98 protein-coding genes, 1 tRNA gene and 5 pseudogenes (1 of these 104 running past the window's edge) are annotated in these 113174 nt (G+C 73.1%); 40 read left to right on the top strand and 64 right to left on the bottom strand.

The genetic code is table 11. The features are described 5' to 3' along the window. From ilvD to ACZ4VL_RS11580, 4 genes are all read right to left on the bottom strand, one after another. Positions 1 to 600 carry the beginning of a dihydroxy-acid dehydratase gene (gene ilvD / locus ACZ4VL_RS11595; protein WP_468198569.1) on the bottom strand. The gene continues 1251 nt to the left of window position 1, outside the view, so the window shows 600 of its 1851 coding nt (coding positions 1–600); its start codon is at positions 598 to 600; its stop codon lies beyond the left edge, outside the window. A 124-nt stretch (positions 601 to 724) separates the two neighbouring features. Further along, complete coding sequence (locus ACZ4VL_RS11590; protein WP_385842760.1) at positions 725 to 1360, bottom strand: TetR/AcrR family transcriptional regulator; 636 nt, start codon at positions 1358 to 1360, stop codon at positions 725 to 727. Next, positions 1357 to 2184, bottom strand: coding sequence for a sugar phosphate isomerase/epimerase family protein (locus ACZ4VL_RS11585; protein WP_361102312.1), 828 nt, complete (start codon positions 2182 to 2184; stop codon positions 1357 to 1359). The genes ACZ4VL_RS11590 and ACZ4VL_RS11585 overlap by 4 nt, the downstream gene beginning before the upstream one ends. A gap of 89 nt (positions 2185 to 2273) precedes the next feature. Continuing rightward, a complete protein-coding gene (locus ACZ4VL_RS11580; RefSeq protein WP_468198566.1) occupies positions 2274 to 3203 on the bottom strand; it encodes a Ppx/GppA family phosphatase in 930 nt (309 codons plus the stop codon). 63 nt (positions 3204 to 3266) lie between these two features. On the opposite strand from ACZ4VL_RS11580, the gene ACZ4VL_RS11575 reads away from it, so the two are divergent. Further along, positions 3267 to 4112, top strand: coding sequence for a DUF3109 family protein (locus ACZ4VL_RS11575; protein ID WP_468198564.1), 846 nt, complete (start codon positions 3267 to 3269; stop codon positions 4110 to 4112). Positions 4113 to 4136: 24 nt separating this feature from the next. Here the strand turns inward: ACZ4VL_RS11575 and ACZ4VL_RS11570 are convergent, their stop codons facing one another. Both ACZ4VL_RS11570 and ACZ4VL_RS11565 read right to left on the bottom strand, forming a co-directional pair. After that, positions 4137 to 4337: an antitoxin gene (locus tag ACZ4VL_RS11570; protein ID WP_468198563.1), complete on the bottom strand. Its 201-nt coding sequence runs from the start codon at positions 4335 to 4337 to the stop codon at positions 4137 to 4139. Between the two features lie 103 nt (positions 4338 to 4440). Beyond that, a complete protein-coding gene (locus ACZ4VL_RS11565) occupies positions 4441 to 6213 on the bottom strand; it encodes a BACON domain-containing protein (protein ID WP_468198561.1) in 1773 nt (590 codons plus the stop codon). Positions 6214 to 6384: 171 nt separating this feature from the next. Here ACZ4VL_RS11565 and radA point away from each other — a divergent pair, with 171 nt between their 5' ends. Both radA and disA read left to right on the top strand, forming a co-directional pair. After that, positions 6385 to 7797, top strand: a complete 1413-nt coding sequence (radA, locus tag ACZ4VL_RS11560; protein WP_468198559.1) for a DNA repair protein RadA — start codon at positions 6385 to 6387, stop codon at positions 7795 to 7797. A 148-nt stretch (positions 7798 to 7945) separates the two neighbouring features. Next, positions 7946 to 9070 carry a DNA integrity scanning diadenylate cyclase DisA gene (disA, locus tag ACZ4VL_RS11555; protein WP_468198557.1) on the top strand — a complete coding sequence of 375 codons (1125 nt, stop codon included), beginning with the start codon at positions 7946 to 7948 and terminating at the stop codon, positions 9068 to 9070. A gap of 98 nt (positions 9071 to 9168) precedes the next feature. On the opposite strand, the gene ACZ4VL_RS11550 is transcribed toward disA, so the two are convergent. Continuing rightward, positions 9169 to 9957, bottom strand: a complete 789-nt coding sequence (locus ACZ4VL_RS11550; protein WP_468198601.1) for a hypothetical protein — start codon at positions 9955 to 9957, stop codon at positions 9169 to 9171. A gap of 168 nt (positions 9958 to 10125) precedes the next feature. Between ACZ4VL_RS11550 and ACZ4VL_RS11545 the strand changes: the two genes are divergently transcribed. The 7 genes from ACZ4VL_RS11545 (at position 10126) to ACZ4VL_RS11515 (ending at position 16738) form a co-directional block, all read left to right on the top strand. After that, complete coding sequence (locus tag ACZ4VL_RS11545) at positions 10126 to 10740, top strand: phosphatase PAP2 family protein (RefSeq protein ID WP_468198555.1); 615 nt, start codon at positions 10126 to 10128, stop codon at positions 10738 to 10740. 23 nt (positions 10741 to 10763) lie between these two features. Beyond that, the gene (locus tag ACZ4VL_RS11540) at positions 10764 to 11735 is read left to right on the top strand and encodes an HhH-GPD family protein (protein ID WP_468198553.1); all 972 of its coding nucleotides are present in this window, start codon (positions 10764 to 10766) and stop codon (positions 11733 to 11735) included. A gap of 174 nt (positions 11736 to 11909) precedes the next feature. Further along, positions 11910 to 12482 (top strand): SigE family RNA polymerase sigma factor, encoded by a 573-nt coding sequence (locus tag ACZ4VL_RS11535; protein WP_361096683.1) that lies wholly within the window; start codon positions 11910 to 11912, stop codon positions 12480 to 12482. Between the two features lie 38 nt (positions 12483 to 12520). Next, a complete protein-coding gene (locus ACZ4VL_RS11530) occupies positions 12521 to 13156 on the top strand; it encodes a hypothetical protein (protein ID WP_468198550.1) in 636 nt (211 codons plus the stop codon). A 36-nt stretch (positions 13157 to 13192) separates the two neighbouring features. Then, positions 13193 to 13900, top strand: coding sequence for a two-component system response regulator CseB (cseB, locus tag ACZ4VL_RS11525; protein ID WP_468198548.1), 708 nt, complete (start codon positions 13193 to 13195; stop codon positions 13898 to 13900). Then, a complete protein-coding gene (gene cseC / locus ACZ4VL_RS11520; RefSeq protein WP_468198599.1) occupies positions 13789 to 15207 on the top strand; it encodes a two-component system sensor histidine kinase CseC in 1419 nt (472 codons plus the stop codon). Before cseB ends, cseC begins: the two co-directional genes overlap by 112 nt. A 172-nt stretch (positions 15208 to 15379) precedes the next feature. Further along, on the top strand, positions 15380 to 16738 hold the full coding sequence (locus tag ACZ4VL_RS11515; protein ID WP_468198546.1) for a LamG-like jellyroll fold domain-containing protein: 1359 nt from the start codon (positions 15380 to 15382) through the stop codon (positions 16736 to 16738). Positions 16739 to 16841: 103 nt separating this feature from the next. Here ACZ4VL_RS11515 and ACZ4VL_RS11510 read toward each other — a convergent pair whose 3' ends face one another. After that, complete coding sequence (locus tag ACZ4VL_RS11510; protein WP_468198596.1) at positions 16842 to 17429, bottom strand: M23 family metallopeptidase; 588 nt, start codon at positions 17427 to 17429, stop codon at positions 16842 to 16844. Between the two features lie 586 nt (positions 17430 to 18015). Continuing rightward, on the bottom strand, positions 18016 to 20538 hold the full coding sequence (locus ACZ4VL_RS11505; protein ID WP_468198544.1) for an ATP-dependent Clp protease ATP-binding subunit: 2523 nt from the start codon (positions 20536 to 20538) through the stop codon (positions 18016 to 18018). Between the two features lie 449 nt (positions 20539 to 20987). Between ACZ4VL_RS11505 and ACZ4VL_RS11500 the strand changes: the two genes are divergently transcribed. Next, positions 20988 to 21569, top strand: coding sequence for an SCO3374 family protein (locus ACZ4VL_RS11500; RefSeq protein ID WP_468198541.1), 582 nt, complete (start codon positions 20988 to 20990; stop codon positions 21567 to 21569). On the opposite strand, the gene ACZ4VL_RS11495 is transcribed toward ACZ4VL_RS11500, so the two are convergent. The 7 genes from ACZ4VL_RS11495 to ACZ4VL_RS11465 form a co-directional block, all read right to left on the bottom strand. Then, positions 21548 to 21886 (bottom strand): histone-like nucleoid-structuring protein Lsr2, encoded by a 339-nt coding sequence (locus ACZ4VL_RS11495; protein ID WP_468198539.1) that lies wholly within the window; start codon positions 21884 to 21886, stop codon positions 21548 to 21550. The genes ACZ4VL_RS11500 and ACZ4VL_RS11495 overlap by 22 nt on opposite strands. A 164-nt stretch (positions 21887 to 22050) precedes the next feature. After that, the gene (locus ACZ4VL_RS11490) at positions 22051 to 22581 is read right to left on the bottom strand and encodes an amino-acid N-acetyltransferase (RefSeq protein WP_468198537.1); all 531 of its coding nucleotides are present in this window, start codon (positions 22579 to 22581) and stop codon (positions 22051 to 22053) included. A gap of 9 nt (positions 22582 to 22590) precedes the next feature. Further along, complete coding sequence (locus ACZ4VL_RS11485) at positions 22591 to 23160, bottom strand: BlaI/MecI/CopY family transcriptional regulator (RefSeq protein WP_468198535.1); 570 nt, start codon at positions 23158 to 23160, stop codon at positions 22591 to 22593. A gap of 108 nt (positions 23161 to 23268) precedes the next feature. After that, positions 23269 to 23442, bottom strand: coding sequence for a hypothetical protein (locus ACZ4VL_RS11480; protein WP_361096653.1), 174 nt, complete (start codon positions 23440 to 23442; stop codon positions 23269 to 23271). A 13-nt stretch (positions 23443 to 23455) separates the two neighbouring features. Next, a complete protein-coding gene (locus ACZ4VL_RS11475; protein WP_468198593.1) occupies positions 23456 to 24106 on the bottom strand; it encodes a hypothetical protein in 651 nt (216 codons plus the stop codon). Between the two features lie 114 nt (positions 24107 to 24220). Beyond that, entirely contained in the window at positions 24221 to 24406 is a 186-nt protein-coding gene (locus ACZ4VL_RS11470; RefSeq protein WP_468198532.1) for a DUF397 domain-containing protein, read from the bottom strand. A gap of 208 nt (positions 24407 to 24614) precedes the next feature. Further along, on the bottom strand, positions 24615 to 25730 hold the full coding sequence (locus tag ACZ4VL_RS11465; RefSeq protein ID WP_468198530.1) for a threonine aldolase family protein: 1116 nt from the start codon (positions 25728 to 25730) through the stop codon (positions 24615 to 24617). Positions 25731 to 25827: 97 nt separating this feature from the next. Here ACZ4VL_RS11465 and ACZ4VL_RS11460 point away from each other — a divergent pair, with 97 nt between their 5' ends. Genes ACZ4VL_RS11460 through ACZ4VL_RS11440 form a run of 5 tightly spaced genes read left to right on the top strand, consistent with a single transcriptional unit; the run spans position 25828 to position 31350 of the window. Next, the gene (locus ACZ4VL_RS11460; protein WP_468198528.1) at positions 25828 to 26817 is read left to right on the top strand and encodes a Rossmann-like and DUF2520 domain-containing protein; all 990 of its coding nucleotides are present in this window, start codon (positions 25828 to 25830) and stop codon (positions 26815 to 26817) included. Continuing rightward, entirely contained in the window at positions 26814 to 27830 is a 1017-nt protein-coding gene (gene panC / locus ACZ4VL_RS11455; protein WP_468198526.1) for a pantoate--beta-alanine ligase, read from the top strand. The genes ACZ4VL_RS11460 and panC overlap by 4 nt, the downstream gene beginning before the upstream one ends. Then, positions 27827 to 29560 (top strand): L-aspartate oxidase, encoded by a 1734-nt coding sequence (locus tag ACZ4VL_RS11450; protein WP_468198523.1) that lies wholly within the window; start codon positions 27827 to 27829, stop codon positions 29558 to 29560. The genes panC and ACZ4VL_RS11450 overlap by 4 nt, the downstream gene beginning before the upstream one ends. Further along, positions 29557 to 30537 carry a carboxylating nicotinate-nucleotide diphosphorylase gene (gene nadC, locus ACZ4VL_RS11445; protein ID WP_404242233.1) on the top strand — a complete coding sequence of 327 codons (981 nt, stop codon included), beginning with the start codon at positions 29557 to 29559 and terminating at the stop codon, positions 30535 to 30537. The genes ACZ4VL_RS11450 and nadC overlap by 4 nt, the downstream gene beginning before the upstream one ends. A gap of 3 nt (positions 30538 to 30540) precedes the next feature. Further along, on the top strand, positions 30541 to 31350 hold the full coding sequence (locus ACZ4VL_RS11440) for a type III pantothenate kinase (protein ID WP_468198521.1): 810 nt from the start codon (positions 30541 to 30543) through the stop codon (positions 31348 to 31350). A gap of 36 nt (positions 31351 to 31386) precedes the next feature. On the opposite strand, the gene ACZ4VL_RS11435 is transcribed toward ACZ4VL_RS11440, so the two are convergent. Next, complete coding sequence (locus tag ACZ4VL_RS11435) at positions 31387 to 31596, bottom strand: hypothetical protein (protein WP_468198518.1); 210 nt, start codon at positions 31594 to 31596, stop codon at positions 31387 to 31389. 179 nt (positions 31597 to 31775) lie between these two features. Between ACZ4VL_RS11435 and ACZ4VL_RS11430 the strand changes: the two genes are divergently transcribed. After that, positions 31776 to 32897 carry a DUF5937 family protein gene (locus ACZ4VL_RS11430; RefSeq protein ID WP_468198516.1) on the top strand — a complete coding sequence of 374 codons (1122 nt, stop codon included), beginning with the start codon at positions 31776 to 31778 and terminating at the stop codon, positions 32895 to 32897. Between the two features lie 174 nt (positions 32898 to 33071). Next, positions 33072 to 34622 carry a M28 family metallopeptidase gene (locus ACZ4VL_RS11425; protein WP_468198513.1) on the top strand — a complete coding sequence of 517 codons (1551 nt, stop codon included), beginning with the start codon at positions 33072 to 33074 and terminating at the stop codon, positions 34620 to 34622. A gap of 55 nt (positions 34623 to 34677) precedes the next feature. Here ACZ4VL_RS11425 and ACZ4VL_RS11420 read toward each other — a convergent pair whose 3' ends face one another. Then, positions 34678 to 35649: an SAM-dependent methyltransferase gene (locus tag ACZ4VL_RS11420; RefSeq protein ID WP_468198511.1), complete on the bottom strand. Its 972-nt coding sequence runs from the start codon at positions 35647 to 35649 to the stop codon at positions 34678 to 34680. 107 nt (positions 35650 to 35756) lie between these two features. On the opposite strand from ACZ4VL_RS11420, the gene ACZ4VL_RS11415 reads away from it, so the two are divergent. Then, complete coding sequence (locus ACZ4VL_RS11415; RefSeq protein WP_468198509.1) at positions 35757 to 36959, top strand: sensor histidine kinase; 1203 nt, start codon at positions 35757 to 35759, stop codon at positions 36957 to 36959. 52 nt (positions 36960 to 37011) lie between these two features. Further along, the gene (locus tag ACZ4VL_RS11410; protein WP_468198507.1) at positions 37012 to 37722 is read left to right on the top strand and encodes a response regulator transcription factor; all 711 of its coding nucleotides are present in this window, start codon (positions 37012 to 37014) and stop codon (positions 37720 to 37722) included. Between the two features lie 46 nt (positions 37723 to 37768). Here the strand turns inward: ACZ4VL_RS11410 and ACZ4VL_RS11405 are convergent, their stop codons facing one another. Both ACZ4VL_RS11405 and ACZ4VL_RS11400 read right to left on the bottom strand, forming a co-directional pair. After that, positions 37769 to 39151 (bottom strand): PH domain-containing protein, encoded by a 1383-nt coding sequence (locus tag ACZ4VL_RS11405; protein ID WP_468198504.1) that lies wholly within the window; start codon positions 39149 to 39151, stop codon positions 37769 to 37771. Next, a complete protein-coding gene (locus ACZ4VL_RS11400) occupies positions 39148 to 39666 on the bottom strand; it encodes a PH domain-containing protein (RefSeq protein ID WP_468198502.1) in 519 nt (172 codons plus the stop codon). The genes ACZ4VL_RS11405 and ACZ4VL_RS11400 overlap by 4 nt, the downstream gene beginning before the upstream one ends. Positions 39667 to 39746: 80 nt before the next feature. On the opposite strand from ACZ4VL_RS11400, the gene ACZ4VL_RS11395 reads away from it, so the two are divergent. The 4 genes from ACZ4VL_RS11395 (at position 39747) to ACZ4VL_RS11380 (ending at position 42592) form a co-directional block, all read left to right on the top strand. Next, complete coding sequence (locus tag ACZ4VL_RS11395) at positions 39747 to 40889, top strand: NADH-quinone oxidoreductase subunit D (RefSeq protein WP_468198499.1); 1143 nt, start codon at positions 39747 to 39749, stop codon at positions 40887 to 40889. A 55-nt stretch (positions 40890 to 40944) separates the two neighbouring features. Continuing rightward, entirely contained in the window at positions 40945 to 41835 is an 891-nt protein-coding gene (locus ACZ4VL_RS11390) for an arylamine N-acetyltransferase family protein (protein ID WP_468198497.1), read from the top strand. 125 nt (positions 41836 to 41960) lie between these two features. Continuing rightward, positions 41961 to 42176 carry a hypothetical protein gene (locus ACZ4VL_RS11385; protein ID WP_404242220.1) on the top strand — a complete coding sequence of 72 codons (216 nt, stop codon included), beginning with the start codon at positions 41961 to 41963 and terminating at the stop codon, positions 42174 to 42176. A gap of 83 nt (positions 42177 to 42259) precedes the next feature. Beyond that, positions 42260 to 42592: a hypothetical protein gene (locus ACZ4VL_RS11380; protein ID WP_468198495.1), complete on the top strand. Its 333-nt coding sequence runs from the start codon at positions 42260 to 42262 to the stop codon at positions 42590 to 42592. Between the two features lie 20 nt (positions 42593 to 42612). On the opposite strand, the gene ACZ4VL_RS11375 is transcribed toward ACZ4VL_RS11380, so the two are convergent. The 5 genes from ACZ4VL_RS11375 to ACZ4VL_RS11355 all read right to left on the bottom strand — a co-directional run bounded on the left by ACZ4VL_RS11375 (position 42613) and on the right by ACZ4VL_RS11355 (position 46687). Then, a complete protein-coding gene (locus ACZ4VL_RS11375) occupies positions 42613 to 43008 on the bottom strand; it encodes a DMT family transporter (protein ID WP_468198591.1) in 396 nt (131 codons plus the stop codon). Positions 43009 to 43040: 32 nt separating this feature from the next. Further along, positions 43041 to 44180: a hypothetical protein gene (locus ACZ4VL_RS11370; protein WP_468198492.1), complete on the bottom strand. Its 1140-nt coding sequence runs from the start codon at positions 44178 to 44180 to the stop codon at positions 43041 to 43043. 98 nt (positions 44181 to 44278) lie between these two features. Next, positions 44279 to 45268 carry an ABC transporter substrate-binding protein gene (locus tag ACZ4VL_RS11365; protein WP_468198490.1) on the bottom strand — a complete coding sequence of 330 codons (990 nt, stop codon included), beginning with the start codon at positions 45266 to 45268 and terminating at the stop codon, positions 44279 to 44281. Positions 45269 to 45335: 67 nt separating this feature from the next. After that, entirely contained in the window at positions 45336 to 46001 is a 666-nt protein-coding gene (locus ACZ4VL_RS11360; RefSeq protein ID WP_468198488.1) for an ABC transporter permease, read from the bottom strand. 2 nt (positions 46002 to 46003) lie between these two features. Beyond that, complete coding sequence (locus ACZ4VL_RS11355; protein WP_468198486.1) at positions 46004 to 46687, bottom strand: ABC transporter permease; 684 nt, start codon at positions 46685 to 46687, stop codon at positions 46004 to 46006. Between the two features lie 154 nt (positions 46688 to 46841). Here ACZ4VL_RS11355 and ACZ4VL_RS11350 point away from each other — a divergent pair. After that, a pseudogene (locus tag ACZ4VL_RS11350) lies at positions 46842 to 47609 on the top strand (ABC transporter ATP-binding protein); the annotation flags it as partial. A gap of 317 nt (positions 47610 to 47926) precedes the next feature. On the opposite strand, the gene ACZ4VL_RS11345 reads toward ACZ4VL_RS11350, so the two are convergent. Further along, on the bottom strand, positions 47927 to 49036 hold the full coding sequence (locus ACZ4VL_RS11345; protein WP_468198484.1) for an alpha/beta hydrolase: 1110 nt from the start codon (positions 49034 to 49036) through the stop codon (positions 47927 to 47929). A gap of 152 nt (positions 49037 to 49188) precedes the next feature. Between ACZ4VL_RS11345 and ACZ4VL_RS11340 the strand changes: the two genes are divergently transcribed. The 6 genes from ACZ4VL_RS11340 (at position 49189) to ACZ4VL_RS11315 (ending at position 54216) form a co-directional block, all read left to right on the top strand. Further along, complete coding sequence (locus tag ACZ4VL_RS11340; protein WP_468198481.1) at positions 49189 to 51042, top strand: phosphatidylglycerol lysyltransferase domain-containing protein; 1854 nt, start codon at positions 49189 to 49191, stop codon at positions 51040 to 51042. 152 nt (positions 51043 to 51194) lie between these two features. Next, the gene (gene folP / locus ACZ4VL_RS11335) at positions 51195 to 52064 is read left to right on the top strand and encodes a dihydropteroate synthase (protein WP_468198479.1); all 870 of its coding nucleotides are present in this window, start codon (positions 51195 to 51197) and stop codon (positions 52062 to 52064) included. A 43-nt stretch (positions 52065 to 52107) separates the two neighbouring features. Then, a complete protein-coding gene (locus tag ACZ4VL_RS11330) occupies positions 52108 to 52551 on the top strand; it encodes a nuclear transport factor 2 family protein (RefSeq protein WP_468198477.1) in 444 nt (147 codons plus the stop codon). Positions 52552 to 52681: 130 nt separating this feature from the next. After that, a complete protein-coding gene (gene folB / locus ACZ4VL_RS11325) occupies positions 52682 to 53041 on the top strand; it encodes a dihydroneopterin aldolase (RefSeq protein WP_468198475.1) in 360 nt (119 codons plus the stop codon). Then, positions 53038 to 53646: a 2-amino-4-hydroxy-6-hydroxymethyldihydropteridine diphosphokinase gene (gene folK / locus ACZ4VL_RS11320; RefSeq protein WP_468198473.1), complete on the top strand. Its 609-nt coding sequence runs from the start codon at positions 53038 to 53040 to the stop codon at positions 53644 to 53646. Before folB ends, folK begins: the two co-directional genes overlap by 4 nt. 81 nt (positions 53647 to 53727) lie before the next feature. Then, complete coding sequence (locus tag ACZ4VL_RS11315; RefSeq protein ID WP_468198470.1) at positions 53728 to 54216, top strand: DUF3180 domain-containing protein; 489 nt, start codon at positions 53728 to 53730, stop codon at positions 54214 to 54216. 30 nt (positions 54217 to 54246) lie between these two features. Here the strand turns inward: ACZ4VL_RS11315 and ACZ4VL_RS11310 are convergent, their stop codons facing one another. The 7 genes from ACZ4VL_RS11310 to dacB all read right to left on the bottom strand — a co-directional run bounded on the left by ACZ4VL_RS11310 (position 54247) and on the right by dacB (position 62162). After that, a complete protein-coding gene (locus ACZ4VL_RS11310) occupies positions 54247 to 54660 on the bottom strand; it encodes a hypothetical protein (protein ID WP_468198468.1) in 414 nt (137 codons plus the stop codon). Between the two features lies 1 nt (position 54661). Next, positions 54662 to 55267: a GTP cyclohydrolase I FolE gene (folE, locus tag ACZ4VL_RS11305; protein ID WP_361096553.1), complete on the bottom strand. Its 606-nt coding sequence runs from the start codon at positions 55265 to 55267 to the stop codon at positions 54662 to 54664. 112 nt (positions 55268 to 55379) lie between these two features. Continuing rightward, positions 55380 to 57401, bottom strand: coding sequence for an ATP-dependent zinc metalloprotease FtsH (gene ftsH, locus ACZ4VL_RS11300; protein ID WP_468198465.1), 2022 nt, complete (start codon positions 57399 to 57401; stop codon positions 55380 to 55382). Positions 57402 to 57611: 210 nt separating this feature from the next. Continuing rightward, on the bottom strand, positions 57612 to 58172 hold the full coding sequence (gene hpt, locus ACZ4VL_RS11295) for a hypoxanthine phosphoribosyltransferase (protein ID WP_468198463.1): 561 nt from the start codon (positions 58170 to 58172) through the stop codon (positions 57612 to 57614). A 63-nt stretch (positions 58173 to 58235) separates the two neighbouring features. Beyond that, positions 58236 to 59282: a tRNA lysidine(34) synthetase TilS gene (tilS, locus tag ACZ4VL_RS11290; protein ID WP_468198461.1), complete on the bottom strand. Its 1047-nt coding sequence runs from the start codon at positions 59280 to 59282 to the stop codon at positions 58236 to 58238. 197 nt (positions 59283 to 59479) lie between these two features. Then, positions 59480 to 60625: a zinc-dependent metalloprotease gene (locus tag ACZ4VL_RS11285; RefSeq protein ID WP_468198459.1), complete on the bottom strand. Its 1146-nt coding sequence runs from the start codon at positions 60623 to 60625 to the stop codon at positions 59480 to 59482. An 88-nt stretch (positions 60626 to 60713) separates the two neighbouring features. Further along, positions 60714 to 62162, bottom strand: a complete 1449-nt coding sequence (gene dacB, locus ACZ4VL_RS11280) for a D-alanyl-D-alanine carboxypeptidase/D-alanyl-D-alanine endopeptidase (protein ID WP_468198457.1) — start codon at positions 62160 to 62162, stop codon at positions 60714 to 60716. Positions 62163 to 62336: 174 nt separating this feature from the next. Between dacB and ACZ4VL_RS11275 the strand changes: the two genes are divergently transcribed. Together ACZ4VL_RS11275 and ACZ4VL_RS11270 are read left to right on the top strand one after the other, a co-directional pair. Continuing rightward, entirely contained in the window at positions 62337 to 62828 is a 492-nt protein-coding gene (locus ACZ4VL_RS11275) for an inorganic diphosphatase (protein ID WP_468198589.1), read from the top strand. Between the two features lie 183 nt (positions 62829 to 63011). Next, positions 63012 to 64691, top strand: a complete 1680-nt coding sequence (locus ACZ4VL_RS11270) for a threonine/serine exporter family protein (protein ID WP_468198454.1) — start codon at positions 63012 to 63014, stop codon at positions 64689 to 64691. Between the two features lie 160 nt (positions 64692 to 64851). On the opposite strand, the pseudogene ACZ4VL_RS11265 reads toward ACZ4VL_RS11270, so the two are convergent. From ACZ4VL_RS11265 to ACZ4VL_RS11240, 6 genes and pseudogenes are all read right to left on the bottom strand, one after another. Beyond that, positions 64852 to 65505: pseudogene (locus tag ACZ4VL_RS11265) on the bottom strand (VTT domain-containing protein); the annotation flags it as partial. A gap of 165 nt (positions 65506 to 65670) precedes the next feature. Continuing rightward, positions 65671 to 66429, bottom strand: coding sequence for a MerR family transcriptional regulator (locus ACZ4VL_RS11260; protein WP_468198452.1), 759 nt, complete (start codon positions 66427 to 66429; stop codon positions 65671 to 65673). Between the two features lie 100 nt (positions 66430 to 66529). Next, complete coding sequence (locus ACZ4VL_RS11255; protein WP_468198450.1) at positions 66530 to 67084, bottom strand: DinB family protein; 555 nt, start codon at positions 67082 to 67084, stop codon at positions 66530 to 66532. Between the two features lie 163 nt (positions 67085 to 67247). Continuing rightward, positions 67248 to 69314, bottom strand: a pseudogene (mrdA, locus tag ACZ4VL_RS11250) (penicillin-binding protein 2); the annotation flags it as partial. 77 nt (positions 69315 to 69391) lie between these two features. Continuing rightward, entirely contained in the window at positions 69392 to 70849 is a 1458-nt protein-coding gene (locus ACZ4VL_RS11245; RefSeq protein WP_468198447.1) for an aldehyde dehydrogenase family protein, read from the bottom strand. A gap of 87 nt (positions 70850 to 70936) precedes the next feature. Further along, positions 70937 to 71815: a helix-turn-helix domain-containing protein gene (locus tag ACZ4VL_RS11240; RefSeq protein WP_468198445.1), complete on the bottom strand. Its 879-nt coding sequence runs from the start codon at positions 71813 to 71815 to the stop codon at positions 70937 to 70939. Between the two features lie 344 nt (positions 71816 to 72159). Between ACZ4VL_RS11240 and ACZ4VL_RS11235 the strand changes: the two genes are divergently transcribed. Continuing rightward, positions 72160 to 72678: an ATP-binding protein gene (locus tag ACZ4VL_RS11235; RefSeq protein ID WP_468198443.1), complete on the top strand. Its 519-nt coding sequence runs from the start codon at positions 72160 to 72162 to the stop codon at positions 72676 to 72678. A gap of 207 nt (positions 72679 to 72885) precedes the next feature. Here the strand turns inward: ACZ4VL_RS11235 and ACZ4VL_RS11230 are convergent, their stop codons facing one another. Both ACZ4VL_RS11230 and ACZ4VL_RS11225 read right to left on the bottom strand, forming a co-directional pair. After that, positions 72886 to 73101: a DUF397 domain-containing protein gene (locus tag ACZ4VL_RS11230; RefSeq protein WP_360631634.1), complete on the bottom strand. Its 216-nt coding sequence runs from the start codon at positions 73099 to 73101 to the stop codon at positions 72886 to 72888. Positions 73102 to 73248: 147 nt separating this feature from the next. Further along, positions 73249 to 74427, bottom strand: coding sequence for a DUF2786 domain-containing protein (locus ACZ4VL_RS11225; RefSeq protein ID WP_468198441.1), 1179 nt, complete (start codon positions 74425 to 74427; stop codon positions 73249 to 73251). A 795-nt stretch (positions 74428 to 75222) separates the two neighbouring features. Here ACZ4VL_RS11225 and ACZ4VL_RS11220 point away from each other — a divergent pair. Beyond that, positions 75223 to 76959, top strand: coding sequence for a bifunctional 3'-5' exonuclease/DNA polymerase (locus ACZ4VL_RS11220; RefSeq protein WP_468198439.1), 1737 nt, complete (start codon positions 75223 to 75225; stop codon positions 76957 to 76959). 60 nt (positions 76960 to 77019) lie between these two features. Here ACZ4VL_RS11220 and ACZ4VL_RS11215 read toward each other — a convergent pair whose 3' ends face one another. The 3 genes from ACZ4VL_RS11215 to ACZ4VL_RS11205 form a co-directional block, all read right to left on the bottom strand. After that, positions 77020 to 78303 carry a hypothetical protein gene (locus tag ACZ4VL_RS11215; RefSeq protein WP_468198436.1) on the bottom strand — a complete coding sequence of 428 codons (1284 nt, stop codon included), beginning with the start codon at positions 78301 to 78303 and terminating at the stop codon, positions 77020 to 77022. Between the two features lie 90 nt (positions 78304 to 78393). Then, on the bottom strand, positions 78394 to 78912 hold the full coding sequence (locus tag ACZ4VL_RS11210; protein WP_468198434.1) for a SigE family RNA polymerase sigma factor: 519 nt from the start codon (positions 78910 to 78912) through the stop codon (positions 78394 to 78396). 56 nt (positions 78913 to 78968) lie between these two features. Beyond that, the gene (locus ACZ4VL_RS11205; RefSeq protein ID WP_468198431.1) at positions 78969 to 80231 is read right to left on the bottom strand and encodes a serine hydrolase domain-containing protein; all 1263 of its coding nucleotides are present in this window, start codon (positions 80229 to 80231) and stop codon (positions 78969 to 78971) included. Between the two features lie 283 nt (positions 80232 to 80514). Here ACZ4VL_RS11205 and ACZ4VL_RS11200 point away from each other — a divergent pair, with 283 nt between their 5' ends. Further along, positions 80515 to 81048, top strand: a complete 534-nt coding sequence (locus ACZ4VL_RS11200; RefSeq protein ID WP_468198429.1) for a restriction endonuclease — start codon at positions 80515 to 80517, stop codon at positions 81046 to 81048. A 69-nt stretch (positions 81049 to 81117) separates the two neighbouring features. On the opposite strand, the gene ACZ4VL_RS11195 is transcribed toward ACZ4VL_RS11200, so the two are convergent. The 11 genes from ACZ4VL_RS11195 to bldG all read right to left on the bottom strand — a co-directional run bounded on the left by ACZ4VL_RS11195 (position 81118) and on the right by bldG (position 97479). After that, positions 81118 to 81194, bottom strand: a tRNA-Thr gene (locus tag ACZ4VL_RS11195). 93 nt (positions 81195 to 81287) lie between these two features. Further along, positions 81288 to 82856 (bottom strand): alpha/beta hydrolase, encoded by a 1569-nt coding sequence (locus ACZ4VL_RS11190; protein ID WP_468198427.1) that lies wholly within the window; start codon positions 82854 to 82856, stop codon positions 81288 to 81290. Between the two features lie 231 nt (positions 82857 to 83087). Then, positions 83088 to 84299 (bottom strand): DNA polymerase III subunit delta', encoded by a 1212-nt coding sequence (locus ACZ4VL_RS11185; protein WP_468198424.1) that lies wholly within the window; start codon positions 84297 to 84299, stop codon positions 83088 to 83090. 146 nt (positions 84300 to 84445) lie between these two features. Further along, positions 84446 to 87631, bottom strand: coding sequence for a dTMP kinase (gene tmk, locus ACZ4VL_RS11180; protein ID WP_468198422.1), 3186 nt, complete (start codon positions 87629 to 87631; stop codon positions 84446 to 84448). A 267-nt stretch (positions 87632 to 87898) separates the two neighbouring features. Further along, entirely contained in the window at positions 87899 to 90715 is a 2817-nt protein-coding gene (topA, locus tag ACZ4VL_RS11175) for a type I DNA topoisomerase (protein ID WP_468198420.1), read from the bottom strand. Positions 90716 to 91161: 446 nt separating this feature from the next. Beyond that, a complete protein-coding gene (locus ACZ4VL_RS11170) occupies positions 91162 to 91359 on the bottom strand; it encodes a hypothetical protein (protein ID WP_468198418.1) in 198 nt (65 codons plus the stop codon). Between the two features lie 244 nt (positions 91360 to 91603). After that, complete coding sequence (locus tag ACZ4VL_RS11165; protein ID WP_468198416.1) at positions 91604 to 93127, bottom strand: DUF7059 domain-containing protein; 1524 nt, start codon at positions 93125 to 93127, stop codon at positions 91604 to 91606. A gap of 67 nt (positions 93128 to 93194) precedes the next feature. Beyond that, the gene (locus tag ACZ4VL_RS11160) at positions 93195 to 93752 is read right to left on the bottom strand and encodes a small secreted protein (RefSeq protein ID WP_468198413.1); all 558 of its coding nucleotides are present in this window, start codon (positions 93750 to 93752) and stop codon (positions 93195 to 93197) included. A gap of 147 nt (positions 93753 to 93899) precedes the next feature. Next, positions 93900 to 96305, bottom strand: a complete 2406-nt coding sequence (locus ACZ4VL_RS11155) for a sodium-translocating pyrophosphatase (protein WP_468198412.1) — start codon at positions 96303 to 96305, stop codon at positions 93900 to 93902. 267 nt (positions 96306 to 96572) lie between these two features. Then, positions 96573 to 97013, bottom strand: coding sequence for an ATP-binding protein (locus ACZ4VL_RS11150; RefSeq protein WP_468198410.1), 441 nt, complete (start codon positions 97011 to 97013; stop codon positions 96573 to 96575). A gap of 124 nt (positions 97014 to 97137) precedes the next feature. Then, positions 97138 to 97479: an anti-sigma factor antagonist BldG gene (gene bldG / locus ACZ4VL_RS11145; protein WP_030152678.1), complete on the bottom strand. Its 342-nt coding sequence runs from the start codon at positions 97477 to 97479 to the stop codon at positions 97138 to 97140. 162 nt (positions 97480 to 97641) lie between these two features. Here bldG and ACZ4VL_RS11140 point away from each other — a divergent pair. Continuing rightward, positions 97642 to 99993: pseudogene (locus tag ACZ4VL_RS11140) on the top strand (DEAD/DEAH box helicase); the annotation flags it as partial. 146 nt (positions 99994 to 100139) lie between these two features. On the opposite strand, the pseudogene ACZ4VL_RS11135 reads toward ACZ4VL_RS11140, so the two are convergent. From ACZ4VL_RS11135 to ssd, 7 genes and pseudogenes are all read right to left on the bottom strand, one after another. After that, positions 100140 to 100448, bottom strand: a pseudogene (locus tag ACZ4VL_RS11135) (Rv3654c family TadE-like protein); the annotation flags it as partial. Continuing rightward, on the bottom strand, positions 100445 to 100834 hold the full coding sequence (locus ACZ4VL_RS11130) for a TadE family type IV pilus minor pilin (RefSeq protein ID WP_468198408.1): 390 nt from the start codon (positions 100832 to 100834) through the stop codon (positions 100445 to 100447). The pseudogene ACZ4VL_RS11135 and the gene ACZ4VL_RS11130, both read right to left, overlap by 4 nt. Then, positions 100821 to 101018, bottom strand: coding sequence for a DUF4244 domain-containing protein (locus ACZ4VL_RS11125; protein ID WP_468198406.1), 198 nt, complete (start codon positions 101016 to 101018; stop codon positions 100821 to 100823). The genes ACZ4VL_RS11130 and ACZ4VL_RS11125 overlap by 14 nt, the downstream gene beginning before the upstream one ends. Before the next feature lie 73 nt (positions 101019 to 101091). Further along, positions 101092 to 101871, bottom strand: coding sequence for a type II secretion system F family protein (locus tag ACZ4VL_RS11120; protein ID WP_468198404.1), 780 nt, complete (start codon positions 101869 to 101871; stop codon positions 101092 to 101094). Beyond that, a complete protein-coding gene (locus ACZ4VL_RS11115) occupies positions 101871 to 102713 on the bottom strand; it encodes a type II secretion system F family protein (protein ID WP_468198587.1) in 843 nt (280 codons plus the stop codon). Before ACZ4VL_RS11115 ends, ACZ4VL_RS11120 begins: the two co-directional genes overlap by 1 nt. 38 nt (positions 102714 to 102751) lie before the next feature. Then, entirely contained in the window at positions 102752 to 103900 is a 1149-nt protein-coding gene (locus ACZ4VL_RS11110) for a TadA family conjugal transfer-associated ATPase (RefSeq protein ID WP_468198402.1), read from the bottom strand. Continuing rightward, positions 103897 to 105075: a septum site-determining protein Ssd gene (gene ssd, locus ACZ4VL_RS11105; RefSeq protein WP_468198585.1), complete on the bottom strand. Its 1179-nt coding sequence runs from the start codon at positions 105073 to 105075 to the stop codon at positions 103897 to 103899. The genes ACZ4VL_RS11110 and ssd overlap by 4 nt, the downstream gene beginning before the upstream one ends. Before the next feature lie 504 nt (positions 105076 to 105579). Here ssd and ACZ4VL_RS11100 point away from each other — a divergent pair. Beyond that, positions 105580 to 106491 carry an HAD family hydrolase gene (locus ACZ4VL_RS11100; RefSeq protein ID WP_468198400.1) on the top strand — a complete coding sequence of 304 codons (912 nt, stop codon included), beginning with the start codon at positions 105580 to 105582 and terminating at the stop codon, positions 106489 to 106491. Between the two features lie 463 nt (positions 106492 to 106954). Here ACZ4VL_RS11100 and ACZ4VL_RS11095 read toward each other — a convergent pair whose 3' ends face one another. Beyond that, on the bottom strand, positions 106955 to 107776 hold the full coding sequence (locus ACZ4VL_RS11095) for a Fic family protein (RefSeq protein WP_468198398.1): 822 nt from the start codon (positions 107774 to 107776) through the stop codon (positions 106955 to 106957). Between the two features lie 109 nt (positions 107777 to 107885). On the opposite strand from ACZ4VL_RS11095, the gene ACZ4VL_RS11090 reads away from it, so the two are divergent. Continuing rightward, entirely contained in the window at positions 107886 to 108929 is a 1044-nt protein-coding gene (locus ACZ4VL_RS11090; RefSeq protein WP_468198396.1) for an ATP-binding protein, read from the top strand. Here ACZ4VL_RS11090 and ACZ4VL_RS11085 read toward each other — a convergent pair. Beyond that, positions 108871 to 110199 (bottom strand): polysaccharide deacetylase family protein, encoded by a 1329-nt coding sequence (locus tag ACZ4VL_RS11085; RefSeq protein ID WP_468198394.1) that lies wholly within the window; start codon positions 110197 to 110199, stop codon positions 108871 to 108873. The genes ACZ4VL_RS11090 and ACZ4VL_RS11085 overlap by 59 nt on opposite strands. A gap of 265 nt (positions 110200 to 110464) precedes the next feature. On the opposite strand from ACZ4VL_RS11085, the gene ACZ4VL_RS11080 reads away from it, so the two are divergent. Then, a complete protein-coding gene (locus ACZ4VL_RS11080; protein ID WP_468198391.1) occupies positions 110465 to 112864 on the top strand; it encodes a SulP family inorganic anion transporter in 2400 nt (799 codons plus the stop codon). The last annotated feature ends 310 nt before the right edge of the window (positions 112865 to 113174 follow it).

Genomic DNA, 113174 nt, shown 5'->3' with positions numbered 1-113174 from the left:
GAACATGCCGGAACAGGAGCCGCAGGTCGGGCAGGCGTTCTCCTCGATGCGCAGGACGTCCTCGTCGGAGACGTTCTCGTTGACCGCGTCGACGATCGCGTTGATCAGGTCCAGCTTGCGGACGGTGCCGTCGACGAGGGTGGCCTGACCGGCCTCCATCGGGCCGCCGGAGACGAAGACGGCCGGGATGTTGAGGCGCATGGCGGCCATCAGCATGCCGGGGGTGATCTTGTCGCAGTTGGAGATGCAGATCAGGGCGTCGGCGCAGTGGGCCTCGACCATGTACTCGACGGAGTCCGCGATCAGGTCGCGGGAGGGCAGCGAGTACAGCATGCCGCCGTGTCCCATGGCGATGCCGTCGTCGACGGCGATGGTGTTGAACTCGCGGGGGACGGCGCCCGCGGCGCGGATCGCGTCGGAGACGATCCGGCCGACGGGGGCGAGGTGGGTGTGGCCGGGGACGAACTCGGTGAAGGAGTTGGCGACCGCGATGATCGGCTTGCCGATGTCCTCGCTCGCTACGCCCGACGCGCGCATGAGCGCACGAGCGCCTGCCATGTTGCGGCCGTGGGTGACGGTGCGGGACCTCAGCTCGGGCATCGGGTACTCCCCATGATGGCGGTGGCGCTCGTACGCCCGCCGCGACTGTGGATATGGCTCGGTTACGAGGCTACGCCCCCGGCCCGGGATACGGACAGGTCGTCCGGATACCGGGACGGGAGGGTCAGCCCTCGGTCAGGTACCGCTGGAGGGTGGGGGCCACCAGCTCGACGATGTGGTCGGGGTCCGCGGAGGCCAGCGGCTCGACCTGGACGACGTAGCGCAGGATCGCGATGCCGACCATGTGGGAGGCGGCGAGCTCGGCCCGGAAGGTGGGGTCGGGGACGTTCAGGTCGGCGGCGACCCGCTCCAGCAGGCGGCGCAGGACCAGGTCGCGCAGCACCCTGGCCGCGGCCTCGTGGGTGAGGGCGGAACGGATCACCGCGAGGAGGGGGGCGCGGGTGACGGGGTTCTCCCAGATGCCGAGGAAGTAGCGGACCAGGCGCTCGCCGATGGCGTCGGGGCCGGGGCCGACGATCTGGGGGACCAGGAGGTCGGGCTCCAGGCTGAGCTCGATGGTGTCGGCGAAGAGCTCGTCCTTGCTGCCGAAGTAGTGGTGGATCAGGGAGGGGTCCACGCCGGCGGACTTGGCGATCCCGCGCAGGGAGGTCTTGTCGTAGCCGCGCGCGGCGAACTCGGAGCGGGCGGCGAGGCGGATCCGCTCCATGGCGCCGGGGCCGCTGTCGGCCTCGTCCTGGCGGGGGCGGCCCGGGCCGCGCCGGGGGCGGGGGGCGGGGCCGTCGTCGGCGCGGGGGGTCACCGGGCGGTCACGTCCCGGCCGGTGCTCGCCGCCAGGTGGAGCCGGGTGAAGGCCAGGGCCTCGGCAAGGTCGGCCTCGCGCTCGGCGGAGGACATGGCCCGGCGGGTGTTCACCTCGATGACGACGTGGCCGTCGAAGGCGTTGGCCGCGAGGCGTTCCAGCAGCTCGGCGCAGGGCTGGGAGCCGCGGCCGGGGACGAGGTGCTCGTCCTTGGCGGAGCCGTTGCCGTCGGCCAGGTGCACGTGCGCGAGGCGGTCGCCCATGCGGTCGACCATCTCCATGGCGTCCGTGCGGGCGGTGGCGGTGTGGGACAGGTCGACGGTGAAGTGCCGGTAGTCGTCCTTGGTGACGTCCCATTCGGGGGCGTACGCGAGCATCTCGCGGTCGCGGTAGCGCCAGGGGTACATGTTCTCCACGGCGAAGCGGACGTCGGTCTCGTCGGCCATCCGGGCGATGCCGGTGACGAAGTCCCGGGCGTACTGGCGCTGCCAGCGAAAGGGCGGGTGGACGACGACGGTGCTCGCGCCGAGGCGTTCGGCGGCGGACCGGGCCCGCTGGAGCTTGGTCCACGGGTCGGTGGACCAGACGCGCTGGGTGATCAGGAGGCAGGGGGCGTGGACGGCCAGGACCGGGATGCCGTGGGTGTCGGACAGGCGGCGCAGGGCGTCGATGTCCTGACTGACCGGGTCCGTCCAGACCATGACCTCCACGCCGTCGTAGCCGAGGCGTGCGGCGATCTCGAAGGCGGTCGCCGTCGACTCCGGGTAGACGGAGGCGGTGGAGAGGGCGACTTTCGCGGTCGGAATGCGGACGGGTTCTGCCACGGGGACAGGGTACCGAGGGCCAGGCCGGCCGGAAGGGCTCCCCTCCGGGGCGGGCCGGTCGGCCGGACAGCCGACCGGCCGACCGGCCGTCAGACGGGGAGGTGGTCCAGGCGGCGGAGGATGACGCCCTCGCGCAGCGCCCAGGGGCAGATCTCCAGGCTGTCGACGCCGAAGAGGTCCATCGCACCCTCGGCGACCAGGGCCCCGGCGAGCAGCTGGGCGGCGCGGCCCTCCGAGACGCCGGGCAGGGCAGACCGCTGCGCCACGGTCATCTCCGCGAGCTTCGGCACCCATTCCTCCAGCGCCTTGCGGGTCAGGTCCCGCTGCACGTAGAGGCCTTCGGTCGAGCGGGCCGCGCCCGCGATCCGGGCCAGCTGCCTGAAGGTCTTGGAGGTGGCGACGACGTGGTCCGGGGCCCCGAACCGGCTGAACTCGCGGACCGTGCGGGCGATCTGCGCCCGCACGTGCCGGCGAAGATCGCGGACGGCGGCCGGGTCCGGCGGATCTCCCTGGAGCCAGGCCGAGGTGAGGCGGCCGGCGCCGAGCGGCAGGGAGACGGCCGCGTCCGGGTCCTCGTCGATGCCGTACGCGATCTCCAGGGAGCCGCCGCCGATGTCGAGGACGAGGAGCTTGCCCGCCGACCAGCCGAACCAGCGGCGTACGGCCAGGAAGGTCAGCCGGGCCTCGTCCTCGCCGCTCATGATCGGCAGGTCGATGCCGGTCTCGGCCTTGACCCGGGCGAGGACCTCGTCCGCGTTGGTGGCTTCCCGCACGGCGCTGGTCGCGAACGGCAGCACGTCCTCGCAGCCCTTGTCCTCGGCGGCCTGCACGGCATCGGCGATCACGCCGACGAGGCGCTCTATGCCGTCTGCCGTGACCGCGCCGCTCCCGTCGAGGAGCTGGGCCAGCCGCAGTTCCACCTTGTGCGAATGCGCGGGCTGCGGGCGCGCGCCGGGGTGCGCGTCCACCACCAGCAGATGCACCGTGTTCGAACCCACGTCAAGGACACCGAGTCTCATACGAGGAAACGCTACTGTGCGCCGGGAGTACGGGTGGCGTGAGGGGCGCTTAGGCTTGGGTTTGTGCCACACACGAACAAGGCCGACAAGTCCAGGACCAAGCCGAAGGTCAAGACGAAGCCCAAGGCCAAGGCCGCCGAGCGGGCCGCGGCCGGTGCGCCCGCGGGTGACGAGCAGGGCCTCGACTTCCCCCGGGCCTGGGTGGAGTTCCCCGACCCCGCCGACGCCGAGCAGGTCTTCCGGTGCGACCTGACGTGGCTGACGTCGCGCTGGACGTGCATCTTCGGCAGCGGCTGCCAGGGCATCCGGGAGGGTCGGGCCAGCGACGGCTGCTGCACGCTGGGCGCACACTTCTCCGACGAGGACGACGAGAAGCGGGTCGCCGGGCACGTGGCACGGCTGTCGCCGGAACTGTGGCAGTTCCACGACGTGGGCACCGAGTCGGGCTGGGTGCAGAAGGACGAGGACGGCGAGCGGCAGACCCGCCGGTGGGAGGGTGCGTGCATCTTCCTGAACCGGCCCGGTTTCCCGGCAGGGGCCGGGTGCTCACTGCACATCCTCGCGCTGCGCGAGGGCCGCGAGCCGCTGGAGACGAAGCCGGACGTGTGCTGGCAGCTGCCGATCCGGCGGACGTACGACTGGATCGACCGGCCCGACGACACCCGGGTGCTCCAGGTGACGATCGGCGAGTACGACCGGCGCGGCTGGGGCCCGGGCGGGCACGACCTGCACTGGTGGTGCACGTCGGCGACGTCGGCGCACGGCGCGGGCGACCCGGTGTACGTGTCGTACCGGGCCGAGCTGACGGAGCTGATGGGCAAGGAGGGGTACGCGGAGCTCGTGAAGCACTGCGAGGCGCGCCTGGCGTCCCTGCTGCCGATGGCTCCGCACCCCGCCGACCCGGTGTAGGCGGGGGCCGGCGGGCGGAGGCGGTCAGTAGGCCCGGGGCGGCTGGTCCTGCCCGCCCTCCTGGTTCCCGAGCTGTTCCTTGAGCTTGTCCTGGGCCGTGTCGACCTGGCTGGTGTACTTGTTCTGGGTCTTCTCGTCGACGTAGTCGCCGGCCTTGTCGACGCCTTGCGCGGCCTGGCTCTCGTGGCCCTTCAGCATCTGCTTGAGCTTGTCCATCATGCTCATTGCGGCCTCCTCGGCCTGGGGGGTCCTGGCCTCTCCCTCCAGGGTCTCCGGCGTGATCCTTCCGTGCATCTCGGGACGGCCCGCCCTGCTCGCGGAGGGGTCGCTACGGGGACGGGTCGACGGGGACGCCGGGGTCCTGGGAAACCGTTCCTCCAGGGACGGGGACGGGGGCGGACCCGGACGCGCTCGGGGTCGGGGTGGGCGGAGGGGTCCGCGTCGGCGTGGGCGTGGGGGTCGTGGTCGGGGGGTCCACCGGATCGGACGGGGGCGTGGGGGTCGGCGTCGGCGCGGGGGGTGTGGGCGGCGTCGGGGTGGGGGCGGGGCGGCCGCTGCCCCGGATCGCGACCACGGCTCCGCCCGGGTCCACGGCGACCCGGGCCGTCCAGGGGCCCGTGGGTTCGGTGCCGGGGTCGACGGTGACGTACAGGGTGATCGATTCTCCGGGGGCCAGGGTGCCCGCGGTCCGGCTCGCCCGCAGCCAGGGCGCGTCGGAGCGGAGCTGCCAGTCCACCGGGGCCCCGCCGGACGCGGTGAGGGTGAGCACGGTGGTCCCGCCCTGCGGGGCGGCGGCGACGGTGAGCCGGCCGGGGGCGCCCGGCCCGGCGGGGGCCGCGGGCTCCCCGGTGCTGATCACCTCGACGGAGACGGCCCGCTCCGGACCGGCGGGGCCGGGGACGCCGGTGGTGCGGGCGGTGAGGCCGGTTCCGGCGTTCTCGTAGGCCCGCATCGGGCCGCCGCCCGGGCGGAGGGGGAGCTCGGACTCACCGGCCGAGATCCGGCCGGCGTCGGCGCCGGCGGGCTCGCCGGTGTCGGGCGCGCCCCGGTAGGCGGCCCAGAGGACCAGGACGGGCGCGGCGACGACGGTGGCGACCACGGTGGTGGTCACGGCGCGGGCGCGGAGCCGGTCGCGGCGGGCGGCCCGGTCCCGGGGGTCCACGGGGAAGCCGGTGCGGCCGAAGCGGGGGACGGCGGCGCGGCGGCCGCGGCCCGTGCGCTGCAGGGCGGCGTGGACGGCGGTGCGGGGGGCCTGGACCAGGGGGAGGGCGGCGTCGACGCCGCAGGAGCCGGGCCAGGGGGCGGCGGCGCCGGCGCGTTCGGCGGCGCGGCGGCAGCGCGGGCAGTCGTCGACGTGGCGGACGAGCTCCGCGCGCAGGGCGGTGGACAGCAGGAGCTGTCCACCACCGGTGAGCCGGGACACCGACGGGCAGCCGCCGGTCTCGACGGCGGCGAGGGCGGCGCGGGTGCGTTCGACCTCGCACGCGGCGCCGGCGAGGAGCTCGCGGGCGGTGGCCGGGGGCGTGCCGAGGACGGCGGCGAGTTCGGGGACGCCGAGGCGGTGGCGGACGGCGAGTTCCAGGGCCTCGCGCTGTTCGGGGGTGGTGCCGGCGGCCTCGGGCCAGGCGAGGCGGGCGAGTTCGGTGCGCCGGTACGCGCTCACGTCGAGGGAGTCGCGGGAGCCGGGGACGCCGGGGGCGCCTGAGGGGCCGTGGGGGCCGTGTGCCTCGGGCGCACGCTCGGCCCCGGTGTGCTCCGGCGCGCGCTGGGCGGGACGCGCCCGGGGGCGGCCGCGCCGCTGCTCGGTCATGCGGCGTAGGCAGGCCCAGCGGGCGAGGGCGTACAGCCAGGCCCGGCGGTCGCTCTCGTCGGGGCAGCGGCCGGGGTGCCTTTCGGCGACGGCGAGGACCTCGGCGAGCACGTCGGTGGCGGTGTCGTGGTCGCACAGGACCGACAGGCAGTACGTGAACAGGCCGTCCAGGTACGGCTCGTGCCGGAAGGGCGGCGGCTGCTCCGGGGCGGTGCCCTCACGGGGTGCGCGCCCGTGCGCCCGGCGTGCGCCGGTGCGCCGGGCGGGGTTCTCCTGGTCGCTGCTGTCCACCCTGGCGAAGGTAGGCGGCCGCCCGCCGGGGGCCGTGAAGCCTTGAGCTGTTTTAGCCCTTACGGGTGACCAGATCGAACGGGCGCTGACGGCGGTCCTGACGCCGGGCGCGCGCGGGGACGGTGCCCGGGCGCGGGCCGGGTTGTCGGCGGGGGCGGCTACCGTGGGCGCATGGCTGCCCGTACATCCCGCTCATCCGCCAAGGACCGGCCCTCCTACCGCTGCTCCGAATGCGGCTGGACCACTGCGAAGTGGCTCGGCCGCTGCCCCGAGTGCCAGGCCTGGGGCACCGTGGAGGAGATGGGCACGCCCGCCGTGCGGACCACGGCGGCCGGCCGCGTCACCTCCGCCGCGCTCCCGATCGCGCAGGTCGACGGCCGGACGGCGACCGCCCGCAGCACGGGCGTGGACGAGCTGGACCGGGTCCTCGGCGGCGGGCTGGTGCCGGGGGCGGTGGTCCTGCTGGCCGGCGAGCCGGGGGTCGGCAAGTCGACGCTGCTGCTCGACGTGGCGGCCAAGGCGGCCAGCGCGACCCACCGCACCCTCTACGTCACCGGCGAGGAGTCGGCGAGCCAGGTGCGGCTGCGGGCCGACCGCATCGGGGCCCTCAACGACCACCTGTACCTGGCGGCCGAGACCGACCTGTCGGCCGTGCTGGGCCACCTCGACGCCGTGCAGCCCTCGCTGCTGGTCCTGGACTCCGTACAGACCGTGGCCTCCCCCGAGATCGACGGCGCCCCCGGCGGCATGGCCCAGGTGCGCGAGGTCGCCGGGGCGCTGATCCGCGCGTCCAAGGAGCGCGGGATGGCCACGCTGCTCGTCGGGCACGTCACCAAGGACGGTGCGATCGCCGGCCCGCGACTGCTGGAGCACCTGGTGGACGTGGTCCTCGGCTTCGAGGGCGACCGGCACGCCCGGCTGCGCCTGGTCCGCGGTGTGAAGAACCGGTACGGGGCCACCGACGAGGTGGGCTGCTTCGAGCTGCACGACGAGGGGATCACCGGCCTCGCCGACCCGAGCGGGCTGTTCCTGACCCGGCGTGCGGAGGCGGTCCCCGGCACCTGCCTGACGGTGACCCTGGAGGGCAAGCGGCCGCTGGTCGCCGAGGTGCAGGCGCTCACCGTGGACTCGCAGATCCCCTCCCCGCGGCGGACCACGTCGGGCCTGGAGACCTCCCGGGTGTCGATGATGCTGGCGGTGCTGGAGCAGCGCGGCCGGATCACCGCGCTCGGCAAGCGCGACATCTACAGCGCCACCGTGGGCGGGGTGAAACTGACCGAGCCGGCCGCCGACCTGGCGGTCGCGCTGGCGCTGGCCTCCGCCGCGAGCGACGTGCCGCTGCCGAAGAACCTGGTGGCGATCGGGGAGGTCGGCCTCGCCGGCGAGGTGCGGCGGGTGACGGGTGTGCAGCGGCGCCTGGCCGAGGCGCACCGGCTCGGTTTCACGCACGCGTTGGTGCCGGTGGACCCGGGGAAGGTGCCGGCCGGGATGAAGGTGACGGAGGTCGCCGACATGGGGGATGCGCTGCGGGTTCTGCCCCGCCGGCGGTCCCGTGAGACGGCCCGCGAGACGGCCCGCGAGTAGCCTCCTGGCGGCCCGCGGCCGGGTCGGTACGGGGGTCCCCGCGGGCGCACCTCGCCAAGCCACGGCGGGCGCCCAGCGCGCGCCGGTAGACTTTGTGCTGGTCCGCCCGGCCCACGCAGGCGGCGCAACCCGCGACCGGAGGAGTGCAGTGGCAGCCAAGGACGGGGCAGCAGCATCCGGGAAGTCGGGCGCGAGCTCCAGGCAGGAATCCATGATGCGTGCCTCGCTGAGCGCGGTCGCACCTGGTCAGCCCCTGCGCGACGGCCTGGAGCGGATCGTCCGCGGCAACACCGGCGGCCTCATCGTCCTCGGGATGGACAAGACCGTCGAGGCGATGTGCACGGGCGGTTTCGTGCTGGACGTGGAGTTCACCGCGACCCGGCTGCGCGAGCTGTGCAAGCTGGACGGCGCGCTCATCCTGGACAAGGACCTGACCAAGATCCTCCGGGCCGGTGTGCAGCTGGTTCCGGACGCGTCGATCCCGACGGAGGAGACCGGCACCCGGCACCGCACGGCGGACCGCGTCTCGAAGCAGTGCGGCTTCCCCGTCGTGTCCGTCTCGCAGTCGATGCGGCTGATCGCCCTGTACGTGAACGGGGAGCGGCGCGTCCTGGAGGAGTCCGGGGCGATCCTGTCCCGGGCGAACCAGGCGCTGGCCACGCTGGAGCGGTACAAGCTGCGGCTGGACGAGGTCGCCGGGACGCTGTCGGCGCTGGAGATCGAGGACCTGGTCACGGTGCGCGACGTGACGGCGGTGGCGCAGCGGCTGGAAATGGTGCGCCGGATCGCCACGGAGATCGCGGAGTACGTGGTCGAGCTGGGCACGGACGGGCGGCTGCTGTCGCTGCAGCTGGACGAGCTGACGGTCGGGATCGAGCAGGAGCGCGAGCTCGTGATCCGCGACTACGTGCCGGAGCCCACGGCCAAGCGGTCGCGGACGGTGGAGGAGGCGCTGCCGGCGTTGGACGCCCTGACCCACCCGGAGCTGCTGGAGCTGGGCAACGTGGCGAAGGCCCTGGGGTACACGGGCTCGCCGGAGACCCTGGACGCGGCGGTGTCGCCGCGGGGCTACCGGCTGCTGGCGAAGGTGCCCCGGCTGCCGGGGGCGATCATCGAGCGGCTGGTGGAGCACTTCGGCGGGCTGCAGAAGCTGCTGGCGGCCGGCGTCGACGACCTGCAGACGGTCGACGGGGTGGGCGAGGCCCGCGCCCGCAGCGTCCGCGAGGGCCTGTCGCGGCTGGCGGAGTCCTCGATCCTGGAGCGGTACGTCTGAGGCGGCGGGAGCCGCGGTGACGGACGGGGTGGGTCGGGCGCCGTGGCGTCCGGCCCGCCCCGTTGCCGTCCAGTTGCTGCTGCCGGGCCCCGGCGCCGCTACTCCTGCTTGAGGACGAACGAGGTGCGGGCCACCGGCAGGCCCGGGAACTTGGCCTCGACCACGTACGTGTCGGCGACCGCGCTGCCCGCCGGGGGCGTCTGGCACTGGTCGGCGGCGCTGAACTTGCGGTCCCACTCGACGATCTGCTTCGTCTCGCCCTGCGCAGGGACGCGGTAGAAGGCGCTGCCGGGGCCGGAGGGGCAGTCGCCCGAGGACCAGACGGCCTTGCTGGTGCTGGCCTGAAGGATGGTCAGCACCGCCTGCTTCGGGCCGAGGTCGGCCTTGCAGGTCGATCCGGTGATGTTGCGGGCGATCAGTTCGAGGCGGGGCTTCTCGTTGGCCTCGTACTCGTTCTTGACGCTCTTGACCTCCCACTGCAGGGAGCTCGACGAGCAGGTGGGCAGCTGCGAGTCGGCCGGGACGGTCGCCGCGCCGCCGCTCGCCCCGGCGCCGCCGCTGCCGGCGCCGGCGGCGGCCGAACCGGAGGCCGCGCCGCCGCCCGAACCGGAACCGGCGCCCGGGTCACCGTTCTTGCCCGCGCCGCCACCCGAGTCGGTGCGTCCGCCCGGCGCCTGACCGATCGCCGGACCGGACCCGGAGGGTCCGGGGGTGATGGAGGTGACCGGGTCGGGTCCCTTCTCACCCTTGCCGTTCGTACTCGACGTGCCCCCTGAGGAACTGACGGCCCATACGGCGAGGAGCGCGAGGAGCGCGACGACGGACGCCAGCACGGCCCTCCGTCGCCAGTAGATGGAGGAGGGGAGCGGCCCGACCGGATTGCGCATAGATCCCACGGACGGAACTTTACGAGAGTCCGGGGCCCGATCCGCGCCCCACATGCCGCGCAGCCGGCAGGTTTTGCCGATGATCAGCTCGCTGGCGGGCCTCGGCCGAAACGAATCGGCCAGGGGCCGTGCGAAGGCGTCTCCCCCGGTTGAGTACGGTCGGTGACCATGGACACCTCCGACCTCTACCGCGACATCACCGATTCCGCCCACTCCGCGCCCGGTTGGGTGCAGTCGGCCTTCGAGGTGTGGACCGAATACGGACTGCTTCTGTTCGGCGTCCTGTTCATATCCGTCTGGTGGCGTGCACGCGGCCAACGCAGCCCGCGGGCCGTGGCGCTCGCCGTGCTCGCCCCGCTCGCCACCGCCGTGGCGTACGTGGCCTCCGAGAGCCTGAAGTCGTTCGTGACGGAGGAACGTCCCTGCCGCGCGGTGGCCCGGGCCGCAGCACCCCTCATCGCCTGCCCGGCCCCGGGCGACTGGTCCTTCCCGAGCAACCACTCCGCCATCGCGGGTGCGGCCGCCGTCGCGCTGGCCCTCGCGCTGCGCCGGCTGGTGCTGCTGACCGTGCCCATGGCCCTGCTGATGGCGTACTCGCGGGTGTTCGTCGGCGTGCACTACCCGCACGACGTGGCCGTGGGCCTGGTCGGCGGCGGCATCGTCGCCGCGGTCTTCGTCCTCGCACTGACCGGTCCGATCAATAGGATCACCGCCGCCCTGCGGACCAGCGGCAACCCGGCGGCACTCTGGTTCACCGGTCCGGGCTCCGCGCGACGGCCGTGAAACGTGCCAGGATGCCGTATGTCATGACTGCATCCCGGACAACCTCCTCCCCCGCCGAGACCACCCCGGCCGCCGAGGCCGCCGAGGCCGCGGAGGCCGCGGAGGCGGCGGCCCACGCACTGCACTCCCCGGTCATCGCCTGGTTCGACGAACACGCCCGCGACCTGCCCTGGCGCCGCCCCGAGGCCGGCCCCTGGGGGGTCATGGTCAGCGAGTTCATGCTCCAGCAGACCCCCGTCAGCCGGGTCCGGCCCGTGTACGAGCAGTGGCTGGCCCGCTGGCCCCGGCCCGCCGACCTGGCCGCCGAGGCCCCCGGCGAGGCCGTACGCGCCTGGGGGCGGCTCGGCTACCCGCGCCGCGCCCTGCGGCTGCACGGCGCGGCCGTGGCCATAACGGAGCGGCACGGGGGCGACGTGCCCCGCGACCACGCGCAGCTGCTGGCGCTGCCCGGGATCGGCGAGTACACCGCGGCCGCCGTGGCCTCCTTCGCGTACGGGCAGCGGCACGCCGTGCTCGACACCAACGTGCGCCGGGTCTTCGCCCGCACCACCACCGGCGTCGAGTACCCGCCGAACGCCACCACCGCCGCCGAGCGGCGCCTGGCCCGGGCCCTGTTGCCCGGCGACGAGGCCACCGCGGCCCGCTGGGCGGCGGCCTCCATGGAGCTCGGGGCACTGGTGTGCACGGCCAAGAACCCGGACTGCGCCCGCTGCCCGGTGGCCGGGCTGTGCGCGTGGCGGCTCGCGGGGAAGCCGGCGCACGACGGGCCTCCGCGGCGCGGGCAGACGTACGCGGGGACGGACCGGCAGGTCCGCGGCAAGCTGCTGGCCGTGTTGCGGGAGGCGGTCGGGCCGGTTCCGCAGAGCGTGCTCGACACCGTGTGGAACGAGCCCGTGCAGCGGGCCCGCGCCCTGGACGGGCTGGTCTCCGACGGGCTGGTCGAGCCGCTCTCCGGGGGCATGTACCGACTGCCGCAGCACCGCGCCACAAACTGACCGTCCCATTCCGTTTGTTGCGGGGAAACCCCAGCTCACGGCCGTTGTTACACAACCTATGGGTGTCCGTGCGTCCACCGCAGGCTGGCCCGCACAGGCTCGTGACAACGCCTCCGTACCGTCGTCTCCGTTGGGCATCGGATGAGCGGTGACACGGAACGGAGGCGGTCAGAGATGGCGCACGGCGAGGTACTCGGGTTCGAGGAGTACGTCCGCACGCGGCAGGACGCGCTGCTGCGCAGTGCCCGGCGCCTGGTTCCGGACCCCACCGACGCGCAGGACCTCCTGCAGACCGCCCTGGTGCGCACCTACGGCCGTTGGGACGGCATCGCCGACAAGGCCCTGGCCGACGCCTACCTGCGCCGCGTCATGATCAACACCCGTACGGAGTGGTGGCGCGCCCGCAAGCTCGAAGAGGTCCCCACCGAGCAGCTCCCCGACGCCTCCGTCGAGGACGGCACCGAGCAGCGCGCCGACCGCGCCCTGCTGATGGACATCCTCAAGGTGCTCGCCCCCAAGCAGCGCAGCGTCGTCGTCCTGCGACACTGGGAGCAGATGAGCACCGAGGAGACCGCTGCCGCACTCGGCATGTCTACGGGTACCGTGAAGAGCACCCTGCACCGCGCACTGGCCCGACTCCGGCAGGAACTGGAGAGCCGGGACCTCGACATGCGCGCGCTGGAGCGCGGTGACCACCGCGGGGACCACACCATCCGGTACGAGGGGCGTGAGCGGTGCGCGGCCTGAATGGCCAAAGCCTGAGCGGTAGAAGTCCGCTGGTATTGATGTCGGCGGGGACGATCGTCCTCGTCGGCACTGTGCTGTTCGCGGCCGGTTGCTCCACGACCGGGACCGGGCTGCGCGACGGCGGGCCGGCCCGCACCGAGACGGTCGCCAAGAGCGGCGCGCCGTCCTCCCCCACCGAGCCCGCCCCGAGCCAGAGCGGCTCCTCCGGCAAGCCCGCGCGGAAGATCGACCCGATCGCGCTGCTGAAGGCCGACCCGCGGGTCAGCGCCGAGGTCAAGCGGGACCTCAAGCCGTGCACGGGCAAGGAGTACCCGGTCGACGTGAGCTACGGGAAGGTCACCGGCGGGTCCGCCAGCGACATCGTGATCAACGTGCTGTCCTGCGCGGATGCGCTGGGGCGGGGCTCCTACGTGTACCGGGCCGAGGGCGGGACGTACGAGAATGTGTTCTCGGACGAGCAGCCGCCCGTCTACGCGGAGATCGACCGGGGCGACCTGGTGGTCACCAAGCCCGTCTACGCGAAGAGCGACACGCTCGCCTACCCGTCGGGCGAGGACGTGATCACGTACCGGTGGAACGGCGAGAAGTTCACCGAGCAGGACCGCGTCCACACCGACTACAGCAACATCGACGGCGGCGGGCAGCCCGCACCGGCGATCAGCCAGAAGAACTGACCACCCGCAGCGATGGAACCGAGGCGAGGCTTGCGCATGGCCGAGACCCATGTCCTGTTCGTGGAGGACGACGACGTCATCCGCGAGGCCACCACCCTGGCGCTGGAGCGCGACGGGTTCACGGTCACGGCCATGCCCGACGGCCTGTCCGGCCTGGAGTCCTTCCGCGCCGACCGGCCCGACATCGCCCTGCTCGACGTGATGGTGCCCGGCATGGACGGCGTGAGCCTGTGCCGCCGCATCCGCGACGAGTCCACCGTCCCGGTGATCATGCTGTCGGCGCGCGCCGACTCCATCGACGTCGTCCTGGGCCTGGAGGCCGGCGCCGACGACTACGTCACCAAGCCCTTCGACGGCGCCGTCCTGGTCGCCCGGATCCGCGCCGTGCTGCGCCGCTTCGGCCACGCCGGCGGCCCGAACGGGGCCGGCGCGGGCGGCGAGGACGAGTCCGCCGAGCGTGGGCTCCTGGCCTTCGGCGACCTGGAGGTCGACACCGAGGGCATGGAGGTGCGCAGGGCCGGCACCCCGGTCGCCCTGACGCCGACCGAGATGCGCCTGCTGCTGGAGTTCTCCTCCGCGCCGGGCACCGTTCTCTCGCGCGACCGGCTGCTGGAGAGGGTGTGGGACTACGACTGGGGCGGAGACACCCGCGTCGTGGACGTCCACGTGCAGCGGCTGCGCACCAAGATCGGACAGGACCGGATCGAAACGGTCCGAGGCTTCGGATACAAGCTCAAGGGATGAGACGCTTCACCTTCCGTACGGGGATCCGCTGGAAGATCGCCACCGCCATCGCCGCCGTCGCCGCGCTCGTCGTGGTCGCGCTGAGCCTGGTGGTGCACAGCGGTGCCCGCACCTCGATGCTGGACAGCGCCCGCGAGGTCCAGCTCGACCGGGTGCAGTTCATCTCCCGCAACGCCGACGCCGGGCGCAAGCCGCCCATGGGCGCCAAGCTCAACGACCCCGACCTGCCCGCCGAACTGCGCGAGAAGGCCCGGTCCGGGCGGCGCGGCACCTACATCCAGGAGTCCCCCAAGGGGCCGGAGGTCTGGGCGGCGGTACCGCTGGGCAACGGCCAGGTTCTGTCCCTGCACACCACGTTCAAGGAGAGCGCCAAGCTGGTCCGCGACCTGGACAAGGCCCTGGTCTTCGGATCGCTGACCGCCGTGGTCGCCGGCGCCGCCCTCGGCGTGCTCATCGGCGGGCAGATCTCCCGCCGGCTGCGCAAGGCCGCGGCCGCCGCGCAGCGGGTGGCGCACGGGGACCCGGACGTACGGGTCCGGGACGCGGTCGGCGGAGTCGTGCGCGACGAGACCGACGACCTCGCGCGGGCCGTCGACGCCATGGCCGACGCGCTCCAGCAGCGGCTCGAGGCCGAGCGGCGGGTCACCGCGGACATCGCGCACGAACTGCGGACCCCGGTCACGGGCCTGCTGACGGCGGCGGAGCTGCTGCCGCCGGGACGGCCGACGGAACTGGTGCGCGACCGGGCGCAGGCGATGCGGGCGCTGGTCGAGGACGTGCTGGAAGTGGCCCGGCTGGACGGCGCGTCGGAGCGGGCCGAACTCCAGGACGTGGCGCTCGGCGAGTTCGTGCACCGCCGGGTGGCGGCGCTGATGCCCGAGGCGACGGTCCGGGTCGTCGCGGACGAGATCGTCAGCACCGACCCGCGGCGGCTGGAGCGGATCCTGGGCAACCTGCTGGCCAACGCCTCCCGCTACGGGCAGCCGCCGGTCCAGGTCGACATCGAGGGCCGGGTCGTACGGGTCCGGGACCACGGTCCCGGCTTCCCCGAGGCCCTGCTGCGGGAGGGCCCGAGCCGGTTCCGGACCGGGTCCACGGACCGCGCCGGGGTGGGCCACGGGCTGGGCCTGACCATCGCGGAGGGCCAGGCGCGGGTGCTGGGCGCCCGGCTGACGTTCCGCAACGTGGCCGCGCCGGGCGGCGCGGACCGCGAGGGGGTGGCCGCGGGGGCGGTGGCCGTGCTGTGGCTCCCGGAGCACGCGCCGACCACCACGGGCAGCTTCCCGATCGTCCAACTGCCGGGCTAGGCCGCCTCTTCCGGCTCCCCCAGCTACCGCTGGGAGGTGCCCCCAGACCCGCGCCGCCCGGCACGATCCGAAAGAGACGACCTGGCCCGCGGGCCAGGTCGGGTCTGGCAGGGGCATGCCGAGGAGGACCGGGTCGTTCGTATGTGCGGACCGGTGTTCTAGCATCCGTGGCATGACCGACGGTACGAATCCCCCGAGCACCCCGCAGCCCGAGCCCGCCCCGGGGAACGGCTACGGGTTCCCGCCGGTACCGCCGGCACCCGGCGGCTACGGCTACCCGGGCGGCCCGCAGGCACCGGGCGGCGCACCGGCCCCGGGTGGCGCCTTCGGGCCGCCGCCCGCCGTACCCGGAGCGCCGGCGCCCGGACAGCCCGCTCAGCCGCCCGCGCCCGGACAGCCCGGCGGCTACGGCTTCCCGCAGGCGGGAGCCCCGGGCGCACCCGGGGCGCCGACCGCTCCGCACCCCGCGGGCCCGGGGGCCCCGAACCCGTACCAGCCGGGCGGCGGCCCCGCCCCGTTCCAGCAGAACCCCGCCGTCCCGCCCGCCCAGTGGCCGCCGGCCGGGCTGCCCGCCCAGGACGCCCCGGGGCCCGGGCCGTTCCCGCCGCTGCAGTCCGAGCAGCCCGACTGGGAGGCGATGGCCGACCGGACGGCGTCCGAGCGGCACAAGAAGAAGCTGTGGATGATCGGCGGCGGGGTGACCGTCCTGGCACTCCTCGCCGGCGGTGGAACGTTCCTGCTGATGGGCGGGGACGACGACGGGGGCAACACCAACGCCGGCGGCGACCCCTCGGCCTCCGCCTCCGCGTCGGCCTCGCCCTCCCCCAGCGGCTCCAAGAGCAAGGCGCCGGTCGACAACACCCCGACCGTCAAGGACGACCCCACCCAGATCCGCGACCGCGCAGGCAAGGCGCCGCTGAAGATGGGCGCCGACGCCGGGGTCTTCCCCATCGACAAGCGCTTCGAGATCCGCACCAAGGGCAACGAGAACTCGTACGCCGAGTCCGAGAAGCGGATCGTGGACACGTCGAAGAGCTTCACTGTCTCCGCGCGGGTGTGGAGCCGCTCGGCGAAGGGCCGTCAGATGGCCGTCAGCCAGGGCAACGAGAAGTCGTTCTCGTTCGAGCTGGGCGTGGACCAGGTCAACGGCAAGCCGGCCTGGGTCTTCCGCGTGCAGACCGGCGACCAGGGCGCCGAGTCCACCGTCGTCACCGTCAGCGGCGAGAGCTCCAAGATGGAGAAGACCTTCGCCCAGCTGACCGCGACCTACGACGCCGAGCGCAAGCAGATCGCCCTGTACGTCAACGGCAAGAAGGCCGGGGAGAGCGCGGTCGCCGGCGTCTTCCAGGCCCAGGGCCCGCTGCAACTGGCCCGCGCCCGCCACGAGGACAAGTGGACCGCCGCGTGGAGCGGCGCCATGGACAGCATCCAGACCTACGACGGACTGCTGTCACCGGCCCAGATCGACACCCTCAAGGCCGGCCGGGTCGACGCGAAGGCCAAGCCCACCGGGGCGTGGCTGCTGTTCTGACAGGCCCCCGGAAACATGCGGAAACACGCCGGAACCGGCCCGCTGAGCGGGCCGGTTCCGGCGTGAGTGGTTCCGGGAGGTCCGGTGCGCTGCTCCGGGTGCGTCAGAGGGTGACGCCGGCGGCGCGGAGGAAGGCGACCGGGTTCACGGCCGAGCCGTAGTTCGGGGTGGTCCGGATCTCGAAGTGCAGGTGCGGGCCGCTGGAGTTGCCGGTGTTGCCGGACAGGCCGATCTGGCCGCCCTTGGCGACCTTCTGGCCGACCTGAACCCGGATCTTGGACAGGTGCGCGTACTGGGAGTACGTGTTGTTGCCGTGCTTCACCACGATGGCGTTGCCGTAGGCGGGGCCGTCGCCGCCACCGTTGGGGCCGGCCTTGACCACGACACCGGCGCTGACGGCCTTGACCGGGGTGCCGACCGGAACGGCGAAGTCCTGGCCGGAGTGCTTGTGGGACCACATGTTGCCGCCCAGGCCGAACGTCGCGGAGAGCGTGTAGCTGGCGACCGGCTTCTGCCAGGCACCGGCCTTCGCGGAGGCGGCCGAGGCGGCGGTCTGCGCGGCGGGCAGGGTGGCGGGGGTCTGGGCGGCGAAGGCGGCAGTGGCGCCGGCCCCGAGGGCCAGGGTCGCACCGAGAGCGGTGGCGCCGATGGCGAGGCGGGTACGACGGGTGCTGATGCGCTTCGCGAACATGTAGAAGACCTCCGGGGCCGGGAACAGGGGCACTCAGGCAAGAAGCGACCCGGCACCGTGAGCAGCGAAGTGCCGGGCTTGCCCAACCTTGGTAACCCGTGCACCGCCCTATCCCCAAACGTCCCGATTACTACCGCGGCTCGTAGGGGAGGGGGGTGTGGCGCAGCCGCTTGACCGACCTCCACCTGGATGAACGCAGGTCGACATGGGGGACGAATCGGACATTGGATCTACGAAAGATGATAGGAAGTCCGTTTTGCCCTGTGCGGCTTGTCACCGGCCCAGGCCCTCTGCGGGCCCTTCCGGAACCCAAGCCCCGCACCCCTCGGACCCCGGAAGGACTCGCACGACGGGCCCCTACGACCGGCTCGCACGACGGGCCCGTACGACCGGCTCGCACGACGGGCCCGTACGACCGGCTCGCACGACGGGCCCGTACGACGGGTGCCCCGCCACCGCCGCACGCCCCGGCCGCGAGGAGCCGTCCTCCCGCGCGGCGCAGCAAAAGGGGCGGCCCCGGAACCGAGTTGGTTCCGGGGCCGCCCCTTGGGCCTGTGACGGCCTGCCCGCGGCGCGGGCGGGGCCGTCAGCCCTTGCTCAGGTCCGGGCCCGAGCCGGTGGCCTCGATCGGCGGGAGGTCCGGCAGGGCCGACTTCTCCTCGCCGCGGAAGGTGAACTTGACGGTCTCGCCCTCACCCTCCGTGCCGACGACCACGATGTGACCGGGGCGCAGCTCGCCGAAGAGGATCTTCTCCGACAGGATGTCCTCGATCTCGCGCTGGATCGTGCGGCGCAGAGGACGCGCACCCAGGATCGGGTCGTAGCCGCGCTTGGCCAGCAGGAGCTTGGCCTCGCCGCTGAGCTCGATGCCCATGTCGCGGTCCTTCAGGCGCTCGTCCACCTTGGCGATCATCAGGTCGACGATCTGGATGATGTCTTCCTGCGACAGCTGGTGGAAGACCACCGTGTCGTCGACACGGTTCAGGAACTCGGGGCGGAAGTGCTGCTTCAGCTCCTCGTTGACCTTGGCCTTCATGCGCTCGTAGCCGGTCTTGACGTCGCCCTGCGCGGCAAAGCCCAGGTTGAAGCCCTTCGAGATGTCCCGGGTACCCAGGTTGGTCGTCATGATGATGACCGTGTTCTTGAAGTCCACGACCCGGCCCTGGGAGTCGGTCAGTCGACCGTCCTCCAGGATCTGGAGAAGGGAATTGAAGATATCCGGGTGGGCCTTCTCGACCTCGTCGAAGAGGACGACGGAGAACGGCTTGCGGCGCACCTTCTCGGTGAGCTGGCCGCCCTCTTCGTAGCCCACGTAGCCGGGGGGTGAACCGAAGAGGCGGGAAACCGTGTGCTTCTCGCTGAACTCCGACATGTCGAGGGAGATCAGCGCGTCCTCGTCACCGAAGAGGAATTCGGCGAGCGTCTTGGAGAGCTCGGTCTTACCGACACCGGAAGGGCCGGCGAAGATGAACGAGCCACCCGGGCGCTTCGGGTCCTTCAGACCCGCACGGGTACGGCGGATCGCCTGGGAGAGCGCCTTGATGGCGTCCTTCTGGCCGATGACCCGCTTGTGGAGCTCGTCCTCCATGCGCAGCAGACGCGAGGACTCCTCCTCGGTGAGCTTGAAGACGGGAATGCCGGTCGCGGTCGCGAGGACCTCGGCGATGAGCTCGCCGTCGACCTCGGCGACGACGTCCATGTCGCCGGCCTTCCATTCCTTCTCGCGCTTGGCCTTCGCGGAGAGGAGCTGCTTCTCCTTGTCGCGGAGGGAGGCCGCCTTCTCGAAGTCCTGGGAGTCGATCGCCGACTCCTTGTCCCGGCGCACGGCCGCGATCTTCTCGTCGAACTCGCGGAGGTCCGGCGGCGCGGTCATCCGGCGGATGCGCATCCGGGAGCCGGCCTCGTCGATCAGGTCGATCGCCTTGTCCGGCAGGAAGCGGTCCGAGATGTACCGGTCGGCCAGGGTGGCCGCCTGGACGAGGGCCTCGTCCGTGATGGAGACGCGGTGGTGTGCCTCGTAGCGGTCGCGCAGACCCTTGAGGATCTCGATCGTGTGCGGCAGCGAGGGCTCGGCGACCTGGATGGGCTGGAAGCGGCGCTCCAGGGCCGCGTCCTTCTCCAGGTGCTTGCGGTACTCGTCGAGCGTGGTGGCACCGATGGTCTGCAGCTCACCGCGGGCCAGCATCGGCTTCAGGATCGAGGCCGCGTCGATGGCGCCCTCCGCGGCACCCGCACCGACCAGCGTGTGGAGCTCGTCGATGAACAGGATGATGTCGCCGCGGGTGCGGATCTCCTTGAGGACCTTCTTCAGGCGCTCCTCGAAGTCACCGCGGTAGCGGGAACCGGCGACGAGCGCGCCCAGGTCGAGGGTGTAGAGGTGCTTGTCCTTGAGGGTCTCGGGCACCTCGCCCTTGACGATGGCCTGGGCCAGGCCCTCGACGACGGCGGTCTTGCCGACGCCGGGCTCGCCGATGAGCACCGGGTTGTTCTTGGTACGGCGGGACAGCACCTGCATGACCCGCTCGATCTCCTTCTCGCGCCCGATGACCGGGTCGAGCTTGGACTCGCGGGCCGCCTGGGTGAGGTTGCGGCCGAACTGGTCCAGGACGAGCGAGGTCGAGGGGGTGCCCTCGGCCGGGCCGCCTGCCGTGGCCGACTCCTTGCCCCCGCCGGAGTAGCCGGAGAGCAGCTGGATGACCTGCTGCCGGACCCTGTTGAGATCGGCGCCCAGCTTGACCAGGACCTGGGCGGCGACGCCCTCGCCCTCGCGGATCAGGCCCAGCAGGATGTGCTCGGTGCCGATGTAGTTGTGGCCGAGCTGGAGGGCCTCTCGGAGCGAGAGCTCCAGGACCTTCTTCGCCCGCGGGGTGAAGGGGATGTGGCCGGACGGGGCCTGCTGGCCCTGACCGATGATCTCCTCAACCTGCTGGCGAACAGCCTCGAGCGAAATCCCGAGGCTCTCCAGGGCCTTAGCGGCGACACCCTCACCCTCGTGGATCAGACCCAGGAGGATGTGCTCGGTGCCGATGTAGTTGTGGTTGAGCATCCGGGCTTCTTCCTGAGCCAGGACGACAACCCGCCGCGCGCGGTCGGTGAACCTCTCGAACATCGTTTATCGCTCCTCAGAGCGGTCGGGCAGTTCGGGGTCGGTCCCCGCCCTGTCCTTCCGCATGCTAGTCCCGCGGGGCGGGACAGCTCATTCCAACTGCCGACATCCGTCCGCGATCACCCCCACGTCAGTGGGGAAAACCGGCTTCAACAGCCGACAACTGCTCCAACCCGATGGTGCGAGACGATGTTCCCGCAGGCCAGGCAGATACCCGTCACACGTGTACGCCGATGGCGAACGGAACCCGCTCAAATCAGCGTGTCGCCCCGATCCACTAGGAATGTCTTACCCGTAAGCAGTGACAGTCCATGCCCTCGGCACAGGGTCCCTCCGCTACGGGCGAACACGATTGGGTCCCGAATGTGGGACTCCACCCCCTGGAGCTTTACGTTCCGCATTGATCGGAGCGCACAGCGTAACTCGCGGAAGCGGTGCGGAGTTGCCCTGTCATGGCCTTCACCGTTCCACCGCCCCGCACTGCTCCGGACGACGACTGCGCGTCCTGGTACGAGGAGGTGCTCGGCTGGACCGTCGCGGGCGGGCCGCCCGCCCAGCTGGTCACCGGGACCCGGTTCGACGTGCTGGAGCTGCCGTCCGACGCGGGGGCGGAGCTGCTGCGCCGCCCCGTGGCCACCGGGCCGGTCGCCCTCATGGGGCGCAGGATGCGGTTCCTCGTCGCGGCGGGCGCCGCGGAGGAGCTGCCGGGGCTGCTGGACTGGCTGGAGTGGGGCGGGGTCGCCCTCGACCTCACGGCCCTGGGCACCGGCGGCCGGATCACGGCTCCGGTTCCCCCGGGACGGGCCGCGGGGGGAAGTCCCCGGGGGGCCGCCGTGTGGCTGCGACCCCCCGAGCAGGGGTGTGAGGCACTGCTGCCGGCCCTGCCCGGTCCTGGGCAGGGCGGCGTCGGCCTCCGGCAGGGTGCTGCCGGGCCGGATCTCGTACGCCTGGTCGCCGCGGCGGCGACGGAGTGCCACCGGGCACGGCTGCGGCGGCGTACGCCGGTACGGGATCAGCCCTTGGCGTTCTCGTAGGCCTCGCGGATGTCCGCCGGGACCCGACCGCGGTCGTTGACGTTCATCCCCTGGGCCTTGGCCCAGGCACGGATCTCGGCGGTGTCCGGGTTGCCGGAGCTCGCTGCGGCCCGGCCCTTGGCGCGGCCCGCGGCGGCACGGCCGCCGGTGCGGCGACCGCCCTTGGTGTACGGCTCGAGCAGACCACGGAGCTTTTCCGCGTTGGCGGTGGTGAGGTCGATCTCGTAGGTCTTGCCATCCAGAGCGAACGTCACGGTCTCGTCCGCCTCGCCACCGTCGAGGTCGTCGACAAGAAGGACCTGAACCTTCTGTGCCACCGGATTTCCTTTCATCGAAAAGCAGTACGCGGAAAGGAAACCGCTTTTGCCTGGAAAACACAAACCCCCCGGGAGAGGTTCAGGACCGCAGCGAGGAGGGAAACGTGCGCGATTCGGACATAGGCCACAGGTGCGCGGAGCCCGGGAAAAGCCGCCGTGATCGTTCAGAGGTGCAGAAGCATCCGGCTGTTGCCCAAGGTGTTGGGCTTCACTCGTTCGAGACCGAGGAACTCGGCGACCCCCTCGTCATAGGAACGGAGGAGCTCCATGTACACATCGGTCTCGACCGGTGTCTCGCCGATCTCGACGAAGCCGTGCCCCGCGAAGAAGTCCACTTCGAAGGTGAGGCAGAAAACCCGGCGGACCCCCACCGCGCGGGCGGTCTCCAACAACTGCGCGAGCAGTCGATGGCCGACTCCCGCCCCCTTCAACTCGCGGTCGACGGCGAGAGTGCGCACTTCGGCGAGGTCTTCCCACATCACGTGGAGTGCGCCGCAACCCACCACCCGGCCGTCCGAGACGCGTTCCGCGACCCAGAACTCCTGGATGTCCTCGTAAAGGGTGACCGGGGCTTTGTCGAGGAGGATCCGCTCCTGCACGTACTGGTCGAGCAGGCGGCGCAGCGCGCGAACATCGCCGGTACGGGCACGGCGGATGGTCACCGTATTTGCTGGGGCAGCGGAAATCTCGGACATGACCGGACGCTATCGCCCCGGGCCGGGGCGGTCTCCGGCGGAGTCCCCTTCGGACCCGGGGACCGCCCCGGGGGGCTCGGGGGCCGCCCCGGGGGCGGTTTCGGGGGCGGTTTCGGGGGCGGGGCCGGGGCCCCGCGGTGCGGGCCCGGCGGGAGCCTCCGGGGCCTCGGGGGCCGGCCCCGGTGCGGGGACGGGGGCCTGGTCGGCGGCCGATTCCTCGTCGTGCTGGACGATGCGGATGGCGTCGCGGAGCGCCTCGCGCTGTTCCGGGGACATCATGCCGAAGAAGGCCACCAGGGCGGCCGCCGGGCTGTCGCTCGTAGACCAGGCTTCGTTCATGAGTGCGGCCGAGTAGGCGGCGCGGGTGGAGACCGCCGTATATCGATAGGCCCGGCCTTCGGCTTCCCGGCGGACCCAGCCCTTCTGATGGAGATTGTCCATAACGGTCATCACCGTGGTGTACGCGATGGACCGTTCCTGCTGGAGGTCTTCCAGCACTTCACGTACGGTGACCGGGCGGTTCCACTGCCACACCCGCGTCATGACCGCGTCTTCGAGTTCTCCCAAGGGGCGAGGCACACCAGCACGATAGTGCGGAATGTGGGGAATTGCCCGGCTATTCACGCGACACCGGGCAACAAAAACCGGGCGTAGGGCCCGGAGGCCGTACGCCCGGAACGCCCGCCCCTACGGGCGGGGCTGGGCCTGCTGCGCGGCTTCGGCGCGGGAGAGCGCGGCGTCGACGGCGGCGTCCTCCTTGGCCTTGTTGGCACCGCCCTGGCTCTTCACGATCGTCACGACGAGGGCGATGAAGAACGCGGCCATCACGACAGGGGGAACGAGCGCGGAAACGTAGTCCATGGCCCCAGCGTAGCTACCCGGCCGCCCGCCCGGCCGCCGGGGGCGGGGTGGGCTTGCGGCGCGGCGGGAACACCTCGCCGGGGGTCGGCACGGGCCGCTCGGGCCGCTCGGGGCGCGGCGGCTCCTGCGGGGCCGGCTGGGGGCGGGGCGGCTCCTTGGTGCCGCCCCCGGAGTCCCGGCCGCCGCCCTCGCGGCGGCCGGCATCCCGGCCGCCGCCGCGGGATCCGCCCGGCTCCGCGGCGTCCCGGCCGCCGGCCAGGGCCAGCAGCCGGGTCCGGGGCGCAGGGGCGGCCGGCAGCCGCCGCCGCAGCGAGCGCTCCGCGACGGCCTGGGCGCGCTCCAGCAGTGCCGCCGCGACCGGGTTGGCGCGCAGGGCGCGCAGGGCGGCGAGGTCGTCGGGTGCGGGCTCGTAGCCGGCGGCCAGGGCGTCCTGGAGCAGTTCCAGGTAGCCGGAGAGGCTGCCGGGCAGGGCGCCGCGGTAGCGCGCGAGGTCGGCGAGGAGGAACGCTCTGAGCCGGCCCGCCTCCTGGACCGCTTCGTCCACCGACTGGGCGAGGCGCAGGCAGTCCTGCACCTCGGGTGCCGTCAGGGGGGCCGTGGAGGACTGGAGGGCATGGGCGAGGGTGCGCCTGAGCACGCGCAGCTCGGCGGCGCTGAACGCCATGCCGCCGCGGGATCCGTAGGGCGTGGGCATGAGCCGAAGATACGCGCTAATCGGACAAAATCCCCTGATCGCCGTGATTCCGGCGCGGCGGCTGCGGGCGTGGACCGGCGGCGGTCAGCCGGTCTCCTTCACTGCGTCCAGGAAGTCGGCCCAGGCGGCCTGCGTGGTGGCCAGGACGAGGTGCGCCGGGTCGGCGCGGTCGGCCACGCGGACCAGGTGTCCGGGGGTGGCGAGCACGTAGACGCAGGCCTCCCCCTCTCCGCAGTACGAGGACTTCTGCCACGCGGGGTCAGCGGTCATGGTGTCTCTCCTCCGTATGGACGGGCTGGTGCTCCCCTGGTGGGACGGTAACCCCGCAGGGGCCCCTGGTCGGCCACTTCAGCCGAATTCGGTGCGTCGCGCGGGCCGGCATCCCGCACCCGCGGCTCGCGGGAGCGTGGAGCCGCGCCGGAGGCTCCCCGGCCCCGGGGCCGGCCGGGGACGGGGCCCCCGGCCCGGGGCCCGGGGGTCACAGGCGGGCCAGGAAGGCGGCGACGGCCTCGGCGGTGTTCGGGCCGGTCCAGGCCAGGCCGGGCCCGCCGACGGTCACCTCGGTGACCGCCAGGCCCGGCACGGGCGCCGGCTGCCAGCCACGGAACAGCACGGTGCCGGTCTCCTCCGCCAGCCGGATCCCGGCGTCCGTGAGCCGGTCCGCCGGGTACGGCAGCCAGACCTGGAACTGGTGGGTGTGCGGCACCTCCGGGTGGATCCGGAACCAGGGGGTCCCGGCCGTCCGGAAGCCGTCCCGCAGCCCCTGCGCCACCACGCGCGCGTGGGCGACGTACGCGGGCAGCCGCGGCAGCTCCCGCTCCAGCCCCGCCAGCGCCGACAGGGCCTGCGGGAACTGGCGGAAGACCTGGCCGCCGTACCGGTGGCGCCACGCCTTCGCCTCGGCGACCAGCGCGGCCGGGCCCGCGAGCGCCGCTCCGCTCAGCCCGCCCAGCGACTTGTAGAAGGAGACGTACACCGAGTCGGCCAGGGCCGCGATCTCCGGCAGGCTCCGGCCGAGGTGGGTGGTGGCCTCCCACAGCCGGGCCCCGTCGAAGTGGACGACGGCCTCCCGCTCCCGGGCCGCGCCGACGAGGTCCTCCAGCTCCTCCCAGGTCGGCAGCAGGAAGCCGGCGTCGCGCAGCGGGAGCTCCAGCACCAGCGTGCCGAAGGGCTCGGCGAGGTCGGCGACCTCCTCGGCGGTGGGCTGGCGGAGCTCCCGCGTGGGGTGGACCGTGCGCAGCCCCGAGACCAGGGACAGTGCGCCGCCCTCCCACAGCTCGGGGTGGCTCATCGGGTGCAGGGCGACCACCGGGTTGCCGGTGCGGCCCGCCCAGCAGCGCAGGGCGATCTGCTGGGCCATGGTGCCCGACGGGAAGAAGGCGGCCTCCTCCATGCCGAGGAGCTCGGCGACCCGCTCCTCCAGCCGGGCCACGACGCCGTCGCCGTACACGTCGGCGGGCTCGTCGGGGTCGGGCGCGGCCAGCTCCGCGAGCAGTTCGCCGACTGTCGTCTCGCGGGCGCCGTCCGAGAGCTTGCGGTGGGCCGCGCGGCCCGCCGCGACCAGCCGGTTCACCCGCTCCGTGTCATCGGTCATGGCCCAGATCATCGCCGATCGCCCCTGGCGCCCAGGGGCTAGCATGGCGGCGTATCGTCCGGTACCCCCGCGGACTGGAACGGAAGGCCCACCCCGCGTGAACGCACCCCATCAGACGGAACCCCGGGATCCGTCCGCCCGACCTGCCCGGTTGACCGTCGGCGTCGTCGGGGCGGGCCGGGTCGGCCCGGCCCTGGCCCGCGCCCTCCAGCAGGCGGGGCACCGCCCGGTCGCCGTCTCCGGCGTCTCGGACGCCTCCCGCCGCCGCGCCGAGCGGATGCTGCCCGACGTACCGCTCGTCCCGCCCGCGCAGGTGCTGGAGCTGGCCGACCTGGTGCTGCTGACCGTGCCCGACGACGCCCTGCCGGGCCTCGTGCAGGGCCTCGCCGACACCGGTGCGGTACGGCCCGGGCAGCTGCTCGTGCACACCTCGGGGCGGTACGGGGCCGCCGTCCTGGACCCGGCCCGCCGGGCGGGCGCGCTGCCGCTGGCCCTGCACCCCGCGATGACGTTCACCGGCACCGAGGTCGACGTGCAGCGGCTCGCCGGCTGCTCCTTCGGGGTCACCGCCCCCGACGAGCTGCGGCTCGCGGCCGAGGCCCTGGTCATCGAGATGGGCGGGGAGCCCGAGTGGATCGCCGAGGCGAACCGCCCGCTCTACCACGCCGCCCTCGCCCTCGGCGCGAACCACCTGGTCACGCTGGTCGCCCAGGCCATGGAGCTGCTGGCCAAGTCCGGCGTGGAGCACCCCGACCGGATGCTCGGCCCGCTGCTGGGCGCGGCCCTGGACAACGCCCTGCGCTCGGGGGACGCCGCGCTGACCGGGCCGGTGGCCCGCGGCGACGCGGGCACCGTCGCCGCGCACGTGGCGGAGCTGCGCCGGCACGCCCCGGGGACGCTCACCGGGTACCTGGCGATGGCCCGGACGACCGCGGACCGGGCCCTGGCGCACGGTCTGCTCAAGCCCGAGCTGGCCGAGGACCTGCTGGGGGTCCTCGCGGACGGCGCCGTCGCCGGCGCCGACGGCGGCCGCGGCGGGCACGACCTGAACGGCACCGAGGGACCCGAAGGGGGCGACGGCCGGTGAGCCACGACCTGCTGCTGATCGACACCGCGGAGAAGCTCGCGGAGCTCCCGCGCACCGGCTCCGGGCCGCGCGCGGTCGTCATGACGATGGGCGCCCTCCACGAGGGGCACGCCACCCTGATCCGGTCGGCGCGGGAGCTGGCCGGGCCCGGCGGCCAGGTCGTCGTCACGGTCTTCGTCAACCCGCTGCAGTTCGGGGCGAACGAGGACCTCGACCGCTACCCGCGGACCCTCGACGCCGACCTGGCGCTGGCCCGCGGGGCGGGTGCCGACGCCGTGTTCGCCCCGGCCGTCGACGAGGTCTACCCCGGCGGGGACCCGCAGGTGCGGATCACCGCCGGCCCGATGGGCACCCGCCTGGAGGGTGCGACCCGGCCCGGGCACTTCGACGGCATGCTGACCGTCGTCGCCAAGCTGCTCCATCTCACCCGCCCCGACCTGGCCCTGTTCGGCCAGAAGGACGCCCAGCAGCTGGCCCTGATCCGGCGGATGGTGACCGACCTGAACTTCCCCGTCGAGGTGGTCGGCGTACCGACCGTCCGCGAGGAGGACGGGCTCGCGCTGTCCTCCCGCAACCGCTACCTGTCCGGCCCCGAGCGGCGCACCGCCCTGGCCCTGTCCCGCGCCCTGTTCGCGGGCCGCGACCGGCTCGCCGCGCAGGCCGCGCTGCGGGCCCGCGCCGAGGCGGCCCCCGCCAGCGACGAACGCGCCACGGCCCTGGCCCGGCTGGGCGAGATCCGGGCCTCGGCCGACGCGCACGCCGTGTCGTCCGCGGCCGCCGCGGCGGGCACCGGGCTGCCGGACGCCGTACGGGCCGCGGCCCGGCACGTCCTGGACGAGGCGGTGCGGCACGAGCCGCCGCTGGTCCTGGACTACCTGGCCCTGGTGGACCCGCAGGACTTCAGCGACGTCGGACCCGACTTCACCGGGCGGGCCGTGCTGGCCGTCGCCGCGAAGGTCGGCACGACCCGGCTGATCGACAACATCCCATTGGAGTTCGGAGCACACTCGTGAGCACCCCAGGCACAGGCCCCGCCGGTACCGGCATACGGCTGCACGCTCCCGCGCCCGGCTGGGCCGTCGAGGCCGACGTCGTGGTCGTCGGCTCGGGCGTGGCGGGCCTGACGGCCGCGCTGCGCTGCGCCGCCGCGGGCCGCCGCACCGTCGTGGTCACCAAGGCCCGGCTCGACGACGGCTCCACCCGCTGGGCGCAGGGCGGGATCGCCGCCGCGCTCGGCGAGGGCGACACCCCCGAGCAGCACCTGGACGACACCCTGGTCGCGGGCGCCGGCCTGTGCGACGAGGAGGCCGTCCGGCTCCTGGTCACCGAGGGGCCCGACGCGGTGCGCCGGCTGATCGCCGCCGGTGCCGTCTTCGACACCTCCGCCGAGACCGGCGAGATCGAGCTGACCCGCGAGGGCGGCCACCACCGGCGCCGGATCGCGCACGCGGGCGGCGACGCCACCGGCGCGGAGATCTCCCGCGCCCTGGTCGAGGCCGTGCACGCGGCCGGCATCGAGACCGTCGAGAACGCGCTGGTCCTGGACCTGCTCCAGGACGCCGAGGGCCGCACGGCCGGCGTCACCCTGCACGTCATGGGCGAGGGCCAGCACGACGGGGTCGGCGCCGTCCACGCGCCCGCCGTGATCCTCGCGACCGGCGGCATGGGCCAGGTGTTCTCCGCGACGACCAACCCGTCGGTGTCCACCGGCGACGGCGTGGCCCTCGCGCTGCGCGCCGGGGCCGAGGTCTCCGACCTGGAGTTCGTCCAGTTCCACCCCACCGTCCTGTTCCTCGGCCCGGACGCCGAGGGCCAGCAGCCGCTGGTGTCGGAGGCGGTCCGCGGCGAGGGCGCCCACCTGGTCGACGCGGACGGCGTCCGCTTCATGGTCGGCGCGCACGAGCTGGCCGAGCTCGCCCCGCGCGACATCGTCGCCAAGGGCATCACGCGCCGCATGCAGGAGCAGGGCGCGCAGCACATGTACCTGGACGCCCGGCACTTCGGCGCCGCGATGTGGGAGCAGCGCTTCCCGACCATCCTGGCCGCCTGCCGGGCCCACGGCATCGACCCGGTGACGCAGCCGATCCCGGTCTCGCCCGCCGCGCACTACGCCTCCGGCGGCGTCCGCACCGACCTGCACGGCCGCACCACCGTGCCCGGCCTGTACGCGTGCGGCGAGGTCGCCTGCACCGGCGTGCACGGCGCGAACCGGCTGGCCTCCAACTCCCTGCTGGAGGGGCTGGTCTTCGCCGAGCGGATCGCCGAGGACATCGTGGCGAGCGCCCCGGCGGGCAGCGGCCCGGGCATACCGGTCCCCTCGACCGGCCCGCTGCAGCCCGCCGAGGCCCGGTACGAGGTCCAGCGCATCATGACGGAGGGCGCGGGCGTGCTCCGCTCCGCGGAGTCCCTGCGGGCGGCGGCCGCCGCCCTGGAGGACCTGTACGCCACCGCGCTCACCGCCCTGGAGACCAACGGCAAGACGGCCGTGCCGGGCACCGAGACGTGGGAGGCCACGAACCTGTTGTGCGTGGCCCGGGTGTTGGTCGCCGCCGCCCTGCGGCGCGAGGAGACCCGCGGCTGCCACTGGCGCGAGGACTTCCCCGAGCGCGACGACGCCGTCTGGCGCCGCCACCTCGTCGTCCAGCTGTCCCGCACCGAGAAGCGGGCCCTGGTCGTCACCCCCACCGACTCCGCGGACCTCCCGTCCGTACAGCACCCCCCGAGCCAGGAGCAGGCATCGTGAGCACCCCCGAACTCCCCCTGATCGAGCAGAACGAAGGCGGCTGCGGCGACGACTGCGGCTGCGGCGACGGCGAGGAGAGCGGCCTGGACCCGGCGCTCGCCGGGCTGCTGGCCGAGGCGGGCCTCGACCCCGTCGAGGTCGAGGACATCGCCCACATGGCGCTGGCCGAGGACCTCGACGGCGGCGTGGACGTCACCACCGTCGCGACCGTGCCCGAGGACGCCGAGGCCGTGGCCGACTTCGTCGCCCGCGAGGACGGCGTCGTGGCCGGGCTGCGCGTCGTCGAGGCGGTCTTCTCCGTCGCGTGCACCGAGGCCTTCGAGGTCGAGCGGCACGCCGAGGACGGCGACACCGTGAAGAAGGGCGACGTGCTGCTGTCGGTGCGGGCCCTGACCCGGGACCTGCTGACCGCCGAGCGCAGCGCGCTGAACATCCTGTGCCGGCTGTCGGGCATCGCCACGGCCACCCGCCGCTGGGCGGACCTCCTGGAGGGCACCGGGGCGAAGGTCCGCGACACCCGCAAGACCACGCCGGGCCTGCGCTCCCTGGAGAAGTACGCGGTGCGCTGCGGCGGGGGCGTGAACCACCGCATGTCCCTGTCGGACGCGGCGCTGGTCAAGGACAACCACGTGGTCGCCGCCGGCGGGGTCGCGGAGGCGTTCAAGGCCGTGCGCGAGGCGTTCCCGGAGGTGCCCATCGAGGTCGAGGTGGACACCCTGCACCAGGCGCGCGAGGTCATGGACGCCGGGGCCGACCTGATCCTCCTCGACAACTTCACGCCGATGGAGACCGAGGAGGCGGTGATCCTGAACAAGGGGCACAACAAGGGCCGGGCGATCCTGGAGTCCTCCGGCCGGCTGACCCTGGAGAACGCGCGGGCGTACGCCGAGACGGGCGTGGACTTCCTGGCCGTGGGCGCGCTGACGCACTCCTCGCCCATCCTGGACATCGGGCTCGACCTGCGCGAGGCGGTGTAACCGGTGCTGCTCACCATCGACGTCGGCAACACCCACACCGTGCTGGGCCTGTTCGACGGTGACGAGATCGTCGAGCACTGGCGCATCTCCACCGACCCGCGCCGCACGGCCGACGAGATGGCCGTCCTGATGCAGGGCCTGATGGGCACGCACCCGATGCTCGGCAGCGAGCTGGGCGACGGCATCCACGGCATCGCGATCTGCTCGACGGTCCCGTCGGTGCTGCACGAGCTCCGCGAGGTGACCCGCCGCTACTACGGCGACGTCCCTGCGGTGCTCGTCGAGCCCGGCATCAAGACGGGCGTGCCGATCCTCATGGACAACCCGAAGGAGGTCGGCGCGGACCGCATCATCAACGCGGTCGCGGCCGTCGAGCTCTACGGGGGGCCGGCGATCGTGGTCGACTTCGGTACGGCGACCACCTTCGACGCGGTGTCCGCGAAGGGCGAGTACGTGGGCGGGGTGATCGCCCCGGGCATAGAGATCTCCATGGAGGCCCTGGGCGTGCGCGGGGCCCAGCTCCGCAAGATCGAGCTGGCCCGGCCGCGGCACGTGATCGGCAAGTCCACGGTCGAGGCGATGCAGTCGGGCGTGGTGTACGGCTTCGCGGGCCAGGTCGACGGGGTCGTCACCCGCATGGCCCGGGAGCTCGCGGGCCCGCACGGCGATCCCGCCGACGTCCGGGTCATCGCCACGGGCGGGCTGGCGCCGATGGTGCTCGGCGAGTCCTCGGTGATCGACGACCACGAGCCGTGGCTGACGCTGATCGGGCTGCGCCTGGTCTACGAGCGCAACGCGCCGAACTTCTCCTGAGCCGGCGACCGGCCGACCGCCCGCCCGGCCCTGCGGTCAGCAGGGCCGGGGGCGGCTCAGCAGGCGACGGACGGCGGCCCGCCACGGGTGGTGTGCCGCTCGGCCGTCCAGTACGGCCCGGAACTGTTCGTAGTCCCGGGCCGCCCGCACCACGGCGACGTCGTCGCGGCCCGGCGGCGGGGGCATGGGGGCGCCCTGCTGGGACGCCCGGTACGTGTCGATGAGGTACTGCTCGATCGCTGTCATACCTCCACCCTGAGCCCTGGGGCGGCAGGCCGCTCGTCGATTGACGCTGCTGGTCAATCGACGCCCTGACCAGCAGTGCAGCCCGGTCCGCCGTCCTCCGGGGGACAGTCGCCGACCGCGCGCCGCGCCGGTGGCCGCGGCGCGGCCGGATCGGGCCCGGCGGAGGCCAGAATGGCCCGATGAGCGTCACCATCGACATCGCCGGGCTCCCCGACGAGCACATCGCCTTCGCCCCCTCGCCGCTCGCCGAACTCTGCATGACCCTGCACGCGCTCTCCCAGCCCGCCCACCACCCCGGGCTCGCCTCCTGGACCGCCGCCACCGCCGCCGGGCTCGACCCCTGCCTCGCGGACCGGCTGCTGGAGGGCGACTTCATGTGGCGGAGCTCCTTCGCCGACATCTTCATGGCCTTCGCCGGCGTCCCCGGCGGCACCGGGCGGCCCGCCGCGACCCTGGTCGAGGAGCTCGACGTGCTCGACGAGCTGGACGACGAGCGGTTCGTGATGGCCGCCCTGGAGCACTGCTGGCTGGCGCTGTACAACGAGGGCGGCGGGCCCTCCCCGCTGACCGACGCCCGCGCCCGGGCCAAGGTGTTGGAGACGGCCGCCGCCCGCGGCCCCGGCCGGCTGGAGTTCTCGCGGCGGCTGCTGGACGACACCGCGGCCGTACGGGTGTGGATGCGCCGGCTCATGGAGGACTGCCACGAGGCCTTCTTCGACGAGACCTGGCGGCGGATCGAGCCCGAGCAGACCGCGGACGCCCGGCACAAGACCGAGGTGCTGCGCCGCAGGGGACTGGCCGCAGCGCTGAAGGAGGTCTCGGCCGCCCTGAGCGTCGACGAGGCCCGCACCACCATCACCGTCGACAAGATGGTCCACGGCACGGCCACCGCGACCGATCCCGAGATAGGCGCCGGCCTCGTCCTCGTCCCGACGCACTTCGGCTGGCCGCACCTGCTCGTGCTGCACGCCCCCGGCTGGCGGCCGGTGGTCCACTACCCGGTGCGCAACCCCGAACTGCCGTCCCCCGGTTCGGTGCAGCTGCTCCAGCGGCGGATGGAGGCACTGGCCCACCCGATGCGGATGATGCTGTGCCGGAGCCTGGCCCGCGCGCCGTACACGACGAGCGAGTTGGCGACCGTGCACGGGATCACCCCGCCGGAGGTGTCGCGGCACCTGTCCGCGCTGAAGAAGGCGGGACTGCTCCATACGCGCCGTCAGGGACGGTATGCCCAGCACCAGTTGGATCTGGGGGTCGTTGCCCGGATCGGACCCGACTTCATCGAGGGCGTCCTGCGCTAGCGGTGGCCGGATCCTTGCTGCGCAGAACCACCGATATACGGAATTCACAAACCGGAATCAGTGAAAACTCTGGCCAGATCACCCCGCTCGTCTATAACGTGCGTCCACCACTCCCCCCACGTACCGCGCATTGCCATCCGTCTGTCTGCTCGCACCTGTCGTGGAAGGACCTTCATGCCCTCACGCCGTATAGCCGCAGCAACCGCCGCCCTGGCCGTCGCAGCCGTCGTCTCGCCGTTGCTGCTGGCCGGCCCGGCCGGCGCCACCAGCCCGCAGAGCGACGCGGCCCGGGCGGACGCACTGGCCAGGAAACTGGTCAAGGACTCCACCGGCAAAGGCGCCTACAACCACCTGAAGGTCCTTCAGTCCATCTCCGACTACAACAACGGCACCCGCGTGGCCGGCTCCAAGGGCCACGTGCAGTCCGCCCAGTACGTCGAAGCGGTGCTGAAGAACGCCGGTTACAAGGTCTCGCGCAACGAGTTCGACTTCACCTACGTCGAGACCATCGCCGAGACCCTGAAGGTCAACGGGGCGAACGGCCGTGACGTGCCGATCCACCTGATGACGTACACCGCGAGCGGCCCCGAGTCCGGGGTCACCGCACAGGTCGCCGCGGCGCCCGTCGACGCCGACGGCACCAACGGCTGCGAGCCGGGCGACTTCGCCGCGGGCACCTTCACCGGCAAGATCGCCCTGATCAAGCGCGGTGGCTGCACCTTCGCCACCAAGCAGACCAACGCGGCCGCGGCCGGCGCCGTCGGAGCGGTCATCTACAACAACACCGACGGCGCCCTCAACGGCACCCTCGGCGACCCGAACGTCGGCAAGATCCCGACCGGCGGCATCACCCAGGCCGAGGGCCAGCGGCTCGTCGCCGACGCCGCGGCCGGCCCGGTCGAGGTCACCCTGGACATCCGCGAACTGCGCGAGCAGCGCAAGACGTTCAACGTCATCGCGGAGACGCAGGGCGGCGACGAGAACAACACCGTCTTCCTCGGCGCGCACCTCGACTCGGTGGCGGGCGGGCCCGGCATCAACGACAACGGCTCGGGCTCGGCCGGCATCCTCCAGGTCGCGCAGCGCCTCGCGGGCGACCAGAAGAAGGTCAAGAACAAGGTGCGGTTCGCCTGGTGGTCGGCCGAGGAGTTCGGCCTGCTCGGCTCCGAGGCGTACGTCGGCGGTCTGACCGAGGCGCAGAAGAAGCAGATCAAGCTGTACCTGAACTTCGACATGATCGCCTCGCCGAACCCGGCCTACTTCGTCTACGACGGCGACAACTCCGACGGCGTCGGCGCCGGTCCGGGTCCGGAGGGCTCCGCCCAGCTGGAGCGGGGGATCACCGACTTCCTCGACGCGAAGGGCATCCCGCACGAGGGCACCGACTTCGACGGCCGCTCGGACTACGGGCCGTTCATCGAGGCGGGCATCCCGGCCGGCGGCACCTTCACCGGCGCCGAGGGCATCAAGACCGCGGCGCAGGCGGCGAAGTTCGGCGGGGAGGCCGGCAAGGCCTACGACCCGAACTACCACGCCAAGGGCGACGACCTGTCGAACATCGACCAGAAGGCGCTCGACATCAACGTGGACGTCATCGCCAACGCGGTGGGCCACTACGCCCACGACCTGGCACCGCTGTCGAAGCCGGTGGTCTCGCAGCCGACCGGCGGCGGCTCGGGCAGCGGCGGCCTGCACGCGGGCCACGGCAGTGAGGTGACCGAGTAGCGGTCGCCCGCGGGCGAAGCGGAGGGGCCGGCCCTGCCGGCCCCTCCGGCACGGGTCAGTGAGGCCAGGCGGCCACGCCGACCGGCTGCACCAGCCAGCCGAAGTCGCCCAGCCCGCCGCGCGCGGTGAGCTCGGCCGCCTCCCCCGCCGCGGCGAGGGCCCGGACGTAGCCCACCGGGTCCGAGGAGGCCAGGGCGAGCGGGGGCCGGGCGCCCGAGACGCCGAGCGCGGCCAGCGCCTCCCGCTGGGTCAGCAGCACCGCGCCCGGCCCCGCGCAGGCGTCCAGGGCCACGTGCGCGGTGACGTCGCAGCTTCCGTCCGGGACCGGGGCCACCTCGCGGCCCTCCCGGAAGCCGGTCAGCGTGCCGTACGCCGGCCGCGTCCCGCGGGTGTGGGCGTAGTCCACGGCCACCGCCAGCCCCCGGTCCAGGGTGGCGACGGCCGCCGCCCAGGCCTCGTCCCGCGGCCGCCCGATCTCGGCCCGGCCCGGACCCGGCCACCACCGCTCCAGCCAGGCCCGGTCGGCTTCGTCCAGCGCGGCGCCCGGGCTCTCGGTGCCGTCCGGCGCGACCAGCACGTAGTGCCCGTCCTGCGCGACGTCCAGGGGGACGTTGTCCAGCCACTCGTTGGCGAACAGCAGCCCCGTGGCCCCCGCCGGCGGCTCGGATGCCCAGCGGATCCGCGGGTCCAGGCCCGGCGGCCGCTCCGCCTTCTCCACCGCGTACGGGCGCACCCGCGCGGCCACCCGGTCCGGCAGTGCGGCGAGCACCCCGGCCAGCAGCTCCCCGCGCCCGGCCCCGACGTCGACCAGGTCCAGCCCCTCCGGGGCGCCGAGCTGCTCGTCCACCCGGCACAGCAGCCGGGCCACGGCCCCCGCGTACAGCGGCGAGGCGTGCACGGAGGTGCGGAAGTGCCCGGCGGGGCCCGGGCCGCCGGGGCGCACGTAGAAGCCGCCGGGCCCGTACAGCGCGGCCTCCGTCGCCGCGCGCCAGCCGACCGGACCCCTGGTTCCGCCCTGAGTGCTCATCCCCCACAGGCTAAGCGCGGCCTCCACCTTGCGGAGTACGCCCCCGGATCGCGGATCGCACCTGTGGTTGACTCCAGCACCTATCTTCTTTGCCTACGCTGGGTTACGTGCAGCGCCTCTACGACTTCCTCCGCAGACACCCGACGGGCGTCGACACCTTCTGGGCTGTCCTCCTGTGCGGGATCGCCCTGCTGGAGGTCGCCGACAAGGGCTCCTACGACACCGCGGCCAAGCTCCTCGCCGTCCCCTCGGTGCTCGCGATGGGCGTCGTCGTCGCCCTGCGCCGCAGGTGGACGCGGCAGATGTTCTGGCTGGCCGTCGGCACCGGCGCCTACCAGCTGCTGGCCGGCACCGAGTCGCACACCGCGGACTTCGCCATGCTGGTCGTCCTGTACACCGTGGCCGCCTCGGCCGAGCTCCCGCGCACCCTGTCGCGCGCCGCGCTCGGCATCGGGCTGGCCGCCTCCCCGCTGTACGCGCTGCGCTTCCCCGTCGACAAGGGCGACACCACCAACAACGTCCTGTTCGTCCTGTTCGCCATGGTCCCGTTCGCCCTCGCCTGGGTGCTCGGCGACTCCCTGCGCACCCGCCGCGCCTACTACGCCCAGCTCGTCGAGCGGAACCAGCGGTTGGAGAAGGAGCGCGAGGCCCAGGCCAAGGTGGCCGTCGCCGCCGAGCGCGCCCGGATCGCCCGCGAGCTGCACGACGTCGTCGCGCACAACGTGTCGGTGATGGTGGTGCAGGCGGACGGCGCGGCGTACGTCATGGACGTGGCGCCGGACCAGGCCAAGGAGGCCCTGCAGACCATCTCCGGCACCGGACGCCAGGCACTGGCGGAGATGCGCCGCCTGCTCGGCGTGCTGCGCACCGGGGAGCCGCAGGAGGCCGAGGACTACGTGCCGCAGCCGGACGTGGAGCAGATCGAGGTCCTCGTCGAGCAGGTGCGGGCGGCCGGCCTCGTGGTGGACTTCGAGGTCGAGGGCGCCCCGCGCAAGCTGCCCAGCGGCGTCGAGCTGACCGCGTACCGGATCGTGCAGGAGGCACTGACGAACACGCGCAAGCACGGCGGCCCCGACGCCAGGGCGAGCGTCCGGCTGGTCTACTTCGACGACGGGCTCGGCCTGCTCGTCGAGGACGACGGCCGCGGCGCGGCCCACGAGCTGTACGAGGACGGCGGCGCCGACGGCGCCGGCCACGGCATGATCGGCATGCGCGAGCGGGTCGGCATGGTCGGCGGCACCCTGGACGCGGGCCCGCGCCCCGGCGGCGGCTTCCGGATCAGTGCGCTGCTCCCGCTGAAGAAGGGCTGACGTGCCCCCCGCCACCGGTCCGGCGGACCAGACCGCTGCGTATGCTCGCCGTATGACTGCCTCTGACGCGCCCACGCCGGCGAACTCCGTAAGGGTCATGCTCGTCGACGACCAGGTGCTGCTGCGCACGGGCTTCCGCATGGTGCTCGCCGCCCAGCCGGACATGGAGGTGGTCGCCGAGGCCGGCGACGGCCTGGAGGCGCTGGAGGTGCTGCGGTCCACGAAGGTGGACGTGGTGCTGATGGACGTCCGGATGCCCCGGCTGGACGGGGTCGAGGCCACCCGCCGGATCTGCGAACGCCCCGAACACCCCAAGGTGATCATCCTGACCACCTTCGACCTGGACGAGTACGCCTTCTCCGGGCTCAAGGCGGGCGCGAGCGGCTTCATGCTCAAGGACGTCCCGCCGTCCGAGCTGCTGGCCGCGATCCGCTCCGTGCACAGCGGCGACGCCGTCGTGGCCCCCTCGACGACCCGGCGGCTGCTGGACCGGTTCGCGCCCATGCTGCCGACCGGCGCCAAGGAGCCGCAGAACAAGGAGATCGAGCGGCTGACCGAGCGCGAGCGGGAGGTCATGCTGCTGGTGGCGCAGGGGCTGTCGAACGGTGAGATCGCGGGCCGGCTGGTGCTGTCGGAGGCCACCGTCAAGACGCACGTGGGCCGCATCCTGACCAAGCTCAGCCTCCGCGACCGGGTGCAGGTCGTCGTCCTCGCGTACGAGTCCGGGCTGGTCCGGGCGGGCGGCGGGGCCGCGCCCGCGTAGGCGCCCCGGCCCGGCGGCCCCGGCCGAGCACCACCGCCCGGGCGGCTCAGGTCATCCAGCGGTCGGGGCGGGCGTCCGCGCGGGAGGTGCGCGAGCGGTCCGCCTGGGCGGCCAGCAGGGCCGCGGCCTCGTCCGCGGCCCGCAGCCGGGCTGTGACCGTGGTGTTCGCGCCGGTGTCCACGCTGACGTCGGCCACACCGCGGGCCCGCTCCCAGGGGCCCCGGGTGAGCCGGACGCTCTGCACCTTCGCGTGCGGGACCAGCTCGGTGCGCCGGCACAGCAGCCCGCGCCGGGCCGCGAACACCTCCTCCGAGACGGCCAGCCCGTACCCCTTCCACCACACCGGGACCACCCAGCGCGCCCGGCCCCGCGGGGACGGGCGGAAGTCCAGGGCCTCCGGGTCCACACCCGGCAGCACCCGGGCGATCACCCCCCGGGCGGCCGCCCGGGAGGCCACCGGGATCAGGACGCCGTTCTTCGAGCCGGCCACCGACAGCTCCACCCGGACCCAGCCCCGCCGCCGCCACAGCAGCGGCTCGACGAGCCGCACGGCCTGCACCCGCCCCGGCGGCACGGTCTCGTGGGCCCGGTCCAACAGCCCGTGGTCGATCCGCAGCCCGTCCGGGGACTCGGCGACCCGCCAGTCGTACTCCTCCATGAAACGGCCGGCCGTGCCCGCCCAGATGCCGCCGAGGAACGGCACCAGGATGCCGAGGGTCGCCCAGACGCTCCCGCTGAACCACCAGACGACCAGCGGCGCGAGCACCGCCGCGGGGACCGCCGCCCAGGCTCCCAGGGTGAGGGCGAGCGACACCGCGAGGTCGCGGGGCTGCACCCGCAGCAGCTCCTGCTTGGGGGCCTCGCCCACCACAGCCGCCTCCTCGGGGGCGAAACCGGCCGCCAGCGCGAGCAGCTCGGCGCGCAGCGCCACGGCCTCGCGCTCGTCGAGGAAGGCCAGCTCGTCCTTGGCCTCGGTGCCGACGACGTCGAGCCGGAGCTTGGCGACGCCCGCGATCCGGGCCAGCAGCGGGCGGGTGACGTCCACGGCCTGGATCCGGTCCAGGCGGATGTGCGCGGTGCGCCGGAAGACCAGGCCGCTGCGGATGCGAAGCTCGGTGTCGGTGACCGAGTAGTGGGTGAACCACCAGCTCAGGAACCCGTACACGGTGAAGACGACGACGAGGCCGGCCACCATCGCGGCCCGCACGGCAGGGGTGAGGTCCTCGACCCACTCGGCGAGCTGCTCGCCCTGCTGGACCACCACGCCGGCGGTGCCGGCGATCGGCACCCAGGCGCGGCGCAGCGGGGTGAGCACGTGCAGCCGCCGTTCGACGGCCGGGCCGGGCGCCGTGGGCACGGCGATGGCGGAGTCGGAGTCGGAGTCGGAGTCGGACGGGACGGCTCCGGACTCCGCGGGCTCGGCGGTCACAGGCCCGCCGACCTTGCCTCGCCGAGCGCGGTGAGCCGGTCCCGCAGCCGCTCGGCCTCGGCCGGCAGCAGGCCCGGGATCTTCGCGTCGGTCGCCGCGGCCGCCGTGTGAAGCTGGACGGAGGCCAGCCCGAAGCGGCGTTCCAGCGGCCCCGAGGTGACCTCGACCAGCTGCATCCGCCCGTACGGGACCACGGTCTGCTCGTGCCAGAGCACGCCCCGGCTGATCAGCAGGTCGTCGGCGCGCTCGGCGTACCGCCAGGACCGCCAATTGCGTGCGAGCAGCCACCAGCCCCAGCCGAGGACCGCCAGCCAGAACGCCCCGGCCGCCGCCCAGACCGGGCCGGCCAGCAGCCACAGCGCCAGCGCCGTCACGCCCGCGAGGAGCAGCATCCACAGCACCAGCAGCAGCCTGCGCAGCGTGAGCAGCCCGCCCGGGAGGCCCACCCAGTCGGGCCCCGGCCCGGCCGTCGGCGCCCCGTCCGTCCCCGTCCCCGTTCCCGTCCCCGTGTCCATGCCACCACCCTAGGGCGCAGCGGGGTCCGTCCCGTGGGACCAGAGGACGAGATCACGCGCCGGGCTGCGAGAATGCCGGCATGACGGAGACCACGGTCGGCATCGGCGGCGCGGCGGAGAGCACCGACATGGTGCTCAACATCGGACCGCAGCACCCTTCCACGCACGGCGTGCTGCGCCTGCGCCTCGTCCTGGACGGCGAGCGCATCGTGAGCGCCGAACCGGTGGTCGGCTACATGCACCGCGGCGCCGAGAAGCTCTTCGAGGCCCGCGACTACCGGCAGATCGTCATGCTCGCCAACCGCCACGACTGGCTGTCGGCGTTCTCCAACGAGCTCGGCGTGGTCATGGCCGTCGAGCGGATGCTCGGCATGGAGGTCCCCGAGCGGGCCGTGTGGATGCGGACCCTGCTCGCCGAGCTGAACCGGGTGCTGAACCACCTGATGTTCCTGGGGTCCTACCCCCTCGAACTGGGTGGGATCACCCCGATCTTCCACGCTTTCCGCGAGCGCGAGGAACTCCAGGCCGTCATGGAGGAGATCTCCGGCGGCCGCATGCACTACATGTTCAACCGCGTCGGCGGCCTCAAGGAGGACCTGCCGGCGGGCTGGCTCGGCCGGGCCCGCGCCGCGATCGCCGACGTCCGCAGCCGGATGGACGTGTACGACAAGCTGGTCCACGGCAACGAGATCTTCCGGGGCCGCACCCGCGGCGTCGGCGTCCTGCCCGCCGAGGCGGTGCACGCGTACGGGGTCTCCGGCCCGATCGCCCGCGCCTCCGGCGTCGACTTCGACCTGCGCCGCGACGAGCCGTACCTCGCCTACGGCGAGCTCCAGGACGTCCTGAAGGTGGTCACCCGGTCCGAGGGCGACTGCCTGGCCCGCTTCGAGTGCCTGCTGGACCAGACCCACAACTCCCTCGACCTCGCCGACGCCTGCCTGGACCGGATGGACGGGCTGCCGCCCGGCCCGATCAACCAGCGCCTGCCGAAGGTCCTGAAGGCGCCCGAGGGGGCCACGTACGCCTGGACCGAGAACCCGCTCGGCATCAACGGCTACTACCTGGTCTCCAAGGGCGAGAAGACCCCGTACCGGCTGAAGCTGCGCTCGGCCTCCTACAACAACATCCAGGCGTTGTCGGTGCTGCTGCCGGGCACGCTCGTCGCGGACATGGTGGCGATCCTCGGCTCGCTGTTCTTCGTCGTCGGCGACATCGACAAGTAGTCGCGGACGGACAACTCACGGGAAAACAGCGGCCGTCAGCGCCTAGGGTGCGGGAATGACCACCCTTGGCATATGCGACGGTTACGACGGATACCTGCGGCGGCTCGGCTTCACGGAGCCGCCGCGGCCCACCGCCGATGCGCTCTTCGCGCTCCAACGCGCCCACCTGGAGCGCGTCCCGTACGAGAACGTCGACATCCAGCTGGGCCGGCCGCCGGGCATCGATCCCGCGCTGTCGGTGCGCCGCTTCGCCGACGGCCGCGGCGGGTACTGCTTCCACCTCAACGGCGCCTTCGGCCTGCTGCTGGAGTCCCTCGGGTACGACGTGACCCGGCACCGGGCGGGCGTTCTCGGTCCGGCGGACCGTGACCGGCACGACGTCAGCGGGGACCACCTGGCGCTGACCGTGCGGGTGGACGACGAGGAGTACTTCGTCGACGCCGGGCTGGGCGACGGGCCGTACGAGCCGCTGCCGCTGCGGGTCGGGACGTACCGGCAGGGGGCGTTCACGTACGGGCTGGCCCCGTTGGAGGGGGACGAGCCCGGCTGGCGGTACCTCAACGACGCGGGACCGTGCCCGGTGGTCAACTTCCTCGCGGCACCGGCCGCGACGGCCGACTTCGAGGCCGAGCACGCCCGGCTGTCGACCTCCGAGGACTCCGGCTTCGTCCGCACCTTCGCCATGCTGCGGCGCGACGCGCACGGCATCGACACGCTGCGGGGGCGGGTGCTCAGCCGGATCGACCCGGAGAAGGGGACCACCGAGCGGATCCTGGAGACGCCCGGGGAGTTCTGGTCGGTGGTGGGCGGGCTGTTCGAGCGGGCGCTCGACGACCTGACGCAGGAGGACCGGCAGGCCCTGTGGGACCGGGTGGGGCGGGCCCACGCGGCATGGCTCGCCGCGCGCGCGGACCGGTCCGGGACCGGGGCGGAGACCGGGGCCTAGGGGCCGTACCGGCCGGGGCGCGTCCCGGCGCGTCCCGGCGCGCCCCGGCGCGAACCGGCGCGAACCGGCGCGAACCGGCAGGGCCCGGCCGGGGCGTTGTCGGTGCCGGAGGGCACACTGGGGGGATGGCGCATTCCCCCCGACGAGCCTGTCCCGCATGCGGGCGCGACTGCGCCGTGACCGCCGGCCGGATCGCCCGGCACGATCCGCCCGCCGGGCGCGAGCGCAGCGGGCTGGTGTCCTGCCCCGGTTCCCGGGCCCGGGTGGTCCTCGGCGCGTCCGCGCCCACGCTGGACGGCTTCGTCCTGCCGGACGCACCGGGCCAACTCCCGCTGTTCTGAGGGCCCTGGCCTGAGTACGCCGGGCCGCGGACCTGGGTAGTCGTACGGATCCCCGGTCCGGCCGGGCCGGACAGGATGGTGCCATGACCTGGTACCAGCAGCCGGCCGTCCCGGCCTCCCCGCAGGACACCGCCTCGAAGCGGATCCGGCGGGGCTCCGGCATCGCCCTCGTCCTGTTCCTGCCCGTGCTGTTCCTGGCGAAGGTGGCACTGCTGGCCACGCCGCGGGGCGGCGAGTGCCTGATGTACGGCGGCTGCGCGCCCTTCCCCTTCGCCCCGTTCCTGGCGTCGGCCTGCGCCGCGCTGGTCGCGTTCGTGGTGGTGGCGGCGGCCCGGCCGGCGGTCGGGCGGGCCGCACTGGGTGTGCAGCTACTGCTGGAGGCCGCCGCCGTGTGCATGGTGCTCGCCTACCCCTGAGCGGGGGCGCGGCGGCCGTTTCAGACCGAGGTCAGGCGGAGCAGCAGGGCGCCGCCGATGACCGAGGCGAAGGAGAGCAGGCGGGCGGGGATGATCCTCTCCTTGAAGGGCACCGCGCCGAACACGGCGGTGCCGACGCCGCCGAGACCGGTCCAGAGGGTGTAGCCGGCGCTGACGTCCAGCTCCCGCAGGGCCAGCGAGAGGGTGAAGATCCCGCCGGCGGCGGCGCCCAGGGTGAGCACGGACGGCCAGAAGCGGGTGAAGCCCTCGGTGGCGTTGGTGCCGAGGGCGAAGGCGTCTGGTCCGCCACCCGCCGAAGGTGGCCCTGTCCTCCCCGGGCGTGAACGCCCGGGGTTCCTCGCTAGACCACGCTGAACACGGCCGGTGCGGAGCCGGAACCGGCGCGCACGGTCCAGTCCCTGCGCAACTCCGCCTGACGGCCGCAGCGCTAGGAGATCGCGCTGCGCAGCCGGACCACGTCGATCGGCTCGGTCTCGTCGTGCTCGGTCAGGTCGATGACCTGGCCCTCCTCGCCCGGCCGGGCGACGGCCGGAACGGACTCCGACGCGGCCTGCGGCTCCGGCGCGGCGGTCCGGTCCGCCTCCGCCTCCGCCTCCGCCTTGTGGACGGCCAGGGCCTCCTCGCCGACCACGTCGGCCAGGTCCTCGTGCTGGACCGACTCGATCACCTCGCGCGCCCGCTCGGCGCCAGGACCCTTCGTACCGAAGAAGTCGAAGCCGCCGACCGTGCGGGAGGCCGGGCGGCGCGCGGCCTGGTACGGGGCCACCGGACCCGCGGCGCGGCGCGCCGGAAGGGCGGAGCCGGGGTCGGCCGCCTGCGCGGGGGTGTCGGTGGACTGCGTGCCGGTGTCGGACCGGGTTCCGGCGGCGGGCGCGGCCTGCGCCTGCCCGGACGGGAGCTCTGCGGGCCGCGGCTCGGGGCCCCGCGGGGCGCCGGCGCCCGGTCCGCCGGGGCCCTGCGGGCCGGCCGGGTCGGCCTCGGCCCTGCGGACCAGGGCGCTCAGGGCCGCGTGGGCCCGGGCGTAGCCGAGCGTGGTGGGCGCTCCGCTCGACGTGCGCTCCTCGCTGACCGGCGGGAGCTCCTTCGCAGGGCCGGCCGCCGCCGGGGCCGTCGACGCCTCGATGGCCAGCAGCCGGCGGCCCTCCAGGGCGCTCGCGCGCTCGGTCTCGGCGGTGGCGTACCGGCGCAGCAGCGCCGCGTGCTCGCCCCGCAGCCCGGCGAGTTCGACCCGCTTGGCCCGCAGCTTGGCGTCGAGCTTGGACCGCAGGACCCGGGCCTCTTCGAGGTCGGACTCCAGCTCGGCTATGCGCTCGTCGGTCTTCCACTCGTCCTTGACGCGTTCGCGCGCCAGCTCCGCGACCCGCCGTCCGGCAGCGCGGTCCCAGGTGCGCATGAACGCGGCGCTCGCGACACCCGCGGCCGCGGCGAGCGCCACGAGGAGCCTCAGCGCCACGGGATCCGCGAGCAGCCAGGCCACGGTCGCGCTGGTGAGGGAAACGCCGGCCACGGCCGTGGGGGTGAGCAGCCGGTGCAGGGGTTCGGGATTGCGGTGGCGTCCTCGGGGCATGGCCAGAAATTTACAGGGCGTGGGGGCCGGTTGGGATGGCTGCCCGGCAATCTGTTCCCGGGCAGTTACCCGCTCGTTCCCCCCGCCCCGGCGGCCGCTCACCCGCCGATCAGGCCCTTGGCCTTCAGATAGGCCTTCGCGGCGTCCGCCGGCTTCTCGCGCCGGGCGTCGATCCGGCCGTTCAGCTCGACCAGGTCAGCGGTGGTGAGGACCTTGGTCAGCTTGTCCAGCGCGGCCGCGACCTCCGGGGCCCCCGCGTCCTTGGCGTTGACCACCGGCAGGACGTTGTCGGCGTTCTGGAGCTTCTTGTCGTCCTCCAACAGGACCAGGCCGAAGCTGTCCAGCGTGGCGTCCGTGGTCGTGGTGAGGACCAGCTGGTCGACGCCGTCCTTGACGGCCTGCTTGGCCTGCGGGGTGCCGACGCCCTTCGGGTCGATCCCGGAGACGTCGATGCCGTACGTGGCCTTCAGGCCCGGCGCGCAGAAGGGCCGCACGGCGCACTCGTCGCCGGCCGCGATCTTCACCTTCAGTCCCGACCGGCCGAGGTCGGACAGCGTGCGGAGGTTGTTCTTCGCGGCGAAGTCCTTGGTCACCGCGAACGCGTTCTGGTCGACCGCGGCGCCCGGCGGCAGGACCTTCAGACCGAGCGGCCCCGCCAGCTTCTCCAGCCCGGCCACGGTGGCCGCCGCGTCGCTGGACGCGACGGGCTTCTCCTGGGGCGCCTTCGGACCGTTGACCTTGGCGTTGAGGAACTCGGCGAGCGTGGCCGCGTACTCCGGGACGACGTCGATCTCGCCCTTCTCCAGGGAGGGCTCGTACAGCTCGCGGTTGTTGACGGTGGTGATCGAGGTGCTGTAGCCGGCGTCCCGGAGCACCTGCGCGTACAGCTCGGCCAGCACGTTGGACTCGGTGAACCCGGCCGCGCCGATCACCAGCTTCCCCTTGCCCGAGCCGCCGTCCCCGGACGCCGACGCGGACCCGCCGGCCTCCTTGCTCTGCTCCAGGCTCTCGCCGCCGCACGCCGTGAGGGAGGCGGCGAGGGCCGCCGCCGCGAGGGCCGCGGCCAGGGCCCGCGTGGACTTGCTCATGTCGTGCTCCTCCAACTGGATGGATGTGAACGGGAACGGGAACGGGCGGTCCGGTACCCGGCCGTGGTCAGCGCGCCGCCGGCCGGGCCAGCAGCCGCTGCGCCGCCACGAGGACCCCCTCGACGAGCAGCGCCAGCGCCGCCACGAGCAGGGCGCCCGCGACGACCTGAGGCGTGTTGTACGTGTTGAAGCCGGCGGTGATGATCCGGCCGAGGCCGCCCTGGCCGACCATGGCCGCGATCGTGGCCGTGGCGACGACCTGGACCGCGGACGAGCGCAACCCCGTCATCAGCAGCGGCTGGGCGAGCGGCAGTTCGACCCGCAGGAACAGCTGGCCGCCGGACATGCCCATGCCCCGGGCGGCCTCCACCACGGACCGGTCGACCTCGCGCATGCCGACGTACGCGTTGGTCAGCAGCGGCGGCACGGCGAACAGCACCAGCGCGGCGACCGTGGGCAGGTAGCCGGCGCTGCGCAGCGGCGAGACCATGAAGAGGGCGAGCACCGCGAAGACCGGCACGGCCCGCCCCGCGTTGGAGACGTTGACCGCGAGGGCCCCGCCCCGGCCGACGTGGCCCAGCCACAACCCGACCGGCAGGGCCACCGCACAGGCGACGGCGAGCGCGATGGCACTGACGCAGACGTGCTCGGCGAGCCGGTGCCACACCCCGTTCTCGCCCGCCCAGTTGGCACCGTCGGCCAGCCAGTCCCAGGCCGCTCCCATGACGCCCACGCCTACGCCCCCCGGTCCGTCGCCGTGCGCGTCCACGGCGTGAGCAGCCGCTGCAGTCCGAGCAGCAGCAGGTCCGCCACCAGCGCGAGCAGCACGCACAGCACGGAGGCCGTGAGCACCTGCGCCTTGAAGGAGCTGCTCACGGCCGGCGCGATGAGGTTGCCGAGGCCTCCCTTGCCGACGATCGAGCCGACGGTGGTCAGGGCCACGGTCGAGACGGTGGCGATCCGCACCCCGGCGAGCAGCGCCGGCAGCGCCAGCGGCAGTTCGACCTGCCACAGCAGCCGCCCGGGCCCGTACCCCATGCCCCGCGCGGCCTCCCGCACCTCCTGCGGTACGGCTTCCAGCCCGGCCAGCGTGTTGCGGACGAGGATGGTCAGCGAGTACAGCACCAGTCCGGTCACCACCAGCGAGGCGGACAGCCCGAACAGCGGCAGCAGCAGGGAGAACAGGGCGAGGGAGGGGATCGTGTAGAGCAGGGTCGTCAGGCCCAGCACGGGCGCCGCCCAACGCCGGCCGCGGCGGGCCAGCAGGGCCAGCGGGACGGCCACCACCAGGCCGATGAGGACCGAGGCGGCGGTGATCCAGACGTGTTCGAGGGTGGCGGCGGTCAGCTCCGGGGAGCGGGAGGTGACGTACTCCCAGCAGATCCAGTCGTTCGCCACCAGGCAGTCCTGCCCGGCCATCCCGTCACCCCCTTCCACCGTCGTACGCACATCCGTCCGAAACTCGAAGCCAGGAGCGACCATAACCCCCCGCGGGCCCGACGGCCGGAATCATTCGCACCGGGGTAATACTCCTGTCACACATCCGGGGCCGCGGGTAGGGAAGGATGGCGGTGTGATCCGATTCGAGCACGTGACCAAGCGCTACCCCGACGGAACCACGGCCGTCGAGGACCTGTCCTTCGAGGTGGCGGAGGGCGAACTGGTCACCCTGGTGGGCCCGTCCGGCTGCGGCAAGACCACCACGATGAAGATGGTCAACCGGCTCATCGAGCCGACCTCCGGCCGGATCCTGCTCGGCGGCGAGGACATCGCGCAGGCCGATCCGGTCGAGCTGCGCCGCCGCATCGGCTACGTCATCCAGCAGGTCGGGCTGTTCCCGCACAAGACGGTGCTGGAGAACACCGCGACCGTGCCGCAGCTCGTCGGCACCCCCAAGGCCGCGGCCCGCGCCCGGGCGGCCGAGCTCCTCGAACTCGTCGGCCTGGACCCGGCCGTGTACGGCGGCCGCTACCCGCACCAGCTGTCCGGCGGGCAGCGCCAGCGCGTCGGCGTGGCCCGTGCGCTCGCCGCCGATCCGCCGGTGCTGCTGATGGACGAGCCGTTCGGCGCGGTGGACCCGGTGGTGCGCGAGCGCCTGCAGAACGAGTTCCTGACGCTGCAGAAGACCGTCCGCAAGACGATCCTCCTGGTCACGCACGACCTGGACGAGGCCGTCCGGCTCGGCGACCGCATCGCCGTCTACGGGAGCGGCACCATCGAGCAGTTCGACCGCCCCGCCGCCGTGCTGGGCGCCCCCGCCACCCCGTACGTCGCCTCCTTCGTCGGCGCGGACCGCGGGCTCAAGCGGCTGGCGGTCACCCCCGTCGGGGCCGCCGACCTCGCGCCGGCCGACGGCACGGAACCGGCCGTCTCGGTGGCACTGGGCGCCAGCCTGCGCGAGGCGCTGGCCGCGCTGCTCCAGGAGGACTCGGGCCGCATCGGGGTCACCGACCCGGGATCGGGGGCGCTGGTCGGCGTCCTGACCCCGCAGGCGGGAGGCGGGGCGCGGGGGGGGGCGGGGGAGGAGAACCCCAACGCGCCCCACCCCCCCCGCCTTCCCCGCCTTTTTCCCTGTCTGTTGGAAGGCCAGAAAACCGTTTTCCCCCCCCCCCCCCCCCCCCCCCCCACGGTCGTCGCAGGTCGTTCGGCGCAGGGCCGTCAGGCCTGGATGCGGTTGCTCATCCACGCCAGCATCGGCGGGATCTCGCGGCGCCAGGTGTTGAAGTTGTGGCCACCGCTGTCGAGGATGATCGAGGAGACCCGGTCCGGCCCCTTGACCAGCTTGATGAACTTGCGGGTGTCCGTGATGTTCGGCTCGCCCTTCTCGCTGCTGGTGACCAGGAACGACGTACCGGCCGGCTTCTTGTGCTCCATGCTGTACAGGACGTCGGCGCGCTTCTTCAGGACGTCGTCGCCCTGGAACAGGTTGCCGGTCGTGGCGTCGTTCGCGGCGTCGAAGTACGCGGACAGGCCCGCGGCGGCACCGAAGGTCTGCGGGTGGTGAGCGGCGATCTTCAGGGCGCAGTAGCCGCCGGTGGAGTTGCCGATGAAGCCCATGTTCTCGGCCTTCTTGCCCACCCGGAAGGTGCTCTGGATGGCCTGCGGCAGGTCCTTCGCGAAGAAGGTCTCGGTCTGCGGACCGCCGGGGATGTCCACGCACTCGGTGTCGCGCGGCGGCGCGATGGTCGGGCGCAGCATGACCAGGATCATCGGCTTCATCTTGCCGGCCTTCACCTGCTTGAAGGCCGTCATCGGGTAGTTCAGCCCTTTGATCAGGTTCTCCGCGGTGCCCGGGTAGCCGGTCAGCACGATCGAGGCCGGGAAGTTCTTGTCCTTGTGCTGCGGCTGGAAGTACTCCGGCGGCAGCCACACGTACCCCGGGCTCGTTATCTTCGACTTCTCGCCGGTTATGGACACCTTCAGGATCTGGCCGCCGACCTGGGGCTGGGCCCCGCCGGGGACCTCCAGCTTCTGCTTGTCGACGACCTTGATGTCCTTGCTGCTCATCGAGTGGTCGACCACCTTGCCGACCGAGGTCTCCTGGCCGAACAGGTCCGCCCACGAACCGTAGAAGGAGAAGGACTGGTTGGCCGCCAGGCCCACCGCCGAGAACACCGCCAGCTGCGTCGCGAACAGGAGGCCGATCCGGCCCAGCACCGCACGCCAGGTGCGGCCCGAGAGCCGCGGCCAGAACCACACCGTGGCTGCAAAGAGCAGCACACCGGCAGCGACGGCGATCGCCAGAACCGTATTACTGGTGAGACCCATGAGCTGTCAGTCGACTTTCTGGTGGCAGGACTAGTTTTTCTCGACGGAAGAGTGAACCCGCTCGCGCTCGATGTCGTCCTAGTGGACGCACCACACTCCGGAGGCTGTCGCGGCCTTCGGCCACTTGATCTCTCGCGGAGCAACGGGAAGCGATGTCTAGCAGGATAGATGGCGATAAGTCGGGACAGGTTCCGAGCGGGGTACGCCGAATCTTCCGCGGACCACGACCGGAGTCCGTGCCCGGCCTGGTGGGAACGGCCGTCACGATCGTCGGCCTCCTCGACGTTGCGGCGGGTGTCTTCCCGCGCTTCCAGCACAGCAGGCTCCGCGCCGTCGCGGAGGTGATCCCCGGCTCGACCCGGCCCATGGCGGCAGCGGTCACCATCTGCGCCGGCGTCCTGCTGTTCCTGCTCGCCCACGGCCTCAAGCGCCGCAAGCGGCGCGCCTGGCGGGCGGCGGTCTTCCTGCTGCCGGTCGGCGCCGCCGCACAGTTCGTGTACCGCCACTCCTACATCGGCGTGGTGATCGCTGTCGCCCTGCTCGCCCTGCTGCTGCGCCATCAGGGTGAATTCAAGGCCCTGCCCGACCCGCGCAGCCGTTGGAAGGCGCTGGCCAACTTCGTGCTGATGAGCGCCGGCTCGATCGGCCTCGGCCTGGTCATCGTCAACGCGCACCCGAACAAGGTGGTGGGACGCCCCGGCCTGTACGAGCAGATCGCGCACGTCCTGTACGGGCTCGTCGGCATCGAGGGCCCGATCGCCTACTCCGGCGGCCGCGCGGACTGGATCGTCGGCTACTCCCTCGGCGCGCTGGGCATGCTGACCGCGCTCACCACCATCTACCTCGCCTTCCGCCCCGAGCACCCGGCCGCCCGGCTCACCACCGACGACGAGGCCAAGCTGCGCGAGCTGCTCGCCAAGCACGGCGCCCGCGACTCCCTCGGCCACTTCGCGCTGCGCCGCGACAAGGCCGTCGTCTTCTCCCCCAGCGGCAAGGCCGCCGTCACCTACCGCGTCATCTCCGGCGTGATGCTCGCCTCCGGCGACCCCATCGGCGACGTCGAGGCCTGGCCCGGCGCCATCGAGCGGTTCATGGAAGAGGCCAAGGCCCACTCCTGGACCCCGGCCGTCGTGGGCTGCAGCGAGACCGGCGGCGAGGTCTGGACCCGCGAGACCGGCCTGGACGCCCTGGAGCTCGGCGACGAGGCGATCGTCGACGTCAAAGACTTCTCCCTGACGGGCCGTGCGATGCGCAACGTCCGCCAGATGGTCAAGCGCATCGAGCGCAACGGCTACACCACCAAGGTCCGCCGGGTCAGCGAGCTGACCGAGGAGGAGCTGGAGCAGGTCCGCGGCGCCGCCGAGGCCTGGCGCGGCACCGACACCGAGCGCGGCTTCTCCATGGCCCTGGGCCGCGTCGGCGACCCGGGCGACGGCGACTGCATCATCGCCACCGCCCACCGCGTGGAGGAGGGCGACACCAGTCCGTTCGGCGACCTGAAGGCCATCCAGCACTTCGTGCCCTGGGGCAAGGACGGCATGTCGCTGGAGCTGATGCGCCGCGACCGCGGCGCCGACCCCGGCATGAACGAGCTGCTGATCGTCGCCTCCCTGGAGGCCGCCCCGGCCCTCGGCATCGAGAAGGCCTCGCTGAACTTCGCGATGTTCCGCTCGGCCCTCGCCCGCGGCGAGAGGATCGGCGCCGGCCCGGTCCTGCGCATGTGGCGCAGCCTGCTGGTCTTCCTGTCCCGCTGGTTCCAGATCGAGTCGCTGTACAAGTTCAACGCGAAGTTCCGCCCCCGCTGGGAGCCCCGCTTCATGGTCTACCGCACCACCCGCGACCTGCCCCGCATCGGCTTCGCCGTCATGCAGGCCGAGGGCTTCGTCACCCTGGCCCTGCCCCGGCTGTTCGCCTCCCGCCGCCGGCCCAAGCCGGTCCGCACCTGCGCCCACACCCCGCTGAGCGCCGTGCCCGCCCAGGCGGAGCGCGAGGTCCAGGCGGCCTGAGGCCCGGCGGCCGCGCCGCCGACCCGCACGTGGAGCCCGGCCCCCGGTCGACCCGGGGCGCCGGGCTCCGTGCTGCCCGGCGGCCGGGGCCCGCGGGCGGCGGCCCGCCGCCCGGGCCGTGCCCGATCCGGGGGCAGCCCTACCCTGGGACCATGAACAACACGCACGGGGCCGCCGGCAGGGGCCGGGTCACAGGCCTGCCGGACTGGGACCGCTGCGCGGTCATGGGCGTCGTGAACGTCACCCCCGACTCCTTCTCGGACGGCGGCCGCTGGTTCGACACCACCGCGGCCGTCAAGCGGGGCCTCGACCTCATAGCGCAGGGCGCCGACCTCGTCGACGTCGGCGGGGAGTCCACCCGGCCCGGCGCCACCCGGGTCGACGAGGAGGAGGAGCTGCGCCGCGTCGTCCCCGTGGTCCGCGGGCTGGCCTCCGAAGGGGTCACCGTCTCCGTCGACACCATGCGCGCCTCGGTCGCCGCCCGGGCCGTCGAGGCCGGCGCGACGCTGGTCAACGACGTCAGCGGCGGGCTCGCCGACCCCGGCATGATCCCCGCCGTCGCCGCCGCCGAAGTGCCCTTCGTCGTGATGCACTGGCGCGGCTTCAGCGCCGACATGAACCGCCTCGCCGTCTACGACGACGTCCTCGCCGAGGTCACCGCCGAGCTGCGGACCCGCATCGACGCCGTCGTCGCCGGCGGCATCGCCCCCGAGCGGATCGTCGTCGACCCCGGCCTCGGCTTCGCGAAGATGGCCGACCACGACCTGGCCCTCGTCGCCCACCTCCCCGAGCTGCGGGCCCTCGGCTTCCCGCTGCTGGTCGCCGCGTCGCGCAAGCGCTTCCTCGGCCGGGTCCTGGCCGGCGCCGACGCCACCCCGCCGCCGGCCCGCGAGCGCGACGCCGCCACCGCCGCCGTCTCGGCCATCGCCGCCCACCAGGGCGCCTGGGCCGTCCGGGTCCACGAGGTGCGCGCCACGGCCGACGCGGTTCGGGTGGCCCGCGCGGTGGAAGGGGCTTGGTGACCCGGCCCGCACCTGGGGCCCGTACTGCCAGGAGAGGGGCACGGTGAGCCGTACCGACATCGAAGCCGTCGAACAGGTCAACACGGCCTTCTACGAGGCCATGGAGCGCGGCGACTTCGACGCCATGTCGGCGCTCTGGCTGGAGGACGAGGTGTCCTGCGTCCACCCGGGCTGGCCGGTGCTCAGCGGCCGCGGCGAGGTGCTCCGCTCGTACGCGCTGATCATGTCCCACACCGAGTACATCCAGTTCTTCCTGACCGACACCAAGGTCGCCGTCATCGGCGACACGGCCCTGGTCACCTGCACCGAGAACATCCTCAGCGGAGGGCCCGCCGAGGACGGCGGAGAGCTCGGCCCGCTCGTCGGCCAGCTGGTCGTCGCCACAAATGTGTTCCGACGCACATCGGGGGGCTGGCGCCTGTGGTCCCACCACGGTTCTCCGGTCCTGACCGACTCCGAAGAGGACGAGGAGGAGGCCTCCGGCTGACCCCTACGGCGGGTCCCGGCCCCTTTCGCAGGTAGATTCGAAGACGGACGACGCCGACCGCACTCGGCGCAGGCCCATGGATCCGGGGAGCCCCGGACCGCATGCACCTACGAAAGCAGGAGTGATTCGCGTGGATCGTGTCGCGCTGCGCGGCCTCAAGGCTCGCGGGCACCACGGCGTCTTCCCCCGGGAACGCGAGGAAGGCCAGACCTTCATCGTCGACCTGGTTCTGCACATCGACACGCGTCCGGCGGCGGCGGACGACGACCTGGCGAAGACCGTCCACTACGGGGTCGTCGCCGAGGAGGTCGTCGACGTGGTCCAGGGCGAGCCCGTCGACCTGATCGAGACCCTGGCGGAGCGGATCGCCCAGCAGTGCCTCAAGCACGCAGCGGTGGCCCAGGTGGAGGTCGTCGTCCACAAGCCGGATGCACCCATCACCGTCCCCTTCGACGACGTGACCATCACGATCACCCGGAGCCGCGCGTGAACAACGGACTGAACGCCCCCAGCGACCCCACCGTCCAGCCGGTGCCCGCGTCCGTCGTCCAGGCGGTCGACGCGGCCGACGTCACCCTGTCCAACCCCAAATGGGCCGTGATCGCCCTCGGCGGGAACCTCGGCAACCGGATGGAGACCCTCCAGGGCGCGATCGACGCCCTCGGCGACACCCCGGGCGTCCGGGTCAAGGCCGTCTCCCCCGTCTACGAGACCGAGCCGTGGGGCGTCGAGCCCGGCTCCCAGCCCTCGTACCTGAACGCGGTGGCCCTCGTACGGACCACCCTGCCCCCGTCCAGCCTGCTGGAGCGCGGCCAGGCCATCGAGGAGGCCTTCGACCGCGTCCGCGAGGAACGCTGGGGCCCCCGCACCATCGACGTGGACATCATCGCGTACGCCGACGTGGTCTCCGACGACCCCGTCCTCACCCTCCCGCACCCCCGGGCCCACGAGCGCGCCTTCGTGCTCGCCCCCTGGCACGACGTCGACCCCGAGGCCCGGATCCCCGGCCACGGCCCCGTCGCCGAACTGCTCGCCGGGGTCGGTCTGGCCGGTGTCACGCGCCGCCCCGACCTGGAACTGCGCCTGCCCGAGTAGTCGTGTCGTGAGTAGCCTGTGGTCTGCCGGGCCTGCCGACGGACGGCTGGGGCAGAGGCGCAGAGAGCGGGGAACGGGCACGTGAAGCAACTGAGGCCGGCGGTCCTGGCGGGCATCTTCGTGGTGGCCGGGGTGCTGTCCTGGGCGGGGGCCCGGCTGTGGAACGCGTACGGGACGCTGCCCGGCGTCCCGCTGGCCGCCCCGATCGTGCTCGGGGCCATCGCGGTCGTCCTGCTGGCGACGGCCCTGTCGATGCGCGCCCGCCTGAAGGCCCAGCGCGAGCGGCAGCCCGACGCGAAGGGCGTGGAGCCGCTGATGGCGGCCCGCGCGCTCGTGTTCGCACAGGCCAGCGCCCTCGTCGCGGCGCTCGTGGCGGGCATGTACGGCGGCGTGGGCATCTTCCTGTGGGCCGACGGGCTGGAGGTGCCCGCCCGCCGCGATCAAGCCTGGTACGCGGCCTTCTCGGTGCTGGCGGGTGCGGCGGTCATCGCCGCGGCCCTCTTCCTGGAGCACGTCCTGAAGCTCCCCGAGGACGACGACACCACCCCCCAGGCCCCCTCCCGCGCCTGAGCCCGGGTCGGACGGCCGGGGCGGCCCGTCTCAGGGGTGGCGGGGCCCCAGCCACTCCCAGAGCCGGCGGGCTCCGGGCCCCCGGTCCTCCCAGTCGCAGAACTGCAGGTCCACGAGGAACCCGTCGAAGGCGAAGAGGGTCGCCTCGCCGTCGTAGCCGCCCCCGGCGTCGAGCAGGGGCGCGCCCGCCACCGCGTCCATGGTGTTCTCCACGGGCGCGGCGGCCACGGCCTCCCCGTCCACCCGCAGGTACACGCACGGGCACGAGCACTCCCCCGCGTGCATCCGCGCGTACGGGATCTGTGCCCGCAGACCGCGCTGGACGTCCGAGTCACCGTCGAGCAGCAGCTCCAGGGTGCGCCGGACGTCCTCGCTCAGCGGCTCCCAGCCGTCGGCCTGGGGCTCCCGGCCGTCGCCGTCGGACGGGGGCCCGCCGTCGGGCACGTCAGCGGGCCATTATCAGGCTCATCGCCTCGTTGCGCGTGGCGGAGTCGCGGAGCTGGCCGCGGACCGCCGAGGTGGTGGTCTTCGCGCCCGGCTTGCGGATGCCGCGGACCGACATGCACATGTGCTCGGCCTCGATGACGACGATCGCGCCGCGCGCCTCCAGGATCTCCATCAGCGAGTCGGCGATCTGCGTGGTCAGCCGCTCCTGGACCTGCGGGCGGCGGGCGTAGACCTCGACGAGGCGCGCCAGCTTGGACAGTCCGGTGATCTTCCCGGTCTCGGCGGGGATGTACCCGACGTGGGCGACGCCGTGGAAGGGCAGCAGATGATGTTCGCACAGGGATACGATTTCGATGTCCTTGACGAGCACCATCTCGTCGTGCCCGAGGTCGAACGTCGTCGTCAGGACGTCCTCGGGCTTCTGCCACAGGCCCGCCAGGATCTCCCTGTACGCCCGGGCGACGCGCGCCGGCGTCTCCAGGAGCCCCTCGCGGTCCGGGTCCTCGCCGACCGCGATGAGCAGCTCTCGCACGGCGGCCTCGGCCCGCTTCTCGTCGAACACGCCGATCGTGCCCTCGCCGTCCAGGCTCACTCGGTCGGTCATCTGTGCCTCGTTCCTGTCTTCGCTCACACGGGCATACGAAAATGCCGCGCCCCCAGGCTAGAACCTGGGGGACGCGGCATCCATTCCGGGCCGGGGCTGCTCCGGCCGCCGGCTACTCGGTGCGGTCCTCCGAGACCGGGTCCTTCTCCACCGACACGGCCGGGGTGGCGGCCGCGGCGCCGTTCGCCGCGTTCGTCAGCTGGAGCTCCTTGGGCGAGAGCACCGGCGGGCGGGTCGACGGGGTGCGGTGCGCGGAGCCGGTCCACGCCGGACGGTTCGGGCGCTTGACGATCGTCGAGAAGATCTCGGCGATCTCCTCCTTGCCCAGGGTCTCCTTCTCCAGGAGGGCCAGGACCAGGTTGTCGAGCACGTCGCGGTTCTCGACCAGGATCTCCCAGGCCTCGTTGTGCGCGGTCTCGATGAGCTTCTTGACCTCTTCGTCGACCAGCGCCGCGACCTCTTCCGAGTAGTCGCGCTGGTGCGCCATCTCACGGCCCAGGAACGGCTCGGTGTTGTCGCCACCGAACTTGATCGCGCCGAGGCGCTCGGTCATGCCGTACTGGGTGACCATCGCGCGGGCCGTGGCCGTGGCCTTCTCGATGTCGTTCGCCGCGCCGGTGGTCGGGTCGTGGAAGACCAGCTCCTCGGCCGCGCGGCCGCCCAGCATGTACGCCAGCTGGTCGAGCATCTCGTTGCGCGTGGTCGAGTACTTGTCCTCGTCGGGCAGGACCATCGTGTAGCCCAGGGCCCGGCCGCGGGACAGGATCGTGATCTTGTGGACCGGGTCGGAGTTCGGGGAAGCCGCCGCGACCAGGGCGTGGCCGCCCTCGTGGTACGCGGTGATCTTCTTCTCCTTGTCCGACATGATCCGGGTCCGCTTCTGCGGGCCCGCCACGACGCGGTCGATCGCCTCGTCCAGCATCTGGTTGTCGATCAGCTTCCGGTCCGAGCGGGCCGTGAGCAGCGCGGCCTCGTTCAGCACGTTGGACAGATCGGCACCGGTGAAGCCGGGGGTGCGGCGGGCGACGGCGGCCAGGTCGACGTCGGGGGCGACCGGCTTGCCCTTCTGGTGGACCTTGAGGATCTCCAGACGGCCCTGCATGTCCGGGCGGTCGACGGCGATCTGCCGGTCGAAGCGGCCCGGGCGCAGCAGCGCCGGGTCGAGGATGTCGGGCCGGTTGGTGGCGGCGATCAGGATGACGCCGCCCTTCACGTCGAAGCCGTCCATCTCGACGAGCAGCTGGTTGAGGGTCTGCTCGCGCTCGTCGTGGCCGCCGCCGAGGCCGGCGCCGCGGTGCCGACCGACGGCGTCGATCTCGTCGACGAAGACGATGGCCGGGGCGTTGGCCTTGGCCTGCTCGAACAGGTCACGGACGCGGGATGCGCCGACACCGACGAACATCTCGACGAAGTCCGAGCCGGAGATCGAGTAGAACGGCACGCCGGCCTCGCCGGCGACGGCGCGGGCCAGCAGGGTCTTGCCGGTGCCGGGCGGGCCGTAGAGCAGGACACCCTTGGGGATCTTGGCTCCGACCGCCTGGAACTTCGCCGGCTCCTGGAGGAACTCCTTGATCTCGTGGAGTTCCTCGACGGCCTCGTCCGAGCCCGCGACGTCGGCGAACGTCGTCTTCGGGGTGTCCTTGGTGATGAGCTTGGCCTTGGACTTGCCGAAGTTCATGACCCGGGAGCCGCCGCCCTGCATCTGGTTCATCAGGAACAGGAAGACGACGACGATCAGGACGAACGGCAGCAGGGACAGCAGCACGCTGAGGAACGGGCTGGTCTTGTCCGGGGTGACGGAGTAGCCGTCGGGGATCTGGCCGGCCTCGTACTTGGTCTGGAGGCTCTGGGCGAGCTGCACGCCCTGGTCGCCGATGTAGTTGGCCTGGAACTTGGAGCCGGAGCTGCTCCCGAGCTTCTCGCCCTTCTTCAGGTCGATTTTGATCATCTGGCTGTCGCCGGTGGTCAGGCGCGCCTGCTCCACCTGGCCACTGTTGATCGCCTTGATGACCTCGCTGGTGTCCACCGACTTGTAGCCGCCGCCGGAGCTGACGACGTTCATCAACACGACCACGGCGAGGACGGCCAGCACGATCCACATGACTGGCCCACGGAAGTATCGCTTCACGTCCATCCATACGGGGCGCCAGGCGCCCCGTCCCTCCTGCCCGTAGGTAAATGCTGCTGTGAATAAAGACTGTTCTTCGGAATGTACCCCTGAATTGTCACCCGCGGTCCCGTAGGACGGCTGACAGTCCTGCCTTCCCCTGCTCCAACGCGGGGGATCGTGGCGGGGTTCCCGTGCGGGGACCCCGGTCGGGGCCCCCGCGGGACGGGGTGTGCGTCAGCCGCCGTAGACGTGCGGGGCGAGGGTGCCGACGAACGGGAGGTTGCGGTACTTCTCCGCGTAGTCGAGGCCGTAGCCCACCACGAACTCGTTCGGGATGTCGAAGCCGACCCACTTCACGTCGATGGCGACCTTCGCCGCGTCGGGCTTGCGCAGCAGGGTGACGACCTCCAGGGAGGCCGGCTGGCGGGAGCCCAGGTTCGACAGCAGCCAGGACAGCGTCAGGCCCGAGTCGATGATGTCCTCGACGATCAGGACGTGCCTGTCCTTGATGTCGGTGTCCAGGTCCTTCAGGATGCGCACCACGCCCGAGGACTGGGTCCCGGCTCCGTAGGAGGACACCGCCATCCAGTCCATGGTGAGCGGGGTGGACAAGGCGCGCGCCAGGTCCGCCATCACCATCACCGCGCCCTTGAGGACGCCGACGATGAGCAGGTCCTTGCCCGCGTACTCCGCGTCGATCTTCGCGGCCAGCTCGGCCAGCTTCGCGTCGATCTCTTCCTTGGTGATGAGCACCGACGCCAGGTCGCTGCCCATGTCCTTCTCGTCCACCCGCATCACTTTCGTTGTCGGCCGGGACTCCGGGGTGCCCCGGAGGACTCAGCCGTGTTTCGGCACCAATCAGCCCTGCCGGATGACAAGTCTGCCACCCTGCCGCTGGGCCTCCACCCGACCGGGCAGGTTGATGGCGCCCTGACCCCGCCATCCGGTGATGAGCCGGTCGACTTCCTCGATGTGGCGGGCGAAGAGAGAACCGGCGGGCGATCCGGCGGCGACCACGGCCCTGCGCAGCACGCGGCGGCGGACGGCCGCGGGCAGGGCGTACAGCTTGGCGCACTCCAGGCGGCCGTCCGCGTCGCGCACGCCGGCCTCGGCCTCGGCGGCCCAGGCGTCCAGGGCGTCCGCGTCGTCGCGGGACAGCTGGGCGGTCCGGGCCAGGGCCTCGACGACGCCCTTGCCCAGGGCCTTCTCGAGGGCGGGCAGTCCCTCGTGGCGGAGCCGGGAGCGGGTGTAGGCGGGGTCGATGTTGTGCGGGTCGTCCCAGACGGCGAGCGACTGGACCATGCAGGCCTTGCGGGCGGTCTGCCGGTCCACCTGGAGGAAGGGGCGGCGGTAGCGGTGGGTGCGTCCGGAGCCGCCGGGGCCTCCCGAGACCTCGGGCATCCCGGACAGGGAACGGATGCCGGAGCCGCGGGCGAGGCCGAGCAGGACGGTTTCGGCTTGATCGTCCCGGGTGTGGCCGAGCAGCACGGCCGCGGCGCCGAGCCGGTCGGCGGCCTCGTCCAGGGCGGCGTAGCGGGCGTCGCGGGCGGCGGCCTCGGGGCCCCCGTCGCGGCCGACGCGCACGGCGACGGACTCGACCGGGTCGAGGCGCAGCGCGGTCATGCGGGCGACGACCTCGGCGGCGCGCAGCGCGGAGCCCGCCTGGAGGCCGTGGTCGACGGTGATGCCGCCGGCCCGGATCCCGAGCTTGGGCGCCTCGAAGGCGAGCGCGGAGGCGAGTGCCATGGAGTCGGCGCCGCCGGAGCAGGCGACGAGGACGAGGGGCGGGCCGTCGGCCGCGGCGGCGCGGTCGGCGGCGGGACGATCGGTGAGGTCGGTCAGGACATCGTGGAGCACGCGGCGGACCGCCAGGCGTATCGCCGCGACCGCAGGATGGGGACCCATGTCCGGTTCCCTTCGGGAGGAGTTCGGATGCCTCGGGGGCTGGGAGCAGCCCCCGCGTGGTGGCGGTTGTCACTCAGAGTGCGTCGATGGTGACAGAGCCGAGCCGTTCCCTGAGCATCGCACGCCCTTCCACGCCCCACGGTCCCTCGGACGGGTGACGCTGCTTCCCCCAGTGGGACATGTTTACGCCCCCCGCGTCACCCTCCTTCGCTCGGTTCGCTCCCCTTGCGGTGCACGCGCGCCACCCAGTCCGCGGGCCGGGCGATCTCGGCCTTGGTGGGCAGGGTGTTCGGGGAGGTCCACACCCGGTTGAAGCCGTCCATGCCGACCTGGTCGACGACGGCGCGCACGAAGCGCTCGCCGTCGCGGTACTGGCGCAGTTTGGCGTCGAGTCCGAGCAGTTTGCGCAGGGCGGCGTCGAGGCGGCCGGCGCCGGAGGCGCGGCGCTGCTGGAACTTCTCCCGGATCTCGGCGACCGAGGGCACCACCTCGGGGCCGACGCCGTCCATCACGAAGTCGGCGTGGCCTTCGAGCAGGGACATCACGGCGGTGAGCCGGCCGAGCACCTCGCGCTGCTCGGGGGTCTGGACGAGTTCGACCAGGGAGCGGCCCTCTTCACCGGACTCGGCGTCGGGACGGGCGCCGGCGAAGGACTGGGCGGCCTCGCGCAGGCGTTCCAGGACGGCCGCCGGCTCCATCTCGGTGGCCCCGAGGAAGGTCTGGATCTCGCCTTCCAGGTGGTCGCGGAGCCACGGGACGGCGGTGAACTGCGTACGGTGCGTCTCCTCGTGGAGGCAGACCCACAGCCGGAAGTCGTGCGGGTGCACGTCCAGCTCGCGCTCGACGTGGACGATGTTGGGGGCGACGAGCAGGAGCCGGCCGCCGCCCGGGCGGGAGCCCGGCAGGTCCCGCCCGACGGGGGCGAAGGTCTCGTACTGGCCGAGGACGCGGGAGGCCAGGAAGCTCAGCAGCATGCCCAGCTCGACGCCGGTGACCTTGCCGCCGACCGCGCCGAGGACGGCGCCGCCGGGCGAGCCGGCCCTGCGGTCCTGCATCTTGCCGAGCAGGGGGCCGAGGAGCGCGCGGAACCCGGCCACGTTGGCCCGGACCCAGCCGGCCCGGTCGACGACGAGGACGGGGGTGTCGGGGACGACCGCGTCGTCATGGATCATCCGGGTGAACGTGCGGACGTGGCGCTCGGAGGTCCTGGCATGCCTGCGCAGTTCCGCCACCACGGCCCGGGCCTCGTCGCGGCTGACCTCCGGACCCGGCCGGACCAGCCGGACCGCGGTCGCGACCGCGAGGTTCCAGTCGACCATCTCGGCACCACCGATGCTCGTCATGCGTCAACGGTACGTGGACCGGCCCCTTTGCGGATCCCCTGTGGAGCGGCGGGGTGGCCCGGCCGGCGATCGGCGCGGCGGCCCCGGGCTACCGCCGGGACGCGCCGGCCACGGCTGCTGCGAGCTTGTCCAGGCCCTTCTCGGCGGCCGGGCCGTCGGCGGCGTCGGCGGTCAGGAAGGCGAAGGCGAGCAGCCGCCCGGAGGAGTCGACGACGGTGCCGGACAGGGAGTTCACGCCGGTCAGGGTGCCCGTCTTGGCCCGTACGAGGCCTGCGGCCGGGGAGGTGCCCGCGTTGCGGGCGCGCAGGGTGCCGGTGAAGCCGGCGACGGGGAGCCCGGTGAGGACCGGCCGCAGCTCCGGGCGCTGCGGGTCGGCTGCGCGGACCAGGAGCCCGGTCAGCAGGCCGCTGCTGACCTTGTCGGCGCGGTTGAGCCCGCTGCCGTCGGCGAAGCGGGAGCCGGCGGTGTCGACGCCGAGGGCGGCGAGGCGGGCGGTGACGGCCTTCTCGGCGCCCTCGAAGCTGGCGGGCTGCCCGGAGGCGAGGGCGGTCTGCCGGGCGAGGGCCTCGGCGATGTCGTTGTCGCTGTTGGTCAGCATCCGCTCGACCAGGCCGGCGAGCGGGGTGGACAGGGTGGTGGCGAGCGGCTGCGCGCCGGCGGCGGCCTTGGCCTTCCCGGGCTCGCCGGTGACCGTGACGCCGCGCTCGCCGAGCAGGGCGGCGAAGGCGCGGGCGGCCTCCCCGGAGGGGTCCTCGACCCGGTCGACGGGCCCGGAGACGGACTCGTCGGGGCGGCCCTCGTCGGCGGCGAGGGGGGTCACCAGCGCGATGTTCGGGTTGGCGCCGATCGGGTGGCGGGCGGGGCCGGTGTAGAGGGTGTCGTCGTAGCCGAGGGCCACCGAGTCGGTGCCGGCGGCCTTGAGGGCCTGGGCGGTGTCGGCGGCGAGCGCGACGAGGCTGCCGCCGGATCCGGCCGGGCTCTTCTTGCGGGCGGTGAGCGAGGGGTCGCCGCCGCCGACCAGCACGATCTGCCCGGGGCCGGCGCCGGGGACGACGGTGGTGCGGATGCGGTGGTCGGGTCCGAGGGCGGCCAGCGCCGCCGCCGCGGTGGCGATCTTGACGGTGGAGGCCGGGGTCATCGGCTCGCGCGCCCCGGACTCGAACAGCACCCGGCCGGTGCCGACCTCGACGACCGAGGCGGTGTGCAGGGGGCCGAGCGCCGGGTCGGCCAGGAGGGGGCGCAGCGCCTCGCCGAGACGGGTGTCGCCGGCCGCGGCGGCGGCGCCGGCGCCGTTCCCGGCCCGGGGGGCGCCGTCGGGGCCGATCCCGGCGAGCACGCCGGGGGCGCTGGGCGCGGCCTGCACCGGGGGGTCGGCGTGATCTGCGCCACCCATCATGCTCCAGGAGGCGGCCCTGTCCCGCTCGGCCTTACGCTGGCCGGAGTCCCAAGGACCGGCAGCGGACACCGCTGCCACCGACAGGGCCAGACCGGCGACGGTCGACCCCGCGACGAGCTGCCACGTCTTGACCAAGGGCACCTCGGACCAGCCCCTTTCGCGATCACGGATATGCGTGAGGGACACTTAACCACTGCGTCTTGCCGCGAGCATGGCACCCCACCCGGCTGGGGGCCCCACCCAGCGGTAGCTGGGTGAGGGTGGGCCGGACGCGCTATCACTCGAGCAACGAAGCTGATCATGGAGGAGCAGGACGTGGAGTTCGACGTCACCATCGAGATCCCCAAGGGTTCGCGGAACAAGTACGAGGTGGACCACGAGACCGGCCGGATCCGTCTGGACCGTCGCCTCTTCACCTCGACCAGCTACCCGACGGACTACGGCTTCGTCGAGAACACCCTCGGCGAGGACGGCGACCCGCTGGACGCGCTGGTCATCCTGGACGAGCCCACCTTCCCGGGCTGCCTGATCAAGTGCCGCGCCATCGGCATGTTCCGCATGACGGACGAGGCGGGCGGCGACGACAAGCTGCTGTGCGTGCCGGCCTCCGACCCGCGTGTCGAGCACCTGCGCGACATCCACCACATCTCCGAGTTCGACCGCCTGGAGATCCAGCACTTCTTCGAGGTCTACAAGGACCTGGAGCCGGGCAAGTCGGTCGAGGGCGCCGACTGGGTCGGCCGCGCCGAGGCCGAGGCCGAGATCGAGCGCTCCTTCAAGCGTCTGCAGGACCAGGGCGGCCACTGAGCCCGTCCCCTGTGACGGCCGCCGGGCCGGCTGAGGCCCCGGCGCCGCCGTGACATCGCGGGGGGCATCCCCGTTGCGGGGATGCCGCCCGCTGCCGTTTCCCGGGACGCCGTCCGCCGGTTTCGCCGTGGATGAAACCCTTCCGCATACTGATACCCGGGCTGGCCGGGGACGGGAGGACGCGTGGCGGAGGCCGAGGGACCCGAGGACCCTGAGCGCGCGGAGGACCGCAAGCCGGTCTCGGACGAGGCGCACAGCGCTTTCTCCCCGCCGCGCGGGACGGAGCCGGAGTTCGCCGGGAACGAGCAGCCCACGTCGGAGTTCACCGTCCCGGAGGGGCTGCCCCTGCCGCCGGAGGAGCCCGCCGAGGGGTCCGCCGAGGGGTCCGCGTTCGCGCCGCCGTCCACGTACAGCGCCCAGCGCTCCCCGCAGGCGTACACGCCCGGCTCCGGCTTCCCGATCTCCTGGCTGACGGAGTCCCCCTGGCAGGACCGGATGCGCACCATGCTGCGCATGCCGGTGGACGTGCGGCCCGTCCCCGAGCCGGTGCAGAGGCCCGCCGAGTCGGGGCCCGCCGTAGGCCGGGTGCTCGACCTGACCCTGCGCATCGGCGAGCTGATGCTGGCGGGCGGCGAGGGCGCCGAGGACGTGGAGGCGGCCATGTTCGCCGTGGCCCGCAGCTACGGGCTGGACCGCTGCGAGCCGACGGTCACCTTCACCATGCTGTCGATCACCCATCACCCGTCCCTCGTGGGCCACCCGGTGTCGGCCAGCCGGACCGTGCGCCGCCGCGGCACCGACTACACGCGGCTGGCGGCGGTCTACCGGCTGGTGGCCGACATCAGCACGGCCGAGGTCGACGTCTCGCTGGAGGAGGCCTACCGGCGGCTCGCCGAGATCCGGCGCAACCGGCACCCGTACCCGACCTGGGTCCTCACGGCCGCAGCCGGGCTGCTCGCCGGTGCCGCCTCCGTCCTGGTCGGCGGCGGCGTGATCGTTTTCTTCGCGGCTGCGATCGGGGCCATGCTCGGCGACCGGCTGGCCTGGCTGTGCGCCGGGCGCGGGCTGCCGGAGTTCTACCAGTTCGTGGTCGCGGCGATGCCGCCCGCCGCGTTCGGGGTGGCGCTCAAGCTGCTGGCGATCGAGGACATCCAGGCCTCGGCGGTGATCACCGGTGGGCTGTTCGCCCTGCTGCCCGGTCGGGCCCTGGTCGCGGCCGTGCAGGATGGCCTGACCGGCTTCTACATCACCGCCTCGGCCCGCCTGCTGGAGGTCATGTACCTCTTCATCGGCATCATCATGGGCGTGCTGGTCGTGCTGTACCTGGGGCTCCAGCTGGGCGCCGCGCCCCGGCCGGAGGAGGTCCTCCAGATCACGCAGCGGCCGCTGATCCAGATCGCGGCGTCGATGGTGCTGGTGTTCACGTTCGCGATCCTGCTCCAGCAGGAACGTTCCACCGTGTGGATCGTGACGCTGAACGGCGGCGTCGCCTGGGCCACGTTCGGGGCCCTTCACTTCGCGGGCGGCATCCCGCCGGTGCCCTCCACGGCCATCGCCGCCGGGCTCGTCGGCCTGTTCGGCCAGCTCTTCTCCCGCTACCGCTCCGCCTCCGCCCTGCCGTACGTGACCGCCGCCATCGGCCCGCTGCTGCCCGGCTCCGCGACGTACTACGGGCTGCTGCTCATCGCCGAGAACCAGCTCAACAAGGGCCTCGGCTCACTGACCAACGCCGCGGCCATCGCGCTGGCCATCGCGATCGGGGTGAACCTCGGGGCGGAGACCTCGCGGCTGTTCATGCGGATCCCGCAGGCCGCCAGCGCCGCCCGGCGCCGGGCCGCGGCGAAGCGGACCCGCGGCTTCTGACCCCTGCTCCCGCCCCCGCCCCCGCCGGCGTACGGCGCCGTCTGCGGGCCCGGGAACGCAGCTGCGCCCCGATGGACCGGGAAGGTCCTCCGGGGCGCAGGAGGGTCGTCCGCAGGGCGCGGAACAGCTGCTACCGCTTGGCGTGGCGGCGACGCTCGCCCGCGGCGGGGGGCACGGCCGCCGAGCCGCCGGCCGCCTTGGCCTCCTTGCGGGCCTTGAGCACCTCGAAGATCACGGGGATCACGGAGACCAGCACGATGCCGACGAGGATCGCCTCGACGTTCTCCTTGATGAACGCGATCTGGCCGAGCCAGTAGCCCGCGACCGTGAGGCCGGTGCCCCAGGCCACGCCGCCGATGACGTTGTAGGTCAGGAAGGTGCGGTACTGCATCGAACCGGCGCCTGCGACCATCGGCGCGAAGGTGCGGATGATCGGCACGAAGCGGGCGAGCACGATGGCCTTCGGGCCGTGCTTGTCCATGAACTCGTGGGCCTTGTCCAGGTTCTCCCGCTTGAAGAGCTTGGAGTTCGGCCGGTTGAAGAGCTTCGGGCCGAAGAACTTGCCGATCATGTAGCCGACCTGGTCGCCGAGGATCGCGGCGGCCGTGATCAGGGTGCACACCAGCCACAGCGGCTGCTTGATGTACTCGCCGTTGGCGACCAGCAGGCCCGCCGTGAAGAGCAGGGAGTCACCGGGCAGGAAGGCGAACAGTCCCGATTCGGCGAAGACGATGACCAGGATGCCGATCAGCCCGAAGTGCGAAATCAAGTAGTCCGGGGACAGCCACTCAGGGGCGAGCGCAAGCGTGTACACGGGTGCGGGTATCTCCAGGATCGGGGGCGTCCGCGAGCGCGGGGGGTGCGGCGGACTGGGGGGAGTGTCTCAATTTTCAACGGATACGGCCACCTCCGGGTTCCAGGTACCCGGAGGTGGCCGTACGCCTGATGTGCCCCCGTCGCGCGTCCCGCTACGCCACGGCTACGCCCTGCGGACCGCGTTGGCGAGGATGGCGTCCCGCAGGAACACCGCCAGCCCCGACCGCACGGAGTCGTAGTGCGCCGTGAACCGCTCGTCGGAGACGTACATCTCGCCGAGGCAGGTGTGCATCTCGTACGGGCAGGTGTAGTGGTTGCGCTCGATCGCGGCGCGGTGCTCCTCGGCCAGGTCCATGGCCTCCTCGGAGTCGGCGGCCGCCCCCGAGTCCAGCAGTGCGGCCAGCCGCCGGTTCAGGTCCTCCCCCTCGGCCTGGATCCGCTGCCAGTCCTCCTTGGTGTAGGACGCGGCCCTGCGCCGGGACTCCTCGTACGCCTCGGTACCGCCCCAGCGCTGCTCGACCTCCTCGGCGTACTGGTCGGGGTCGTCGTCCCCGAAGACCTCGAACTTCTCCTCGGGCGTGAGGTTGATGCCCATCTTCTTCGCCTCCATGGCGTGCTCCACGGCCTTGGCCATCTGCTGGAGCCGGGCGATCCGGTCGGACAGGAGGGTGTGCTGCCGGCGCAGGTGCTCCCTGGGGTCCGAGTCCGGGTCGTCCAGCAGGACCGCGACCTCGTCGAGGGGGAAGCCGAGCTCCCGGTAGAACAGGATCTGCTGCAGCCGGTCCAGGTCGGCGTCGTCGTACCGCCGGTGGCCCGCGTGGCTGCGGCTGCTCGGGGAGAGCAGCCCGATCTCGTCGTAGTGGTGCAGCGTGCGCACCGTGACTCCGGCGAAACCGGCGACCTGGCCCACGGAGTAGCCCATTGCTTCCGCCCTTCTCTCGTACGCCCCCGACCCTCCTGCCTCACGCCGCGTGAGGTGCAAGTCCCGGGTCCGGGCCGTCGCCGTCCGGCCGTGGCGGAGCCTACGCCGGCGGCCAGGTCCCGCCCTGCGCCAGGGCCACCAGCTCGAAGGCGGTCCTGCCGTCCAGGGATTCCCGGATGACGTCGGCGTGTCCCGCGTGCCGGGCGTGCTCCTCGACCAGGTGGAGCATCAGCCAGCGCATCGAGACCCGCGTGTCCTTGGGGAACCAGGGCACGTCGGGCAGCGGGAAGGTGTCGTCCAGGCTGGGCACCTCGCGGATGAACTTCTCCAGCTCGGCGGCGACCGAGTCCCAGAGGGCGAGCACCTCGGAGACGGTCTCGTCCCCGACGAGCCGGAAGCTGTCGCCCCAGGTCTCCTCGTTGCGCTGGCGCTCGTTGGGCTGCTGCTGCGCCATCCGCAGCCAGTTCAGCTCCACCTCGGCGGCGTGCTTGAGCAGCCCGGACAGGGACAACCCGCTCGCGCTGGGACGGCTCGCCGCCTGCTCGTCGGTCAGGCCGTGCGCCGCGCGGCGCAGCGCGCCGCGCTGGGAGTCCACGTAGGACAGGAGCGCGCTGCGCTCGTCGCCGGGGGCTTCTGCGGGTACGAACGTGGGCATGGGGACCTCCGCCTTCTCAGGGTGCCGTGCGTCCTGCTGACACCCCTCACGCTACGGATCGATGCGGTCAGATCCTGTCCTAGATCATGGGAGACCACCGGGAAATCGGCGGGAGATCACCGGGCGCATCGCTGCGGCGGAACCTCGCTCAGGACGTCCCGTCGTCCGGGCGGATCGCCGGGAGTTCGGTCATCGGCTTGGGCAGGAGGGCCTTGGACAGGTCCTGGCCGCCCTTCTCGTCGAGCCCGTACATCGCCTCGTAGATCTTGCGGACGGCCGGACCGGAGGCACCGGAGCCGGTACCGCCCTGGGAGATCGTCATCACGATCGAGTAGTCCTCGGTGTACGAGGCGAACCAGGAGGTGGTCTGCTTGCCCTGGACCTCGGCGGTGCCGGTCTTGGCGTGCATCGGGATCTGCTTCTGCGGCCAGCCGCCGAACCGCCAGGCCGCGCTGCCGGAGGTGACCACGGAGGCGAGGGCCCGGTCGATGTCGTCGCGCAGTTCGGCGTCCATGGGCAGCCGGGCCTGCTCCTTCGGGGCGATCTCCTTCACCGAGGTGCCGTCGGCGCTGACGACCGCCTTGCCGATGGTGGGCTGGTGCAGGGTGCCGCCGTTGGCGATGGCCGCGTAGATCGAGGCCATCTGGATCGGGGTGACGAGGGTGTCGCCCTGGCCGATGGAGTAGTTGATGGCGTCGCCCTCGCGCAACTGGTTGCCCTGGCGGCAGTTCTCGTAGGCGATCTTCTCGGCGAAGCTTCCGTCCTTCTTGCCGTCCCGGCACCAGGCGGCCTTGTTGGCCTCGAAGAAGTCCTTCTTCCACTGGCGGTCGGGGACCCGGCCGGCGACCTCGTTGGGCAGGTCGACGCCGGTCGGCTTGCCGAGGCCGAACTCGTGGGCCGTCTTCAGGAACCAGTCCTTGGGGTCCTTCTTCGGGTTGATCCCGCCGTCCTTCTTCCACTCCTTGTCGGCGAGGGCGTAGTAGACCGTGTCGCAGGAGACCTCCAGGGCGCGGCCGATGTTGATGTCGCCGTAGCCCTGGGACTCGAAGTTGGTGAAGGTCTGGCCGCCCACGGAGTAGGAGCTGGGGCAGGGGTAGCGGCCGTCGAAGGGGTAGCCGGCGTTGACCGCGGCCGTCGAGGAGACCACCTTGAAGATGGAGCCGGGGGCGGCCTGGCCCTGGATCGCCCGGTTCAGCAGCGGGTAGTTGGACTCCTTGGCCGTGAGGGACGCGTAGTCCTTGGCGGAGATGCCGCCGACCCACAGGCCCGGGTCGTACGTCGGGCTGGAGGCCATCGCGACGATGCGGCCGGTCTTGGCCTCCATGACGACGACGGCGCCCGAGTCGGCCTCGTAGTTGCGGCGCGTGTTCTTGTCGTACGTCTTGCGGGCCTCGGCCATGGCGTACGCCAGCTCGCGCTCGGCGACCGCCTGCACGCGCGAGTCGATCGAGGTGACGACGTTCGCACCGGGCGTGGGCTTGTCGGCCTGGGCCAGTCCGATGACGCGGCCGAGGTTGTCGACCTCGTAGCGGGTGACGCCCGCCTTGCCGCGCAGCTCCTTGTCGTACGTGCGCTCCAGACCGGAGCGGCCGACCTGGTCGGAGCGCAGGTACGGGGAGTCGGTCTTCTTCGCCTTGGTGATCTCCGCGTCGGTGACGGGCGAGAGGTAGCCGAGCACCTGGGAGGTGTTGGCCTGGTCCGGGGCGGGGTAGCGGCGCAGGGCGGTCGGCTCGGCGGTGATGCCCGGGAAACGCTCCGCGTGCTCCCGTATCTCCAGGACCTGGTCGGTGGTGGCCTCGGCGGTGATCGGGATCGGCTGGTACGGCGAACCGTTCCAGCAGGGCTTCGGGGTCTTGGCGTCGCACAGCCGGACGCTGTTGACGACGCCCTCCGGCGGCAGGCCCAGGACGCCCGCGAGGCGGGTGAGGACGTCCTTGCCCCGGTCCTTCATCTTGCTCAGCTCGGTGCGGCTGGCGGAGACCACCATGCGGGTCTCGTTGTCGGCGAGGGGGACACCGCGGGCGTCGAGGATCGAGCCGCGCACGGCGGGCTGGACGACCTGCTGGACGTGGTTGTTCTTCGCCTCGTCGGTGTACTCCTGGCCGTTGCGGATCTGGAGGTACCACAGGCGGCCGCCGAGGGTGAGCAGCAGCGAGAAGACGACCACCTGGATGACCACCAGACGGTTCTGGACCCGGGGCGTCCGCCCCGTCTCCGGAATGTTGCTCAACTCGAAACTCCCCCGAAGCGCTGCCCGCCGCCGACCCGGCCGAGTGCCGGTCCTGCCGAGTCTAGAGCGGGCCCCGCTCAGAGCGGGAAGGTGCTCCTGCCGTGCTGCACCGAGATCCATTTCTGGGTGGTGAAGGCCTCGACCGTGGCCTCGCCGTTCAGCCGGCCGAGGCCGGAGGCCTTCTCCCCGCCGAACGCCGCCAGCGGCTCGTCGCCGATGGTGGAGTCGTTGACGTGCATCATCCCGGTCTCGATGCGTTGGGCGAAGCGGACGCCTCGCTCCACGTCCCGGGTGTGCACGGCCCCGGACAGCCCGTACGGGGTCGCGTTGGCCATGGCGACGGCCTCTTCCTCGCCGTCGAAGACCATCAGCAGGGCGACGGGGCCGAAGATCTCCTGGCCGAGCAGCGGGGAGTCCTCGGGGATCCCGGTCAGCACGGTGGGTTCGACCAGGTTTCCGCGCGTAGAGCCGCGTACGAGCGCCCGGGCGCCGGATTCCACGGCCCGGTCCACGAGCGCGGTGAGCGCCTCTGCCTGGAAGGAGTTGATCAGCGGGCCGATGTGGGTGTCGGCCTCGCGGGGGTCGCCGGTCTTCAGTCCGCGGACCCGTGCGGCGAACTTCTCGGTGAACTCCTCGGCGACGGAGGCGTCGACCAGGATCCGGTTGGCGGCCATGCAGACCTGGCCCTGGTAGACGAAGCGGCTGAAGACGGCCGCGTCCACGGCGTAGTCGATGTCCGCGTCGTCGAGGACGACCAGGGCGCTGTTGCCGCTGAGCTCCAGGACGGTCCGCTTGAAGTGGCGGGCGGCGACGGCGCCGACGTGCCGGCCGACGCGGTCGGAGCCGGCGAAGGAGATCACCTTGGGGACCGGGTGGGTCAGCAGGGCGTCCCCGATCTCGGCGATGTCGGTGACGAGCACGCTGAGGAGCCCGGGCGGCAGGCCCGCGTCCTCGAAGAGCTTGGCGATGACCCCGCCGCCGATCACGGGGGCGTTCTGGTTCGGCTTGACCACGACGGCGTTGCCCAGGGCCAGGGCCGGGGCCGCCGACTTCAGGGTGACCAGGAAGGGGAAGTTGAAGGGGCTGATCACGGTGACCACCCCGACGGGGAGCCGCTGGACGCGGCTCTCCTTCCCCTCGACCGGCGAGATCAGGATCCGGCCCTCGGGGCGGACGGCCAGCTGCATCGCCTCGCGGACGAACTCCTTGGCGAGGTAGATCTCGTACTCGGCCTTGGAGCGGGTGCCGCCGAGCTCGTCGATCATCGCCTCGACGAGTTCCTTCTCCCGCTCCTCGATGATCCGCAGGAGCCGTTCCAGGACGGCGCGTCTGGCGTAGGGGCTGGTGGCGGCCCAGTCTCTCTGCGCGCGCTCGGCGGCGCGGTAGGCCTGGTCCACCTGCTCGACGGTGGCCACGGTGATGGCCGCGAGCTTCTCCCCGTTGTACGGGTTGACGTCGATGATGTCCCACGAACCGGTGCCGGCCTGCCATGTGCCGTCGATGTACTGGTGAGCCAGGTCGTCGAATATGGACATGCCATCCCTTACTGCCAGCGCGCACCCGTGCGCTGCACCGTCAGACTGATCGGTCATGCACTGATCAGACGTCATACTACGTGCGAATCAAGACAGTTGGAGTAGGCCGCGCAGGAGATCGCGGGTCTGGTCGGGGCCGGGGCAGTCCGCCTGGAGCCGGGTCATCGCCCGCTCGTACTGCCCGACCTCCTCTTCCTTGTCGAGGTAGAGGGCGCTGGTGAGCTGCTCCAGGTACACGATGTCCTGGAGGTCGGACTCGGGGAAGCGCAGCAGGGTGAAGGCGCCGCTCTCGCCGGAGTGGCCGCCGAAGGAGAACGGCATCACCTGCAGCTGCACGTTGGGCCGCTGCGAGACCTCGATGAGGTGCTCCAGCTGGCCCCGCATGACGTCGCGGCCCCCGTACGGGCGGCGCAGGGCGGCCTCGTCGAGGACGGCGTGGAAGACCGGGGCGCTCTCGGAGACGAGCACCTTCTGGCGCTCCAGGCGCAGCGCGACGCGGCGGTCGATCTCCGCCTGGGAGGCGCCGGGCATGCCGCGGCTGACGACGGCCTGGGCGTACGCCTCGGTCTGCAACAGGCCGTGGACGAACTGGACTTCGTAGATCCGGATGAGCGAGGCCGCGCCCTCCAGTCCGATGTAGGTCTGGAACCAGCTCGGCAGCACGTCGCCGTAACTGTGCCACCATCCGGCCGCGTTGGCCTCCCGGACGAGGCCGAGGAGCGACTCGCGCTCCGCGCCGTCCGTGACCCCGTAGAGCGTGAGGAGGTCCTCGACGTCTCGTGCCTTGAAACTCACCCTTCCCAACTCCAAGCGGCTGATCTTCGATTCTGATGCGCGGATCGAGTAGCCGGCCGCCTCACGGGTGATGCCCCGGGATTCTCGGAGTCGCCTGAGCTGTGAGCCCAGGAGGATGCGGCGCACCACGGAACCGCCTGCTTCTGCGGTCACTAGTCCTGCCCTCCCCATCGCCATGGATACGCGTGGTCTGCGCGTGTGCTGCGTCGCTGGGCCCCCGAACCCCAGGCCCCGCAGTCTGCCACCAAAACGCATCGGCCCGTACTCGTTCTGTAACGGAATCCGGGCTGCCGCAAAAGAAGTCCGTAAGTCTGCGTAGGAAGAAATGAGCAAGAACCATCACGGGAGGGGACAGGTCCGGCGCGTGCACGTGCATCTGCCCTTGCATCCAGCTTCTGCATTCGGAACGATGGTGCCGCGCACCTGCGTGCTCTTCGCGCCGGCGCCGGACCCACCCCGCAGTTCTTTCTGGACGCAAGCCGCCGCCACGTCCGCGAATCCCGGGAGTGCCTCGCATGGGGACGAATGGATCGACCATGCTCGAGCCGTTACGGCAGGGGCTGCCCCCGGTCGACCCCACGGCTGTGTCCGGGTCCGCCTCCTGCTCCCTGCCCGCCCGCTTCGAAGCGGTCCGCGGAGCCCGATCGTTCACCCGGTCGACCCTGTCCCAGTGGGGCCTCGACGACCGCTTCGACGATGTGGCCCTGGTCGTCTCCGAGCTGGTCACCAACGCGCTGCGACACGCCCTACCAGGGGATTCGCGGTCGGCGACGGCCAGGAGCGGCGAGCCCGAGGCGGCCGTGCGGCTGCACCTGATGCGGTGGAGCTCGCGGCTGGTGTGCGCGGTGCGCGACCCCAGCGAGGACCGACCCGGCGGATCGTTCGAGCCGGAGCGCACCCAGGAGAACTGCGACCTGGAGTCGGGGCGCGGGCTGTTCCTGGTGGACGCCTACAGCGACAGCTGGGGCTGGCACCCGCTCGCGGGGCGGCTGACCGGCAAGGTCGTGTGGGCGCTGTTCATGCTCCACGAGTAGCGGCCCGCGGCGGGGCCGGTACCGGCCGGGCCGGAAAACGGCGGAAAACTGCGGGAAACGGAGCGCGGGATCGGGCCGACCGGCCGGAATCGATCATGCCGATCGGTTCCGGCCGGTGCACGTGCATGGCTTGATCGGTGGCGCGTTTCCTGAGTGGTACGAGTCCGCTCCCGAGTCGGCTCCTGAGTCGGCTGCCGAGTCCGCCGCTCAGCTGATCAGGTGGTCGAACTCGCCGTCCTTGACGCCCAGCAGCAGCGCCTCGATCTCGGCCGGCGTGTAGACGAGTGCCGGGCCGTCAGGAAAGCGGGAGTTGCGCACGGCGACAGCACCCCCCGGCAGCTTGGCGAACTCCACACAGGACCCTTGCGAGTTGCTGTGTCTGCTCTTCTGCCAGGTCACGCCGTCGAGTTCTGCAGCTGCCATCCCGTTGTACGCGTGGTCCACAGGAAGCCCCCGATAGTGCAGATGTCAACTCCACCGGATCATAGCTGTGTTCACGGGTAGCTGCATGGGCAGATGCACGTGCACGCGGAGGGTGCTCTCTTGATCACGTTCTGGGGCGGACGAGGGCTAACGCGGAAGCGGCCGGTCCCGTCGGTGGTGCATCTGCGCCCGGTCGGCGGCCGCCGTCCCGTCGTTCCACCCCGCGAGGTCCGTGGCCCCGCGCAGCCGGGTGGTCGTGGTGCGGGGGAACATCTCGTCCGTCCGGGCCGTGACGGCGACGTCGCGGGCCACCAGGGCGGGCAGGTTGTCCGGCACCTCGGACGCGGTGTGCTCGGCGGTCTCGGCGAGGCGGCGGCCGAGGCGGCTGGCGTAGGCCAGCAGGAACGACTGCCGGAACGTCTTGGTCCGCTTGCGCCCGCCGGCCCGCTGCTCGGCCTCGGCCCGGGTCATCGCGGCCGTGCCCTGCACGAGCAGCGAGGTGTAGAGCAGCTCCACCGCCTCGATGTCGCTCTCGAAGCCGACCACCGTGGAGAACTCGAAGGCGCTGTTCCACACCGCCCGGCACCGGTTCGCGCCGGCCACCGCGTCGAGCAGCACCGCCTTGGCCTCCTCGTACGGCGGCTCCACCCCGATCCGGCAGGCCGCCGGCAGCTGGGCGGGCCCCTTCCCGCCGGCCGCGAGCAGCGCCTCGTCGACGGTGTGCCGGGCCATGAGCTCCTGCGCCTTGGCGCTGAGCGCCTCCGCCTCCTCCGGGTACGTGGTCGCCTCGGCCTTCGCGAGCAGCGCGCGGATACGGCCGAGCATGCGCGGCTCGATGTGCGCATGGGCGTGTTCCAGGGCGTCGGCCGCCGGGTCGCCGGGGAGCGGGCCCACCGGCTCGATGGACGGCAGCCGGATCAGCAGCCGGAACACCTCCAGGAAGGCCGTGGCCAGGGCGAACCGGTCCGCCCTCTCCCGCTGGGCGAGCTGCTCCGCGTACCGCGTGTCGTCCGTCCACCACGCCTCGGCGTCGGTCCACCGCCCGGGCAGCCGGGCGTAGCGCCGCGCCTCGCCGCCGACCAGGTCGCGGGTGATCCGCACGTGCCGGTCGTCGAGGTCCCGGCGCACCAGCCGCAGCACGTCCGCAGGCTGCCAGCCGCGCTCCCAGGCCTGGCGCACGTACGCCTCCCCGCGCGCCAGCAGCCCCCGCCCGACCTCGACCCAGCGGCCGGCATCGGCGGCGAGCAACGAGGCCCCGGCGTCGAGCCCGGCGTCGTCCTGCCCGTACAGCGCGGCTTCACAGGCCCGCCCCACAACATCCTCCACCCCCCAACCCTCCCACGCCCCCACGACCACCCCCTCCCCTCCCCCACGATCACCGCCTCCGACGACCCAGCCGATCCACGCGACCCAGCCGATCCACCGGCCCCGCCCTCCCACGCGGGCCACCCATCCACGCGGGCCCACCCATCCACACGACCCCGCCCTCCCACACGGGCCCACCCATCCACACGACCCCGCCCTCCCACACGACCCCGCCCTCCCACACGACCCCGCCCTCCCTCGCGGGCCAACCAATCCACCCGGCTCAGCTGATCCGTACAGGCCGGCTGATCCACGCGGGGCAGCCGGTCCCGCCCCGCGCCCCGCCCGCCATGGCCCCCACCCCACCCGTGCCGGACGATCCACGCGGACCCGCCCATCCAGCCCCGCCGGCGTTCGAGGTGTTCTGTCTGGGGCGGCGCCCCAGAAAGCCCCCTGACCGGCATGTTCGCAACGGCCCCGACCAATCCAGCCCCGCCGGCGTTTGAGGCGCGGGGTCTGGGGCGGCGCCCCAGAAAGGCCCGGCCCCGGCCGACGTCCAAACCCCTGACCGGCACGTCCACAACCACCCCGGCCAATCCAGCCCCGCCGGCGTTTGAGGCGCGGGCTCTGGGGCGGCGCCCCAGGAAGGCCCGGCCCCGGCCGGCATCCGACCAGCGCCCAGGACCCCACCGGGCTTCCCATCCGCGCGCGGCCCGCAACTACGGCCCCGCCGGCGATTGAGGCGCGGGGCCCGGCGGGGCGGAGCCCCGGAGCGGCGGCCGGGGCCTGTCAGACCCCGGTGGGACACTCGCATGCATGAGCGACCGCCCCCCACGGTGGGCCCTGGCCGAAGACGCCGAGGGCCGGTGGCACGCCACCCCCCTCACTCCCGCACCAGCCGTCACCCCCACCCCCACCCCCCGGATCACGGTCGCCGACCCCGCCGAAGCCGTCCGTGCCGCCCCCGCCGCCACCCGCTGGATCTGGCGCTCCACCCAGGCCGTCTACCCCCGCCTGCTCGCCGCCGGCATCCGCGTGGACCGCTGCTACGACGTCGAGGACGCCGAGCTCCTGCTCCTCGGCCACGAGGGCCGCTCCGGCGAGCCCCGCTCGGCGGCCGCCGCCTGGGCCCGCCTGACCGGCGCCCCGGTCCCGCCCGACCCCCCGGCGCGGGCCGCCACGCCCGGCGCGCAGGACTCCCTCTTCGAGCCGCGGCCCGATCCGCTGCCCCTCGACGCGCTGGTCGCCGTCTACGAGGACCAGGAGAGGCGGCACGCGGCCACCGCCCACCCCGACCGCATGCGCCTGCTGACGGCGGCGGAGTCGGCGGCGTTCCTGATCTCCGCCGAGATGAACCGCGCCGGGCTGCCCTGGCGGGCGGACGTCCACCGCGCCCTGCTCACCGAGCTCCTCGGCGAGCGCTACGCCGGCGGCGGCGAACCCCGCCGCCTCGCCGAGCTGGCGGACGAGGTCTCCGCCGCGTTCGGCCGCCGCGTGCGCCCGGACCTGCCCGCCGACGTGGTCAAGGCGTTCGCCGCGGCGGGGATCCGGCTCACCTCCACCCGCCGATGGGAGATCGAGGGCCTGGACCATCCCGCGGTCGCGCCCCTCCTCGCGTACAAGAAGCTGTACCGGATCTATACCGCGCACGGCTGGAGCTGGCTCCAGGACTGGGTCCGTGAGGGCCGCTTCCGCCCCGGTTTCGTCCCCGGCGGCACCCTGACCGGCCGCTGGGTCACCAACGGCGGCGGCGCCCTGCAGATCCCCAAGGTGATCCGCCGGGCGGTCGTCGCCGACCCGGGCTGGCGGCTGGTCGTCGCCGACGCCGACCAGATGGAGCCGCGCGTCCTGGCTGCGATCTCCCGCGACCCGGCGTTCATGGAGGTGGCCGGCCGCCGGGAGGACCTGTACACGGCCATCTCCCGGCAGGGCTTCTCCGGCGACCGCGACCAGGCCAAGCTGGCCGTCCTCGGCGCGGTGTACGGCCAGACCTCCGGCGACGGCCTGAAGAACCTGGCCGCGCTGCGCCGCCGCTTCCCGCAGGCCGTGGCGTACGTGGACGACGCCGCGAGGGCCGGCGAGGAGGGCCGCCTCGTACGCACCTGGCTGGGCCGCACCTGCCCGCCCCCGGTCCGCCGCGGCGACACCGGGGACGCGGAGGGCGGCGAGGCCGGGTACGCGGACGGGCCCGCGGAGGCGGGCCTCCCGCAGGACCGGCGGGAGGACGGCTGGACCCCGAGCTACGCCTCCACCGATTCCCGGGCCCGCGGCCGCTTCACCCGCAACTTCGTCGTACAGGGCAGCGCCGCCGACTGGGCGCTGCTGGCCCTGGCGGCGCTGCGGCAGTCCATCGCCGCCGCCGGGATGCGGGCCGAGCTGGTGTTCTTCCAGCACGACGAGGTGATCGTGCACTGCCCGGCCGAGGAGGCCGAGGCCGTCGCCGAGGCGATCCGTGCCGCCGGGAACCGGGCCGGGCGGATCGCCTTCGGCGACACCCCGGTCCGGTTCCCGTTCACGACGGCGATCGTGGAGTGCTACGCCGACGCCAAGTAGGGCCGCCCCCGCCCCCGGGCCTCCGGATCCGCCTCCGCTTCGACCTGCATCGGCTCCGCCTCAGGCGAGCCACCTGGGGTCGAGGGCGATCTTCCGGAGCTGTTCGACCGTCAGCAGCGGCTCGGCCCGGGTCGCCGCCGCGTTCTGGTCGGCGGTGTTGAACGCGGAGACCAACACGCGCCGGCCGTCCGTACGCAGCGTGTCCACCGTCCACTTGACGACGCCCGCGCCGCCCTTCTCACCGGCCGTCCGCTCCGTACGGACCCTGGTGCCGTCCGGCAGCACGGTCGTCCCGGTTCCGGCGAAGCGCCGCGCCAGCAACTCCCCCATCCCGGTGTGCACGTTGGCCTCGACGAGGGAGCCGCCCCGTCCGTCGTCGAGCACGGCGTAGGCGTAATCGGACGTGCCGCCCAGCTTCGTGATCGTGACCCCGGCTCCGTCCCCGTCCCCGGCACCGGCCCCGGGCAGCAGCGCCTGGAGGGCCACCACCGCGTCCCGGACCCCGGCCAGGACAGGGGGGCGCTGTTCTTCGGGCGCCGCGGCCGGCAGGTCCTTCAGGGCCGGGAGCCACAGCGGCGAGGCCACCACCGCCTTCAACCCGGCCTTGTCCAGGGGCGGTTGCGGGCGCGACACGGGCTCGCCCTTCTGGGCGGGGGCGTTCCACTCCTGCACCTCCACCTGGAAGCCCTCGGCGGTGACCAGCACCGCCTCCCACCGTTTGGTGGGCGCGCTCCGGTCGGAGCGTTCGTAGCCCTGGAGGACCATGAGCCGCGCCCCGTCCGGGAGGGTGACGGCCTCGCACCCGTCGTACTGTGCCCGGGACTTCTCCTGGCAGGTGACGGCCGCGTCCGCGGTCCGGCCCTTGGGGTCGACGCGCGAGAGGCCGACGGCGACGACCGCCCGGCCCTTGCCGTCGTCGTACACCCCGGACACCATCGGGCCAGGCTGGTCGCCGGTGCCGCGGGCCCGGCTACCGGTCAGGGTGCCGCCCGGGAGCAACTGCTTGAGCACGCCGACCAGCTGCGCGGCGCTCACGGCCCCACTGCCCGGCCCGCCTCCCCGAACTCCGGATCCGCTTCCGCTTCCGGCGACCGGGTCGGCGGGCAGCACCTGCGCCGCGGCGGACCCGCTGCCGCCGCCGAACAGGCCGCCGGTGTAGGCGCCGCCCACCCCGATCAGGGCCAGGGCCAGGGCCAGCGCCGACCCGCCGACCACGACCGCGCGGCGCCGGGCCGCCAGCCGCCGCCCGTGCTGCTCGCCGGCTGCGGCGAGGGCCGCTTCGTCGGCGGCGAATCCGTCCCCGACGCGCCGCAGGGCGTCGCCGAGCTCATCTTCGAAAGCCATACGGGACCAGACCTTCCACCGAGTAGTGAGGGCGGGGGAGCGGGAAGACGGAAGGAGAGCCGGCGGGCGCGACCGGCCGGAAGGCGCTCATCACCCCACGAACTCCGACAGCGGACCGCCCAGTTGCTCCCGCAGCCGGGCCAGCGCCCGCGTGGTGCGGGTGCGTACCGCCGCGGGGGAGGAGTTCATCGCGTCGGCGGTCTCCTCGATGCTGCGGTCCTCCCAGTACCGCAGCACGAGCACCACGCGGTCCTTGGGCGGCAGGTTCCCCAGCGCCTGGAGGAGCGTGAGCCGCAGCTCCGGCTCGACGCCGCCCATCGAGGTCGGCGCGTCCGGCTGCTCGGGGAGGTCCCCGACCGGGCGTTCCGCCGCCGAGCGGCGCCGGCGGTGCGTCAGGAAGGTCCGTACGAGGACCGTCTGCGCGTAGGCGGCAGGGTTGTCGATGCGGGAGATCCGCCCCCAGAGCAGGTACATCCGCCCCAGGGTCTCCTGGACGAGGTCCTCCGCGAGGTGGGTGTCCCCGCTCGTGAGGAGGCAGGCCGACCGGTACAGGTGCCCCGATCGGCCTGCCGCGAACTCGCGGAACCCATCCCTGCGCCCCTGCCGCATCCACTCCCCCTCACGCCCGTCTCACCTTTCTGACGCGGCGGAGGTGGGGGAACGTTTCACCGCGCCGGCGCCGACTTCGGCGCCGGCGTCGGTTCGGGGCTCCCCGGTCCGCCCTGCGCCGGCAGGTCGAAGACGTGCCCGGGGGTCACGATCTGCGTGATGGCCCGGCCGAAGAGCGTGCTGGGCTCCTCGCCCTCGGCGGTGATGTCGGTGTTGAGCAGCACGACCAGGGTGGCCTGCGCCTCGGGCAGGAACACGGTCAGCGACTGGTAGCCGGGCAACGAGCCGTTGTGGCCTATCCAACCCTGCACGTTGAAGATGCCCAGCCCGTATCCGGTCCCGGGCAGCGCGTCGACGACCTTGAGCCGCTCGGCCTGGGTCCTGGCCTCCAGCAGCGTGCCCGTGGCCAGGGTCCGGGCCCACTTGCGCAGGTCGGGGAGGTCGGAGATCATCGCGCCGGCCGCCCAGGCCCAGGACGGGTTCCAGTCGGTGGCGTCCTGCACCTTCCCGTCGGCGGTCTCGTCGGTGTACCCCTGCGCGTGCGGCGTCGGGAACTCGGCTCCGACGGGGAAGACGGTGTGCGGCAGCCCGGCGGGCGTGGTGACGTACTTGTCGATGTAGTCGTTGAGCTTCATCCCGCTGACCTTCTCGATCACCAGGCCGAGCAGGATCAGGTTGGTGTTGCTGTAGTAGAACTTGGCGTTCGGCTCGAACATCACCGGGTGCTTGAAGGAGTACGACAGCAACTCCTGCGGGGTGAACGGCCTGCGCGGATTGCTCGTCAGCGCCTTGTCGAAGCCGTCGTCCTCCGAGTAGTTGTAGAGCCCGCTGCGCATCCCGGCCAGCTCGCGCAGGGTGATGCGGTCGCCGTTCGGGACGCCGGAGACGTACTTCCCGATCGGGTCGTCCAGGCCCACCTTGCCCTGGTCGACCAGCTCCAGCAGGCCCGTGACGGTGAACGTCTTGGTCTCGCTGCCGATCCGCATGTACAGGTTGGTGGTCATGGGCTGGCCGGTCGACTTGTCGGCGACGCCGAAGGAGCGGACGTACTCGCCCTTGCCCGGCGCGGACAGGGCCACCATCACGCCGGGCACCTTGGCCTCGGCCAGCACCTTCCGCACCGCCCGGTCCAGTTGCCGGGCCACCGCCGGGGTGAGCTGCGGGAACTCGTCCTGCGGCGTGGGCGCCGAAACCGCCGCGGCGCGTGCCGTCCGAGGGTCCGCGTCCAGTGCGTACCCGGTCCCCGCTCCCAAGGGCGCCGCCAGCAGCCCCACCGCGGCAGCCCCCGCCACCGCCGCCCTGCGCAACCGTGTCGTCATGCCCGGCCTCCTGCCACGCGACGTCCAGGTCCAGGTCCAGCCATTCCAAGCTAGCCCGCCCCCCAAAACCCGGCGACCGCTACCCGTACGGCCCAACCCGGAACCCCCGCCCTCCGGTCAAGGCCGGTCACGTCCGACCAGGACCGATCATTCGCCCCGGGCGGACACGGACGACGAATAGCCTCCTGCCTGCGTCAGGCAGGGGGCCTGATCACGTCGACCGGAGGCCGACCTGAGCCTGAAAAGATGGGCCTACGCTGCTGCTGCCTACGTCGTGGGCAGCATGGCAGTACTCATGTGGGCCGACGGCAACGCTGCCGGAGCCGTGGTCCTGCTCCTCACGCTCATCGGCGCTTACGCAGCAAAGAAACTAGCCAAGCTGAAGCACGAGGCGGCTGAACGGGAGCTGCGCGCAATCCGGTCCACCGAAATCAGCCGCTACCACCTGATGAACCCCGGCGAGTTCGAGCGAGCCATCGCATATCTGTGTGCGCGGGACGGGTGCGCGGACGCGCGCGCCGTGGGCGGCACCAACGATCTCGGGGCTGACGTCGTGGCCAACACACCCGACGGCAAGCGCGTCGTCATCCAGTGCAAGAGGTACGGTCCGACGACGAAGGTCGGCTCCCCGGACATGCAACGCTTCGGTGGCACCTGTTTCAGCATCCACGGCGCCCACGTTGCAGCAGTCGTCACGACCTCGTTCTTCACCAAGCCCGCCCGCGACTACGCGGTGCGCCACGGAATCCGCCTCATCGATCAAGCAGCCCTCGCTGCATGGGCCACCCGAACGGGTCCAGCACCGTGGATGTACTGACCTCTTGGAGGAAGCGGGTCCCCTGAACCACAAAACCCCGGCTCGGACGGATCCGAGCCGGGGTTTTCGTGGAGCCGCCTTCGGGATTCGAACCCGAGACCTACGCATTACGAGTGCGTTGCTCTGGCCAACTGAGCTAAGGCGGCACCGCTGGGCGATGAGAGGACCCTGGGGGTTCGCTCATCAGCAGCGGCGCCTAGTCTACAGGCTCGAACAGGGTGCCCCGAACCACGTGATCCTTACGCGCACTTTTTGCCGTTTGCCGGGGGCTTGCCGTCCAGGAGGTACGTGTTCAGCGCGTTGTCGATGCAGGTGCTGCCGCGGCCGTAGGCCGTGTGGCCGTCGCCGTCGTACGTGAGCAGGACGCCCGAGTCGAGCTGGCCCGCCAGGGACTGCGCCCACTTGTACGGGGTGGCCGGGTCGCGGAGGGTGCCGACCACCACGATCGGCGGGGCCCCCTTCGCCGCCAGCGCCCGGGCCTCGCCGGTGGCCTTGACCGGCCAGTACGTGCAGTTCAGCGAGGCCCAGGCGAGGCCCGCGCCGAAGACCGGGGAGGCCTTGCGGAAGGACGGGAGGGACTCGACGACCGCGTCGGGGCCGGAGAAGGCCGGCGGCTGGTCGAGGCAGTTCACGGCGGCGTTGGCGTACATCAGGTTGGCGTACTTTCCGTCCGCCTCCCGCTCGTAGTAGCTGTCGGCGAGGCCGAGGAGGCCGGAGCCGTCGCCCTCCATCGCCGTCGCGAGCGCCTGGCGCAGCTGCGGCCACGCGCTCTCGTCGTAGAGGGCGGCGATCACCCCGGTCGTGGCGAGGGACTCGCCCAGCGGGCGCTTCGCGTCGCCGCTCGGCACCGGCTTGGCGTCGAGCGTGTGGAAGAAGGCCTGGAGGCGGTCGGCGATGGCCTCGGGGCTGCCCTTGCCGAGCGGGCAGTCGGGCTGCTTGGCGCAGTCCCTGGCGAAGGAGCGGAAGGCCGTCTCGAAGCCTTCGGTCTGGTCCCGGTTCATGTCGAGGGCCGAGCGGGAGGGGTCCATGGCGCCGTCCAGGACCAGCCGGCCGACCCGGCCGGGGAAGAGGTCCGCGTACGTGGCCCCGAGGAAGGTGCCGTACGAGGCCCCGACGTACGTGAGTTTCTCGTCGCCCAGCACCGCGCGGAGCATGTCCATGTCGCGGGCGGTGTCGACGGTGGAGACGTGCGGCAGGATCCGCCGCGAGCGCTCCTGGCAGCCGGCCGCGAACTCCTTGAACGACGCCACCAGGGCCGCCTGCTCCGCGGCGTCGTCGGGGGTCTGGTCGACCTGCGTGTACGCGTCCATCGCCGGGCCGGTCAGGCACTCGACCGGGCTGCTGCGGTCCACCCCGCGCGGGTCGAAGGAGACCATGTCGTAGCGGGCGCGGACCGCCTCGGGGTAGCCGATGCCCGCGTACGCCTGGAGGTAGCCGATGCCGGAACCGCCGGGGCCGCCCGGGTTGACCACGAGCGAGCCGAGCCGCTTGCCCGGCCCGGTGGCGGTGCGGCGGGACACGGCGATCTCGACGTCCTGGCCGGAGTCGGGGCGGGAGTAGTCCAGCGGGGCCTTCATCGTGGCGCACTGGAAGCCGGGGACACCGCAGTCGCGCCAGTTCAGCTTCTGCTCGTAGTACGGGCGCAGGGCCTCCGGGACGGCGGCCGGCCGGGCCGCCGGCGCGGCGCCCCGGGTGGCGGACGCGGCGGCCCGGGAGCCCGCCGAACCGTCCGAGGTGCAGCCGGAGAGCAGCAGCCCGGCGGCTGCGATCACGGTTCCGGTGGTGCGCAGCAGGCGACTGGTGTCCATTCCCGGAGCCTACGTCCTGCCGGGACGATCGGCCGGTCGGCGGTGCGGTGGCCGGGCGTCCGCCGTCCGCTGGCCGCCCCGGACCGGCCCTGCGGAACCGGGCGTCCGGCCCCGGGCCCGCCGGGTCGCCCGTACGGGTGAACGGTCAACCAGTGCGTCAGCCGGAGGAGCCGGCGGCCGGACCACCGGCCGGGGGCAGTCGGCCGGGGCAGTCGGCCGGGGCAGTCCGGCTCAGCCTGCGCGGAGGGCCATCGTCATCGCCTCGACCGCGAGGAGCGGCGCCACGTTGCGGTCGAGGGCTTCGCGGCAGGCGCTGATGGCCTCGATCCGGCGCAGGGTGCGCTCGGGGCCGCCGGCACGGGCGACCCGGTCGAGGTCCGCGCGGAGGTCCTCGTTCGCGAGGGCGAGCGGGGAGCCGAGCTGCAGGGCCAGCACGTCCCGGTAGAAGCCGGTGAGGTCGGTCAGCGCCAGGTCGAGGCTGTCGCGCTGGGTGCGGGTGCGGCGGCGCTTCTGCCGGTCCTCCAGCTCCTTCATCACGCCCGCCGTGCCGCGCGGAAGCCTTCCGCTCGTGCCCGCCCCGGCGCCGAGTGCGGCCTTGAGCTCCTCGGTCTCCTTGGCGTCGACCTCCTCCGCGAGCACCTTGGCGTCCTCGGCGGCGGCATCGACGAGCTCCTGGGCGGCCTTGAGGCAGCCCCCCACGTCGCCGACCCGGAGCGGAAGCTTCAGCACGGTGGTCCGGCGGGTCCGGGCCCCCTCGTCCTGGGCGAGTCGGCGGGCCCGGTCGATGTGCCCCTGCGTGGCGCGCGCGGCGAAGGCGGCGACACCGGGCTCGACGCCGTCGCGGCGGACCAGCAGGTCGGCGACGGCCGACACGGACGGGGTGCGCAGCGTCAGCATCCGGCAGCGGGAGCGGATGGTGGGCAGCACGTCCTCCATCGAGGGCGCGCACAGCAGCCACACGGTGCGCGGGGCGGGCTCCTCCACGGCCTTGAGGAGGACGTTGGCCGCGCCCTCGGTGAGCCGGTCGGAGTCCTCCAGGACGATGACCTGCCAGCGGCCCACGGCCGGGGACAGCTGGGCCCGGCGGACCAGGTCGCGGGTCTCCTTGACGCCGATGGACAGCAGGTCCGTACGGACGACCTCGACGTCGGCGTGCGTGCCGACCATGGTCGTATGGCAGCCGTCGCAGAACCCGCAGCCCGGCTCGCCCCCGAGGGCGCGGTCGGGGCTGGTGCACTGCAGGGCGGCCGCGAAGGCGCGGGCGACGGTGGCCCGGCCGGATCCGGGAGGGCCGGTGAACAGCCAGGCGTGCGTCATCTTCGACGCAGCCGGTGGCTCCTGCCCGGCGCCGACGGCGGTGACCAGGGCGTCCGCGTCACGGGCTGCGGCGGCCAGCTGCGCCTGCACCCGCTCCTGGCCCACCAGGTCGTCCCACACGGGCATCCCGCCCACCGCCTTTCGCTTGCCCTTGCCGTTGCCCTTGCCGGCCGTCGTGCCCGTACGGCCTGCCGCTCGTGCCGCTCGTCGCCGCGTACCCAGTGTGGCGCCTGCCGCCGACAATCCCCGCCCCGCCGTCAGCAGCGCCCCCGTCAGCGGCGGCGCGGGCCGTCCTGGCCGTCCTCGTCGTCCCGGTGACCGCCCAGCAGTTCGTCCGCCAGGGTCGGCAGGTCGTCCAGCGGGGTCTCCTCGGCCCAGGACGGGCGCGGACGGTCCGGGCGGCCGCCCTCGTCGTCGAGGAGCGGGAGCTCACGGGTCACGTCGTCACCGGAGTCCCGGAAGATGCCCGGCGGTACCCGGTCGGCCGGGTCCTCCTGGGGGCGCCGGGCCGTCGGCCGCACGGCGGAGTACGCCTGCTCGCCGGGCGACGCGGGCGTCCCGGAAGGGCGTACGGGCGGCAGTACGGCCGTCTCGTCCACGGCTCCGGGCGCCTCGACGGCGGGCAGCACGGAGGTCTCCGCCGCCGGGTCGGCCTTCGGCATCGGCACGGTCTGGGTCACGTCGTCCGGCCGCACGACCCGCTTGTCCACCGGGGCCTTGGCCGGCGGGGTCCGGGTCCCGATCAGCGGGGTCTCGACCGTCACCGCGTCGTCCGGATGCGGATGCGGCTCCTTGGTCATGGACACCTTCGGGGCGGGAGCGGCCGGGGCCGCCTCGGCCGGGGGCTGCGGGGTCCGGGCGGCCGCGGCCGCGGCGGCAGCCGCCGCCTGGGCCTCCGCCTGCCGGCGCGCCTCCTCGGCCTTGAGCAGGGCCTCCTCGGCCCGCCGCTGCTTCTCCCTGCGGCGCTCTTCGGCCTCGGCGCGCAGCCGGGCCTCCTCCTCCGCCTGCCGGCGCAGCCGCTCCTGCTCCGCCGCGAGGGCCTTGGCCTCGGCCTCCGCGCGGCGCCGCTCGGCCTCGGCCCGGGCGCGTTCCTCCTCCTCGGCGCGCAGCCGCTCCTCTTCCGCCTTGCGCGCGGCCTCTTCCTCGGCCTTGCGCCGGGCCTCTTCGGCCTCGCGGGCCTTGCGGGCCTCCTCCTCGGCCCGCAGCCGCTCCTCCTCCGCCTTGCGCGCCGCCTCTTCCTCGGCCTTGCGCCGGGCTTCCTCCTCGGCGCGCCGGCGGGCCTCGACCTGCGCGGCCCGCTCGGCCTCCGACAGAGGCAGCATGCGGTCCAGGCGGTGCCGGACGACCGTGGCCACCGACTCCGGGTCCTGCCCGGCGTCGACCACCAGGTAGCGGCCGGGGTCGGCGGCGGCGAGGGTCAGGAAGCCGGAGCGGACCCGCTGGTGGAACTCCGCGGGCTCCGACTCCAGCCGGTCGGGGGCCTCCGTGAACCGCTCCCGGGCGGTCTCCGGGGACACGTCGAGCAGCACGGTCAGGTTCGGTACGAGCCCGTCGGTCGCCCAGCGCGAGATGCGGGCGATCTCGGTCGGGGACAGGTCGCGGCCGGCGCCCTGGTAGGCGACCGAGGAGTCGATGTAGCGGTCGCTGATGACGACCGCACCGCGCTGCAGGGCGGGGCGGACCACCGAGTCCACGTGCTCGGCCCGGTCCGCTGCGTACAGCAGGGCCTCGGCGCGGTTGGACAGCCCGGCCGAGGAGACGTCGAGGAGGATCGCGCGCAGCCGCTTGCCGATCGGGGTGGCGCCGGGCTCCCGCGTCACGACGACCTCGTGGCCCTTGCCCCGGATCCATTCGGCCAGGGCCTGGACCTGGGTGGACTTGCCGGCGCCGTCGCCGCCCTCCAGGGCGATGAAGAAACCGGTGGCGGACGGCGCCTGGTCGGGCTCCCCGCCGCGCAGCGCCTCGCGCACGTCACGGCGCAGCGGTACGCCGGCCCGGTCGTCGGCCTTGACGAGCACCACGACGGCGGCCGGCAGCAGCAGCGCGCCGACGATCATCAGGGTGTACGCGGCGCCGCCGTACGCGAAGACCAGGCCCGCGAAGGCCAGCCGGTGCGGGCCGATTCCCGCGGCCACGACCGGACCGAGGACGGCGCCGAGGGCCACCGCCACCCGGACGACGGCCTGCAGGTGCTCGGTGACCCGGGCCCGGCGGAACTCCTCGGTCTCCTGGTCCAGCAGGGTGTGCCCGGTGTTGGCGGCCACGCCCGCGGCGAGGCCGGCGAGGAGCGACAGGAACACCACGGTCGCCAGGTCCGTCACCAGGCCGGCCAGCAGCAGCGCGGTGCCGGTCACGGCGATGGCGAGGGCCAGCAGCCGGCGCCGGGACAGGGTCGGCAGGACCTTGCCGGACTGCGTGGCGCGGATGCCGGCGCCGGTGCCGCCGAGCAGGGCCAGCACGAGCAGGGCGAAGGTGGCCGGGCCACCGCCCAGGTCGAACGCCTGCAGCACGGCCACGGCGGCGGCGCTGGCCACCGCCCCGGCGACGGCAGCGCAGGCCAGCACGAGCAGCGGGATCGCGCCCGTGCGGCCCTTGTCCGGGCGGTCCCCCGCCTTGGGGGCCCGCAGGCCCTCCAGCGGGGACCGCGGGCGCGGCGTCTTGTCACCGGGCAGGACCAGCGGCAGCAGCAGCGACAGCGACGCGGCGAACAGGCCGGCGGCCACGTACGAGCCGAGGGCGGCCTGGTTCGCGGCGAACCAGTCCACGCCCAGGCCGAGCACCTTGCCGATCAGCGTCGCGGCGAGCAGCGCGGCCGCGGCGACGGGCATCGTGGCGAACGTGGTGCGCAGCGTCAGCCGGCGCAGGGCGTCGAGGTGGTCGGGCAGCGGCCGTACGGTCGCGCCCTCCGGCGGCGGCTCGGGCAGCAACGCGGGAGCCGCACTGTCCTTGGCCATGGTCCACAGCCGCTCGGCGGCGCCGCCGACGAAAACGGTGGCCAGCAGCGCGGTCAGCGCGTGGGCCGGGATCCAGTCGAGCCAGAGCGGGGCCACGACGAACAGGGCGATCCGCAGCCCGTCCGCCCCGGCCATCGTCCAGCGGCGGTCGAGCGGGCCGCCGGCCGCGGTGAGCTTGGCGAGCGGGCCGAGCAGGACGGCGCCGAAGAGCAGGGTGGCGAGGATCCGGACCCCGAAGACGGCGGCGACGGCCAGGGCCCAGCCCCGGTAGCCGGTGCCGAAGGTGCCTTGGGAGACGGCCGCCTGGAAGGCGAGCACCACCAGGACCAGCAGGGCGAGCGCATCGCCGATGCCGCTGACCAGCTGGGCGCTCCACAGGCGGCGCAGCCTGGGGGTGCGCAGCAGTGCGCGCAGCGCCCGCTCGCGGGAGTCCGCGGCGAGGGCTTCGTCGTAGGAGGGGTTCGGGGGGGCGGTCACGCCAGTCGGCTGCTCGGCTCGCGTCATCCGCCCAGCCTATCCGCTGCGCTGGGCCGGTGCGGAGGGCTGTGGATAACCCCGGGGCGGGGCCCCGGGGTGCCCCCGCGGCGCCCCGGCTGGGCGCCCGCGCCCTGCTGGCGCGCCGGTCTCCGGGCGCGGGTGCGGATGCGCGTACGCCGGGTGCGGGTGCGGCGTGGTTGAGCGCGCAGTTCCCCGCGCCCCTGACGGGGCCCGGTGGGGTTGCTCGCGCAGTTCCCCGCGCCCCTCGTCGGGCCCCGCGTCGTCGGTGGGGTGTCAGGACTCCGTGGGCGGGGTGGCGGCCGTCTTCTTGGCTGCCGTCTTCTTCGCCGTCGTCGTCTTCTTCGCCGCCGCCGTCGTCTTCTTGGCTGCCGTCTTCTTGGCCGTCGTGGTCTTCTTGGCCGTCGTCGTCTTCTTGGCCGCGGCCTTCTTCACGGTCTTCTTGGCCGGGCCCTTCGCCCGCTTCTCCGCGAGCAGCTCGTAGCCCCGCTCCGGCGTGATCGTCTCGACGTCGTCGTCCCGCCGCAGCGTCGCGTTCGTCTCGCCGTCCGTCACGTACGGGCCGAACCGGCCGTCCTTCACCACCACCGGGCGCTCGCTGACCGGGTCCGTGCCCAGTTCCTTCAGCGGCGGCTTGGCGGCCGCGCGGCCCCGCTGCTTCGGCTGGGCGTAGATCGCCAGCGCCTCGTCCAGCGTGATCGTGAAGAGCTGGTCCTCCGTCTCCAGGGAGCGGCTGTCCGTGCCCTTCTTCAGGTACGGGCCGTAGCGGCCGTTCTGCGCGGTGATCTCCACGCCCTCGGCGTCCGCGCCCACGACCCGCGGCAGCGACATCAGCTTCAGCGCCTCGTCGAGGGTCACCGTGTCCAGCGACATCGACTTGAACAGGGACGCCGTGCGCGCCTTCACGGCGTTCTTGCCGGTCTTCGGCGTGCCCTCGGGCAGGATCTCCGTCACGTACGGCCCGTAGCGGCCGTCCTTGGCGACGATCTGGTTGCCGCTGACCGGGTCCGCGCCGAGCTGGAACTCGCCGCTCGGCTTCGCGAAGAGCTCCTCCGCGTACGCGATCGTCAGCTCGTCCGGAGCCAGGTCGTCCGGGACGTCCGCGCGCTGGTGGCCCTCGGCGTCCTTCTCACCCCGCTCCACGTACGGGCCGTACCGGCCCACGCGCAGCACGATGCCCTCGCCGACGGGGAAGGAGGAGATCTCCCGGGCGTCGATCGCGCCCAGGTCCGTGACCAGCTCCTTCAGACCGCCGAGGTGGTCGCCGTCGACCGGCCCGGCCGCCTGCGCCGCGTCGCCCTCCGCACCGAAGTAGAACCGCTTCAGCCACGGCACGGCCTGGGCCTCGCCGCGCGCGATGCGGTCGAGGTCGTCCTCCATCTTCGCCGTGAAGTCGTAGTCGACGAGCCGGCCGAAGTGCTTCTCCAGGAGGTTGACCACGGCGAACGACAGGAAGGACGGCACGAGCGCCGTGCCCTTCTTGAAGACGTAGCCGCGGTCCAGGATCGTGCCGATGATCGACGCGTAGGTCGACGGGCGGCCGATCTCCCGCTCCTCCAGCTCCTTGACCAGCGAGGCCTCGGTGTAGCGGGCCGGCGGCTTGGTGGCGTGGCCGTCCGCGGTGATCTCGGCGGCGGCCAGTGCGTCGCCCTCCGCGACCTGCGGGAGGCGCCGCTCGCGGTCGTCGAGCTCGGCGTTCGGGTCGTCCGCACCCTCGACGTACGCCTTCATGAAGCCGTGGAAGGTGATCGTCTTGCCGGAGGCGCTGAACTCGGCGTCCCGGCCGTCGGAGGCCGCGCCGCCGATCTTGACGGTGACCGAGTTGCCGGTCGCGTCCTTCATCTGGGAGGCGACGGTCCGCTTCCAGATCAGCTCGTAGAGGCGGAACTGGTCGCCGGTCAGGCCGGTCTCGGCGGGCGTGCGGAAACGATCACCCGAAGGACGAATCGCCTCGTGCGCCTCCTGCGCGTTCTTGACCTTGCCGGCGTAGACGCGGGCCTTCTCCGGCAGGTAGTCGGCCCCGTACAGCTGCGTGACCTGCGCGCGGGCGGCCGTGACGGCGGTGTCCGAGAGCGTGGTGGAGTCCGTACGCATGTAGGTGATGAAGCCGTTCTCGTACAGCTTCTGCGCCACCTGCATGCACGCCTTGGCGCCGAGGCCCAGCTTGCGCGAGGCCTCCTGCTGGAGCGTGGTCGTACGGAAGGGGGCGTACGGGGAGCGGCGGTACGGCTTGGACTCGACCGAGCGCACGGCGAACGAGCTGTCCGCGAGCGCGGCGGCCAGGGCCCGCGCGTTCGCCTCGTCGAGGTGCAGCACATCGCTCTTCAGCCGCCCGTTCGCGCCGAAGTCGCGGCCCTGTGCGACGCGCCGGCCGTCGACGGTGTTCAGCCGCGCGACGAGCGTCGAGGGGTCGGAGGGGTCGCCGGCCCGGCCCGTGGAGAAGGTGCCCGTCAGGTCCCAGTACTCGGCGGAGCGGAAGGCGATGCGCTCGCGCTCCCGCTCGACGACGAGGCGGGTGGCGACGGACTGGACGCGGCCCGCCGACAGCTTCGGCATGACCTTCTTCCACAGGACCGGCGAGACCTCGTAGCCGTAGAGGCGGTCGAGGATGCGGCGGGTCTCCTGGGCGTCGACCATGCGCTGGTTCAGCTCGCGCGGGTTGGCGACGGCCTCGCGGATCGCGTCCTTGGTGATCTCGTGGAAGACCATGCGGTGGACGGGAACCTTGGGCTTGAGGACTTCCTGCAGGTGCCACGCGATGGCTTCGCCCTCGCGGTCCTCATCGGTGGCGAGGAAGAGCTCGTCGGACTCGGCCAGCAGGTCCTTGAGCTTCTTGACCTGCGCCTTCTTGTCCGCGTTGACGACGTAGATCGGCTGGAAGTCGTGTTCGACGTCCACACCGAGGCGGCGGACCTCGCCCGTGTACTTGTCGGGGACCTCGGCGGCGCCGTTCGGGAGGTCGCGGATGTGCCCGACGCTCGCCTCGACGACGTATCCCGGGCCGAGGTAGCCCTTGATCGTCTTCGCCTTGGCAGGGGACTCGACGATGACGAGTCGGCGGCCGCCCTGTGCGGTCTCGCTAGTCGGGGACAACTTGGCTCTTCTCTCCGGTCGGCACTCGGTCGCAGTACGGCGACGCTGCGGAGTGTGACGGTACAACCCGCCCCCGTGTCAAACGGCACAAGCCCGCAACGGCCACTCGAACGGTAACCCGACAAGTGCCATTCCTGCCGCCCGGATACCCCGCCGGAGCGGTCCCGATCACTGGCCCGAGTGGCCAGGGGGCCGTCTGGCCGCGCGCCCGCACCCCGCCTGACGTCCGGTTTCCCCCGCCGGCCCACATCGGCGCGAATCGGTCGGCATTCGTCACGGCGGCCGGAGCGGAATACCGGAGGTTCCGGCCGTGTCGGGCCACGGCGGCCCCGCCGACCCAGCCGGTCCCGCGGAGCCGGCCGGTCCCGCGGAGCCGGCCGGTCCCGCGGAGCCGGCCGGTCCCGCGGAGCCGGCCGGTCCCGCGGAGCCGGCCGGTCCCGCTGACGTCAGAGCCGGGTGAGGCACCACACGCCGAGGGCCACCGCCGCCGCGCCGCCGAGCAGGGCCAGCGGTACGGCCACGGCCGGGCGCACGCCCTCGGCAACCGGCGCGCCGCTGCGGGCACGCGCCCCCGTCCAGACCAGCAGGGCCGTCCCGAACAGCAGGAACACGGCTGCCGCGAAGATCGCCGGACCGCGTTCCATGCCGTTCCCCCCTCGTTGCCGGGTCGTGTGCCCGGGCCGTGTGCCGGGCCGCACTCAGGGCTCCCCGGAATCCCCCCGGTACCCCGGGGTCCTCCCTGGCCGACCTCGTGTCCGGGAGCCTGCCAGCCGCGGGGAAACTGCGGGCGAACCACGGGTTACATCACAGCTGTGGCACCGGCGGCGCGGGGCGGGGGAAGCCGGAGGGCGGCGGCGGAGGCGGAGGCGGAGGCGGAGGCCGGACGGCTCAGCGGTCGGAGACCGGCTCCAGGAAGCCCTGCTCGACCAGCATCCGGATCGCCTCGGGCGTCCGGTCCCGGAGCACGACCGGGTCCTCCTGCACCAGCTGCGCGATGGCGTCCAGGATCCGGCCCGCGCTGAGCGAGCCGTCGCACACGCCCGCGAAGCCCGCCCCGATCGTGTCCACCGTCGTGGCCCTGCGCATGCCGCGGTGCTGCCGCAGCACCACGTGCTCCGGGTCCTCCGCCCCGGGCGCGCCGACCTGCTCCTGGACGACCTCCTCGACCAGGACGAAGCGGCCGTCCAGCAGGGCCGCGTCGTCGTGCTCGCGCAGGTAGTCCTGGCGGGCGAAGTGGGCGAGGACGGCGTCGCCGAGCGGCTGCTCCACCGAGTGCGGCCACTCCTCGATCACGATCGAGGGCTCGGCGGCGTCGCTGCGCCGCAGGGTGATCCAGCCGAAGCCGACCGCCTTGGTCTTGCGGGCCTCGAACTCGTCGAGCCAGTCCTCGTAGCGCTGCGCGTACTCGGCGGGTCCGGTGCGGTGGTCGCCCGCGTCGCGCAGCCACAGCTCCGCGTACTGCGTCACGTCCTGCACGTCGCGCTGCACGATCCACGCGTCGCAGCCGCGCGGCACCCAGGAGCGGAGCCGGTCGCGCCAGTCCTCGCCCTCCACGTGCTGCCAGTTGCCGAGGAACTGGGCGTAGCCGCCCGGGTTGAGGTGGGCGCCCGCCTGCTGGACCAGGGTCCGGCACAGGTCGTCGCCGCCCATGCCGCCGTCCCGGTACGTCAGCCGCGCGCCGGGGGAGATCACGAACGGCGGGTTGGAGACGATCAGGTCGTACGTCGCCGCGCCGACCGGCTCGAACAGCGAGCCGAGGAGCAGTTCGGCCTCCGGCGCCCCGGACAGCGCGAGCGTCAACCGGGTGATGTCCAGGGCCCGCGGGTTGACGTCGGTGGCGGTGACCCGGGTGGCGTGCCGGGCCGCGTGCAGGGCCTGGATGCCGGAGCCGGTGCCGAGGTCGAGGGCGCTCGCGACCGGGGTGCGCACGGTGATCCCGGCCAGCGTGGTGGACGCGCCTCCGACGCCGAGGACCACGCCCTCCTCGCGGCTGCCGATGCCGCCGGCCCCGCCGACGGCGCAGCCGAGGTCCGAGACGATGAACCAGTCCTCGCCGTCCGGGCCCCCGTACGGGCGGATGTCGACGGTGGCGTGCACGGTGTCCCCGCCGTCGGTGGTCTGCTCGCGCCGCAACCAGCCGTCGGCCAGCGCGGCCTCGACGGGCAGCGCCTCGGCCGCCTGCGCGTACGGCTCCGGCTGCTGCAGCAGGAACAGCCGCACCAGGCTCGCGAGCGGGCCGGTGCCGCGGGTTCGGGTGGCGCGCAGGGCGGGGACCGTCTCGCTGCGGGCGAGCGCGGCGTAGGCGGGGGCGCCGAGCAGCTCCAGCAGGCCGTCGGCGGTGAAGCCGGCGGCGAGCAGGGCGGCGCGGAGTTCGGCGGCGCGGTCGGGCGTGGGGAGGCTGGTGGTACTCACCCGTCCATTGTGTCGGCTGACGGCGCGGATCCGTGTGCCGCACCGGCCACGGCGCGGCCGCCGGGGCTCACTTGGCGGGGGCGGTGACCTTGCAGCCCTTCTGGCTCTTGATCGCCTTCTCCAGGTCGCCCGCGGTGAGCTTCTCGTAGGCGGCCTGGCTGCCCTTGTTGGCCTCCGCGATGCCACCCGACAGCTGACTGAGGGCGTCGGCGAACTTGGTCTGCTCCTTGGGGTCCAGCCCGTCGATCTTCGCCTTCAGGTCCGCGTACGCCTTGGAAGCGGAATCGAAGCCCTGGACCGCCGCGGTCTGCGACGCCTGGCCGTCCTTGGTGGGCGGGGCACCAGCCGAGGACACCGCGGCGCTCATCGCCTTGTACGCGTCGGACTGGATCTGGAATGCCGCGGAGTCGGTCTTCTGCACCTCGTCCGGCTTGGTGGTCGCGCTGGACACGCGCTTCATGTCGGCGTGCGCCGTCTCGATCTTCTTCAGCTCGGGCGACCACTTGTCGCAGACCTTCTTGGCCCACGCGTTGGCCTTCTCGTCACCGTCGTCGCCGCCGCAGCCGGACAGCACGAGCATCAGTACCGCACCGCCGGACACCGCGGACGCAAGTTTCTTGTTCACCGGATTGGTCCCTTCGCAGGCTCTTTCGGCCCGGAAGATACACGTCCCCCGTCGGACGACGCAGAACGGCGGACGGACAGCGCGTCAGTCCGCGCCGCCCGCCCGCCGTTCGGACGTGCCTTCGATCCTCCGGGGAAACGCGGCGTGTCAGGACACGACCGCGGGGTCGGCCGGCTGCTGCGCCACCCGCTCGGTCCCGGTTCCGTCGCCCCCGTCGCCGACCGCGATGCCGCGCCGCTTGGAGACGTACACGGCGACGACGATCACGGTGATGGCGACGGCCGCGACGATCGCGCGGACGGTCGGGCTGGTGTCGGCGCCGTAGCTGAACTGCACGACGGCCGGCGCGATCAGCAGCGCCACCAGGTTCATGACCTTGAGCAGCGGGTTGATCGCGGGGCCGGCGGTGTCCTTGAACGGGTCGCCGACGGTGTCGCCGATGACGGTCGCGGCGTGGGCCTCGCTGCCCTTGCCGCCGTGGTGGCCGTCCTCGACGAGCTTCTTGGCGTTGTCCCAGGCGCCGCCGGAGTTGGCCAGGAAGACGGCCATCAGCGTGCCGCAGCCGATCGCGCCCGCGAGGTACGCGCCGAGCGCGCCCACGCCGAGGACGAAGCCGACCGCGATGGGCGCCATGACGGCGAGCAGACCGGGGGTGGCGAGCTCGCGCAGCGCGTCCTTGGTGCAGATGTCCACGACGCGGCCGTACTCGGGCTTCTCGGTGTAGTCCATGATTCCGGGGCGCTCGCGGAACTGGCGGCGCACCTCGTAGACCACGGCGCCCGCGGAGCGGGACACCGCGTTGATGGCGAGGCCGGAGAACAGGAACACCACCGCCGCGCCGAGGACCAGCCCGACGAGGTTGTTGGGCTGGGCGATGTCGAGGCTGAGGTTCATCTCCCCGGCCTTGGCGCCGACCTCCTTCACCGCGGTGGAGATGGCGTCGTTGTACGAGCCGAACAGCGCGGCGGCGGCGAGCACGGCCGTGGCGATGGCGATGCCCTTGGTGATGGCCTTGGTGGTGTTGCCGACGGCGTCGAGGTCGGTCAGGACCTGCGCACCGGCGCCCTCGACGTCGCCGGACATCTCGGCGATGCCCTGGGCGTTGTCGGAGACGGGCCCGAAGGTGTCCATGGCGACGATCACGCCGACGGTGGTGAGCAGGCCGGTGCCGGCCAGGGCCACCGCGAAGAGCGCGAGCATGATCGAGGTGCCGCCGAGCAGGAAGGCACCGTAGACGCCGAGGCCGATGAGCAGCGCCGTGTAGACGGCGGACTCCAGGCCGACGGAGATGCCGGCGAGGACGACCGTGGCGGGGCCGGTCAGCGCGGACTTGCCGATGTCCCGGACGGGACGGCGGCTGGTCTCGGTGAAGTAGCCGGTGAGCTGCTGGATCAGGGCGGCCAGCACGATGCCGATGGCGACGGCGACGAGGGCGAGGACCCGCGGGTCGCCGGAGTGCTGGGTGATCGCCGGGTTCTCGACGCCGGCGAGGTCCTGGTACGTGGCCGGCAGGTAGACGTAGACGGCGATGGCGACGAGCACCAGGGAGATCACGGCGGAGATGAAGAAGCCGCGGTTGATGGCGGCCATGCCGCTGCGGTCGGAACGGCGCGGGGAGACCGCGAAGATGCCGATCATCGCGGTGACGACGCCGATGGCGGGCACGATCAGCGGGAAGGCCAGGCCCAGGTCGCCGAAGGCGGCCTTGCCGAGGATGAGGGCGGCCACGAGGGTCACCGCGTACGACTCGAAGAGGTCGGCCGCCATGCCGGCGCAGTCGCCGACGTTGTCGCCCACATTGTCGGCGATGGTCGCGGCATTGCGCGGGTCGTCCTCCGGAATGCCCTGCTCGACCTTGCCGACCAGGTCGGCGCCGACGTCGGCGGCCTTGGTGAAGATGCCGCCGCCGACGCGCATGAACATCGCGATCAGGGCGGCGCCGAGGCCGAAGCCCTCCAGGACCTTCGGGGCGTCGGCCGCGTAGACCAGGACGACGCACGAGGCGCCGAGGAGGCCGAGGCCGACGGTGAACATGCCGACGACCCCGCCCGTGCGGAACGCGATCCGCATGGCCTTGTGGGAGACGTCGGTGAGGTCCTTGGCGGGCTCGCCCTCGGCGGGGGTGGCCTCGCGGGCGGCGGCGGCGACACGGACGTTGGCACGGACCGCGAGGCGCATGCCGATGTAGCCGGTGGTCGCCGAGAAGAGTGCGCCGACGAGGAAGAAGGCGGAGCGGCCCGCCCGCTGCGCCCAGTCGTCGGCGGGCAGCAGGAACAGTAGGAAGAACACGACGACGGCGAAGATGCCGAGGGTGCGCAGTTGCCGGCCCAGATAGGCGTTGGCGCCTTCCTGCACGGCGGCGGCGATCTTCTTCATGCTGTCGGTTCCCTCGTCGGCCGCGAGGACCTGGCGGACCAGGACCTGCGCGACGACGAGTGCGGCAATTGCCACGGCCGCGATCACCATCACGATGAGCCGATTGTCATCGGTGAGTACCGCAGCGGCCAGATCGGCTGTGCCGTCCGGCGCTTCAGGGGTGAAGAGCCCCGTCATTCGTCCTCCTTGACGTGATGAGCTCAAGATGTGGACGGATTGTAGGGAGCCGGTCCCGAGCAAAACAGTGCGCGGGAAACGGAATTGGCCTGCTCTCGCTCCCCACCAATAGATCCTGTCACTCCATTACCCCCGAAAGGGGTAATGGGGCAAAGGCATTGACACATGGTCATCGATCTAGGAATTGCGCCGGGGCATGAAAAAGGCCCTGCTCAGCAGGGCCTTGAATAAGATCGAATAATACGCCGGGGTGGCGCGGGGCCAGGGCTAGGAGAGTTCGGGGTTCGCCGAAACGGGCCAGCTCATCCGGATGGTTCCGCCCCGTTCACTGCTCGTCACCTCGACGTCGTCGACGAGCCCGCTGATCACGGCGAGCCCCATCTCGTCCTCGGTGTCCGCATCCGGGTCCAGGGCGGCGTCGAGCCCGGGCACGGTGCCTCCCGGCCCTCCGCCGGGCCCGGGGACCTCGTCGCCGACCTCGATGGAGAACAGCTTCTCCTCCTCGGTCAGGACGACCCGCACGGGCGCGGTCAGACCGTTGCTGACGTGCAGGCCGACGGCGCGCGAGCAGGCCTCGCCCACAGCCAGGCGGACCTCGTCGAGCACGGCCTCTTCCACGCCGGCCCGCCGGGCCACGGCGGCCGCGACCAGGCGGGCCGTCCGGACGTGCTCGGGCTGGGCGCTGAAGCGCAGTTCAACGGTGGCCATTGCGTCCCCCTCGGACTACGGGCGTGCCTTACAGGGGCCCGGACCGCCCACGGCCCGCGCCCCCGCTCCTCTTCGGCTCGCTCCCCCGGTGGGCCGCCACGCGGCGCACCGGGGGCGGAGCTCGTCAGTCGGTGGCGGCGACGGCGTCCTCCACCGTCGTGTGGATCGGGAACACCTTGGTCAGGCCGGTGATACGGAAAATCTTCAGGATGCGCTCCTGGTTGCACACGAGGCGCAGCGAGCCCTCGTGCGCACGGACGCGCTTGAGGCCTCCGACGAGCACACCGAGGCCGGTGGAGTCGAGGAAGTCCACCCGCTCCATGTCGACGACCAGGTGGTAGCTGCCGTCGTTCACCAACTCGACCAACTGCTCGCGCAGCTTGGGCGCGGTATACACATCAATCTCGCCACCGACCTCCACGACCGTGCGGTCGCCGACAGTGCGAGTCGACAGGGACAGGTCCACGGATCCTCCAGCACCTTGCTATCGAGCGGCGCCCCCCAGGGGCCTCCCCACCCGAGAGCGGGGGAGGGATTGGCTGCCGCGATGGCATTCAATCACTTACCGGCAGGCGCGCACGACGCCTTCTGACCATTGTCCCGCACGCCGGTGACACACTCGGTTCCAATGGCCAATATTCACCGCCCCGGTCGTCCCACGGCACCCGAGGACCCGCGACCCGCTCCCGACACGGTTCTGGACCGTCTGTCACGGGGGTCTTTTCGAGCTGCGCGCATCACCCATACGGAGCACTTGCCCCGCCGGGAGGGTCGTCATGCCGTGTGGCCCGACCGCATCCGAACGGATGTAGTAGCCGCCATCAGGGCCGCCGGGATCGAACACCCGTGGGAACACCAGGCCGCGGCCGCCGAGCACGCCCTGGACGGCGAGTCCGTGGTCGTCGCCACCGGCACCGCGTCCGGCAAGTCGCTGGCCTATCTCGCGCCCGTGCTCTCCGCGCTCGCGGACGGCGCCGAGGCCCCCAACGGCAGGGGGGCCACCGCCCTCTACCTGGCCCCGACCAAAGCTCTGGCCGCCGACCAGCGGCGCTCCGTCCGCGAGCTCGCCGCGCCGCTGGGCAACGCGGTCCGGCCCGCCGTCTACGACGGCGACACGCCGTTCGAGGAACGCGAATGGGTCCGCCAGTACGCGAACTACGTCCTGACCAACCCCGACATGCTGCACCGCGCGATCCTGCCCGGGCACCCCCGCTGGTCCTCCTTCCTGCGCGCCCTGCGCTACGTGGTCGTCGACGAGTGCCACACCTACCGGGGCGTATTCGGCTCCCACGTGGCCCAGGTGCTGCGGCGGCTGCGGCGGCTGTGCGCCCGCTACGGCGCCGAGCCGGTCTTCCTGCTGGCCTCCGCCACCGCGAGCGACCCTGCGGCCGCCGCGTCCCGGCTGACCGGCCTCCCGGTCACCGAGGTCGCCGACGACGCCTCGCCGCGCGGGGAGCTGGTCTTCGCCCTGTGGGAGCCGCCGCTGACCGACCTGCGGGGCGAGAAGGGCGCGCCGGTGCGCCGCACCGCCACGGCGGAGACCGCCGACCTGCTGACCGACCTGGTCGTCCAGGGCGTCCGTACGGTGGCCTTCGTCCGCTCCCGGCGCGGGGCGGAGCTGATCTCGGTGATCGCCCAGGAGCGGCTCGCCGAGGTGGACCGGTCCCTGCCCGGCCGGGTCGCGGCCTACCGGGGCGGCTACCTGCCCGAGGAGCGCCGCGCCCTGGAGCGGGCCCTGCACTCCGGCGACCTGCTCGGCCTGGCCGCCACCACCGCCCTGGAGCTGGGCGTGGACGTCGCCGGCCTGGACGCCGTCCTGATCACCGGCTACCCCGGGACCCGGGCCTCGCTGTGGCAGCAGGCGGGCCGGGCCGGGCGCGCCGGGCAGGGGGCCCTGGCCGTGCTGATCGCCCGGGACGACCCGCTGGACACCTACCTCGTCCACCATCCGGAGGCCCTCTTCCGCCGGCCGGTGGAGGCCACGGTCCTGGACCCGGACAACCCGTACGTCCTCGCCCCGCACCTGTGCGCGGCCGCCGCCGAGACCCCGCTGACCGAGGGCGACCTGGCCCTGTTCGGCCCGGCGGCCGCGGGCCTGCTGCCCCAGCTGGAGGCGGCGCGGCTGCTGCGCCGCCGGGCCACGGCCTGGCACTGGACCCGCCGGGAACGGGCGTCGGACCTGACCGACATCCGGGGCGGGGGCGGCCGCCCGGTGCAGATCGTCGAGTCCGCCACCGGGCGCCTGCTGGGCACGGTCGACGAGTCCGCGGCACACACCGCCGTCCACGACGGCGCCGTCCACCTCCACCAGGGCCGCACCTACCTGGTGCAGCGGCTGGACCTGGAGGACTCCGTCGCCCTGGTCGAGGAGGCCAACCCGCCGTTCTCCACCACCGCCCGGGACACCACGTCCGTCTCCGTCCTGGAGACCGAGACCGAGATCCCGTGGGGGGACGCCCGGCTCTGCTACGGCTCGGTGGAGGTCACCAACCAGGTGGTCTCCTACCTCCGCCGCAAGCTGATCACCGGCGAGGTGCTCGGCGAGGCCAAGCTGGACCTGCCCCCGCGCACCCTGCGCACGCGGGCCGTGTGGTGGACCGTGACCGAGGACCAGCTCGACGAGGCCCGGATCGGCCCGGAGATCCTCGGCGGCGCCCTGCACGCCGCCGAGCACGCCTCCATCGGCCTGCTCCCGCTCTTCGCCACCTGCGACCGCTGGGACATCGGCGGCGTCTCCGTCCCGCTGCACCCGGACACCCTGCTGCCCACCGTCTTCGTGTACGACGGCCACCCCGGCGGGGCCGGATTCGCCGAGCGGGCCTTCCACACCGCCCGGGCCTGGCTGACGGCCACCCGCGACGCCATCGCCGCCTGCGAGTGCGAGGCCGGCTGCCCGTCCTGCATCCAGTCCCCCAAGTGCGGCAACGGGAACGACCCCCTCCACAAGCGCGGCGCCGTCCGCCTGCTGACCCGTCTGCTGTCCACGCCCGGCTGAACCCCGCGGCCGGCCCCCGCCCCGCCCGACGACGGGCCCCGGCCCGCACCCGTGTCCTGCGGCGGCGGGCCCGGGGCGGGGCCGGCCGGTGGCGCGTCCGGGTCGGCGGCGGCCTCGGGCGGGCCGGCCCGGGCGGTGACCACGGGCCGGAAGGGGCCGGCCGCGGGGCGGGCGGTCACCTCGGCCACCTCGCCCCGGAGGACGCAGGCGGACAGGTCGGCGGCCTGGGCCCGGGCCACCCTGCGGGCGGCGCCGCAGGCGGTCTCCGGGCCGTGCGCCCAGGTGGCCGCCGCGGCCAGGGCCGCCAGGTCCGCGGCGGCCGCCGCACGGTGGCGCAAAATCACCGCTTGCCCGAGCAGGAGCACCCCGCCGAACACCGCTCCCAGCACGGTCGCCACCAGCGCCGCCCACACGGTGGCCGAACCCCGGTCGTCCCTCATGGCGGCGGCCCCACGCTGTCCTCGGCCAGGGCCACCGCCTGCGCCCCGAGCCGTACCGGCAGCCCGCCCGGCCCGGGTGGCGGGGCCGCCACCCGTACCCGCCACAGGTCCCCCTCCCGTTCCAGCGCCACCTCGGCCCCCGGCGGAGCAGCCGCCCGGGCCGCCGCCACCGCCCGCTCCACGGGCTCCGACCGGGCCGCCGCCCGGGCGCCGGCCCGGGCCGCGTCCACACAGCGGATCTGCGCGGCCGCGGCCATCAGAGCCCACACCAGCAGCGCCGCGAACAGCACCAGCGCGGGAATGACCAACGCCGCCTCGGCCGTCACATATCCCCGGTCGCTCCCCCGGCCGCCGACACGCCGCCGCATTCCCTCAGAACGGCACATCGAGCGCCTTCCCGATGGTCGACTGGAGTGCCGTGGACACCACGTCGCTCGTCACCACCTTGTACAGAACGGCCGCGAATGCACAGGCCGCGATCGTGCCCATGGCGTATTCGGAAGTGGACATCCCCGCATCGCCCGCCCGGCCGCTCAGCGCCGCCCGCACACGAAACCAGATGATCCTCATGACAACCTCCGTCTGATATTCGTTCTTGACGTGATCTCAGTTCTGATTTCCACACCGGACGCGTTTCGTGATCTCACGTTCCGGAGAGAAGGCCCGAGGCCATTCCGATCACCACGGGCGCCACTCCGACCGCAAGGAACGCGGGAAGGAAACACAGCCCCACCGGTGCGGTGACGAGCACCGCCGCCCGTTGCGCCCGTGCGGCCGCCCTCCGGGACCGCTCCTCCCGCAGGGCCGTCGCCAGCCGTGCGACCGGCTCCGCCGCCGGCGCGCCCGTCCGCGCGGCCCGCTCCAGGCAGGCGGCGAGGGCTGCCGCACCCGGTATCCGCGCCACCCTCCCCCAGGCCGCGCCCGGTTCACCGCCGAGCCGCACCTCGGCCCCGGCCAGCGCCAGCTGCTCGCCGACCGGGCCGCCCAGCGACTCCCCCACCGCTTCCGCGGCCTCCACCGGACCGGCCCCGGCCGCGAGGCAGGCGGCCAACAGATCGGCGGCGAACGGCAGCTGACGCTCCGCCTCCTCCGCCGCGGCCCCGGCCGGTCCCCGGGGCGTCCGGCGGCGCAGCCACCACACCCCCGACGCCGCGGCGCAGCCCACCGCTGCTCCCGGCACTCCGCCGACCAGCATCCACGCCACCAGCAGCGCCCCCGCAGGACCGCACCACGCGGCCGCGAGGCCCCGTATCCGCGCCCCGGGAACCGGTCGGCGCCGCCGGGGCCCCGCCGACAGCAGCGCGGCGACCCTGCGGCGGGCCGCCCGCGCCCGAAGGTGCGCGGCGACCGCGGAAACCACGCCGGACACCGCCACCGCCAGGCACAGCGCCGTCCCCAGGCCGTGGACGCCGAGCACCCCCATCACCGCTCCCCCGCCCGTACGATCCGCCGGCACCACAGCAGCCCCAGCCCCTCCAGCACCCCGCCGGCCAGCAGGCAGCCCCACCCGACCGGCGTGTGCAGCAGGACGCGCAGCGGATCCGCCCCGAGCCCGGTGCCGATCAGCAGCCCGACCAGCGGCAGCAGGGCGAGCACCGCCGTCGTCGACCTGGCTCCGGCCAGCTGGGCGCGCAGGGCCTCGCGCCGGTCCCGCTCGGCCCGCAACGCTCCTTCCAACCGGTCGAGCCCGGCGGCCAGGCCCGCGCCGCCGTCCACCGAGATCCGCCAGCAGGCGGCCATCCCGGCCAGCCCTTCGGCTCCGGGCTCCCGGGCCGCCTGGCGCAGGGCGGCGGGCACGTCCCCGCCGAACGCGGCGGCGGCCAGCACGGCCGTCTCCGCCGCTCCCGGCCCGCCCGGGCCCGCGGCCGTCCGGCGCAGCGCCGCCATCAGGGCCTGCCCGGGCTGGGCCCCGGCCCGCAGCTCACCCACCGCGGCCCCGCACAGCGCGATCACCTCGGCGGCCCGGGCGGACCGCTCCCGCTCCCGCTCCCGGGCGCCGAGCCAGCGCCGCACGAGGGGCACCGCCGCGGCGCCGGCCACCAGCGGGATCACCGAGCCGCCCAGCAGGGCGACCACGAGCCCGACCCCGAGGCAGGCCCACTCCCGCCAGCGCGCGGCCCGCACCCGGACGGCCGCCACCAGCCGCTCCCCGTACACCGGTCCGCCGGGCACCGCCGGCACGCCTCCTGCGAGGACCACCCGGGCCCGCCGGGACACCCGGTCGCCCCCGGCCAGCGCCCAGGCGGCCGTCCCGGCGCACAGCATCCCGGCGAACACGGGCACCGGCACCGCCCCCGCCCCGGTCACCGCGCACCTCCCAGCAGCGGGCGCAGCCGCGCCCAGCCGGGCTCCCGCACGAACCCGCGGGCCGACCAGCGCAGCGCCGGTACGGTGACCACCAGCCCGGCGGCGTCCCGCTCCAGCACGTGCACCTCGGCCACCCGGCGCCGCCCGGCCCGGTCCCGGACCAGGTGGATCACCAGGGTCAGCGCGGCCGCCAACTGGCTGTGCAGGGCGGCCCGGTCGAGGCCCGCGGCGGTTCCGAGGGCCTCCAGCCGGGCCGGGACGTGCCCGGCGGCATTCGCGTGGACCGTGCCGCAGCCGCCCTCGTGGCCCGTGTTCAACGCGGCCAGGAGGTCCGCCACTTCGCTGCCCCGGACCTCGCCGACGACCAGCCGGTCGGGCCGCATCCGCAGCGCCTGCCGGACCAGGTCCGCCAGGGTGACCAGGCCCGCGCCCTCCTGGTTGGCGGGCCGGGTCTCCAGCCGCACCACATGGGGGTGGTCGGGGCGCAACTCGGCCGAATCCTCGGCGAGGACGATCCGCTCGCCCGGTCCGACCAGCCCCAGCAGGGCGCTGAGCAGGGTGGTCTTGCCCGTGCCGGTCCCGCCGGAGACGAGGAACGACAGCCGGGCCTCCACCATGTCCCGCAGCAGTTGTTGGCCGCCGGGCGGCAGCGTCCCCGCCGCGACCAGCTCGTCCAGGGTGAACGCCCGAGGCCGGACCACCCGCAGCGACAGGCAGGCCGAGCCGACCGCCACCGGCGGCAGCACCGCATGCAGCCGGGTGCCGTCGGGCATACGGGCGTCCACCCAGGGGCGGGCGTCGTCCAGGCGGCGCCCCGCGACCGCGGCCAGCCGCTGGGCGAGCCGGCGCACGGCGTCGCCGTCGGCGAAGGTCACCCCGGTCAGTTCCAGCCCGCCACCCCGGTCCACCCACACCCGGTCCGGGGCCGCCACCAGCACGTCGGTGACCTCCGGATCGGCGAGCAGCGCCTCCAGCGGGCCCGCGCCGACCAGTTCGGACCGCAGCTCGGCCGCGGCACCCAGCACCTCCGCGTCCCCCAGCAGCCGTCCCTGGGCCCGCAGGGCCGCCGCCACCCGGGCCGGGGTCGGTTCCGCGCCGGTCTCGGCGAGCCGCCGGCGCACCGCGTCCAGCAGTACGGTGCTCATGCCGTCACCCCCCGCTCGGCGGCCGGGACGAGGACCCGCCGCCAGAAGCCGTCGCAGAACCGGGCCAGCGCACCCCGCCCGTGCCCGCCCGGCGGTTCCCCCTCGGCGACCCGCCCCGGCAGGCCCACCTCGACCGGTACCTCTCCGGCCAGCGGCACCCCGAGCAGCCCAGCCACCGCTTCGGCGTCGAGCCCGCCCGGCGGCCGGCCCCGTACGACCACGCGCACGTCGCGGGCGGCCATCCGCACGCCGGCCGCGACCCGGCCCGCCGCGGCCACCGCCCGCAGCTCGCCCGGGACGACCAGCAGCACCAGGTCGAGCTGGGCCAGCGCCTCGGCGACGGCCTCGTCCACCCGGCGGGGCAGGTCCACCACGACGACCCCGCCCCGGCGGCGGGCGGCGGCGACCACCGAGCGCATCGCGGCGGGCGGCACCACCACCCGGTCCCCGCGGTCCCAGCTCAGCACGCGCAGCGCGTGCAATTCGGGCAGGGACTCCTCCAGCGCCCCCGCGCCGACCCGGCCGCGGGAGCCGGCGAGGTCCGGCCAGCGCAGCCCCTCGGCGCTTTCGCCGCCGAGCAGCACGTCCATGCCGCCGCCGAGCGGGTCGCCGTCGATGAGGATGGTCCGCTCGCCGGCCCGGGCGGCCCGGACGGCCAGGGCGCAGGCGAGGGTGGAGGCCCCGGCGCCGCCGCTGCCGCCGATGACCCCGACGGCCAGGGCGCTCCGCCCGGCGCCTTCGACCACGTCCGCGATGCGGTCGACGAGCAGGCTCTCGGCGTCGGGGAGCCTCAGCACCTCCTCGGCGCCGATCTCCACGGCGCGCTGCCATACGAGGGGGTCGTCCACGTCCCGGCCGACGAGCAGGACTCCGGGCCGGCGCGGCACTCCGCGCACCCTGCGGGCGGCGTCGTCCCCGACGAGGACGAGCGGCGCGGACTCCCACCCGATGTTTCCGGCCGCGCCCGCGGTGCCTCCCGGTGGCCCGGCGGCGCCCCCGCCGACGCCTTCGCCGCCGCCTCCGCTTGGCCCCGGCAGGGAGTGCTGCACGTGCGGCTCGGCGCCGGCCGCCGCGCACAGCCTCAGCAGGTCGTCGAGGAGCAGCGGGTCCTCGGTGACGATCAGCGGCCGGCCGCCGGCGGGCCCTGGCCCGCCCTCCGGTGCCACCGGCCTCATTCCGTCCGATCCGACGCGCTCGCGCAGTTCACACGACTTCGATCCAGCCACGATCTCCGCCCCCTTCTCGCGGCAAAATGCCGGCGCCGCGGACTTCGCGGCCGGAATCACCGTGCAGGGATCCGGAAAAAGAAGTGGATCTTGCGCGAAAACCGTGGACAACGGGAGCCTTGTGAATAACTCCGTCACTCCAACAGGTGAGTTCCGGAGCGCGGCGGAACCACTACGCACCGTGACGAGTCTGAAGGGGTGAGGGCCTCCACTGCGCAGGCCCACCGAGGAAGGAGGGCCGGGGGAATGGACGCTCGACACTGGAGGCGGGGACGCGAACCGCGTCCGGACATGCGACGACCCCCGCCGGGGGGGAGAGCGGGGGTCGTCCCCACGGTCCGACTCGGGGGGGGAGGAGCCAGACCGGGTTAGCACGGTCGCGAACGATCCGTGACTTCCATGGTGTACCCGAGAGCCTTCTCAGGCAAACCCACGCGCCACACCTTACGCCGAATGGTGGGCGCATATGCTCGGGGCGTGGAAATCCAGCCCTTGCCGCACTCGTCGCCCCGTACCGCAGCCTTCTTCGACCTGGACAAGACGGTCATTGCGAAGTCAAGCACGCTGACGTTCAGCAAGTCCTTCTACCACGGCGGTCTGATCAACCGCCGGGCCGTACTCCGCACCGCCTACACCCAGTTCATCTACCTGGTCGGCGGCGCCGACCACGACCAGATGGAGCGGATGCGGGAGTACCTGTCCGGGCTCTGCAAGGGCTGGAACGTGCAGCAGGTGCGCGAGATCGTCGCCGAAACGCTGCACGACCTCATCGACCCGCTGATCTACGACGAGGCCGCGTCCCTCATCGAGACCCACCACACCGCGGGCCGCGACGTCGTGATCGTCTCGACGTCCGGTGCAGAGGTGGTCGAGCCCATCGGCGAGATGCTCGGCGCGGACCGGGTCGTCGCCACCCGGATGGTCATCGGCGAGGACGGCTGCTTCACCGGCGAGATCGAGTACTACGCCTACGGCCCCACCAAGGCCGAGGCCGTGCGGGAACTGGCGGAGTCCGAGGGCTACGACCTGTCCCGGTGCTACGCGTACAGCGACTCGGTCACCGACATCCCCATGCTGGAGGCGGTCGGGCATCCGCACGCCGTCAACCCCGACCGCGCCCTGCGGCGCGAGGCGGTGGCCCGCGAGTGGCCGGTGCTGGTCTTCAACCGGCCGGTGCGGCTGAAGCAGCGACTCCCCGGGCTGTCCATGCCCGCCCGCCCGGCGCTGGTCGCCGCGGCAGCGGTGGGCGCGGCCGCGGCCACCGCCGGGCTCGTCTGGTACGCGAACCGGCGCCGCTCCGGTGCGCTGGCCGCAGCCGCCGCTGCAGCCGCGGGCGCCGCCGCAGCAGCGGCCGTCTCCGCCTGAGCCGCGGCCGGCCTCCGCCCGGCCCGCAGACGCCCCCGAGCCGGTCCACCGCGGTCGGCCCGGGGCCCTGACCTGCACCGACACCGCATGTCCGGTTCGCCCGTGATCATCCTGGAAAGTAAAAAAAGTAGCCAGGGGTTCCGCTTGTCACCGAAGCGGAGTACAAAGGAGTCACGGCCCGCGAGACCGAAGAACATCCGAGAGGATCATCTTTAAGAACGCAGTAGAGGCCCACGGACCGATTGCAGGAACGCCGAGCACCCACGCGACGTCGACCCGTCGATTACGGGCCAGCCGCACCAGGTAACCGGGCAAAGACCCCGACCTGATGGGCACATATCGAGGACGCTTGGTAACTGGGCGTGAATGCCAGCGGCGACACCAAAGCAAGACGGTGTCGCCGCAACCCTGTGTCCGGACCCGTCACGACGCGCACGGACGCGGCAAGGACGCGTACGGGCCCTTACGCCGCGCCGCGCTGCAGGGCCTCGCAGACCGCCGTCGTCTCGCGGGCGCCCAGCTCCACGGCCCGCCCGCAGTGCGCGATCCACCGCGCCATGCCCTCCGGGGTCCCGGACAGGTAGCCCTCGAAGGCAGCCAGGTAGGCCTCCCGCCCCAGCTCCGCGTGACCGACCTCGGTCGGGCAGACCGCCTTCGGGTCGAGACCGCTGTTGATCAGCACGATGCGCTCGGCCGTCCGCGCGATCAGCCCGTTGTACGAGGCGAACGGGCGCAGCGCGAGCAGCTCCCCGTGCACCACCGCCGACAGCACCAGCGCCGGGGCCGCGGTACCCGCGAGCACCAGCCCCGACAGGCCGTCGAGCCGGCCGGCGACCTCGTCGGCGGACGGCAGCGGCAGCTCGACCAGGGGCTCGTCCACCGGCTCGCCGGCCAGCCGGGGCCGGCCCACCACGTCGCCGTCGGCCGTCGACCCGGAGGCGACCAGGTGCAGGCGGGCGAGCACGCGCAGCGGCGACTGCCGCCAGATGCTCAGCAGCTGCCCGGCCTCGGCCGTGAGCCGCAGGGCGGCGCCGACGGTGCGCGCCTCGGGGTCCGCGCCGAAGTCGGTCCGGCGGCGCACCTCCTCCAACGCCCAGTCCGCCCCGGACAGCGCGGCGCTCCCGCGGGACCCGCGCAGGGCGGCCTCGGAGGCGAGCTCCGCGCTGCGGCGGCGCATGATCCGGTGCCCGTAGACCCGGTCCACGGCCTTGCGTACGGAGTCCACGGTCTCGGCGACACCCGGGAGGGAACCCAGGGCGGCCAGCGGGTCGGCAGCGCTACTCATAAGTAGGGAGCCTACGCACTCCACGCCCATAGCACCGACCCCTCCTTGGAGTGGTCTTCTTCACTCGCTCACGCCACCCCGTGCGATCGAGCGGCTACGCTTCGTGAACATGAAGATCGCTTTCGTGGGAAAGGGCGGCAGCGGTAAGACCACGCTGTCGTCCCTGTTCATCCGGCACCTCGCCGCGACCGGGGCGCCGGTCGTCGCGGTGGACGCCGACATCAACCAGCACCTGGGCGCGGCCCTCGGCCTCGACGAGGACCAGGCGGCCGCGCTGCCGGCCCTCGGCGCACACCTCCCGCTGATCAAGGAATACCTGCGGGGCTCCAACCCGCGGATCGCGTCGGCCGATTCGATGATCAAGACGACGCCGCCGGGTGCCGGCTCGCGCCTGCTGCGGGTGACCGAGGACAACCCGGTGTACGAGGCCTGCGCGCGCCCGGTCGCCCTCGACGGGAGGGCCGTACGGCTGATGGCGACCGGGCCGTTCACCGAGTCTGACCTGGGCGTGGCCTGCTACCACTCCAAGGTCGGGGCGGTGGAGCTGTGCCTCAACCACCTGGTCGACGGGGCGGACGAGTACGTCGTCGTCGACATGACCGCCGGCTCGGACTCCTTCGCCTCGGGCATGTTCACCCGCTTCGACGTGACGTTCCTGGTCGCCGAGCCGACGCGCAAGGGCGTGTCCGTCTACCGCCAGTACAAGGAGTACGCCCGGGACTTCGGGATCGCGCTCAAGGTGGTCGGCAACAAGGTGCAGGGCGCGGACGACGTCGCGTTCCTGCGGGCCGAGGTGGGCGAGGACCTGCTGGTCACCGTAGGCCAGTCGGACTGGGTGCGGGCCATGGAGAAGGGGCGCCCGCCCGCCTTCGCGGAGCTGGAGGGGGACAACCGGCGGGCCCTGCAGGTCCTGCGGGAGGCGGCCGACGGCTCGTACGCCCTGCGCGACTGGGAGCGGTACACGGCGCAGATGGTGCACTTCCACCTGCGGAACGCGGAGAGCTGGGGCAACACGAAGACCGGGGTCGACCTGGCGGCCCAGGTCGACCCCGGATTCGTCCTGCGGGAGGAGGCCGGCGGCGCGGCGGGAGCGCTCAGCTCCCGTCCGCATCCGCCGCAGCCGGCGCCGCGTCCGGCTCCACAGCCGGCTTGACCCCGGCGGGGGCGTTGGGCTTGACCCCGGCAGGGGCGGGCGGTTTGGCCGGCGTCCCCGCCGTCAGGAACGTCGTCCAGCCCTCCTTCGGTGCTTCGCCGACGTCGAGGGTGCGCAGCCGCTCCAGGACCTTCGGGTCCTGCGCGTCCAGCCAGTCGGCGAGCTCGCGGAAGGGCACGCAGCGGACTTCCGGGCGGGTGCAGGTGGTCTTGATGGTCTCCTCGACGGCGCGCATGTAGGTGCCGCCGTTCCAGGACTCGAAGTGGTTGCCGATGATCAGGGGGGCGCGGTTGCCCGCGTAGGCCCGCTCGAAGGCCTGGAGCAGACCGTCGCGCATCTGGTTGCCCCAGTAGGCGTGCTGCGCGGGGTCGCCCTGGGTGGTCGTCCCGGACTGGTTGACCATGTAGTTGTAGTCCATGCTCAGGGTGTCGAAGGCGCGACCGGGCAGCGGCACGAGCTGGAGCGGCAGGTCCCACAGGCCGTCGGTCTTCTTCGGCCAGACCTGCTTGCCGATGCCGCTGGAGTCGTAGCGGAAACCGCCCATCTCCTTGGCCGCGAGCACGAAGTTCTTCTGGCCCTCCAGGCAGGGCGTGCGGGCGCCGATGAGCTCCTTGTCGTAGTCGAAGGGGAGCGCCTCCATGTCCTTCGCGCCCGTGTTGGTCTTCCAGTTCTTGACGAAGGACTTGGCCTGGTCGATCTCGCTCTTCCACTCCTCGACGGACCAGGTGCCGACGCCGCCGTCGGGTCCGCAGAAGTGGCCGTTGAAGTGGGTGCCGATCTCGTTGCCCTCCAGCCATGCCGCGCGGAGCTGCACGGTGGTGTCCTTGATGTTCTGGAGGTCGCCGAAGCCGATGTCGGAGCGGCCGGACCCGTGCTGCGGGGCGGTGTAGAGGGAACGTTTCTCCTCAGGGAGCAGGTACAGACCGCTGAGGAAGTACGTCATCCGCGCGTTGTACTTCCTGCCGACCTGACGGAAGTGGGAGAACAGCCTCTGGCTGTCCTCGCCCGCCCCGTCCCAGGAGAACACCACGAACTGCGGCGGCTTCTCACCGGACTTCAGCCTCCGCACCCTCTGCACGTTCGGCTGCGGGCCGGTGTACGCGGTCGAGCCGTCGCCGATCGCCCGGTTCACGCTGCCGGGGGCCTGCGGGGCGGCGGCGCCCTTCTTCACCTGGGGGCGGGCGGATTCCGAACTGCTGCAGCCGGCGGCGCCCAGGACCAGGACCATGGCGGCCAGGCCGCCGGCGGTCTTCTTCGTGGCGGCGATCATCCGTCCACCTCTCCTCCAGTTGGACCGAGGGACTTCGCTTCCGCGCGCAACGTCCCACGCGCTCCGCCCCGGAGGCGGTATGACAAGCCGTACAAAATGCTTAATCACCCGTGGGTGGGATTCTCTAGGCCATTTGCCCGTATTACCTTCCGCAGGCCTTTACTCTCCATTACCTTTCATTTACTGAGTGTTGATAATTCTGACGCTTTTCCACCGATCCCCGCCACTTCCCGCCGCTTCATCCCTCACAGAGGAGACGGGACCCGTGACAGCCACCTTCCCCAAGCGCCCCACCGACGAGCTCGGCGACCCGCCCGGCACGAAGCCCCGAACAGACTTCGCGGCGGACCTCTCCGCCTCCCTCACCGTGTTCCTGATCGCCCTGCCGCTCTCCCTCGGCATCGCACTGGCCACCGGCGCCCCGCTCCAGGCCGGCCTGGTGGCCGCGGCCGCCGGCGGCATCGTCGCCGGGTGCCTGGGCGGCGCGCCGCTCCAGGTGAGCGGTCCCGCCGCCGGACTCACCGTGGTCACCGCGGAGTTGATCCAGCGCTACGGCTGGCGCACCACCTGCGCCATCACCGTCCTCGCGGGCTGCTGCCAGCTCGCGCTCGCCGCCCTGCGCACCGCCCGCTCCGCGCTGATGGTGAGCCCCGCCATCGTCCACGGCATGCTGGCCGGCATCGGGGTCACGATCGCCCTGGCCCAACTGCACATCGTCCTCGGCGGTACGCCGCAGAGCTCGGCCGTGGCCAACGTCGCGGGCCTGCCCGGCCAGTTGGCCGACATCCACCCGACCGCGCTCGGCGTCAGCGTGCTGACCCTGGTCGTCCTGCTCGGCTGGCCGCGGCTGCCGGGGCGGGTGGGCCGGTGCCTGCGCAAGGTGCCGGCCGCGCTCGCCGCCGTCGGCACGGCCACCGCCTGCGCGGCACTGGCCGGGCTCAGCCTGCCGCGGGTGGACCTGCCGTCCTGGAGCAGCCACGCCCTGCCCGAGCTGCCCGAGGGTCCGGTGCTCGGACTCGTCGCCGCCGTCCTGACGATCACCCTGGTCGGCAGCGTGGAGTCCCTGCTGTCCGCGGTCGCCACGGACAAGCTGATCGCCTCCGAGCGGCGGACGGCCGACCGGCCCCCGCGCGCCCACCTCGACCGGGAGCTGCGCGGCCAGGGCGCGGCGAACATCGTCTCCGGAGCCTGCGGCGGGCTCCCGATCACCGGTGTGGCCGTGCGCAGCGTGGCCAACGTCAAGTCCGGGGCGACCAGTCGCAAATCGGCCATGTTGCACGGCCTGTGGGTGGTGCTCGCGGCCGCGCTGCTGGTCCCGGTCCTCGACCTGATCCCGCTGGCGGCGCTGGCCGCGCTCGTCATGGCGGTGGGCGTACAGATGGTCAACATCACCCATATGCGCAACGTCACCCGGCACCGGGAGTTCCTGGTCTACGCGGCCACGGTCGTGGCCGTGGTGCTCGGCGGCGTCCTGGAGGGCGTCGCCATCGGGATCGCCGTCGCCGTGGCCGTGGCCCTGCACCGACTGACCCGCACCCGGATCACGGTGGAGGAGCTGGACGGCGAGCACCGCGTGTGGGTGCGCGGCCAGTTGACGTTCCTCGCGGTGCCGCGGCTGAGCCGGACGCTGAACCAGATCCCGCACCGGGGGCACGTGGTCGTCCAGCTGGACGGTTCGTTCATGGACCACGCCGCGTACGAGACCCTCCAGGACTGGCAGGACTGCCACCTGGCGCACGGCGGCTCGCTGGAGGTGACGGGCCGCCCGGCGGGGGGTGCCCACGGCGCCGCGGCCCTGGGCGTCGACGGTCAGGACGGGGGCGACCCGGGCGCCGGGGGGAAGGGCCTCGACCGGCAGGATCCCGACGGCCCGGACGCCGTCACGCCCCGGGCCGGCGGCGAACTCGGCACCCAGCGGGACGGCCACCACTGCTGCCGACCCTGGACCCCGTGGAAGAACCACTGCGACCACCGGACGCCGGCCCCGCGCACCCACGGCGCCAACCGGCTGGCCAGCGGCATCACCGCCTTCCAGCGCGACACCGCCCCGCACGTCCGCGCCGAGCTCGCCCGGCTGGCCCGGGAGGGGCAGCGGCCCTCGCAGCTGTTCCTGACCTGCGCGGACTCCCGCCTCGTGACCAGCATGATCACGGCCAGCGGTCCCGGCGACCTGTTCACCGTCCGCAACGTGGGCAACCTGGTCCCCCTGCCGGGCGCCGAGACCTCGGACGACTCGGTCGCGGCGGCCATCGAGTACGCGGTGGACGTGCTGCGGGTGGACAGCATCACGGTCTGCGGGCACTCCGGATGCGGCGCCATGCAGGCCCTGCTCGCCTCGGCCCCGGGCGATCCGGTGACCCCGCTGGGCCGGTGGCTGCGGCACGGCATGCCCAGCCTGCGGCGGATGGACAGCCGCCACCACGCCTGGGCCCGGATCTCGGGCCGGCTCCCCGCGGACGCCGTCGAACAGTTGTGCCTGACCAATGTGGTGCAGCAACTGGAGCACCTGCGCTCACACGAATCGGTGGCGCGGCGGCTCGCCGAGGGCACGCTGGAGCTGCACGGCATGTACTTCCACGTGGGCGAGGCCCAGGCGTACCTGCTGTCGGAGGGAGAGGATTTTTTCGACTGTCGGGTTTTTGACACTGTCGGCCAACACGCCTGAATCCACAGCCGCCTGACCCGATACCCTCCCGTATCCGCGCAACCGGTCGGCCCCTTTCCGCATCATGCAGCGGGAAGGGGCCACTCGCGCGCGTGGGCCCGGCGTGCTCTAGGTCTAAACCAATTCTGGGCCACCCCTTGTCACCTGGGCGTCCGACTGATGAGCTATGCCCCGGGGACACAACGGACACCCTGGGAAAGGGAGATGTCGTGAGCAACGAGAGCCTGGCCAATCTGCTCAAGGAGGAGCGGCGGTTCGCACCGCCTGCCGATCTGGCCGCCGCCGCGAACGTGACGACTGCGGCGTACGC

This window comes from Streptomyces sp. NPDC029014 (assembly GCF_055564695.1).
The sequence above is the reverse complement of the archived record's forward strand: the minus strand, read 5'-3'. Positions and strand labels throughout refer to the sequence as shown.

Excerpts from the sequence above, each read along its gene's own strand:
- ACZ4VL_RS11580 (WP_468198566.1), bottom strand. The coding sequence starts at position 3,203 with ATGAGACTCGGTGTCCTTGACGTGGGTTCGAACACGGTGCATCTGCTG.
- ACZ4VL_RS11570 (WP_468198563.1), bottom strand. The coding sequence starts at position 4,337 with ATGAGCATGATGGACAAGCTCAAGCAGATGCTGAAGGGCCACGAGAGC.
- radA (WP_468198559.1), top strand. The coding sequence starts at position 6,385 with ATGGCTGCCCGTACATCCCGCTCATCCGCCAAGGACCGGCCCTCCTAC.
- ACZ4VL_RS11550 (WP_468198601.1), bottom strand. The coding sequence starts at position 9,957 with ATGCGCAATCCGGTCGGGCCGCTCCCCTCCTCCATCTACTGGCGACGG.
- ACZ4VL_RS11545 (WP_468198555.1), top strand. The coding sequence starts at position 10,126 with ATGGACACCTCCGACCTCTACCGCGACATCACCGATTCCGCCCACTCC.
- ACZ4VL_RS11540 (WP_468198553.1), top strand. The coding sequence starts at position 10,764 with ATGACTGCATCCCGGACAACCTCCTCCCCCGCCGAGACCACCCCGGCC.
- ACZ4VL_RS11535 (WP_361096683.1), top strand. The coding sequence starts at position 11,910 with ATGGCGCACGGCGAGGTACTCGGGTTCGAGGAGTACGTCCGCACGCGG.
- ACZ4VL_RS11530 (WP_468198550.1), top strand. The coding sequence starts at position 12,521 with ATGTCGGCGGGGACGATCGTCCTCGTCGGCACTGTGCTGTTCGCGGCC.
- cseB (WP_468198548.1), top strand. The coding sequence starts at position 13,193 with ATGGCCGAGACCCATGTCCTGTTCGTGGAGGACGACGACGTCATCCGC.
- ACZ4VL_RS11515 (WP_468198546.1), top strand. The coding sequence starts at position 15,380 with ATGACCGACGGTACGAATCCCCCGAGCACCCCGCAGCCCGAGCCCGCC.
- ACZ4VL_RS11510 (WP_468198596.1), bottom strand. The coding sequence starts at position 17,429 with ATGTTCGCGAAGCGCATCAGCACCCGTCGTACCCGCCTCGCCATCGGC.
- ACZ4VL_RS11505 (WP_468198544.1), bottom strand. The coding sequence starts at position 20,538 with ATGTTCGAGAGGTTCACCGACCGCGCGCGGCGGGTTGTCGTCCTGGCT.
- ACZ4VL_RS11500 (WP_468198541.1), top strand. The coding sequence starts at position 20,988 with ATGGCCTTCACCGTTCCACCGCCCCGCACTGCTCCGGACGACGACTGC.
- ACZ4VL_RS11490 (WP_468198537.1), bottom strand. The coding sequence starts at position 22,581 with ATGTCCGAGATTTCCGCTGCCCCAGCAAATACGGTGACCATCCGCCGT.
- ACZ4VL_RS11480 (WP_361096653.1), bottom strand. The coding sequence starts at position 23,442 with ATGGACTACGTTTCCGCGCTCGTTCCCCCTGTCGTGATGGCCGCGTTC.
- ACZ4VL_RS11475 (WP_468198593.1), bottom strand. The coding sequence starts at position 24,106 with ATGGCGTTCAGCGCCGCCGAGCTGCGCGTGCTCAGGCGCACCCTCGCC.
- ACZ4VL_RS11470 (WP_468198532.1), bottom strand. The coding sequence starts at position 24,406 with ATGACCGCTGACCCCGCGTGGCAGAAGTCCTCGTACTGCGGAGAGGGG.
- ACZ4VL_RS11465 (WP_468198530.1), bottom strand. The coding sequence starts at position 25,730 with ATGACCGATGACACGGAGCGGGTGAACCGGCTGGTCGCGGCGGGCCGC.
- ACZ4VL_RS11435 (WP_468198518.1), bottom strand. The coding sequence starts at position 31,596 with ATGACAGCGATCGAGCAGTACCTCATCGACACGTACCGGGCGTCCCAG.
- ACZ4VL_RS11430 (WP_468198516.1), top strand. The coding sequence starts at position 31,776 with ATGAGCGTCACCATCGACATCGCCGGGCTCCCCGACGAGCACATCGCC.
- ACZ4VL_RS11425 (WP_468198513.1), top strand. The coding sequence starts at position 33,072 with ATGCCCTCACGCCGTATAGCCGCAGCAACCGCCGCCCTGGCCGTCGCA.
- ACZ4VL_RS11420 (WP_468198511.1), bottom strand. The coding sequence starts at position 35,649 with ATGAGCACTCAGGGCGGAACCAGGGGTCCGGTCGGCTGGCGCGCGGCG.
- ACZ4VL_RS11410 (WP_468198507.1), top strand. The coding sequence starts at position 37,012 with ATGACTGCCTCTGACGCGCCCACGCCGGCGAACTCCGTAAGGGTCATG.
- ACZ4VL_RS11400 (WP_468198502.1), bottom strand. The coding sequence starts at position 39,666 with ATGGACACGGGGACGGGAACGGGGACGGGGACGGACGGGGCGCCGACG.
- ACZ4VL_RS11395 (WP_468198499.1), top strand. The coding sequence starts at position 39,747 with ATGACGGAGACCACGGTCGGCATCGGCGGCGCGGCGGAGAGCACCGAC.
- ACZ4VL_RS11390 (WP_468198497.1), top strand. The coding sequence starts at position 40,945 with ATGACCACCCTTGGCATATGCGACGGTTACGACGGATACCTGCGGCGG.
- ACZ4VL_RS11385 (WP_404242220.1), top strand. The coding sequence starts at position 41,961 with ATGGCGCATTCCCCCCGACGAGCCTGTCCCGCATGCGGGCGCGACTGC.
- ACZ4VL_RS11380 (WP_468198495.1), top strand. The coding sequence starts at position 42,260 with ATGACCTGGTACCAGCAGCCGGCCGTCCCGGCCTCCCCGCAGGACACC.
- ACZ4VL_RS11370 (WP_468198492.1), bottom strand. The coding sequence starts at position 44,180 with ATGCCCCGAGGACGCCACCGCAATCCCGAACCCCTGCACCGGCTGCTC.
- ACZ4VL_RS11365 (WP_468198490.1), bottom strand. The coding sequence starts at position 45,268 with ATGAGCAAGTCCACGCGGGCCCTGGCCGCGGCCCTCGCGGCGGCGGCC.
- ACZ4VL_RS11355 (WP_468198486.1), bottom strand. The coding sequence starts at position 46,687 with ATGGCCGGGCAGGACTGCCTGGTGGCGAACGACTGGATCTGCTGGGAG.
- ACZ4VL_RS11345 (WP_468198484.1), bottom strand. The coding sequence starts at position 49,036 with ATGGGTCTCACCAGTAATACGGTTCTGGCGATCGCCGTCGCTGCCGGT.
- ACZ4VL_RS11340 (WP_468198481.1), top strand. The coding sequence starts at position 49,189 with ATGTCTAGCAGGATAGATGGCGATAAGTCGGGACAGGTTCCGAGCGGG.
- folP (WP_468198479.1), top strand. The coding sequence starts at position 51,195 with ATGAACAACACGCACGGGGCCGCCGGCAGGGGCCGGGTCACAGGCCTG.
- folE (WP_361096553.1), bottom strand. The coding sequence starts at position 55,267 with ATGACCGACCGAGTGAGCCTGGACGGCGAGGGCACGATCGGCGTGTTC.
- ftsH (WP_468198465.1), bottom strand. The coding sequence starts at position 57,401 with ATGGACGTGAAGCGATACTTCCGTGGGCCAGTCATGTGGATCGTGCTG.
- hpt (WP_468198463.1), bottom strand. The coding sequence starts at position 58,172 with ATGCGGGTGGACGAGAAGGACATGGGCAGCGACCTGGCGTCGGTGCTC.
- tilS (WP_468198461.1), bottom strand. The coding sequence starts at position 59,282 with ATGGGTCCCCATCCTGCGGTCGCGGCGATACGCCTGGCGGTCCGCCGC.
- ACZ4VL_RS11285 (WP_468198459.1), bottom strand. The coding sequence starts at position 60,625 with ATGACGAGCATCGGTGGTGCCGAGATGGTCGACTGGAACCTCGCGGTC.
- ACZ4VL_RS11260 (WP_468198452.1), bottom strand. The coding sequence starts at position 66,429 with ATGGGCTACTCCGTGGGCCAGGTCGCCGGTTTCGCCGGAGTCACGGTG.
- ACZ4VL_RS11255 (WP_468198450.1), bottom strand. The coding sequence starts at position 67,084 with ATGCCCACGTTCGTACCCGCAGAAGCCCCCGGCGACGAGCGCAGCGCG.
- ACZ4VL_RS11245 (WP_468198447.1), bottom strand. The coding sequence starts at position 70,849 with ATGTCCATATTCGACGACCTGGCTCACCAGTACATCGACGGCACATGG.
- ACZ4VL_RS11240 (WP_468198445.1), bottom strand. The coding sequence starts at position 71,815 with ATGGGGAGGGCAGGACTAGTGACCGCAGAAGCAGGCGGTTCCGTGGTG.
- ACZ4VL_RS11235 (WP_468198443.1), top strand. The coding sequence starts at position 72,160 with ATGGGGACGAATGGATCGACCATGCTCGAGCCGTTACGGCAGGGGCTG.
- ACZ4VL_RS11230 (WP_360631634.1), bottom strand. The coding sequence starts at position 73,101 with ATGGCAGCTGCAGAACTCGACGGCGTGACCTGGCAGAAGAGCAGACAC.
- ACZ4VL_RS11220 (WP_468198439.1), top strand. The coding sequence starts at position 75,223 with ATGAGCGACCGCCCCCCACGGTGGGCCCTGGCCGAAGACGCCGAGGGC.
- ACZ4VL_RS11215 (WP_468198436.1), bottom strand. The coding sequence starts at position 78,303 with ATGGCTTTCGAAGATGAGCTCGGCGACGCCCTGCGGCGCGTCGGGGAC.
- ACZ4VL_RS11210 (WP_468198434.1), bottom strand. The coding sequence starts at position 78,912 with ATGCGGCAGGGGCGCAGGGATGGGTTCCGCGAGTTCGCGGCAGGCCGA.
- ACZ4VL_RS11205 (WP_468198431.1), bottom strand. The coding sequence starts at position 80,231 with ATGACGACACGGTTGCGCAGGGCGGCGGTGGCGGGGGCTGCCGCGGTG.
- ACZ4VL_RS11200 (WP_468198429.1), top strand. The coding sequence starts at position 80,515 with ATGGCAGTACTCATGTGGGCCGACGGCAACGCTGCCGGAGCCGTGGTC.
- ACZ4VL_RS11190 (WP_468198427.1), bottom strand. The coding sequence starts at position 82,856 with ATGGACACCAGTCGCCTGCTGCGCACCACCGGAACCGTGATCGCAGCC.
- ACZ4VL_RS11185 (WP_468198424.1), bottom strand. The coding sequence starts at position 84,299 with ATGCCCGTGTGGGACGACCTGGTGGGCCAGGAGCGGGTGCAGGCGCAG.
- tmk (WP_468198422.1), bottom strand. The coding sequence starts at position 87,631 with ATGACGCGAGCCGAGCAGCCGACTGGCGTGACCGCCCCCCCGAACCCC.
- ACZ4VL_RS11170 (WP_468198418.1), bottom strand. The coding sequence starts at position 91,359 with ATGGAACGCGGTCCGGCGATCTTCGCGGCAGCCGTGTTCCTGCTGTTC.
- ACZ4VL_RS11155 (WP_468198412.1), bottom strand. The coding sequence starts at position 96,305 with ATGACGGGGCTCTTCACCCCTGAAGCGCCGGACGGCACAGCCGATCTG.
- ACZ4VL_RS11150 (WP_468198410.1), bottom strand. The coding sequence starts at position 97,013 with ATGGCCACCGTTGAACTGCGCTTCAGCGCCCAGCCCGAGCACGTCCGG.
- ACZ4VL_RS11130 (WP_468198408.1), bottom strand. The coding sequence starts at position 100,834 with ATGTGCCGTTCTGAGGGAATGCGGCGGCGTGTCGGCGGCCGGGGGAGC.
- ACZ4VL_RS11125 (WP_468198406.1), bottom strand. The coding sequence starts at position 101,018 with ATGAGGATCATCTGGTTTCGTGTGCGGGCGGCGCTGAGCGGCCGGGCG.
- ACZ4VL_RS11120 (WP_468198404.1), bottom strand. The coding sequence starts at position 101,871 with ATGGGGGTGCTCGGCGTCCACGGCCTGGGGACGGCGCTGTGCCTGGCG.
- ACZ4VL_RS11115 (WP_468198587.1), bottom strand. The coding sequence starts at position 102,713 with ATGCTGTGCGCCGGGACGGCCGCCTGGGCGCTGGCCGGGGGCGACCGG.
- ACZ4VL_RS11110 (WP_468198402.1), bottom strand. The coding sequence starts at position 103,900 with ATGAGCACCGTACTGCTGGACGCGGTGCGCCGGCGGCTCGCCGAGACC.
- ssd (WP_468198585.1), bottom strand. The coding sequence starts at position 105,075 with ATGAGGCCGGTGGCACCGGAGGGCGGGCCAGGGCCCGCCGGCGGCCGG.
- ACZ4VL_RS11100 (WP_468198400.1), top strand. The coding sequence starts at position 105,580 with ATGGTGGGCGCATATGCTCGGGGCGTGGAAATCCAGCCCTTGCCGCAC.
- ACZ4VL_RS11095 (WP_468198398.1), bottom strand. The coding sequence starts at position 107,776 with ATGAGTAGCGCTGCCGACCCGCTGGCCGCCCTGGGTTCCCTCCCGGGT.
- ACZ4VL_RS11090 (WP_468198396.1), top strand. The coding sequence starts at position 107,886 with ATGAAGATCGCTTTCGTGGGAAAGGGCGGCAGCGGTAAGACCACGCTG.
- ACZ4VL_RS11085 (WP_468198394.1), bottom strand. The coding sequence starts at position 110,199 with ATGATCGCCGCCACGAAGAAGACCGCCGGCGGCCTGGCCGCCATGGTC.